Origin of the sequence: Actinopolyspora mzabensis (genome assembly GCF_900101095.1) — a bacterium.
Lineage (GTDB): Bacteria > Actinomycetota > Actinomycetes > Mycobacteriales > Pseudonocardiaceae > Actinopolyspora > Actinopolyspora mzabensis.
In genome coordinates, this window is record NZ_FNFM01000001.1 from 401,305 (window position 1) to 516,647 (window position 115,343).

Annotated in this window: 104 protein-coding genes, 2 tRNA genes and 1 pseudogene (1 of these 107 running past the window's edge); 75 read left to right on the forward strand and 32 right to left on the reverse strand. The window is 68.3% G+C overall.

What is annotated here, in order from left to right:
• From BLR41_RS01790 to BLR41_RS01850, 12 genes are all read left to right on the forward strand, one after another.
• Positions 1–116 carry the final stretch of a (deoxy)nucleoside triphosphate pyrophosphohydrolase gene (locus BLR41_RS01790; protein WP_218119850.1) on the forward strand. The gene continues 742 nt to the left of window position 1, outside the view, so 116 of the gene's 858 nt are visible here — the last part of the coding sequence; its start codon lies beyond the left edge, outside the window; the stop codon is at positions 114–116.
• 120 nt (positions 117–236) lie between these two features.
• Positions 237–542 carry a YciI family protein gene (locus tag BLR41_RS01795; protein ID WP_092625675.1) on the forward strand — a complete coding sequence of 102 codons (306 nt, stop codon included), beginning with the start codon at positions 237–239 and terminating at the stop codon, positions 540–542.
• A 690-nt stretch (positions 543–1,232) separates the two neighbouring features.
• A complete protein-coding gene (gene typA, locus BLR41_RS01800; RefSeq protein WP_092625677.1) occupies positions 1,233–3,140 on the forward strand; it encodes a translational GTPase TypA in 1,908 nt (635 codons plus the stop codon).
• A 256-nt stretch (positions 3,141–3,396) separates the two neighbouring features.
• Positions 3,397–5,124 carry an ABC transporter family substrate-binding protein gene (locus BLR41_RS01805; protein ID WP_245693712.1) on the forward strand — a complete coding sequence of 576 codons (1,728 nt, stop codon included), beginning with the start codon at positions 3,397–3,399 and terminating at the stop codon, positions 5,122–5,124.
• A 356-nt stretch (positions 5,125–5,480) separates the two neighbouring features.
• Positions 5,481–6,698, forward strand: coding sequence for a threonine synthase (locus BLR41_RS01810; RefSeq protein ID WP_176797783.1), 1,218 nt, complete (start codon positions 5,481–5,483; stop codon positions 6,696–6,698).
• Positions 6,699–6,769: 71 nt separating this feature from the next.
• Positions 6,770–7,705 (forward strand): N-acetyl-1-D-myo-inositol-2-amino-2-deoxy-alpha-D-glucopyranoside deacetylase, encoded by a 936-nt coding sequence (mshB, locus tag BLR41_RS01815; protein WP_092625681.1) that lies wholly within the window; start codon positions 6,770–6,772, stop codon positions 7,703–7,705.
• Entirely contained in the window at positions 7,695–8,081 is a 387-nt protein-coding gene (locus BLR41_RS01820; RefSeq protein ID WP_092625683.1) for a hypothetical protein, read from the forward strand. The genes mshB and BLR41_RS01820 overlap by 11 nt, the downstream gene beginning before the upstream one ends.
• Positions 8,082–8,087: 6 nt before the next feature.
• Positions 8,088–8,963, forward strand: a complete 876-nt coding sequence (locus tag BLR41_RS01825; protein ID WP_092626055.1) for a hypothetical protein — start codon at positions 8,088–8,090, stop codon at positions 8,961–8,963.
• Between the two features lie 180 nt (positions 8,964–9,143).
• A complete protein-coding gene (gene fdxA / locus BLR41_RS01830) occupies positions 9,144–9,464 on the forward strand; it encodes a ferredoxin (RefSeq protein ID WP_092625686.1) in 321 nt (106 codons plus the stop codon).
• On the forward strand, positions 9,461–10,606 hold the full coding sequence (dapC, locus tag BLR41_RS01835) for a succinyldiaminopimelate transaminase (protein ID WP_092625688.1): 1,146 nt from the start codon (positions 9,461–9,463) through the stop codon (positions 10,604–10,606). The genes fdxA and dapC overlap by 4 nt, the downstream gene beginning before the upstream one ends.
• Positions 10,607–10,877: 271 nt before the next feature.
• Positions 10,878–11,945 carry a DNA polymerase III subunit beta family protein gene (locus BLR41_RS01845; protein ID WP_092625692.1) on the forward strand — a complete coding sequence of 356 codons (1,068 nt, stop codon included), beginning with the start codon at positions 10,878–10,880 and terminating at the stop codon, positions 11,943–11,945.
• 63 nt (positions 11,946–12,008) lie between these two features.
• The gene (locus BLR41_RS01850) at positions 12,009–12,521 is read left to right on the forward strand and encodes a hypothetical protein (protein WP_092625694.1); all 513 of its coding nucleotides are present in this window, start codon (positions 12,009–12,011) and stop codon (positions 12,519–12,521) included.
• 191 nt (positions 12,522–12,712) lie between these two features.
• Here BLR41_RS01850 and BLR41_RS01855 read toward each other — a convergent pair whose 3' ends face one another.
• Both BLR41_RS01855 and dapD read right to left on the reverse strand, forming a co-directional pair.
• Positions 12,713–13,693, reverse strand: a complete 981-nt coding sequence (locus BLR41_RS01855) for a CHAD domain-containing protein (RefSeq protein WP_092625723.1) — start codon at positions 13,691–13,693, stop codon at positions 12,713–12,715.
• Between the two features lie 141 nt (positions 13,694–13,834).
• Positions 13,835–14,824 (reverse strand): 2,3,4,5-tetrahydropyridine-2,6-dicarboxylate N-succinyltransferase, encoded by a 990-nt coding sequence (dapD, locus tag BLR41_RS01860; protein ID WP_092625725.1) that lies wholly within the window; start codon positions 14,822–14,824, stop codon positions 13,835–13,837.
• Positions 14,825–14,962: 138 nt separating this feature from the next.
• Between dapD and dapE the strand changes: the two genes are divergently transcribed.
• Positions 14,963–16,054, forward strand: coding sequence for a succinyl-diaminopimelate desuccinylase (dapE, locus tag BLR41_RS01865; RefSeq protein WP_092625727.1), 1,092 nt, complete (start codon positions 14,963–14,965; stop codon positions 16,052–16,054).
• Between the two features lie 111 nt (positions 16,055–16,165).
• Here dapE and BLR41_RS01870 read toward each other — a convergent pair whose 3' ends face one another.
• Complete coding sequence (locus BLR41_RS01870) at positions 16,166–17,170, reverse strand: slipin family protein (RefSeq protein WP_245693714.1); 1,005 nt, start codon at positions 17,168–17,170, stop codon at positions 16,166–16,168.
• A gap of 254 nt (positions 17,171–17,424) precedes the next feature.
• Here BLR41_RS01870 and BLR41_RS01875 point away from each other — a divergent pair, with 254 nt between their 5' ends.
• Entirely contained in the window at positions 17,425–18,294 is an 870-nt protein-coding gene (locus BLR41_RS01875) for an LOG family protein (RefSeq protein WP_092625729.1), read from the forward strand.
• A 30-nt stretch (positions 18,295–18,324) separates the two neighbouring features.
• Positions 18,325–18,900: an LOG family protein gene (locus BLR41_RS01880; protein WP_092625731.1), complete on the forward strand. Its 576-nt coding sequence runs from the start codon at positions 18,325–18,327 to the stop codon at positions 18,898–18,900.
• Between the two features lie 75 nt (positions 18,901–18,975).
• On the opposite strand, the gene BLR41_RS01885 is transcribed toward BLR41_RS01880, so the two are convergent.
• Positions 18,976–19,332, reverse strand: a complete 357-nt coding sequence (locus tag BLR41_RS01885) for a hypothetical protein (RefSeq protein ID WP_092625733.1) — start codon at positions 19,330–19,332, stop codon at positions 18,976–18,978.
• A 206-nt stretch (positions 19,333–19,538) separates the two neighbouring features.
• The gene (locus BLR41_RS01890) at positions 19,539–21,275 is read right to left on the reverse strand and encodes a hypothetical protein (RefSeq protein ID WP_245693716.1); all 1,737 of its coding nucleotides are present in this window, start codon (positions 21,273–21,275) and stop codon (positions 19,539–19,541) included.
• Between the two features lie 245 nt (positions 21,276–21,520).
• Here BLR41_RS01890 and BLR41_RS01895 point away from each other — a divergent pair, with 245 nt between their 5' ends.
• The 4 genes and pseudogenes from BLR41_RS01895 to BLR41_RS01910 all read left to right on the forward strand — a co-directional run bounded on the left by BLR41_RS01895 (position 21,521) and on the right by BLR41_RS01910 (position 23,579).
• Positions 21,521–21,856: a PadR family transcriptional regulator gene (locus tag BLR41_RS01895; RefSeq protein WP_092625735.1), complete on the forward strand. Its 336-nt coding sequence runs from the start codon at positions 21,521–21,523 to the stop codon at positions 21,854–21,856.
• 35 nt (positions 21,857–21,891) lie between these two features.
• Positions 21,892–22,221 (forward strand): annotated as a pseudogene (locus BLR41_RS23765) (DivIVA domain-containing protein); the annotation flags it as partial.
• A gap of 330 nt (positions 22,222–22,551) precedes the next feature.
• A complete protein-coding gene (locus BLR41_RS01905; protein WP_092625737.1) occupies positions 22,552–23,013 on the forward strand; it encodes an SRPBCC family protein in 462 nt (153 codons plus the stop codon).
• Positions 23,014–23,018: 5 nt separating this feature from the next.
• Positions 23,019–23,579, forward strand: a complete 561-nt coding sequence (locus BLR41_RS01910) for a DNA-3-methyladenine glycosylase I (protein ID WP_245693752.1) — start codon at positions 23,019–23,021, stop codon at positions 23,577–23,579.
• A gap of 89 nt (positions 23,580–23,668) precedes the next feature.
• On the opposite strand, the gene BLR41_RS01915 is transcribed toward BLR41_RS01910, so the two are convergent.
• Positions 23,669–24,457, reverse strand: coding sequence for an enoyl-CoA hydratase-related protein (locus BLR41_RS01915; protein ID WP_092625741.1), 789 nt, complete (start codon positions 24,455–24,457; stop codon positions 23,669–23,671).
• A 449-nt stretch (positions 24,458–24,906) separates the two neighbouring features.
• Between BLR41_RS01915 and BLR41_RS01920 the strand changes: the two genes are divergently transcribed.
• Both BLR41_RS01920 and BLR41_RS01925 read left to right on the forward strand, forming a co-directional pair.
• Positions 24,907–25,074 carry a DUF3117 domain-containing protein gene (locus BLR41_RS01920; RefSeq protein ID WP_019853228.1) on the forward strand — a complete coding sequence of 56 codons (168 nt, stop codon included), beginning with the start codon at positions 24,907–24,909 and terminating at the stop codon, positions 25,072–25,074.
• A gap of 196 nt (positions 25,075–25,270) precedes the next feature.
• The gene (locus tag BLR41_RS01925; RefSeq protein WP_092625743.1) at positions 25,271–26,845 is read left to right on the forward strand and encodes a leucyl aminopeptidase; all 1,575 of its coding nucleotides are present in this window, start codon (positions 25,271–25,273) and stop codon (positions 26,843–26,845) included.
• A gap of 288 nt (positions 26,846–27,133) precedes the next feature.
• On the opposite strand, the gene tatB is transcribed toward BLR41_RS01925, so the two are convergent.
• The 4 genes from tatB to sigE all read right to left on the reverse strand — a co-directional run bounded on the left by tatB (position 27,134) and on the right by sigE (position 30,853).
• Entirely contained in the window at positions 27,134–27,544 is a 411-nt protein-coding gene (gene tatB, locus BLR41_RS01930) for a Sec-independent protein translocase protein TatB (RefSeq protein ID WP_092625745.1), read from the reverse strand.
• Between the two features lie 90 nt (positions 27,545–27,634).
• Positions 27,635–28,987, reverse strand: coding sequence for a S1C family serine protease (locus tag BLR41_RS01935; RefSeq protein WP_245693720.1), 1,353 nt, complete (start codon positions 28,985–28,987; stop codon positions 27,635–27,637).
• A 457-nt stretch (positions 28,988–29,444) separates the two neighbouring features.
• On the reverse strand, positions 29,445–30,158 hold the full coding sequence (locus BLR41_RS01940; protein WP_092625748.1) for an anti-sigma factor family protein: 714 nt from the start codon (positions 30,156–30,158) through the stop codon (positions 29,445–29,447).
• A gap of 20 nt (positions 30,159–30,178) precedes the next feature.
• The gene (gene sigE, locus BLR41_RS01945) at positions 30,179–30,853 is read right to left on the reverse strand and encodes an RNA polymerase sigma factor SigE (protein ID WP_218119851.1); all 675 of its coding nucleotides are present in this window, start codon (positions 30,851–30,853) and stop codon (positions 30,179–30,181) included.
• Positions 30,854–31,446: 593 nt separating this feature from the next.
• On the opposite strand from sigE, the gene BLR41_RS01950 reads away from it, so the two are divergent.
• Positions 31,447–31,992: an O-methyltransferase gene (locus BLR41_RS01950; RefSeq protein ID WP_092626061.1), complete on the forward strand. Its 546-nt coding sequence runs from the start codon at positions 31,447–31,449 to the stop codon at positions 31,990–31,992.
• Positions 31,993–32,406: 414 nt separating this feature from the next.
• Here the strand turns inward: BLR41_RS01950 and BLR41_RS01955 are convergent, their stop codons facing one another.
• The 3 genes from BLR41_RS01955 to BLR41_RS01965 form a co-directional block, all read right to left on the reverse strand.
• Positions 32,407–33,546 (reverse strand): Mrp/NBP35 family ATP-binding protein, encoded by a 1,140-nt coding sequence (locus BLR41_RS01955; RefSeq protein WP_092625750.1) that lies wholly within the window; start codon positions 33,544–33,546, stop codon positions 32,407–32,409.
• A gap of 96 nt (positions 33,547–33,642) precedes the next feature.
• Positions 33,643–34,191: a DUF1003 domain-containing protein gene (locus tag BLR41_RS01960; protein ID WP_092625752.1), complete on the reverse strand. Its 549-nt coding sequence runs from the start codon at positions 34,189–34,191 to the stop codon at positions 33,643–33,645.
• Positions 34,184–35,482, reverse strand: coding sequence for a magnesium transporter MgtE N-terminal domain-containing protein (locus BLR41_RS01965; RefSeq protein WP_176797766.1), 1,299 nt, complete (start codon positions 35,480–35,482; stop codon positions 34,184–34,186). Before BLR41_RS01965 ends, BLR41_RS01960 begins: the two co-directional genes overlap by 8 nt.
• A 245-nt stretch (positions 35,483–35,727) precedes the next feature.
• Here BLR41_RS01965 and BLR41_RS01970 point away from each other — a divergent pair, with 245 nt between their 5' ends.
• From BLR41_RS01970 to pstB, 6 genes are all read left to right on the forward strand, one after another.
• Entirely contained in the window at positions 35,728–36,687 is a 960-nt protein-coding gene (locus BLR41_RS01970) for an HpcH/HpaI aldolase/citrate lyase family protein (RefSeq protein WP_092625754.1), read from the forward strand.
• A 364-nt stretch (positions 36,688–37,051) separates the two neighbouring features.
• A complete protein-coding gene (locus tag BLR41_RS01975; protein ID WP_245693722.1) occupies positions 37,052–37,579 on the forward strand; it encodes an HAD family hydrolase in 528 nt (175 codons plus the stop codon).
• A 423-nt stretch (positions 37,580–38,002) separates the two neighbouring features.
• Positions 38,003–39,094 carry a phosphate ABC transporter substrate-binding protein PstS gene (locus BLR41_RS01980; RefSeq protein WP_092625758.1) on the forward strand — a complete coding sequence of 364 codons (1,092 nt, stop codon included), beginning with the start codon at positions 38,003–38,005 and terminating at the stop codon, positions 39,092–39,094.
• A gap of 115 nt (positions 39,095–39,209) precedes the next feature.
• Positions 39,210–40,157 (forward strand): phosphate ABC transporter permease subunit PstC, encoded by a 948-nt coding sequence (pstC, locus tag BLR41_RS01985; RefSeq protein WP_092625760.1) that lies wholly within the window; start codon positions 39,210–39,212, stop codon positions 40,155–40,157.
• A complete protein-coding gene (pstA, locus tag BLR41_RS01990) occupies positions 40,157–41,245 on the forward strand; it encodes a phosphate ABC transporter permease PstA (RefSeq protein ID WP_092625762.1) in 1,089 nt (362 codons plus the stop codon). The genes pstC and pstA overlap by 1 nt, the downstream gene beginning before the upstream one ends.
• Before the next feature lie 90 nt (positions 41,246–41,335).
• Positions 41,336–42,115 carry a phosphate ABC transporter ATP-binding protein PstB gene (gene pstB, locus BLR41_RS01995; RefSeq protein ID WP_092625764.1) on the forward strand — a complete coding sequence of 260 codons (780 nt, stop codon included), beginning with the start codon at positions 41,336–41,338 and terminating at the stop codon, positions 42,113–42,115.
• Positions 42,116–42,214: 99 nt separating this feature from the next.
• Here the strand turns inward: pstB and BLR41_RS02000 are convergent, their stop codons facing one another.
• A complete protein-coding gene (locus tag BLR41_RS02000) occupies positions 42,215–43,591 on the reverse strand; it encodes an MFS transporter (protein ID WP_425426869.1) in 1,377 nt (458 codons plus the stop codon).
• Between the two features lie 224 nt (positions 43,592–43,815).
• On the opposite strand from BLR41_RS02000, the gene BLR41_RS02005 reads away from it, so the two are divergent.
• The 8 genes from BLR41_RS02005 (at position 43,816) to BLR41_RS02040 (ending at position 54,322) form a co-directional block, all read left to right on the forward strand.
• A complete protein-coding gene (locus BLR41_RS02005; protein ID WP_092625766.1) occupies positions 43,816–45,036 on the forward strand; it encodes a cytochrome P450 in 1,221 nt (406 codons plus the stop codon).
• A 5-nt stretch (positions 45,037–45,041) separates the two neighbouring features.
• The gene (locus BLR41_RS02010; RefSeq protein WP_092625768.1) at positions 45,042–45,689 is read left to right on the forward strand and encodes a TetR/AcrR family transcriptional regulator; all 648 of its coding nucleotides are present in this window, start codon (positions 45,042–45,044) and stop codon (positions 45,687–45,689) included.
• A 64-nt stretch (positions 45,690–45,753) separates the two neighbouring features.
• Positions 45,754–45,954, forward strand: coding sequence for a ferredoxin (locus BLR41_RS02015; RefSeq protein WP_092625770.1), 201 nt, complete (start codon positions 45,754–45,756; stop codon positions 45,952–45,954).
• Positions 45,951–47,138, forward strand: coding sequence for an NAD(P)/FAD-dependent oxidoreductase (locus BLR41_RS02020; RefSeq protein WP_092625772.1), 1,188 nt, complete (start codon positions 45,951–45,953; stop codon positions 47,136–47,138). The genes BLR41_RS02015 and BLR41_RS02020 overlap by 4 nt, the downstream gene beginning before the upstream one ends.
• A 94-nt stretch (positions 47,139–47,232) precedes the next feature.
• Entirely contained in the window at positions 47,233–48,474 is a 1,242-nt protein-coding gene (locus BLR41_RS02025; protein ID WP_092625774.1) for a cytochrome P450, read from the forward strand.
• 262 nt (positions 48,475–48,736) lie between these two features.
• Positions 48,737–52,330 (forward strand): patatin-like protein, encoded by a 3,594-nt coding sequence (locus BLR41_RS02030; RefSeq protein WP_092625776.1) that lies wholly within the window; start codon positions 48,737–48,739, stop codon positions 52,328–52,330.
• Positions 52,331–52,414: 84 nt separating this feature from the next.
• Entirely contained in the window at positions 52,415–53,455 is a 1,041-nt protein-coding gene (locus BLR41_RS02035; protein ID WP_245693725.1) for a CPBP family intramembrane glutamic endopeptidase, read from the forward strand.
• 342 nt (positions 53,456–53,797) lie between these two features.
• Positions 53,798–54,322: a YflT domain-containing protein gene (locus tag BLR41_RS02040; RefSeq protein ID WP_092625778.1), complete on the forward strand. Its 525-nt coding sequence runs from the start codon at positions 53,798–53,800 to the stop codon at positions 54,320–54,322.
• Between the two features lie 311 nt (positions 54,323–54,633).
• On the opposite strand, the gene BLR41_RS02045 is transcribed toward BLR41_RS02040, so the two are convergent.
• The 3 genes from BLR41_RS02045 to BLR41_RS02055 all read right to left on the reverse strand — a co-directional run bounded on the left by BLR41_RS02045 (position 54,634) and on the right by BLR41_RS02055 (position 58,482).
• Positions 54,634–55,488, reverse strand: a complete 855-nt coding sequence (locus BLR41_RS02045) for a CAP domain-containing protein (RefSeq protein ID WP_092625780.1) — start codon at positions 55,486–55,488, stop codon at positions 54,634–54,636.
• Between the two features lie 908 nt (positions 55,489–56,396).
• Entirely contained in the window at positions 56,397–57,482 is a 1,086-nt protein-coding gene (gene corA / locus BLR41_RS02050) for a magnesium/cobalt transporter CorA (protein ID WP_092626069.1), read from the reverse strand.
• 571 nt (positions 57,483–58,053) lie between these two features.
• Positions 58,054–58,482 (reverse strand): NUDIX hydrolase, encoded by a 429-nt coding sequence (locus BLR41_RS02055; protein WP_176797767.1) that lies wholly within the window; start codon positions 58,480–58,482, stop codon positions 58,054–58,056.
• A 145-nt stretch (positions 58,483–58,627) separates the two neighbouring features.
• Here BLR41_RS02055 and BLR41_RS22670 point away from each other — a divergent pair, with 145 nt between their 5' ends.
• The 5 genes from BLR41_RS22670 (at position 58,628) to BLR41_RS02075 (ending at position 62,060) form a co-directional block, all read left to right on the forward strand.
• Positions 58,628–58,789 carry a hypothetical protein gene (locus tag BLR41_RS22670; protein ID WP_175530102.1) on the forward strand — a complete coding sequence of 54 codons (162 nt, stop codon included), beginning with the start codon at positions 58,628–58,630 and terminating at the stop codon, positions 58,787–58,789.
• A gap of 158 nt (positions 58,790–58,947) precedes the next feature.
• Positions 58,948–59,520, forward strand: a complete 573-nt coding sequence (locus BLR41_RS02060; RefSeq protein WP_092625782.1) for a PH domain-containing protein — start codon at positions 58,948–58,950, stop codon at positions 59,518–59,520.
• Positions 59,521–59,746: 226 nt separating this feature from the next.
• Positions 59,747–60,625: a PHP domain-containing protein gene (locus tag BLR41_RS02065; RefSeq protein ID WP_092625784.1), complete on the forward strand. Its 879-nt coding sequence runs from the start codon at positions 59,747–59,749 to the stop codon at positions 60,623–60,625.
• 106 nt (positions 60,626–60,731) lie between these two features.
• Entirely contained in the window at positions 60,732–61,598 is an 867-nt protein-coding gene (locus tag BLR41_RS02070; RefSeq protein WP_245693728.1) for a RecB family exonuclease, read from the forward strand.
• Positions 61,599–61,601: 3 nt separating this feature from the next.
• On the forward strand, positions 61,602–62,060 hold the full coding sequence (locus BLR41_RS02075; RefSeq protein WP_245693730.1) for a hypothetical protein: 459 nt from the start codon (positions 61,602–61,604) through the stop codon (positions 62,058–62,060).
• A gap of 449 nt (positions 62,061–62,509) precedes the next feature.
• Here the strand turns inward: BLR41_RS02075 and BLR41_RS02080 are convergent, their stop codons facing one another.
• Positions 62,510–63,718, reverse strand: a complete 1,209-nt coding sequence (locus BLR41_RS02080) for an Rv3212 family protein (protein WP_092625786.1) — start codon at positions 63,716–63,718, stop codon at positions 62,510–62,512.
• 205 nt (positions 63,719–63,923) lie between these two features.
• Positions 63,924–65,588, reverse strand: coding sequence for a DEAD/DEAH box helicase (locus BLR41_RS02085; protein ID WP_092625788.1), 1,665 nt, complete (start codon positions 65,586–65,588; stop codon positions 63,924–63,926).
• Between the two features lie 709 nt (positions 65,589–66,297).
• Between BLR41_RS02085 and BLR41_RS02090 the strand changes: the two genes are divergently transcribed.
• On the forward strand, positions 66,298–67,017 hold the full coding sequence (locus tag BLR41_RS02090; RefSeq protein ID WP_092625790.1) for a ferritin-like fold-containing protein: 720 nt from the start codon (positions 66,298–66,300) through the stop codon (positions 67,015–67,017).
• A 230-nt stretch (positions 67,018–67,247) separates the two neighbouring features.
• Positions 67,248–67,472, forward strand: coding sequence for a DUF3107 domain-containing protein (locus BLR41_RS02095; protein WP_092625792.1), 225 nt, complete (start codon positions 67,248–67,250; stop codon positions 67,470–67,472).
• Between the two features lie 147 nt (positions 67,473–67,619).
• Here the strand turns inward: BLR41_RS02095 and BLR41_RS02100 are convergent, their stop codons facing one another.
• Entirely contained in the window at positions 67,620–67,973 is a 354-nt protein-coding gene (locus BLR41_RS02100; protein WP_092625794.1) for a DUF4873 domain-containing protein, read from the reverse strand.
• A 223-nt stretch (positions 67,974–68,196) separates the two neighbouring features.
• On the reverse strand, positions 68,197–68,928 hold the full coding sequence (locus BLR41_RS02105) for a TetR/AcrR family transcriptional regulator (protein ID WP_092625796.1): 732 nt from the start codon (positions 68,926–68,928) through the stop codon (positions 68,197–68,199).
• Positions 68,929–69,004: 76 nt separating this feature from the next.
• Between BLR41_RS02105 and BLR41_RS02110 the strand changes: the two genes are divergently transcribed.
• From BLR41_RS02110 to BLR41_RS02120, 3 genes are all read left to right on the forward strand, one after another.
• Positions 69,005–69,904 (forward strand): AurF N-oxygenase family protein, encoded by a 900-nt coding sequence (locus BLR41_RS02110; protein ID WP_092625798.1) that lies wholly within the window; start codon positions 69,005–69,007, stop codon positions 69,902–69,904.
• On the forward strand, positions 69,901–70,812 hold the full coding sequence (locus tag BLR41_RS02115) for an alpha/beta fold hydrolase (RefSeq protein ID WP_092625800.1): 912 nt from the start codon (positions 69,901–69,903) through the stop codon (positions 70,810–70,812). The genes BLR41_RS02110 and BLR41_RS02115 overlap by 4 nt, the downstream gene beginning before the upstream one ends.
• Positions 70,813–71,026: 214 nt before the next feature.
• Positions 71,027–71,386, forward strand: coding sequence for a hypothetical protein (locus BLR41_RS02120; protein WP_092626077.1), 360 nt, complete (start codon positions 71,027–71,029; stop codon positions 71,384–71,386).
• 102 nt (positions 71,387–71,488) lie between these two features.
• Here the strand turns inward: BLR41_RS02120 and BLR41_RS02125 are convergent, their stop codons facing one another.
• Positions 71,489–72,124, reverse strand: a complete 636-nt coding sequence (locus BLR41_RS02125) for a TetR/AcrR family transcriptional regulator (RefSeq protein ID WP_092625802.1) — start codon at positions 72,122–72,124, stop codon at positions 71,489–71,491.
• Positions 72,125–72,575: 451 nt separating this feature from the next.
• Here BLR41_RS02125 and BLR41_RS02130 point away from each other — a divergent pair, with 451 nt between their 5' ends.
• The 4 genes from BLR41_RS02130 (at position 72,576) to BLR41_RS02150 (ending at position 77,212) form a co-directional block, all read left to right on the forward strand.
• A complete protein-coding gene (locus tag BLR41_RS02130) occupies positions 72,576–73,556 on the forward strand; it encodes a DUF3152 domain-containing protein (RefSeq protein WP_092625804.1) in 981 nt (326 codons plus the stop codon).
• A 301-nt stretch (positions 73,557–73,857) separates the two neighbouring features.
• Positions 73,858–75,060 carry an adenylyltransferase/sulfurtransferase MoeZ gene (moeZ, locus tag BLR41_RS02135; protein WP_092625806.1) on the forward strand — a complete coding sequence of 401 codons (1,203 nt, stop codon included), beginning with the start codon at positions 73,858–73,860 and terminating at the stop codon, positions 75,058–75,060.
• A gap of 473 nt (positions 75,061–75,533) precedes the next feature.
• Positions 75,534–76,340 (forward strand): TIGR02569 family protein, encoded by an 807-nt coding sequence (locus BLR41_RS02145; protein WP_092625810.1) that lies wholly within the window; start codon positions 75,534–75,536, stop codon positions 76,338–76,340.
• A 23-nt stretch (positions 76,341–76,363) separates the two neighbouring features.
• On the forward strand, positions 76,364–77,212 hold the full coding sequence (locus tag BLR41_RS02150) for a uroporphyrinogen-III synthase (RefSeq protein WP_245693731.1): 849 nt from the start codon (positions 76,364–76,366) through the stop codon (positions 77,210–77,212).
• 82 nt (positions 77,213–77,294) lie between these two features.
• On the opposite strand, the gene BLR41_RS02155 is transcribed toward BLR41_RS02150, so the two are convergent.
• Positions 77,295–77,594: an MGMT family protein gene (locus tag BLR41_RS02155; protein ID WP_092625814.1), complete on the reverse strand. Its 300-nt coding sequence runs from the start codon at positions 77,592–77,594 to the stop codon at positions 77,295–77,297.
• A gap of 91 nt (positions 77,595–77,685) precedes the next feature.
• Here BLR41_RS02155 and BLR41_RS02160 point away from each other — a divergent pair, with 91 nt between their 5' ends.
• The 3 genes from BLR41_RS02160 to BLR41_RS02170 all read left to right on the forward strand — a co-directional run bounded on the left by BLR41_RS02160 (position 77,686) and on the right by BLR41_RS02170 (position 85,186).
• Entirely contained in the window at positions 77,686–80,910 is a 3,225-nt protein-coding gene (locus BLR41_RS02160) for an ATP-dependent helicase (RefSeq protein WP_092625816.1), read from the forward strand.
• Positions 80,907–84,380 (forward strand): ATP-dependent helicase, encoded by a 3,474-nt coding sequence (locus BLR41_RS02165; RefSeq protein ID WP_245693733.1) that lies wholly within the window; start codon positions 80,907–80,909, stop codon positions 84,378–84,380. Before BLR41_RS02160 ends, BLR41_RS02165 begins: the two co-directional genes overlap by 4 nt.
• Before the next feature lie 191 nt (positions 84,381–84,571).
• On the forward strand, positions 84,572–85,186 hold the full coding sequence (locus tag BLR41_RS02170; RefSeq protein ID WP_092625818.1) for a hypothetical protein: 615 nt from the start codon (positions 84,572–84,574) through the stop codon (positions 85,184–85,186).
• A gap of 16 nt (positions 85,187–85,202) precedes the next feature.
• On the opposite strand, the gene BLR41_RS02175 is transcribed toward BLR41_RS02170, so the two are convergent.
• Together BLR41_RS02175 and BLR41_RS02180 are read right to left on the reverse strand one after the other, a co-directional pair.
• Positions 85,203–85,769 carry a hypothetical protein gene (locus BLR41_RS02175; protein ID WP_092625820.1) on the reverse strand — a complete coding sequence of 189 codons (567 nt, stop codon included), beginning with the start codon at positions 85,767–85,769 and terminating at the stop codon, positions 85,203–85,205.
• Positions 85,770–85,833: 64 nt separating this feature from the next.
• Positions 85,834–86,205, reverse strand: coding sequence for a DoxX family protein (locus tag BLR41_RS02180; protein WP_092625822.1), 372 nt, complete (start codon positions 86,203–86,205; stop codon positions 85,834–85,836).
• 238 nt (positions 86,206–86,443) lie between these two features.
• Between BLR41_RS02180 and fabV the strand changes: the two genes are divergently transcribed.
• Complete coding sequence (fabV, locus tag BLR41_RS02185; protein WP_092625824.1) at positions 86,444–87,652, forward strand: enoyl-[acyl-carrier-protein] reductase FabV; 1,209 nt, start codon at positions 86,444–86,446, stop codon at positions 87,650–87,652.
• A 28-nt stretch (positions 87,653–87,680) separates the two neighbouring features.
• Here fabV and BLR41_RS02190 read toward each other — a convergent pair whose 3' ends face one another.
• On the reverse strand, positions 87,681–88,868 hold the full coding sequence (locus BLR41_RS02190; RefSeq protein WP_245693735.1) for a glycoside hydrolase family 43 protein: 1,188 nt from the start codon (positions 88,866–88,868) through the stop codon (positions 87,681–87,683).
• 461 nt (positions 88,869–89,329) lie between these two features.
• On the opposite strand from BLR41_RS02190, the gene BLR41_RS02195 reads away from it, so the two are divergent.
• From BLR41_RS02195 to BLR41_RS02205, 4 genes are all read left to right on the forward strand, one after another.
• Positions 89,330–90,316 (forward strand): potassium channel family protein, encoded by a 987-nt coding sequence (locus tag BLR41_RS02195; RefSeq protein WP_342745316.1) that lies wholly within the window; start codon positions 89,330–89,332, stop codon positions 90,314–90,316.
• Between the two features lie 155 nt (positions 90,317–90,471).
• On the forward strand, positions 90,472–90,606 hold the full coding sequence (locus tag BLR41_RS23605; RefSeq protein ID WP_281240920.1) for a hypothetical protein: 135 nt from the start codon (positions 90,472–90,474) through the stop codon (positions 90,604–90,606).
• Positions 90,607–90,610: 4 nt separating this feature from the next.
• The gene (locus tag BLR41_RS02200; protein ID WP_092625826.1) at positions 90,611–90,865 is read left to right on the forward strand and encodes a hypothetical protein; all 255 of its coding nucleotides are present in this window, start codon (positions 90,611–90,613) and stop codon (positions 90,863–90,865) included.
• A 5-nt stretch (positions 90,866–90,870) separates the two neighbouring features.
• Positions 90,871–91,104 carry a hypothetical protein gene (locus tag BLR41_RS02205; protein WP_092625828.1) on the forward strand — a complete coding sequence of 78 codons (234 nt, stop codon included), beginning with the start codon at positions 90,871–90,873 and terminating at the stop codon, positions 91,102–91,104.
• Positions 91,105–91,122: 18 nt separating this feature from the next.
• Here the strand turns inward: BLR41_RS02205 and BLR41_RS02210 are convergent, their stop codons facing one another.
• Entirely contained in the window at positions 91,123–92,262 is a 1,140-nt protein-coding gene (locus tag BLR41_RS02210) for a neutral zinc metallopeptidase (RefSeq protein WP_092625830.1), read from the reverse strand.
• 273 nt (positions 92,263–92,535) lie between these two features.
• Here BLR41_RS02210 and BLR41_RS02215 point away from each other — a divergent pair, with 273 nt between their 5' ends.
• From BLR41_RS02215 to BLR41_RS02255, 10 genes are all read left to right on the forward strand, one after another.
• Positions 92,536–92,793 carry a type II toxin-antitoxin system Phd/YefM family antitoxin gene (locus tag BLR41_RS02215; protein WP_218119854.1) on the forward strand — a complete coding sequence of 86 codons (258 nt, stop codon included), beginning with the start codon at positions 92,536–92,538 and terminating at the stop codon, positions 92,791–92,793.
• Positions 92,781–93,185, forward strand: coding sequence for a PIN domain-containing protein (locus BLR41_RS02220; protein WP_092625834.1), 405 nt, complete (start codon positions 92,781–92,783; stop codon positions 93,183–93,185). The genes BLR41_RS02215 and BLR41_RS02220 overlap by 13 nt, the downstream gene beginning before the upstream one ends.
• Before the next feature lie 181 nt (positions 93,186–93,366).
• Positions 93,367–93,819: a hypothetical protein gene (locus BLR41_RS02225; RefSeq protein ID WP_143012970.1), complete on the forward strand. Its 453-nt coding sequence runs from the start codon at positions 93,367–93,369 to the stop codon at positions 93,817–93,819.
• 267 nt (positions 93,820–94,086) lie between these two features.
• Complete coding sequence (locus BLR41_RS02230) at positions 94,087–95,409, forward strand: M16 family metallopeptidase (protein ID WP_092625838.1); 1,323 nt, start codon at positions 94,087–94,089, stop codon at positions 95,407–95,409.
• On the forward strand, positions 95,406–96,773 hold the full coding sequence (locus tag BLR41_RS02235; RefSeq protein WP_092625840.1) for a M16 family metallopeptidase: 1,368 nt from the start codon (positions 95,406–95,408) through the stop codon (positions 96,771–96,773). Before BLR41_RS02230 ends, BLR41_RS02235 begins: the two co-directional genes overlap by 4 nt.
• Positions 96,770–97,714, forward strand: coding sequence for an NAD(+) diphosphatase (nudC, locus tag BLR41_RS02240; protein ID WP_176797768.1), 945 nt, complete (start codon positions 96,770–96,772; stop codon positions 97,712–97,714). Before BLR41_RS02235 ends, nudC begins: the two co-directional genes overlap by 4 nt.
• A gap of 108 nt (positions 97,715–97,822) precedes the next feature.
• Positions 97,823–99,952 carry an ATP-dependent DNA helicase UvrD2 gene (locus BLR41_RS02245; RefSeq protein WP_092625842.1) on the forward strand — a complete coding sequence of 710 codons (2,130 nt, stop codon included), beginning with the start codon at positions 97,823–97,825 and terminating at the stop codon, positions 99,950–99,952.
• A 345-nt stretch (positions 99,953–100,297) separates the two neighbouring features.
• Positions 100,298–100,477 (forward strand): hypothetical protein, encoded by a 180-nt coding sequence (locus tag BLR41_RS22325; protein ID WP_143012971.1) that lies wholly within the window; start codon positions 100,298–100,300, stop codon positions 100,475–100,477.
• A gap of 158 nt (positions 100,478–100,635) precedes the next feature.
• Positions 100,636–101,007, forward strand: coding sequence for a WhiB family transcriptional regulator (locus BLR41_RS02250; RefSeq protein WP_092625844.1), 372 nt, complete (start codon positions 100,636–100,638; stop codon positions 101,005–101,007).
• Between the two features lie 525 nt (positions 101,008–101,532).
• Positions 101,533–102,402, forward strand: a complete 870-nt coding sequence (locus tag BLR41_RS02255; protein ID WP_092626087.1) for a methyltransferase — start codon at positions 101,533–101,535, stop codon at positions 102,400–102,402.
• Between the two features lie 86 nt (positions 102,403–102,488).
• Here the strand turns inward: BLR41_RS02255 and BLR41_RS02260 are convergent, their stop codons facing one another.
• Together BLR41_RS02260 and BLR41_RS22675 are read right to left on the reverse strand one after the other, a co-directional pair.
• On the reverse strand, positions 102,489–103,799 hold the full coding sequence (locus BLR41_RS02260; protein WP_092625846.1) for an ABC1 kinase family protein: 1,311 nt from the start codon (positions 103,797–103,799) through the stop codon (positions 102,489–102,491).
• Between the two features lie 239 nt (positions 103,800–104,038).
• Positions 104,039–104,203 carry a DUF5679 domain-containing protein gene (locus tag BLR41_RS22675; RefSeq protein ID WP_170837521.1) on the reverse strand — a complete coding sequence of 55 codons (165 nt, stop codon included), beginning with the start codon at positions 104,201–104,203 and terminating at the stop codon, positions 104,039–104,041.
• Positions 104,204–104,498: 295 nt separating this feature from the next.
• On the opposite strand from BLR41_RS22675, the gene BLR41_RS02265 reads away from it, so the two are divergent.
• Positions 104,499–105,053 carry a M48 metallopeptidase family protein gene (locus BLR41_RS02265; protein WP_092625848.1) on the forward strand — a complete coding sequence of 185 codons (555 nt, stop codon included), beginning with the start codon at positions 104,499–104,501 and terminating at the stop codon, positions 105,051–105,053.
• A 278-nt stretch (positions 105,054–105,331) separates the two neighbouring features.
• Here the strand turns inward: BLR41_RS02265 and BLR41_RS02270 are convergent, their stop codons facing one another.
• Positions 105,332–106,789, reverse strand: a complete 1,458-nt coding sequence (locus BLR41_RS02270; RefSeq protein WP_092626089.1) for a zinc-dependent metalloprotease — start codon at positions 106,787–106,789, stop codon at positions 105,332–105,334.
• Positions 106,790–106,992: 203 nt separating this feature from the next.
• On the opposite strand from BLR41_RS02270, the gene BLR41_RS02275 reads away from it, so the two are divergent.
• Complete coding sequence (locus BLR41_RS02275; RefSeq protein WP_092625850.1) at positions 106,993–108,018, forward strand: YlbL family protein; 1,026 nt, start codon at positions 106,993–106,995, stop codon at positions 108,016–108,018.
• Between the two features lie 93 nt (positions 108,019–108,111).
• Here the strand turns inward: BLR41_RS02275 and BLR41_RS02280 are convergent, their stop codons facing one another.
• The gene (locus BLR41_RS02280; RefSeq protein WP_092625852.1) at positions 108,112–108,675 is read right to left on the reverse strand and encodes a PPA1309 family protein; all 564 of its coding nucleotides are present in this window, start codon (positions 108,673–108,675) and stop codon (positions 108,112–108,114) included.
• 238 nt (positions 108,676–108,913) lie between these two features.
• Between BLR41_RS02280 and BLR41_RS02285 the strand changes: the two genes are divergently transcribed.
• From BLR41_RS02285 to BLR41_RS02295, 3 genes are all read left to right on the forward strand, one after another.
• Positions 108,914–111,901 (forward strand): UPF0182 family protein, encoded by a 2,988-nt coding sequence (locus tag BLR41_RS02285; protein ID WP_092625854.1) that lies wholly within the window; start codon positions 108,914–108,916, stop codon positions 111,899–111,901.
• Between the two features lie 141 nt (positions 111,902–112,042).
• Positions 112,043–112,119: transfer RNA gene (locus BLR41_RS02290), tRNA-Met, on the forward strand.
• 365 nt (positions 112,120–112,484) lie between these two features.
• Positions 112,485–112,558 (forward strand) — tRNA-Met (locus tag BLR41_RS02295).
• 283 nt (positions 112,559–112,841) lie between these two features.
• Here BLR41_RS02295 and BLR41_RS02300 read toward each other — a convergent pair.
• On the reverse strand, positions 112,842–113,054 hold the full coding sequence (locus tag BLR41_RS02300) for a hypothetical protein (RefSeq protein WP_092625856.1): 213 nt from the start codon (positions 113,052–113,054) through the stop codon (positions 112,842–112,844).
• Positions 113,055–113,468: 414 nt separating this feature from the next.
• On the opposite strand from BLR41_RS02300, the gene BLR41_RS02305 reads away from it, so the two are divergent.
• Together BLR41_RS02305 and prfB are read left to right on the forward strand one after the other, a co-directional pair.
• Positions 113,469–113,909, forward strand: a complete 441-nt coding sequence (locus tag BLR41_RS02305) for a PadR family transcriptional regulator (RefSeq protein WP_207227672.1) — start codon at positions 113,469–113,471, stop codon at positions 113,907–113,909.
• Positions 113,910–113,990: 81 nt separating this feature from the next.
• Entirely contained in the window at positions 113,991–115,109 is a 1,119-nt protein-coding gene (gene prfB, locus BLR41_RS02310; protein ID WP_092625860.1) for a peptide chain release factor 2, read from the forward strand.
• Positions 115,110–115,343 lie beyond the last annotated feature (234 nt).

Below are 115,343 nucleotides of genomic sequence, written 5' to 3' on the forward strand. Positions count from 1 at the left end.
GCTGGATCGGCCTCTCCCGACTGGCGGGATTGGAGTGGCTCGAAGCCGACCGGTTGTTGCTCGACTCGTTGCGGACGATCATGGTTGCCGAGGGCGGAAAGCATGATTCAAAATAACCCGAAACGGATTTGCGATCAAAATTCGTATTTGTCTGAAATGTTCTTCCGGTTGGTCGAATAGTGTGGCGTCGAACGATGTTGCTCGCCTCGATTGTCGCTGGGCGCTATCGTGAAAGAATGTACGTAGTTCTGGTGCATTACACGGCCCCGTTGGCGGATGTGGACGCGCTGTTGCAGGACCATTCCGAATGGCTGTCCCATCATCAAGACTCCGGAGACTTCGTGGCCTCGGGAAGGCGGCACCCCCGAAACGGTGGAGTGATCATCGCGCGGTCGATGTCGCGTGGGCAGCTCGACGCCATCCTGGCGACCGATCCGTTCGTCGTGCACAAGGTGGCCAGGCAGGAGGTGATCGAGTTCCAGGCGCTTCGAACCATCCCGGAGCTGGCCGATTACGCCGATCATCTGACCACGGCGGATTAGTGGACGGACCGCCTCGGTTCGCGACACCGCTCGCGCGGTGTCGGGCTCCGGGGTGGTCGCGGAGTGGGGGACTGGCTCACGTTCCGGATGCGGGGAGTCCGGCCATGGGGGACTCGGTTACCGGGATTCGGTTACCGGTATTCGGGCGTTCGGATCCGGATGTCGGAACTGGGGCGCGGGGTGCTCCGCATAGGGGCGTCCTCGAACGAGGACGTTATCGCTCGGTCGTTTCGAGGGAAGCTTTCTTCGCCTTCTTTCGCTGCCTCTTTCGGCTCTTTTCGGCTTCCGCCGCCTTGGACTCCCGGAGTGCTTCGCGTAGTACCACGATCGGGCAGCTTTTGCACGCCGGCTTCGAGTGACAGCACTTTCGTTTCACCTTGATGGTGTCCTTCTTCTTTCCCACGTGGTCCTCCTGCGGGGCGGTAGTCAAGGGTGAGGATAGGCGAACCTAACCCTGCTGGGTCAACCGTTGGCCGATGGTGTCGAGCCACACGACCGAATGACCGCCTCGGTGCACTACCCTGGGGGGAGAAGAAGCAGGCCCCCGGAGGGGGAGCACGCCGCTGGCGTGTGATCACGAACTCGATTCCCCGGTGGCCACACCCGCCGGTTCCGTCGCGGGCGAACCATCCGGGTGGTTTCCGAAACGAAGCCGTTACCACGACCCGTACGACAGCCAGGAGTTCCTGCGTGTCCGCCACCAGTGTCGCCAGCCCGAACCAGCGCACCCGTACCGATCTGCGCAACATCGCGCTCGTCGCGCACGTCGACCACGGCAAGACCACCCTGGTGGATGCCATGCTCCGGCAGTCCGGCGCGTTCTCCGAGCGCACCGAACCCGTTGATCGCGTGATGGACTCCAACGACCTGGAGCGCGAGAAGGGCATCACGATCCTGTCCAAGAACACCGCGATCCGGCGGGTGACCCCGGAGGGCTCGACGACCATCAACGTCATCGACACCCCGGGCCACGCCGACTTCGGCGGTGAGGTGGAACGTGGCCTGTCGATGGTCGACGGCGTCATGCTGCTGGTCGACGCCAGCGAGGGGCCGCTACCGCAGACCAGGTTCGTGCTGCGCAAAACCCTCGCGGCCGAGCTTCCGGTGATTCTGGTCGTCAACAAGGTGGACCGGCCGGACTCCAGGGTCGCCGAGGTGGTCGACGAGACCCACGAACTGCTGCTCGAACTGGCAGCCGAGGTAGGTGCCGACGAGTCGGTGCTGGACATCCCCGTCGTCTACGCCTCCGCGAAGGCGGGGCGCTCCGACATGACCGCCCCGGCGCTGGGCGAGGTACCCGAGAGCGACCTCACACCGCTGTTCAACACCCTGCTCGAGCACGTGCCCGCCCCGAAGGGGGACCCGCAGGCTCCGCTGCGCGCGCTGGTCACCAACCTCGACGCGTCCTCGTTCCTGGGCAGGATCGGCATGTGCCGGATCCACGCCGGTGAGCTGCGCAAGGGGCAGACCGTGGGGCTGTGCCGCGAGGACGGCAGCGTGGAGAAGGTGCGGCTGACCGAGCTGATGGTCACCGAGAACCTGGAGCGGGTCAACGCCGACTACGCATCGGCCGGAGACCTGGTCGCCATCGCGGGGATTCCCGACATCAACATCGGCGACACCCTCACGGACCCCGAGCAGCCGGATCCGCTGCCGCGCATCACGGTCGACGCCCCCGCCATCTCGTTGACCATCGGAACCAACACCTCGCCCACCGCGGGACGCAACGGCGGGAGCAAGGTCACCGCCCGTTTGGTCAAGAACCGCCTGGACTCCGAGCTGGTCGGCAACGTCAGCCTGCGTGTGGTGGACACCGAACGTCCGGACACCTGGGAGGTGCAGGGGCGTGGTGAGCTGGCCCTGGCCGTGCTGGTGGAGACCATGCGCCGGGAGGGCTTCGAACTCACCGTGGGCAAGCCCGAGGTGGTCACCAAGACCATAGACGGCAAACTGCACGAGCCCTTCGAACGCCTCTCCCTGGACATCCCGGAGGACCACCTGGGTGCGGTGACCCAGTTGCTGGCCAGCCGCAAGGGCAAGATGGAGACCATGGACGGGCACGGCACCGGCCGGATCAAGCTCGACTACGTGGTGCCCGCGCGCGGACTGATCGGTTTCCGTACCGAGTTCCTCACCGAGACCAGGGGAGCGGGGATCGCCAACCACGTCTTCGAGGGCTACTACCCGTGGGCGGGTGAACTGCGCACCCGCAACAGCGGATCGCTCGTGGCCGACCGCGCCGGGCCGGTCACCAACTACGCCCTGATGCAGCTCTCCGACCGGGGGACCTTCTTCGTAGAGCCCGGTGACGACGTCTACGAGGGAATGGTCGTGGGGGAGAACCCCAGGGCCGAGGACCTGGACCTCAACGTCACCAAGGAGAAGAAGCTCACCAACATGCGCTCGGCCGGGTCCGAGGAACTGGAACGGCTCGCCCGCCCGCGCAAGCTGGGTCTGGAGGAGGCGCTGGAGTTCTGCTCCGCGGACGAGTGCGTAGAGGTCGGGCCCAAGGCGTTGCGCATTCGCAAGGTCACCCTGGACGGCACCCAACGCGGCAGGGAACGCTCCCGGGCCAAGTCCAGGGACTCGCAGGGCTGACCGAGCGCCGCTTCGCGCCGGAACCCGGTCTTTCGGCGGTGGCCGGCAGGGGATACCGCTCCCGTGCCGGCCATTTCGCGGAGTCGCCCGGTGGAACCGGTTCGGAATGTGGCATGGTCGTGTCCGTTCGGAACCACGTGACGACGGGGCGGCGGGTAGAACCACGCCGCCCGATACGGGGGGCGTCCGCGAAGGGCGTGGTTCCGGCCGGATCCGCAACGGAGGTTCGTCCAGCGTGTACCGAACTCGGCGTCGTGTGCTTCCCGTCGTTTCACTGCTGTTGGTCTCGTTGACCGTGCTCGCGGGTTGCACGAACGCGCCGCCACCGCCGCTGGTCGAGTCGACCTCGCCCACCCCCAGCTCCGACCTCCCGACCGAACCGCCCAAACCCAAGGTCGTGGTGGCGAGCGTCGACGAACTGCGCGGCGGTTTCAACCCGCACGTATTGGCCGACCAGTCGCCGGTCACCGACGCCCTGGCCGAGCTCATGCTCCCCTCGGTGTTCGTACCCGGCAAGAACGGCGAGCGGGTGCTCAACGAGACGTTGATGAAATCGGCCGAGGTGGTCGAGGACACCGAGAAGTTTACCGTGCGCTACCGGATTCGCACCGCGGCCGGCTGGTCGGACGGTGCGCCGCTCGCGGCCGAGGACTTCGTCTACCTCTGGGAACAGCTCCGCAGTCAACCCGGTGTGATCAACCCGGTGGGGTACCGACTGATCTCGAACGTGGAGTCCCGCCAGGGCGGGAAAACCGTGCGGGTCACCTTCGACGAGCCCTATCCGGGCTGGAAATCGCTGTTCGACCATCTGTTGCCCGCGCACCTGCTCAAGGACGCCCCCGGCGGGTGGGCGGACACCCTGGACTACGGCTACCCCGCTTCCGGCGGGCCGTTCGCCATACGCACGTTCGACCTCGACCGTGGCGAGGTCGTGCTGATGCGCAACGAGCGCTACTGGGGCGATCCCGCCCGGTCCAACCGCATCGTGCTGCGCAAGGCGGCGCGTGCCGAGAACATGACCGCACTGCGCAGTGGGAACGTGCAGGTGGGGATGTTCTCGGCCGACTCCGCCACGATGGAGGCGCTGCGCGCTCTCGGTGAGGACGTCCAGCTGACCACGATGCCCCTTCCGGTGACCAACACACTGTTGCTGCGGCCGAACAGCCCACAGCTCGAAGACGTCCGGGTACGCCGAGCCGTGTTGGCCGCGCTGGATCGGCAGGAGCTGATCGACACCGGAACCGGTGGCGGCCCCGCCGCGAACCTTCCCGCGCACGCCCAGGTGCTGGCCCCCTCCCAACCCGGCTACGTTCCCACCGAACCCTCCGGCGAGGCCACGGAAGGTCCCGCGCCGAAACGCGTCGAGCAGCTGCTCACCGAAGCGGGATACCAGCACAGCGGTGGTAGCTGGATGCGGAACGGCTCACCGTTGAACCTGGTCATCGCCGCCCAGTTCCGGGAGGACTCCCACGAGGCGATCGCCAACTCCGTCGCGGAACAGCTCAACGAGCAGGACATCCAGACCACCGTCGTCACCCCCAAAGGTGATGAGCTCTACCGCACCATGCTCACCACGGACCCCGGTGTGCAGGACCCGCCGAGCTCCGCCGGTATCGACCTCGCGGTCGTCTCCCGGCCGGTGAACACCGACCCCGCCGCCACCATGGCCGCACAGTGGGGTTGTCCCGCGGTCGATCCCGACACGGGACGGACGAGCCGGTTCAACATGGTCGGTTTCTGCGACCAGCTGCTGCAGCCGACGATCGAGGCGGCCACGACCGGCGAGGTTCCCTTCCGGCGCGCCTCCGGGCGGGTGGAGCCCGTGCTGTGGTCCGCGGCGGTCGCACTGCCGCTCTACCAGGAAGCGCAGGTGCTGGCCGTGCGCCGCGAGGTCAGCGGAGTACACGACGGTCCCGGCTTCGCCGGTCCGTTCAGCAGTGCGGGCGAATGGGTGGGAGCACCCGGTGAGAGCTACGACTGGTGATCCCCTGATCGAAGTTCGCCGGGTCGGCTTGGTGGGTCGCTCGCCAGGCGGGACCTCCCGGCCGGCTCCCGCTCCGGCAGGCCCGGCATCGGGTGGGTGCCACACCACGTCGGGCCTCCCTCGCGAGAGGGCGACGCGGGAGAACCCGCGGATGGTCGGGCAGGCGTGGGCCTTTTCGGGAAGCTCCAGCTCCGGGGAGCCCTTCGCTCATCGACAACGCGGCGGGAAAGCATCAGCGAGCCTCGGTTGATCCCCTCGGGTCCGGCGTCGCCCGCAAACCCGGTGGTCCCGCACGGCCCGGTCGGTTAGGTTGACCGGGATCGTCACGCCGAAGGGAGCGAATCGTCTTGGCCGCAGTGATCGCGGGTTCGGATCCGCACGACGCCGAAAACCCCTCCGGCGCTCCCGTACTCCTCGGATTGCGCTGCGTCCGGTGCGGCGCCCGCGGCGAACCGCGCGAGGACACCGAGGGCTGCCCGGACTGCCGGGCCGAGGGTGTGCCCGCCGCGATGCTGGCCGAGCACGATCTCACCGGAGTGGACGGTGTCGAACTGGCACGTCGCTGGGCGGCGAGGCGTGAGGGCATGTGGTCCTACCGCGAGTTGCTGCCGGTGGCTCGTGAACACGCGGTGACCCTGCGGGAGGGCGGTACACCCCTCGTCCCGCTGGCGGCGGGAGCGCACGAGGGCAGCCACCGCATGCTGCTCAAGGACGAGCGCCGCAACCCCACCGGCAGTTTCAAGGACCGGTTCTACAGCGCCGCCGTCTCCCGCGCCGCACAACACGGCTACGGCACGGTGGCGTTGGCCTCCAGCGGCAACGCCGGGGTCTCGGCCGCCGCCTACGCCGCCTTGGCGGGACTGGACTGCGTCGTGGTAACCGCGCCCGGCATTCCCGACGTGTGGCGCGGCCTCATCGAGCTGCACGGCGGTCGAGTGCTCCGGGCCGCCGACGTCGACCAGCGGTGGGAGCTGCTTCGCGACAGGGCCGCGGCGGAGGGCTGGGCGGTACTCACCAACACCTCGACGGTCCCGGTCGCCAGTCACTGGGCAGGAATCGAGGGCTACAAGACGATGGCCCACGAGATCGTCGAGGAACTCGGCGACTCGCCCGAGGCGGTGGTCGTGCCCGTCTCCCGGGGAGACGGTTTCGCCGGACTGTGGTCGGGGTTCCGGGAGCTGCACGCACTGGGCATCGTCCGACGCACGCCCCGCATGATCGCCGCGGAGCGCTACCCCTCGTTGTCCACCGCGTTGCGGCAGGACCTGCAGCTGCCGCCCGAACAGTCGGTCGAGCCCGGCAGTCTCGCCTCGTCGATCGGCAATCCGCAGGGCACGGTCATGTCGCTGCGAGTGCTGCGCGAGTCCGGAGGCACGGCGGTCGCCTGCTCCGAGACGGAGCTCCGCACCGCCACCGATCGACTCGCCGCGGCGGGTGTCGCGGCCGAGATCAGCTCCTCGGCTCCGCTGGTGGCCGCCGATCGCCTGTGGCGCGAGGGCGAGTTCTCCCCCGAGGATCGGGTGGTGAGCCTGATCACTTCGCACGCCTCGCACCAGCCCGCCACCCTGCCCTGAGCTGTCCCGGAGTGAGTGAGTCGGCGGCCGGTTGCCTCCGGTGGGGCGCCGCGGAGTCCTAACCTGGAGCGGTGACATCGACGACTGAACCGAGTCTGCTGCTGGTGCACGCGCACCCGGACGACGAGACACTCTGGACCGGCGGCACCATCGCCCGCTACGCCGCCGCCGGAGTGCGGGTGACCCTGGTCACCTGCACGTTGGGCGAGGAGGGCGAGGTCATTCCCGAAGAGCTGCGCGGGTTGGACTCCGACGGGGCCGATCAGCTCGGCGGTTACCGCATCGGCGAACTGCGTCGGGCCTGCGCCTTGCTGGGCGTCACCGAGCAGCGTTTCCTCGGCGGGATCGGGCGTTGGCGCGACTCCGGGATGGTGTGGCAGGAACACGGCAAGACCGCCACCGCGGGGCCGCGAAGCCACCCCCGCTCGCTGGTGGCGGGCGATCCTGCCGAGCAGACCGCCCAGCTGGAAGCCGTGCTGCGCGAGGTCCGCCCCCAGGTGGTGATCACCTACGCTTCGGACGGCGGGTACGGCCACCCGGACCACGTGCGGGCGCACGAGCTGACCGTGGCGGCCACCCGACGGGTGCCCGAGGTGCGCAGGCTGTGCTACGCCGTCCGGTCCGTGGCCGATCTCCGCGCGGGGCTGGAACGGCTCGGCGAGTCCTCCGACGTGCCGTTCCCGCTGCCCGACGCCGCGGAACTACCGGCCGTGGAGCCCGACGAGATCACCACCTCGATCGATGTCGCGGAACAGCTACCCGCCAAACTCGCGGCGTTGCGGGCGCACCGCACCCAGGTGCGGGTCTGGACCGGTGACTCGTCCGATGGGGGCGGAACGGCTGCCTACGCGTTGTCCAACGGGATCGGCCAGCCGGTGTCGAGCACCGAGTACTACACACTGGGCAGCGGCGACGAGGTGGCACCGAGCTCGGATCTGTTCGCCGGGCTGGCCACGCTCTCCGAGCACCCCGCGACCTCCGAACAGGCGGGAAGTCATGACGAGTGAGCACACCACGAAACAGCCGGAGCACGGCCTGATCGCACTGCTGGCGCTGGACGCGCTGCTGCTCGCGATCGTCGAACTGTTCTTCTTGCCCTCCTACCTGGGGCCCGTGCAGTTCCCGATAACCGCTGCCGTGGCGGCCGTGACCAACCCGCTGCTGGTGGCGGTGGCGGCCAAGAGCACCACGAACGGTGCGGCCTGCTGGGCGCCGGTGCTGGTGTGGTTTCTCACCGTGTTCGTGCTGGGCGTGTTCGGCCCGGGCGGGGACGTGCTGCTGCCAGCGCAGGACTGGCGCACCTATCTGCTGATCGCGGCCGGGGTGCTGCCCGCCGCGGCCATGATCGGCCTCGTGCGGAACGCTCCGCCGGGTGCGAGGTGAGTGGGCGTGACCGAGGTGATCACCGACGAACGACTCGCCGAGGTGCTGCGGCCGTTCGTGCGTGCCTGCGATCCGGTGCTGCGCGCGCTGCGGGAATCCGACCCGTTCCGGTTGCGCGGCAGGTTCGACCGGCAGCCCACCGGGGACGACCTCCCCACCGGCATGGACAGCGCGAGCGGCCGAACGACTGGCGAACTCGAGCCGGGGGAGGACCACCGGACGCGTGCGGACGCGGCGGGCGGTTCCCGTCGGAAGAACACCGCGGGCCTGCTGCGCAGGCTCGACGGTATGCGGCTTCCCGGCAGCTCGGCCTGGGACGCGATGACCGTCTCGCAACGCTGCGACTGGTGGTCGCTGCGGGTGGGCAGATTCCTCGCCGCGATCGTCGGGCTGCCCCGCTTCGGCGGGGTGATCACTTCCAAACTGCCCCTGCGCAACGCGCTGGGGACGGTCGCGCAGGGACTCGTCCTCGTCGCCGTGGCCGGTGAACACGGACTGCACGACCGGACGGAGCAGGTCAGAATGATCGCGTATGTGATGCTCGGTCGCGATATGTCCCGCGAGGTCGCCGCGGGCGGCGGTACCGAGCAGCAGCGGGCCGAAGAGCGGCGGGCGGCCGAGCTCACCGGTGAACTGACGGACGGGCGGCGCTCCCGCCCCAGGGCGCTCGCACGGGCGGTGTGGCGAATGGCACGCGCGCTCTGGGAGGTGCACGCCGCGCTGGACGCGCGCCCGCAGGGAAGGCTGCACCACGAGCTGCTCGGCTCGCTGCCCGTGGTCGGCGTCGTGGGCGGTTACCTGGGAGAACGAGCCGCGCTGCGGGGTATCTCGCGGAAGGCGAGCAAATGGATCAACAAGCACGGTAGGTTGTCAACCGGCTGAGTACTCCCGAGGTCGCCACGGCGCGTGGCCGTTTACCGGCGCGTGCGAGGCCGAGTACCCTCATCGTGGCTCCCGCGCTGTGGAACCACCTATGTGTACGGGGCGCTTCCGAGAGATACTGGCGTCAGCCGCGCGGAAACCGGCGCGGGACGAGAATACGTACCAAGCAGGAGAGCAATCGTGACCTACGTGATCGCCGAGCCCTGCGTCGACGTGCTCGACAAGGGATGCATCGAGGAATGCCCCGTCGACTGCATCTACGAGGGCGGGCGGATGCTCTACATCCATCCGGACGAGTGCGTCGACTGCGGTGCCTGTGAACCGGTCTGCCCGGTGGAGGCCATCTACTACGAGGACGACGTCCCCGACGAGTGGGCCGCCTACACGCAGGCCAACGTGGACTTCTTCGACGACCTGGGTTCACCGGGCGGCGCCGCCAAGGTGGGCAAGGTCAACAAGGACGTCGAGCCCGTGTCCAGCCTGCCCCCGCAGGGCGAATGAGTGTCGACGGTTTTTCCGGCGGTGTCGCGGTAACCGGGCAGTCATCGCCCGAGCCGCGGGGCCCCCGGCTGCCCGAGTTCCCCTGGGACTCGCTCGCCTCGGCCGGTGAGCTGGCGCGTTCGCATCCCGACGGCGTGGTCAACCTGTCGGTGGGAACCCCCGTCGACTCGGTACCGCCCGTGCTGCGCGAAGCCCTCGCCGCCGGGGCGGACTCGCCCGGTTATCCGGCGACGCACGGCACGGCGGAGCTCCGTTCCACCGCCGTCGAAGCCCTGCGGCGCAGGCACGGCGTAACCGGGCTCGACACGGAAGCCGTGCTGCCCACGGTGGGCTCCAAGGAGTTCGTGGCCTGGCTGCCCACCCTGTTAGGGGTCCGTCCCGGAGACGTGGTGGCGATTCCCGAACTGGCCTATCCCACCTACGAGGTGGGAGCCCGCCTGGCCGGCGCCGAGATCGTCCGGCTGGCTCCGGGCCAGACTCCGCCCGCCGGGACCGCCCTGGTGTGGTTGAATTCGCCGTCCAATCCCACCGGGCGGGTCGACGGTGCCGCCACCATGGCCGAATCGGTGCGGGCGGCACGCGAGGTCGGCGCCGTGGTGGCCTCCGACGAGTGCTACTTGGACCTGGGGTGGCGGACCCGGCCGGTGTCCGTACTGGACCGGGCGGTGTCCGGGGAGTCGCAGGACGGGGTGCTGGCGGTGCACTCGCTGTCGAAGACCTCCAACTTCGCGGGATACCGCGCGGGCTTCGTCACCGGTGACCCGCGGCTGGTCGGCAACCTGCTGGAAGTGCGCAAGCACGCGGGCATGATCATGCCCCGACCCGTGCAGGAGGCCATGACCGCCGCGCTCGGCGATGACGAGCACGTGCGGCAGCAGTACGAGCGCTACCGCGCGCGTCGCGAGCGGCTCTGGAGCGCACTGGAGGGCGCCGGGTTCCGGATCGACCACTCCGAGGCCGGGCTCTACCTGTGGGCGAGCGGCGACACGGACGCCTGGAGCACGGTGGACTGGCTGGCTCGGCGCGGAATCCTGGTGGCCCCCGGCACGTTCTACGGCCCAGCCGGGAAGCAGCACGTGCGGGTGGCGCTGACCGCCTCCGACGAGCGGGTCGAAGCCGCCACGCGACGCCTCGCCGAATAGCGGCCGTTTCGGGTCGGGACCGGTGCGCCGCTGCGGCTCGGCAGGCGGAGCCTCTCGCGGGGCTCTCGCCGCCGGTTCGGCATCGGTCGGTCCCGACACCGACGGCCCAGACATCGACGGCGTTTCGATTTCGCGAGAAATCGACGCGCCGCCGGGCGGTCCGGTCACACCCTCGTACGCGAAGGCCCCGGTTGTCGCGCGGCAGGACGTCGTCGCCGTGCGGACGCGGATCGATTGACCTTCGAGTCGGTCGAAGCCTCAGGATGGGCGGGTGACCAACACCGAGTCGATGTCCATCGGGGTCTTCGCGAAGCACGCGGGCCTGACCGCGAGCGCGTTGCGTTTCTACGACGACGCCGGTCTGCTTCCTCCCGAGTGGGTCGATCCGTCGACGGGATACCGCTTCTACGGCGAAGCGCAGCTGTGTCGTGCCTCGTGGCTGCGGCAGCTCCGTGAGATCGGCATGCCCTTGACCGTCATCGCCAGGTTCCTTACCGCCGAGCCAGCTGAAGCGGAGCGACTGCTCGACGAGCAAGTCGCGAAAGTGGTCACTGACGCGGCCGCGGTGCAACACACGGCGGCGGCGCTCCGAACCGCTCTCGGGAAACCACCTCGCCGCACTGTGTGCGTGCTGCCCGGGCCGGTGTTCGCGGATGCCGTCGATCAGGTGCTGGCCACAACGCTCCAGGACCCCGCCATGCCCGTGCTGGGCGGGGTTCGCATGGAGGCCACCCCCGAATCCGTGGCACTGACCGCGACCGACCGATACCGTCTCGCCAGCCGAACGCTGGTGCCGACGCGGTCGTCCGCTGATTCATGGACAGGCACGCTCGACGGCGACGAGCTGCGGATCCTGGCCCCTAGGCTGCGCCGAAGCCCAACCGTGTCCCTCGAAGTCGACGAGCGGTCGCTCGGGCATCGCTTGGCCGATGGGGCCGTTCGTGATTGTCGGCTGTTGGCCGAGTTCTTTCCCGACTACCGGCTCATGATCGAGTCCCTCCCGGCTGTGAGCCACCGGGTTACCGTCGGGAAGCAGGAAACCGTACGGGTCCTGGAGCGGTGTGCGTCCGAGCACGTCGGTATACGGATCTTCGACCGGAGGCCGGGGCTCGTCCTGTCGGACGGCACCGAAGTAGACATCGCCGGCGCTGCGAACGGAAACGATCTCACGTTCTGGTTCGAGCTGACTACGTTGTACCCGGCCTTGACTCATGCGGTCGGTGCCGACCTGATGTTCGAGCTACGTGGTCCTGATCAACCGGCCACGATCCGGTCAGCCGATGGCGGTGACCTCACCACCCTCGTCATGCCCTGTCGAGCCCCGGACACCGCCCGATGACCGAGTGCCGCCCGAACTCGGGCACACCACGTCGCCACCCGCCGAGAAGGGACAGCTCCGCTTATGAACGCCACCTCCGCCACTACGCCGGACCCGATCATGGCGGCCATCGGCACGGCGGTGAGCCTCGGAACGGAAGGCAACGTCGAGACGGCCCGACGCGATCTGCTGGCCATCTGGCGGCGGATCGGGGCAGTTGGCGACCCCCTTCATCGCTGCACACTCGCGCACCATCTCGCCGACCTGTACGAGGAGCCTGCCGAGTCGCTCGTGTGGGACGTGCGGGCCCTCGACGCCGCCGAAGCACTGACGGACCAACGCGCCCGGGAGTACCACGCGAGCCTGCATGTCGCGGGTTTCTACCCGAGTCTGCACCTCAACCTCGCCGACGACTTCCGGCGCCTCGGCCTGTTCCAGGCTGCTACCGAGCACATCAACGAAGCCGAGAACCACACCTCCGAACTCCCCGAGGGGGCCTACGGCGACACCATTCGCACCGCTGTGCACGAGGTGGTCGAGGCCATCGCCGAGCGAGACACCACACCACGAGCATCCGCGCCCCACGCCGTCCAGTGACCGAAGGATCGTTCGGCCGGCCACTTCACGATCTCCGGGCAGCAGTGGACGGCCTTCCTCGGGGTGGTGAAGAGCTACCGGTTCTCCCGAGTTCCCGCCGAACGTACAGCGCCTCCAGCGAGGCCGAGGCGTTGATTCATCCGCCCCGGACGGGGCGCTGAGCGATCAGTCGGGCGGGTGACCGGCGGTTTCTACAGCTCCAGCCGCCGCAGCTCCCGCCAGGCGGACCACCAGGCCTCGCGCTGTCGCACCCTGCGAGCCCGCGCTCGCTCGGCCAGTCGCCCCGCCACGAACACGAGCTCGGGGTCCCGGACGGGAGCCGGTTCCGCCCCCTGCTCGTCGCCGTGGGTCAACCACCACAGCCATTCCTCCGTCACCACCGCGTCCTGGTGCACCCCGAGCTCGTCCTGCAGTTTCTCGGCGGCTGCCAGCACCTCCTCGACGCCCCCGTCGAACACCGGCACCGCCAGTTCCGCGCAGTAGCGGAGCCGCTTGGCCGCGATCCGCAGCGCGTGCAGCCGCTCGTCCGTCGGCGGATCGCCCAGGTCCCCGACGGCGCGTTCGATGGTGGTCACACCGTCACGCACCAGCTCGTACAGCGCGTCGGACCCGCGGGGTGGGGCCGAGGCGGTGGGTGGGCCGTCGTGCACCGCCTCGCCCAGTGACCGCAGCAACCGCTCGTAGCGTTCGGCACGCATCATTTCCAGCAGTTCCGTGCGGGCGGAGTCGCGCCACGCGGCCAGCTCGTCGATCAGCCGCGTCGCCGGTGGCCGCTCGGGTTCGTCCAGCTCCTCGCGCTCCCGGCGAAGCCCTGCCAGCTGGACGTCCAGGTCCCGAACCGGCCCCAGGCCACGTCCCAGCCAGCCGAGTTCGGCCCGCAGCGAGCGGCACCAGTCCCGTTCGAGCCAGCTCCGCCCGGCCTTGAGCACCGCCCGCATCCTGCGGACGGACACCCGCATCCGGTGCAGGTCCTCGGGGTCCGAGCCGGATCGTGTCCCCGGATCGTGTGCCAGCAGCGTCCTGGTCCTGGTGTCCAGCGCGGCGCGGATGTGCTCGACGACCGACGCGCCGTGCGCGGCGCGCACCGGCTCGGGGGGCAGACCGATGTCGACTGGATCGGTCCCCGTCGAGGTCCGGTCGCGCGTGTCGGCCCGAGCGTCGTCCGAGGACATGCCGCCATGATAGTGCCGACAGGACCTTCCCGGCCCGGTTCGCGGGAGGCCGAGCTACCTGGCCGATGTCGGGCCGCCCCGCGAGGGCCGGCGGGAGGTTCCGCCGGGCGAACAGCTCGACAACCCGACCGGGAACTTCGATCAGTCGTTGGCGTGCAGCGCGGCGTTGAGCTCCACCTTGCCGCCGGTACGTGCCATCACCTCGACGGCGCCGGTGTTCGAGTTGCGCCGGAACAGCAGGCCGTCCGCCCCGGACAGTTCCGCGGCCTTGGTCAGCTTGCCGTCCTCCAGGACGACCTTGGTGCCCGCCGTGAGGTACAGCCCCGCCTCCACGACGCAGTCGTCGCCCAGCGAGATGCCGCAGCCGCCGTTCGCGCCGATCAGGCAGCGCTCGCCGACCGAGATCACCTCACGGCCGCCGCCGGACAGCGTGCCCATGATCGAGGCGCCGCCCCCGACATCCGAGCCGTCGCCGACGACCACGCCCGCCGAGACGCGCCCTTCCACCATGGAGGCGCCCAGCGTGCCCGCGTTGAAGTTGACGAATCCCTCGTGCATCACGGTGGTGCCGCTGGCCAGGTGGGCACCCAGCCGAACCCGGTCGGCATCGCCGATACGGACCCCCGACGGGATGACGTAGTCCACCATCCGGGGGAACTTGTCGACGCTGTAGACCGTCACCGGGCCACGCGCGCTGAGCCGCAGCCTGGCGGCCTCGAAGCCCTCCACCGGGCAAGGCCCGTGGTTGGTCCAGACCGCGTTGGACAGCAGACCGAACATGCCCTCCAGGTTCTGCCCATGCGGACGCACCAGCCGGTGCGAGAGCAGGTGCAGCCGCAGGTAGAGATCGTGGGTGTCGGCGGGGGCGTCGGCGAGCTTGGCGATGCCGGTGCGCACGGCCACCACCTCCACGCCGCGCGCCTCGTCGCGGCCGAGTAGCTCCGCTCCGGCGTCCCCCAGCGACTCAGCTGCCTCGGCAGTGGTCAGTCGGCTGCTGCCGACCTGCTCGGGTTCACCGAGCCGGACGGTCGGGAACCAGGTGTCGAGCACGGTTCCGTCGTCGGTGATCGTAGCGATTCCCACACCGTGGGCGCCGGTAACCTGCGGGTCCGGCGTGCTCGGGCTGCTCATCGTTCTCCAATCGGCTTTGAACTCGGCATTCGAGCCGAGCGGGAGAGTCTTCCCGGGGCTCGTGCGGCCACACCGGGGCTGTGAAAACGGTAATCGCCGCGCCGGTACCGCCTCGCAGTGGGCGGTAGGGTGCCAGACGTGACGCCGCGATTGGATCTCACCGCCGACCCGGTCGAACTCACCGCCGCGCTGGTCGACATACCGAGTGTTTCCGGTTCCGAGGACGAGCTCGCCGACGCCGTCGAGCGGGCGCTGCGTACGGACGCCCCCGGGCTGGAGGTGGTGCGCAGTGGGAACGCCGTGCTGGCCCGCACGAACCTCGGTCTGGAATCCCGCGTGGTGCTGGCCGGTCACCTGGACACCGTTCCCGTCAACGACAACCTGCCGCTGCGCCGTTCCGGCAGCGCGGACGAGGAGGTACTGCACGGCTGCGGGACGGTGGACATGAAGGGCGGCGACGCGGTGATGCTGCACCTCGCCGCGACGCTCGACCGGCCGAAGCACGACCTGACCTTCGTGTTCTACGACTGCGAGGAGGTCTCCGCCGACCGCAACGGGCTCAACCGGATCGAGCGTGAGCTGCCCGACTGGATGGACGGCGGGCTCGCGGTGGTGTGCGAGCCCTCCAACGCCGCCGTGGAGGCGGGATGTCAGGGAACGCTGCGGGTGGAGGTGCGCACCCGCGGGGTCCGGGCGCACTCGGCACGCGCCTGGATGGGCGAGAACGCGATCCACGCGGCCGAGCCGGTGCTGCGCAGGCTCGCCGATTACACCCCGCGTGAGCCCGAGGTGGACGGGTTGCGCTTCCACGAGGGGCTGCAGGCGGTCGGTATCGGCGGTGGTGTCGCGGGCAACGTGGTCCCGGACGAGTGCGTGGTGACCGTGAACCACCGCTTCGCCCCGGACACCACGCTGGAGGCGGCGGAACAGCGGGTGCGGGAAGTGTTCGAGGGGTTCGAGGTGACCGTGGTCGACGCCGCGAGGGCGGCTCACCCCGGCCTGAGCGAGGCGGCGACCAGCGAACTGGTGCGTGCTTCGGGAGCCTCGCCGGTCGCCAAGCTCGGCTGGACCGATGTGGCGCGGTTCGCCGCGCGCGGGATGCCCGCCGTGAACTTCGGTCCCGGTTCGCCGACCCTCGCCCACACGCAGCAGGAGAACGTGGCCGCGGCCGATGTCCGGCACTGCGCCGAGGTGTTGCGCCGGGCGCTGGAGGAGGGCGTGCGGGACTGAACCCGCCACGCGAGGTGCCATTCCAACGGGGCAGGGTGCCATTCCAACGGGACGGGGTGCCGAGGCACTGGACGGTTAGCCCACCAAACGAGCACGATTCGTGGGGGATTCCTACCCGGTGGGGCCGGCGCGTGGGGAGTCCGATTCCTCGGCCCGCTCGTAGGTGTCCCGCTGTTCCGGCACGTCCGGTGGTGAGTTCGCTTCGCCACCGCTGGTTCGAACGGACACACCACCTCCGGTGTCGTCCGGCAGCTCGTACCACTCCTCGGCCGTGGAACGGCGCCGTTCGGTCTCTCCGCCGTCCTCGGCCCTGGAATGGTCGTTGCCCGAGGTGTCCATCGCCTCGGGGGCCGCTTCTGCGGCACCGTCCTGCGTGCGGTCCACGAAGCGCAACAGCTCGACCGGGAACGGCAGTACGAGGGTGGAGTTCTTCTCGGCGGCCACCTCGACCACGGTTTCCAGCAGCCGCAGCTGCAGCGCGGCCGGGGTCTGCCCCATCACCGCGGCGGCCTCCGAAAGCTTGCGGGAGGCCTGGAACTCGCCGTCGGCGGAGATGATCCGGGAACGGCGTTCCCGCTCCGCCTCGGCCTGTCGCGCGATCGAGCGTTTCATCGCCTCGGGCAGGGAGACATCCTTGATCTCGACCCTGTCGATGTGCACGCCCCAGTTCAGCGCCGGGCTGTCGATCATGACTTCCAGCCCCTGATTGAGCTTCTCCCGGTCCGACAGCAGGTCGTCGAGATCGCTCTTGCCGATGATCGAGCGGAGCGAGGCCTGGGCCACCTGGCCCATGGCGAACAGGTAGTCCTCCACGTTGATGACTGCCCTGGCGGGGTCGGTGACGTTGAAGTAGACCACCGCGTCCACCTTCACCGTCACGTTGTCCCTGGTTATCCCCTCCTGGCCCGGTACGGGCATCGTGATGATCTGCATGTTGACCTTGCGCAGCCGATCGACCCCGGGAACGATCGCCGTCAGTCCCGGAGGTCTGACGGTGCGCTGCAGCCGTCCGAAGCGCAGTACCACACCGCGTTCGTACTGCCTGATGATCCGCACGCTGGAAGCCGCGAGGATCGCGAGAACGACCAGCACGCCGACGAGTATTTCGATGATCATTTCCGGCTCCCGTAGCGGCGAGATTCCGGCCCGGCCCCTCCGCCGCTCGGCGGAACCGGGAGAGCACACCGACGACTCGTGTGCGCCACCGCCGTGCGGGCGCGGTACGGGTCGCTTGCCCAGGATGTTACTCCGCTCACGGTTTTCGGGGGACCGCGAACTCCGCCGGGAGCGGCAGCGGGTTGAGCGGAGCGCCCGTCCCTCGTTCCGGGGACATCATCCCGGGTTCACGCGGAGTGCATAAGCTCGGTGGCATGACGATCGACGGTCAGCGACACCACGGCCCGGAAGGCAACGGAGCACACCACCCGGAGAGCGACGAACAGCAACCGGTGGGAGAGGTCCTCGGCGGTGACGGTGAGTATCCGAACGGGAACGAGCACCCCCACGAGAAGCAGCGCGGCCCCGTGGTGCTGCGCCGCTCCAGGATGGGCGAACCGACGACCACCGACCAACGGCTGCTCGATTCCCGGGGACCCGCGGACTGGGTGCACACCGATCCCTGGCGGGTGATGCGGATCCAGGCCGAGTTCGTCGAGGGATTCGGCGCGCTGGCCGAGGTGCCCCGTGCCACCACCGTGTTCGGCTCGGCCCGCACCCCACGGGAGCACGAGGAGTACCAGGAGGGCGTGCGGCTGGGCTCGGCCCTGGCAGGGACCGGTTCCGCCGTGATCACCGGTGGCGGACCCGGCACCATGGAGGCGGTCAACCGGGGAGCCTCCGAGGCGGGCGGCCTGTCCATCGGGCTGGGGATCGAGCTCCCCTTCGAGCAGGGATTGAACCCGTGGGTCGACCTCGGGGTGAACTTCCGGTACTTCTTCACGCGCAAGACGATGTTCGTCAAGTACGCCCAGGCGTTCGTGTGCCTGCCCGGTGGATTCGGGACCATGGACGAGCTGTTCGAGTCGCTGACCCTGGTGCAGACGAAGAAGGTCACCAAGTTCCCCGTGGTGATGTTCGGCCGTTCCTACTGGCGTGGGCTCTACGAGTGGATCCGCGACACCATGCACTCCAACGGTAAGATCGGCGATCAGGAACTGGGGCTGCTCCACCTGACCGATGACGTCGACGACGCGGTGCGGGTGGTGGAGGAGGCGTACGCCGCCTGGGACGCGGCCCACTGACAGCCGACAGGTTTCGCAGCCGGAGGCAGCATGACACAGCGCGTCGAGGAACAGGGGACGGCCGGGCAGGTCACCGTGTGCGTCTACTGCGCCTCGCGTCCCGTCCCGGAACGCTACGTACGCCTCGCCGGAGAGGTGGGCGCCGGGATCGCCGAACGTGGCTGGAGACTGGTTTCCGGCGGCGGCCGAGTGTCCATGATGGGCGAAGTCGCCCGCGCCGCCCGCGCGGACGGGGCGCGCACCGTCGGCGTCATTCCCCGCGAGCTGGTCGACCGCGAGGTCGCCGACACCGAGGCGGACGAGCTGCTGGTGGTCGACACGATGCGGGAACGCAAGGGACTCATGGACGCGCACGCCACGGCCTTTCTCGCATTACCCGGCGGTATCGGTACCTGCGAGGAACTGTTCGAGGTGTGGACCTCGCGCTACATCGGCATGCACACCAAACCCGTGGTGCTGCTGGACCCGGACGGGCACTATCGCGGCCTGCTGGACTGGACCCGTGAACTCGTGGATTCCGGCTTCGCCTCGCGGGAGTCGTTGGATGCGCTGACCGTGGCCGAGGACGTGACGACGGCGCTGCGGGCGTGTGAGCGGGAGGGGTGACATGGATTTCCGGAGCGCGTGAACGAGCTCCGGAACCACCCTCAACTCGTACGGGTCTGCCGCGACGGAACAGCGTCAGAACAGGTTGCCGAGCAGCCCCGCGATCGAGGCCACCGAGCCGGCCGTTCCCAGTCCCTCCAGCAAGGGGCGCAACCTGGACCACTTCTTTCTGACCCGCTCCCCGTCCGGCGAGTTCTCCTCCAGCAGTTCGGCCATCTCACTGGCCTGGTCGTACGCACGAGCGCTGTCGACGTCGTCCTCCGGGCGCTTCGACAGCGAATCCACCAGTTCCGCGACGAGCCCGCGCAGCCGGTCGAGCTCCTCGTCGTTTCCCGCGCCCTGGTTGACGTAGGCGGTACCGCCGGCTCCGAAGTTCTGCGGTCCGGAGAAGGAGTTCCCGTGGAAGTTGAACGTGTGTCCGCTCTCGCTCATCTGCTCTCCTCAGAAGTCGTAACAGCATTCGCTTGCTCGGCCGGCTGGTGGTGGTCGGCCGGCCGTGAGTCGGCGCCTCGGGAGCCTCGGGCCGTTCTCGAGTAGTGCCCCGCGCGGCGAGCGGCCCGGCTTCGCAAAGCGTCCGAGTCACGCATCGGAGCCACTCGGCCCGCGTGGGCCGAGCATCGCGGCGAAGCGAACCCTTGTCATGAGTGCTTACCGGGTCCGCCGGAGGCGCTGCCGCGCGAGGGCGCCATGAGGGCCGTGCCGTGCTCGCCGAAGTTCTGGGGCCCGAGAAACCGCGAATCGTTGAAGTTGTTGCTGGTGTTGTTGATGATCTGCGTGCTGTGCTGTTCCAGCCCCTCGGTGTCGAAACCGCGCTCGGCCAGGTGATTGCGCACCGCGGAGAGGGTGCGTTCCTCCAGCAGCGTCATGTGGCGTTGACCGTCCAGGTCCTGGAACTCGTTGGCGCAGTGCTCGTCGGCGACCAGCTCACGGATGCTCCGCACGCTCCGGCCGTCGCCGGAAACGGGGTCTCGGACGAATGACCTGAACAGCGTGTTCCACCGCCACGAGAGGCTGCCCAGCAGTTGGAAGAACTCCAGCAGCGTCGCCGAGAAGACCCTCTCCCCGGAGAGCTCCGCTGCGCCGTCCAGCCGGTACCGCGTCGCCATCGGGTACAGGCAGTAGGCGTTCCACTCCAGATAGAGCGTCCGGTTGTCGCACCCGATGTTGAACATGGTGGAGACAAGCTGCTCGGAGTTCCAGCTCGCCACCGAGCTGCGCTGGAAGTGCCGCACCCATTCGAGGTCCTCGTCGATCAGCCGGTTGGTCGTCTCCGCATCGGTCCGCTCCACCAGCAGGCCGGTCTCGTTCGACAGCAGGGCCCGGGCCGTGCTCGTGTTGCGGTTCTCCCGCAGAGCCCCCGCGTTGACGACCAACAGCGGGCTCACGGTCAGCCCGCGCAGCCTCCTGCCCGGCGCGAGCAGGTCGGAGTCCCACATGGATTGCAGTTCTCCGGTGACCGCGCTGTAGAGCTCCCTGGGGCGCAGCACCGGTGGATCCTCGTCCCGTGCCCTGGCCTGCAGCACGAGCGGAAGCGTCCAGGCGTTGACCCGCTCGCCGTAGCCGACGAAGGCGTCCCAGCCCGAGTGCGCCAGCACCGTGCTCTCGTCACCGCGCCGGGAGACAGCCGTCAGCAGGTCGCCGTAGCGGTTGCGGACGCCGTTGAGCAGCGAGTCGGCGATTCCGCCGACCAGCGAATTGCTCTTCGCCCGGCCGCCGTCCTCGGCGATCAGATACCTGGTGACCCACTTGTCCAGCAGCAGCACCGTGAAGATCGCCGCGGCGCAGAGCAGGAACAGCAGTACGGGAATTAGCAGGACCAGTCCGTTCGGCGAACTCGGTGTGTCCACGCTGCCGTAGTAGGAGGTGCTACCCGCGGAGGCCACCAGGGTGGAGAGCCACGAGGTGAAAGACAGTGCGAAGAGTGCTCCGCAGCAGAAGACCAACGTCGTCAGCAGTCCGAGCGGATGGAGCTCGTCCTCGTCGGTCCGTCCTTTTCGGACCAAACCGAGCCGTTGCTGCCGCATTCCGAAGGTCAGTGACCAGAACAACCACAGCAGGGCTGAGCCCAGCAGGAACACCATCGTGTAGGGAAGGATCGTCAGCCCGGTCAGCACCACCAGTACCAAAAGCAGGGGGTCGCGCAAGCGGCGTTTCCGGCGCGCCGCGAGGGCCTGGGTCAGCACGTTCACCGCGTCGATTCCCTGGGCGGGCGGCAACGCGTCGGCCGGGGCGCGCGTGTAGTTGTCGATGATGCGCTCGGCCAGCTCCGGTTTGAGGTGTACGGCGGTCACGAGGTGGCCGTTCACTCCCCGGTGAGACGTCCCCTCCGACCACTCGTCCGGGTACTCGGCGGTCTCCGGTGGATTCGGTTGCATCGAACACCTCGTCGCACGGTGTCATCGGTCTCGAGGCGAGATCTTCCACAACCCGGTTTCCGGTTGGGCGGAATCGTGTGGAACTCACTCGAAAGGAGGAAGTCATTGGTCGAATGCCGCCGTTGGCCATGGTTCGGACGGCGTCATGCATGTAGTCGGATCGACGGTCCCAGGGTGAACGGGACCTAAGTCTCTTGCGGGAAATGCGGTGACAGTGTCCACCCGGGAACGTAGAGTGGCTACCCGTGAAAGCTGATGCCCTCCGCGGTCATTTGGACGGACTGCTGCTGGCCACACTGGACGGCAAACGGCTGCACGGCTACGCGATCATCGAGGCACTGCAACAGCGCAGTGGTGGCGCCGTCTCGTTGCCCACCGGGACCGTGTACCCGGCGCTGCGGCGCCTCGAACGATCTGGTTACGTGCGCAGTGAGTGGAGTACTGTCGGTGGCAGACAGCGGCGGACGTACAGCCTGACCCCGTCCGGGATGCGGACGCTCAACGACGAACGGCGGGCCTGGCGCGAGTTCACGGCGGCCATCGACGGTGTGCTGGGTGCGCCCGCCGCCTCGGTCCGATAGCGCCGCGCGGGAAGTCACGTGCCACGATCTGTGCTGTGGCAAGTGCACTCATCTACGTCGTGATCGTGCTCGCGGTGGCGGCGGTGGTCTATCTGCTGGCCGTGCTCGTGTTCGGACGCGGTGAGGAACTGGAACCGTTGCCTCCGGGGGCCACACCGACCCGGTTACCGCCCCCGCCGGTAACGGGGCAGGACGTGCGGTCGCTGCGTTTCCAGCAGGTCTTCCGCGGCTACAAGGCTTCCGAGGTCGACTGGGCGTTGGAGCGGTTGGCCGACGAACTGGACGACACGCGGCAGCGCGTCGCGGTACTCGAACAGTCACTCCGCGAGGTCGAGACCCGCGCGCCGCGTGACGGAGGCTCCGAACGGTCACCCGGCGAAGCGGAGCGAGTCACCGGCGAAACGGGCCGAGCCACCGGCGAAGCGGGCCGGCCGTTTCCGGGAGAGGATCGGCCCCGAGGTGAAGCGGCCCCGCCGCGCCGGGTAGAGAGCTTGCCCCACGGCGGCGAGGAGCGGAGCGACGACCGCGCAGGGGCGAGCCACGAACGGGAGGAGCAGTCGGAGGATCCGGACGAGGCCGATCGATCGGACCGCGGCGACGACTCCGCCGAGCGGGATTGAGACCGGCGGAATCGGGAATCCGATGCGGCACGCGACCAGCACACTCGTGGCCGGTGGGCCGGGAAGGTGACAACCATGATCGAACGTGAGCTGAGGTCCGCGATATCGGTCCCCCACGCACCCGAGGTGGTCTGGGCCGCGGTGAGCGACTGGTCCAGGCAGGGCGAGTGGATGCTGGGGACCCGCGTGTGGATCGCGGAAGGCGCCGGGAACCGACCCGGTTCGGAACTGGCGGCCTTCACCGGGATCGGTTCGCTGGGGGTGCTCGACACGATGCGTATCGAGGTCTGGCAACCACCCGAGAAGTGCTCCGTCCGCCACACCGGGGCGCTGGTGCGAGGCACCGGTGGTTTCGTGGTGGAACCCGACGGTGCGGGTGGCAGCCGGTTGCTCTGGTGGGAACGCTTCGAACTCCCCACCGTGTTCGCGCTCGGCTGGCCGCTGGCCGCGCCCGCTGTCGAGTGGGGGCTGCGCCGATCACTGCGCGCCTTCGCCGCGTTCTGCCGGAACTACCGGACCGAGCGGGGAGAGCAGTGAGCGCGATCGTCGGCGAGGACGGCAAACCGCGTTGTTCGTGGGGCGCGGACCCGCCGGACTACCGGGAGTACCACGACACCGAGTGGGGCAAGCCCGTGCACGGGCAGCGCGCGTTGTTCGAGCGACTTTGTCTGGAGTCCTTCCAGTCCGGGCTTTCCTGGCTGACCATTCTGCGGAAACGTCCGGCCTTTCGGGCGGCCTTCGCGGATTTCGATCCCCGGCGGGTCGCCGAGTTCGACGATCGAGACCGGCAGCGACTGCTTTCCGACCGGGGGATCGTGCGGAATCGGGCCAAGGTCGACGCCGCCATCGGCAATGCCCGTGCCGTGCTCGAACTGGATCGACCGCTGGAGGAGCTGCTCTGGTCCTTCGCCCCGGAGCCGGGCACGAGGACCCGCCCGGCCACCACGGCGGAGGTGCCTGCCAAGACCCCGGAGTCCGCCGCGATGGCCACTCACCTGCGTGGCCGCGGTTTTCGGTTTCTGGGCCCCGTCACCTGCTACGCGTTGATGCAGGCGACCGGAATGATCGACGATCACGTCGCCGGGTGCTGGCTCGCCCGGTGAGCACCACGTGGCTCTCGGCGCGTGCGTACGGCGTCCGGTGGCCGCGAGAGCGTGCTCGCGCGGCCCCGAGGGAGACGTCGCCCGGTCGCTCACTGACCGGTGAACTCCGGGGAACGTTTCGCCACGAAGGCGTCCACGGCCTCCCGGTGGTCCCGGGTGCCGCCGCACTGGTTCTGCGCGCCCGCCTCCACGGCGAGAGTCTCGTCCAGCCCTTCGGCGGCCGCCGCCAGCATCGTCTCCTTGATCCTGGCGTAGGCGCTGGTGGGCCCGGTGGCCATACGCCCCGCCAGTTCCATGGCGTTGTCCGTCGCCTCGTCGCGGGGGACGACACGGTTGACCATGCCCATCCGCTCCGCCGCCTCGGCGGTCACGGCCTCTCCCAACAGCAGCAGTTCCATCGCGCGTCCGTAGCCGATGAGCCGGGGGAGGGTCCAGGAGGCGCCCGAGTCGGTGGAGAGTCCCACGTCGGCGAACGACATCACGAACTTGGCGTTCTCCGCCGCGATGCGAAGGTCGCAGGCATAGGCGATCGAGGCGCCCGCTCCGGCCGCGACACCGTTCACCGCCGCGATCACCGGTTTGGGCAGCGTGGTTATCGCCCGGATCAGCGGGTTGTAGTGCTCCTCCACGGTGTGCATCGGAGTGCTGTCGCCGGAGTCCAGTTGGCTGACGTGTTCCTTGAGGTCCTGACCGGCGCAGAACGCCTTGCCCGCGCCGGTGATTACCACGGCCCGGACCGAGTTGTCGGCGGCCGCCGCGCGGAAGGCTTCGATCAACCGTTCCTTGAGTTCCACGGTGAGCGAGTTGTACGAGTCGGGCCGATTGAGTGTGATTCGGCGCACGCCATCGATGTTTTCGGTCAGCAGTACCTCGGTCACGCCACATCTCCCTCGTCGTCGGCGTGGACGGTGGCCCGTCCCCGGTTCGTTGTGATACTCACCACGGTCGAGTCGTTCGCCTCCTGCTCCACAGTAGACCTCGTTCCGCTCGGTGAGTAGCCGTGTGTGCCCGCCCGACCCCGTCGTCTCGGCAGTGCGCAGCGCGGGAACACGAGCGGTGAGTCGTGGTTGTGGTGGGATGTCCGCTGTGGGCACCGGCTCTCGTGGATGTGGCCGACCGGTTCGACGACGCGCCCGAAAGGTCTTCGACTCGCCGATCGGCGGGACAGGATGATGGAGTTCGCAGCCTGGACGCATTGTTCGAGCAGCGCAGCACGGACGGAAGTTGATCGGTTCGGTTTCGCGGGTGCGTCCGGATGGGGGAGAATGTAGGGCAAAGGCTGGTCCGGTGACCAGTCGGTGGGATGAGTTCACGGAGGGAGCACGCTATGGCGGCCATGAAGCCCCGGACCGGTGACGGTCCCCTCGAGGTGACCAAGGAGGGACGCGGAGTAGTGATGCGCATCCCGCTCGAGGGTGGTGGGCGTCTTGTCGTCGAAATGACGATGGAGGAGGCCACGAATCTGAGCGAGGCTCTAAACTCGGTCACCGGTTGAGGCCGCCGTGAGGTGACCGGCGAGCGTCCGCTCGCCCCGCCATGCGAGCGATCCCGGCGCCGGCGGGTGCCGGGGTCACTTTTCGGCGCGTCGCTACGGACCCGTGCGATCACCGGTGACGGTCTCGACCGAGTGATCGTTTTTGGTCCTACGACAGTACGAACCAACCGAACAACCAGGTCAGGAAGGTGCCGCAGTGCCCGGTTCCGCTCCCGCGGCTTCGAACCCGGAAGCCGTTCTTCCCGTGATTCCGACCGCTTTGGTCGAGGTCGACGTCGTCGAACGATGGGGTGAGGGAATCCCGGCCGCGGTACCGGTGGCCGAAATCGACGGCGAACCGGATCTGGACACCGCCGCCGAGAACCTCGGGGTGGACACCGCGAGCCTGCGAGCGCTGGACGTCAGCGGCAAGGCTGGCGAAGTCCGCGCGGTTCCGCTCTCCGAGGGGCGACTCGGCTGGGCGGTGGGAGTCGGTGACGGTGAGCCGTTCCGCTGGCGCACCGCCGGTGGTGAACTGGCCAGGGCGATTCGCGCCCGGATCGGTGACACCGGTGGTGAGGGAGCCGATCCTCGCGATCTGGGCGAGGCGCTGGACGTGGAGTACGTGCAGTTCCGGTTGCCCGCCGCGGCCACTCCGGAGCTGGTCAGCGCCCTCACGCTGGGTGTGGCACTGGGGGAGTACCACTTCAGGGTGAGCGCGCGTCCGACACCGCCTCGGGTGCGCAAGGTCCTGCTGGTGGCTCAGCCGGGGGAGGACGTCACCCGGCTGCGCGAGACCGCCCGACGGGCCAGGGAGTGGGCCTCGGCGACCTCGGTCGCACGCGATCTCGCCAACGCTCCTTCCAACATCAAGAGCCCGGCGTGGCTGGCCGAGACCGCCGCCGCCATGACCGGCTCCGTAACCGGACTCAACGCCACGGTGCGGGACGAGAAGTGGCTGTCGGGGCAGGGATTCGGCGGCGTGCTCGCGGTCGGCGGAGGATCTTCCAGGCCGCCGCGGCTTCTCGAGCTCACCTGGCAGGGCTCCGGTGGCGACGATTCCGGCGTCGGACACGTCGTGCTGGTGGGTAAAGGGATCACTTTCGACACCGGCGGTGTCTCGTTGAAGCCCGCCGAGGGCATGGAAATGATGCGCACCGACATGGCGGGTGGCGGCGCCGTGATCGGCGCCATGCTGGCCATAGCCAGGTTGGAACTTCCCTTCCGGGTGACCGCGTTGGTTCCGATGGCCGAGAACCACATCTCCGGATCCGCCTACCGCCCCGGTGACGTGGTGCGTCACTACGACGGGACCACGACCGAGGTGGCCAACACCGACGCCGAGGGGCGCATGGTGATGGCCGACGCGCTCGGCTATGCCGTTCACCACCACCAGCCCGATCTGATCGTGGACGTCGCCACGCTGACCGGTGCGATGAAGGTCGCGCTCGGGCTGCGGACCGGGGGTGTGTTCAGCAACGACGAGAAGCTCGGTGAGCGGGTGCGCGACGCCGGGCGGCGCGCCGGTGAGAACTGGTGGCCCATGCCGCTGTCCGAGGACCACGCCACCGACGTCCGCGGTACGACGGCCGACGTCAAGCAGGCCGCACAGGGCCCTGGTGCGCTGATGGCGGCACTGTTCCTCCGCGAGTTCACCGGCGGGTCGCCGTGGGCACACCTCGACATCGCCGGTCCGGCCCGTGCCGACAAGCCCTACGACGAGGTGGTGGCGGGGGCCACCGGGTTCGCCGCCCGCACCCTCGTCGAGTTCGTGGCCGGGTTGGGTGACTAGGTCGTCCGCTCGACCCACGTAGCTGGTTGAAGTGACGGAACCTCTCGCACGGCTCTCGCTCCGGGAGGCCCGAGATCGGGTAGGTACTACACTACGTCGGGCCTTCCTCGCGAGAGCCGCACGGGAGAACCCGCGGCGGTGCCGACTGCGTAGGTGGTGGGAGTTCGGCCTTCGGTAACGCTGCCGGCGCGGCGATTTCGCGAGGAATTGACGCCGCGACTCGACACCGCGCTCGGTGCTCGTTCGGGGCGCGGGACTGCTCCGGTGTCAGGTGGCGTAACCGCTCGCTCAGGTGGCGTCGGAGTCGAACGGCGGGCGTTCGCCCGGATCCAGCGGCTGCTCCCGCCGGAACGACGGAGGCGGGGAGTCCGATCTCGGTTTGTGGCCGTTCGTGCCCGAACCCCGGTCGTTGCTGAACCCGTCCAACGGGTTCTCGTCGTCGAACAGGTGCTTGCTCACCGTCCGCTTGGGGTCGAAATTGCGGATGCCGCGCAGATCCTCCAACGGCTTGCGCAGATCGTCGAACTCCGGCCCCAGCTCGGAACGCAGTTGGTCCCGTGCTCCGGTGGCGTACTCGCGGACCTGACGAACCGTCTTTCCCAGCCAGGCCGCCGCGGAAGGCAGCCGTTCGGGTCCGAGGATGAACAGACCGGCGACGATGAGAACCAGGATCTCACCCCAGCCGATGCTATCGAACACCTCGACTCCTTCCGGGGCGTCGCGTCGGTGCCCGCACCGTCGGGCGTGCGGGAACCGCTGTCCGGACTCAGCCTATCCAAACTCGGCGTGCTATTGGAGGGTCACGTCCAGGACGAGTTCATTGCCGTCGCGAACCACGGTCACCGGAACGACCGCGCCCACGTCGTGCTCGTCCACCGCGACCTGCAGCTCGTCGGCCCCGGTGATCTCACGGTCGTCCACCTTGGTGATCACGTCGCCCTCGACGACTCCGGCCTTTTCGGCGGCGCTGCCCTGCTTCACGTTCTGGACCTGGGCGCCGTCGGCGAGGCCGTCGGTGACCGATTTGGTGTTCACCCCGAGCTCGGCGTGCCGTACCTCACCGGTGCGGATGAGCTGCTGGGCTATCCGGCGGACCTTGTCGATGGGTATCGCGAACCCGAGACCGATCGATCCGCTGCTGCCGCCCGTGCCCAACGTCCTGATGGCCGTGTTGATGCCCACCACGGCTCCGTTGCCCGACACCAAAGCCCCACCCGAGTTGCCCGGGTTCACGGCCGCGTCGGTCTGAATGGCATCGATCACGGCGTTGGTGTCGGTGCCCTCACCGGCGAGGCGCATCGGCCGGTCGAGCGAACTGACGATGCCACTGGTAACAGTGTTGTCCAGGCCCAACGGAGAACCGATGGCCAGCACCCTGTCTCCGACACGCAGATCCTCCGAGGAGCCCAGCTGCGCCACGGTGGGATTGCTGACCTCAACCTTGAGTACGGCGAGGTCGGTCTGCGGATCGCGTCCGACGATTCGAGCGGATGTCCGGGTGCCGTCCGAGAAAACCGTGAAAATCTTCGCGTTCGGCGTGTCCGCGGCCATCGAGACCACGTGATTGTTCGTGACGACGTAGCCGTTGCCGTCGATCACGACACCCGAGCCGGTGCCCCCCTCGGAACCTATTCGGACCTCGACCGAGACCACGGCGGGCACCACGCGAGAGGCGACTCCCGAGACCGCACCCGCGGGGCGGTCGTTGCCCGGCTCCACACTGGCCAGTGTCACGTCCGGATTGGTGAGTGGATTGCCCTCCTCGGCGGTGATCCGACCCACGAATCCCCCGGCCGCTCCGAGCAGCAACACCACGAGCCCGAGGGTGAGCAGGGAACGGGGACGAACCCTGCGTCCGAACAGCACTTCGCGGGCACTGAGCAGTGGGCCCTCCCCGGAGCTCGCCCCCGACTCCGTGCGGTTCTCCTCCAGGGCGGGACCACCGAGCACCGCTCCGGCGGTGGGATCGCGCCAGGGGTCCCGCTCGCCCTGCTCGTTCCAGAAGACCGGTTCGTCGTCGCCGGCCTCACCCTGCTGCCGCGCTTCCGTTTCCCCCGGTGCGCGTTGTAATGGTTCCGAGGCGCCCGCTGGACGGCCGAACGCGTGGGCAAGTGATTCCGGGGTGAGGGGAGCATGATTCACCCGAGGAGTGCTGTCGATTCCCCGATTGTCGAAGCTACCCCGAACTCCCTCGGGTCTGCCGAAGACGGCGGCTTCGGGCGGATGCTCGTCGGAGCCGTTTCCGGGGGAGGAATGTCCCGACGCTGTGTCGCTCGTCGGTTCATCGCGCTCGACGCCCGCAGCGGGTCCATCCGTGCCCGAATGCTCCCCCGGGGCGCCTTGTCGTCCCGGATCCCCCTGATGCGCGGATGTCCTCGGCTGCTCGCTCATCGCTCCCCGGTTTTACGCATGTGTCGGTTCGGCCGGCTGCCCTGAGTGCATCACACGAAGGAGACATCGCGCTCACCGGAGTGGGATAGCCGTTCGGCGAATCCTCCGGCCGTCTCCCGCGCTCGACACTTCGGCGCACGTGCCATGTTGCCCGACTGGGAGTGAATTCCCCGTTGGCTCTTCCGCGCCGGAACTCGGCGCGTGGCGGTCACGAAGCCGGGTCGGGAGCGGAACTACCGGTCGGCGCGTGCGGTCGCACGGAGACACTGGTGGCGGGGGTCGTCGTCGCCTCGACCGTGGGAACAGTGGCGGCGGTGCTCGGTTCGTTCTCGCTCGGCGTGGTCGAGCTGCCCGCCTCCTCGACGGCTCCGCCCTGCGGCAGCGGATCGGGCACCGTGTTCACCGTGTTACGTGCTCCGTCCGTCGGGGTGTTCATGAATGCCAGCGCCCCCAGCACGAGTCCGGAGAACACCACACCGGCACTCTGTTTGGCGCGACGTCCGCCGAGCCTCGCCTGCTGCGTTCGCGTGCCGATCGGGAGCGAGCCGCCTTCGGAGACGGAGCCGAATCGGCCCGAACCTTTTCCCAACGGGGTACTCGTCCCCAACGGCGTGGATTTCGAGTCGCCCGGGCGCCGGTTGAGCGTGACGAGTTGGCCGTCCTCGCTCAGCGCCAGATTGTCCGGCTGCTCGGGTAGTTCGGCGGTCGTGGGGATGGACTGCAGCGTCTGCAGCAGTTGCGGGGAGATCGAAGGTGTCGACGCGGTTCGTACGGCCGAGCGTGCCTGCCGCTGGGCGTCCGCCTCGGTGGCACAACTCGGGCAGGTGGCCAGATGCGCGGCGGCACGGTCGTGCGCCCCCGGGCTGAGCTCGCCGTCCACGAAAGCCACCAGCGCGTCCAGCGCCAGGTGCTGCTCAGGCATTCCCCACCCTCGAAAACCGGTCATGCTGTTTCCTCCCGAGTGAGCTCACGGCGAGCTTCCAGGGCCGACTTCAGCAACTGCCGCCCGCGGTGGATGCGGCTGCGTACGGTGCCCAGCTTGACGCCCAGCGTGGCACCGATCTCCTCGTAGGAGAGCCCCTCGACGTCGCACAGCACGATCGCCGCACGGAACTCCGGAGAGAGCTCCTCCAAAGCAGCCTGCAGGTCCGGATCCAGATGGGTGTCCTGGAAAACCTGTTCCGGACTCGGGCCCCGCCCCGGGATGCGATCGGTGTCCTCCGGCAGTCCCTCCATGCGTAGCCTGGAGCGCCTGCGTGCCATGTCCAGGAAGAGGTTGGTCGTTATGCGGTGCAACCACCCCTCGAAGGTGCCGGGGCGGTACGACGCCAGCGACCGGAAGACCCGGATGAAGGTCTCCTGGGTGAGATCCTCCGCGTCGTGCTTGTTGCCGGAGAGCCGGAATGCCAACCGGTACACGCGGTCCGCGTGTTCCCGGACCACTTCCTCCCACGAAGGAGGCGTCCAGTTGGCGGCGGTCTCCTCGGGGGAAACCACGGGTTGTTCGCCGTGCTCTTCCGAATCCACCGGCCGGGGGGCCGTGGCTCCGCTCCCGGAACGCGCGGTTCCCGTGGTGTTCGGTGGAATCGGGCTCGGTGCTGCCGTGTGGGTGGCCATGTGGCGAGAAGGCACCTCCTGCGGGCGGTTGCGCCCGGTAGAACGATCGCCTCGGCCGGTTTGTTCCCGCCACCGCGGCCTCGTGGAGACGTAGCGGCGATGCGTCGCAAATCCTGCCGACTGTCACCCTCCGAGTGTGCTTCCCGGGGATTAGGTGACCGTGATAAGAGCCTGAGAGGCTCCTGAGAACTTGTTCTCACCCATCGGCCCGTCTCCCGGCGAACCCCGAGGTTCCGCCGCGAACGCTCCGCTCCTCCGGACTCGTGCTCCGCGCGTAACCGATCTCCGCCGAACTCGTTTCGCCCTGTTGTGAGTCGGATTCGGAAATTCGTGTGGTGGGAGCTGCCGGAGCGGTGCGCGCGTGAACTCCCGGAGTGTTTCCCGACGGTGGGCAGAGGTTACGCGATCGTTGTACCCCACCTCGCCGAGTAGCCACTCCCACAACGATAACCTGTGCAATTGTGCAACCCGAGATTTCCTCCTCCGTGCCGATGGGTAGTGGTCCTCCGCCACCCCGCGACCGCGGCGGGGGCATCCCCGGCCGCACCCGGAACTCGACTCGCGCTCCCGTGCAGTTGGTCGGGGAGCCCCCGATGACCGACGGGATCGTGGAGGAACGGTTCGGCTCGCCCGAGGCGATGTTGCGTTTCCTGGCATCGGCGTTGCGAGCCAGGGCGGTGGTGGAGGTCGGCGGTTCGTCGTCCACGGCGCTCGCCCTGTGCGAGGGAATGATCCCGGAAGGCACCCTGACGTGTATCACACTCGACACGGAGGCGCAGCGGGCGACCCGCGAGGCGGTCGCCGAGGCGGGACTGCCGGGCAACAGGCTTCGAATGATCACCGGTGTGGGGGCCGAGGTGCTGCCCAGGCTGGCCGAGGACGCCTACGATCTGGTGCACATCGTGGTCGGAAACTCAGCCATGGCGGAGCTGTTGGAACTGGCCGCGCCGCTGCTGCGCCCCGGCGCGACGTTGATCCTCAACGGGGCGTTTCGACACGCCGCTGATGACAGGGTGTTCTACCCCGACGGCGGTCCGCAGATGCCCCGCGACATCCTGAACGCCATTCACGCCGATCCGAGACTGGTTCCGGTGGCCCTGCCCATCGGCAGTGGGTTGCTGGCCATCGCCCGCACCTGATGTTGGATCGCTCGGGTGCCGGTTGCGTAGGTGGTTGTGTAGCCGGCACGTGAGTCGGCGCCTTGGGAGTGTCGGGCTGGCTCTTGAGTAGCGACCTACGCGGCGGGCGGCCCGGCCTCGCAATGCATCCGACTCACGCACCGGGGACGATCCCGCTGCCTCGTTCACGACCGCTTCTCCACGGCGGTCTCCGAGCACCGCGATCTCGCGAGAAATTGACGGGCCATCGACGCAGGCCGAACCCCGACCACTTACGCAGTCGGCACCGCTGCGGGTTCTCGCGTGCGACTCTCGCGAGGACGGCCCCGACGTGGGGTAGGTCGCGCTACCCGATGTCGGGGCACCCGCAGCGAGAGCCGTGCGAGAGGTTCCGCCACCAAACCAGCCACGCAAACCGGCCGAACTCCCGCTGTCTCACGCGGGGGAGACGGAGAGCAACTGCCCCGCCAGCCCGCGCGCCCTGGTCGACAGCTTCTTGGCCACGTCGGCCAGCACCTGGCTCGCGGGCGACTCCGGATCCTCCAGCACCAGTGGGGATCCGCTGTCCCCGGCCTCGCGGAGTCGGGTGTCCAGCGGTACCTGCCCGAGCAGCGGGACCTCCGAACCGACGGAACGGGTCAGCGAGTCCGAGACGATCTGGCCGCCGCCGGTGCCGAAGACCTCCACCCGCTGGCCGTCGGGCAGCTCCATCCACGACATGTTCTCCACGACGCCGGCGATGCGCTGTCGGGTCTGCATCGCGATGGCGCCCGCACGCTCGGCCACCTCGGCGGCGGCCTGCTGCGGTGTGGTGACGACCAGGATCTCCGCGTTCGGGATCAGCTGGGCGGTGGACAGCGCGACGTCGCCGGTGCCGGGGGGCAGGTCCAGCAGCAGTACGTCCAGATCTCCCCAGAAGACGTCCGAGAGGAACTGTTGCAACGCGCGGTGCAGCATCGGACCACGCCAGACCACCGGCGTGTTTCCCGGCGTGAACATGCCGATCGAGATCAGCTTGACCCCGTGCGCCTGCGGCGGCATGATCATGTTCTCGACCTGGGTGGGCTTGCTCTCGGTCCCCAGCATTCGCGGCACCGAGTGGCCGTAGATGTCGGCGTCGACGACACCGACGGACAGGCCGCGCTCGGCCATCGACGCCGCGAGGTTGACGGTCACGCTGGATTTGCCGACGCCGCCCTTGCCGGAGGCGACACAGTAAACCCGAGTGAGCGAGCCCGGTTCGGCGAAGGGGATGCGGGGTTCCTCGGAGTCACCGCGCAGCTGCTTACGCAGTTCGGTGCGCTGTTCGTCACTCATCACGTCGAGTTCCACCTCGACGGAGCTGACTCCGGTGACCTCGGACACGGCTGAGTCGACCCGTTGGGTGATGGTCTCCCGCATCGGACAGCCCTGCACCGTCAGGTACACGCCGACCTTGACGTCACCCTCGGATCCGATGGCCACGTCCTTGACCATGCCGAGTTCGGTGATCGGCTTGTGGATCTCCGGGTCCTCCACCTTGGTGAGGGCCTGCCGCACCGTTTCCTCGGTGGGAGTGGGCTGCGTAGTGGTCACGGTTACGCGACACCGACCTTTCCTGAGCTGGTGTGCCGACACTTATGTTACGGACGAGTACCCGACGATTCACAGCCCGACCGGCAATCGCCCCGTTCACCCCTGTTCCACGGCCCCGGAGCTGTTGGCTACCTCACCCCGTGCGCCGCTTCGTCGCCGCCTGCTTTCCGGGCTCTCCGTCCCGGGGAGGTCGTCACGCAACCGATCCAGTTCGCCGCGCAGGTAGTCCCGCGTGGCGACCTCGCCGACAGCCAGTCGAAGGGCGGCCAGCTCCCGAGCGAGGTACTCGGTGTCGGCCTTGGTCCGTTCGGCCCGCGCGCGGTCCTCCTCGAGTGACACCCGATCCCGGTCGTCCTGCCGGTTCTGCGCCAGCAGGATCAACGGTGCGGCGTAGGCGGCCTGGGTGGAGAAAGCCAGGTTGAGCAGGATGAACGGGTAGGGGTCCCAGGCCAATCGTACCGCCACGAGGTTGATCGTGATCCAGCTGATGACGAGCACGGTCTGCCAGAACAGGAACTTGCCGGTGCCGAGGAACCGTGCGATCCGTTCGGAGAACTTGCCGAACAGCTCCGGGTCGACCTCGAAGGCGGGGCGGTGGCGTCTGCGTGGCTGGTCGAGCCGTCTGCGTGGGAAGAGTTCAGGCATGCTCACCGTCCGTATCCGGCTCGAAGTCGGGGGTCCCGGCGTCGGGAAGGCCTCCCTCGCGCCAGTTCTCCGGGAGCAGGTGGTCCAGCACGTCGTCGACGGTGACGGCGCCGAGCAGATGTTCCTGGTCGTCCAGCACCGGTCCGCAGACGAGGTTGTAGGCGGCGAAGTACCGGGTGATCTCGGCCAGTTTGGCTCCGCTCGGCAGGCTGGCGAGATCGGTGTCCACCGCTCCCGCGACGAGGTTGGACGGGGGCTCGCGCAGCAGCCGCTGGATGTGGACGCAGCCGAGATACGGGCCCGTCGGGGTCTCCGAGGGCGGGCGGCAGACGAAGACCATGCTCGCCAGCGCGACCGGCAGTTCCACGTTGCGCACGCGGGCGAGGGCCTCCGCGACGGTGGCGTCCGGTGCCAGCACCACCGGCTCGGAGGTCATCAGACCGCCGGCGGTGTCGGCCGAGTACGCCAACAGCCGTTTGACGGGTTCGGATTCCTCGGGGGCCATCAGGTTGAGCAGTCGTTCCTTGTCCGGTTCGGTCAGCTCGGCCAGCAGGTCGGCGGCGTCGTCCGGGTTCATCGCCTCGAGCAGGTCGGCCACCCGGTCCTCGTCGAGGTGCGCCACCAGGTCCTTCTGGTCCTCCTCGGGGAGTTCCTCGACGACGTCGGCCAACCGCTCGTCGTCCAGCGCCTCCGCTACCTCGTACCGCCGTTTCTCCGGCAGGTCGTGCAGCGCGCTGGCCACGTCGACCGCGCGCATCTCGTCTAGGACGCTGAGCAGCTCGTTGACCTCCTGCGGCTGCTCCGTCAGCTGAGCCGTGGCCGGTCCGGCAACCTGGTCCCAGGCCAGCACCTGGATCGGCCCCTTCCGCCCCAGTGGCCCGCTGCGCACCTGCACGGCCACCTTGCCGAGCTGCCACTCCCGGTTGCGCTGCTGTTCCAGCGCCGCGTCGACGAGCACGGCCGACCTGCCCGAGGGGAGCAGCGTCACCCGCGCATCCAGCAGCTGGCCGAGCACCAGTACCTCGTTCGGACGCTGGTGGAAGCGGCGCATGTTCACGCTGCCGGTGGAAAGCAGCACCGCATTCGACTCGATGCCGGTGACCCGCAGCATCGGGACGAAGATACGGCGGTGGGTGGCGACCTCGACCACGATCCCCAGTACGCGTGGGGGGTGCCGGTCCCTGCGCAGCCCCGCCACCACGTCGCGCACCTTGCCGATGGACTGCCCGTCGGGTCCGAAGACGACAAGGCCGGACATGCGCGCCGCGAATACTCTGCTGCTGCCAGCCACGCCGATCAGGCTAGTTGTTCCGACCGGGCTGAGCAGCGGCGAAACGCGGGTGACCGCGTGCCGTCGTGCTCGTGGTAGACAAAACCCGGTTCGCAGCGGTCCCAGGGGAAGCGTCGTCCGGGACCGCGGGCTTACCCACTCGATGTCTCCGCACGTCCGCGGCGGGACCCGCCCGGTTCCGCCCGGCGGGTTCGGCGGGGGCCGAAGGTTCGACAACAGCGTCCCCGGACGAAGGAGCAATCGCCGTGGCCGATCCGCAACGTTCCCGCCGCAGCTGTCTCGCGGTCCCCGGCTCCAGCCGGAAGATGATCGACAAGGCCAGGGGGCTGGGCTCTGACCAGTTTTTCCTCGATCTGGAGGACGCGGTCGCCCCGCTGGCCAAGGCCCAGGCACGCGAGAACGTCGTCGCCGCGCTGAACGAGGGAGGCTGGGGCGAGCGGATCCGCACCGTCCGGATCAACGATCCGGAAAGCCCGTGGGCCTACCGGGACGTGGTGGACGTTGTGGAGGGGGCGGGCCGCTCGCTGGACACCCTCATGCTCCCCAAGGTCACCGGGCCCGAGCAGGTGAGTTGGCTCGACCTCACGATCACCCAGATCGAGCGGGCGCTGGGGATCGTCGCGGGGTCGATCGGTATCGAGGCGCAGATCGAGGACGCGAAGGGGCTGACCTCGGTCGATTCGATAGCCGCCGCCTCGGGTCGACTGCGTGCCCTGGTGTTCGGCCCGGCCGACTTCATGGCCTCCATCAACATGCCCTCGCTCGTGGTCGGTGAGCAGCCTCCCGGCTACGACGTGGGCGACGCCTATCACCACGTGCTGATGCGGCTGCTCACCGCCGCCCGCGCCAACGGCCTGCAGGCCATCGACGGGCCGTATCTGCAGATCAAGGACATCGAGGGACTGCGCAGGGTGGCCGGTCGTTCCGCCGCGCTCGGGCTGGACGGCAAGTGGGTGTTGCACCCCGACCAGGTCGATCCCGTCAACGAGGTGTTCTCGCCGCGTCAGCAGGATTACGAGCGGGCGGAGAACATCCTGGACGCCTATGCCTGGTACACCTCGGAAGCCGGTGGCAGGCGTGGGGCGGCCATGCTGGGTGACGAGATGATCGACGAGGCTTCCCGCAAGATGGCGCTCGTGGTGGCGGCCAAGGGGCGTGCCGCCGGGCTCCCCAGGCGAGAACCCTGGCAACCTCCGGAGAGTTGAATGCGAGTGTCTCGCCTACGTGGTTGCGTGGCCGGCACGTGAGTCGGCGCCCTGCGGCGTTGGGCCGGCTCCTGAGTAGCGACCTACGCGGCGAGCGGCCCGGCCTCGCAACGCATCCGACTCACGCACCGGGGACACGCGCGTTGCTCAGGCCGCGTGATGCGGATTCCTGGGTTCGGTGGTCGTGGGTGCTCGCGTGGCGGAACCTCTCGCACGTCTCGTGAGCGGGTGCCCCGACCTCGAGTACCCCACCTACGCCACGTCGGCCCTTCCTCGCGAGAGCCGCACCGCGTCCTCCGTTCGGTGCGTGTAATCCAGTGTTGGGGATTCGTTAATCCGGTGTGGGTGGCTCTGGTTCCCGCTGGTGAAGCAGGCTGTGCGCATCTGCTCATCGGGACTGGGAGCCCCTGCCGTGTACGACGATCCGAATCGTGCCGTGGTGCTGGGTTGGAGCGGCACCCTCGTCCGGTACCACGGTGGCCGTGCCCGGCTCGTCCCCGGCGCCGATGCCGCGTTGTGTGGGGCGCGGCTCGCATCGATCCCGGTCATCGTGCTCACCGAACAGCCGTTGCGGGAAGTGGCGACCCAGGCACGCAGGCTACGTGTGGCCGATCGGTTGTCCATTGTGATTCCGGATGGTCGGGACAGGGTGGCCGAACTCACGGGGCTGCGAGTGGAGTACCCTCGGCTGGCTTTCGTGGGAAGCACCGAGGAGGAGATCCTCGATGCCCGCCGTGCCGACGTGCTCGCGTTCGGATTCTCCGGTGGGGGGTGTGCGGGCAGGCTGCTGCGCGCTGCCGGCGCGGAATCGGTTATGTCCAGACTGGACCGTTCGTTGGCGCTGCGGGTGACCGAGCAGCGCTTGTTCACCGCGTCGGGAGATGCCGGATAGTCGTCACCCGCCCGGGCTTTCGCCCGCGGCACTAACCGGCCCAGCGGACGGCGCACCCCGTGCTCGAGCCGGTGCGCCGGTCGCGGTTTCCCCGGAGCGCGAGGCCTTTCGTTTCCTCGGGGATGCGTGTTTTCCGATCCTCGGTTACGCTTTGTGTAGCGTTGAAAACAGGGTGTTCCGAAAAGGGGTCACCGCGCTGTCCGGTACGGGCTCGCGGAAAACCACGAGGTGCGGCGCTACCGCAGTTTTCGATTCGTGGTTGTTTCGTGATTAATCCGTGATGAGTGTTTTCTGTGGTTCGCTATTCCACTGCTGTTCATCTGAGTTGATTCGGCACGTCACCTTTTCGCCCTAGTGTCACTCTCGCCAGTGCAGAAGACGGCCGGTGCCCATCGGCCGCAGCAGCGTGAAAAGGGGCTACCTGTGCAGCGCAGTATTGTCAGACGTACTGCCGCCGTTGCGGCGGCGGCAGCGCTGACCGTGGTTCTCGGAGCGTGCGGCGCCGCCAACGAGTCCTCGGGTAACTCGGACCAGTCGGGACTCTCCGGAACGCTCGACGGGGCGGGAGCCAGCTCCCAGGAGGCCGCACAGCAAGCCTGGCGCGCGGCCTTTTCCGAGCAGAATCCCGACGTGACGATCAACTATTCGCCGATCGGTTCCGGCGGTGGCCGGGAGCGTTTCGTCAACGGGGCGAGCGATTTCGGTGGCACCGACGCCGCGCTGGAGGGCGAGGAACTCAAGGGCGCCAAGCAGCGTTGCGGCACCCTCGTCGAGGTGCCGGTCTACGTTTCGCCGGTCGCCGTGTCGTTCAATCTCGACGGTATCGACGAACTCAAACTGACTCCGCAGACGATCGCCAAAATCTTCAACCAGAAGATCACCAAGTGGAACTCCGAGGAGATCAGGAAAACCAATCCGAACGCCGATCTCCCGAACCTGCCCATCACGCCGGTGAACCGTTCGGACGAGTCGGGCACCACGGAGAACTTCGTGGACTACCTGTCCTCCGCCGCGCCGAACGCCTGGCCGCACGAGGTCAGCGGCAACTGGCCGGTTTCCGGCGGTGAGGCGGCCAAGGGAACCTCCGGTGTGAAGAGCGCCATCAACGCCGGGCAGGGAACCATCGGTTACCTCGACGCCAGTCAGGCCGGTGACCTGGGCAGTGTCGCGGTCGGCGTCGGCGAGGAGTTCGTCTCCTACTCGCCCGAGGCCGCCGCCAAGGTGCTGGAGGTCTCCGAGCGCAAGACCGGCCAGGGCGAACACGTCTACGCCTACGACCTGGCGCGGGACACCACCGAATCCGGTACTTACCCGATCGTGCTGGTTTCCTACGGCATGGCCTGCGGCAGCTACGACGACGCGAACACCGGAAAGCTCGTCCGCTCCTACTTCGAGTACCTCCTCAGCGAGGAAGGGCAGCAGGCCGCGGCCGACGCCGCCGGCTCGGCCCCGATCTCGGCCGGACTGCGCGAGAAGCTGCAGCCCGCGGTCGAGGCGATCGGCGCGAGCAGCTGAACCACGCCAGCCACGGTTCCGGGGATCACCGCGAGGGTGACCCCGGAATCTTGGTCGTTGGCCCTCGAGGACTCTCACCTCCAATACCGCAGGCTAAACCCCGAAGGGATCGCTCGTGAGCAATACCGGGCAAGGTGCCGCGACCGCCCGTCGAGTACGTAAGCGGCCCGCCGACCAGGCGTTTCGTGGGATAACCACCGGTGCCGGTGTGCTGATCCTGGTGGTGCTGGCCGGAGTCGCGGCGTTCCTGCTGATCGAGGCCTGGCCTTCCTTCGTGGCGCCCGCCGAGGAGATCCCGGGCGAAGGGGGGCTCGTCCTCTACATCTGGCCGCTGGTGTTCGGCACACTGCTGGCCTCCGTGCTGGCGCTGGTGATAGCCGCCCCGCTCGCGGTGCTAATCGCCCTGTTCATCACGCACTACGCGCCGCGCAAGCTCGCGCAGTTCCTCGGCTACGTCGTGGATCTGCTCGCCGCGGTGCCGAGCATCATCTACGGCCTGTGGGGATTCACCGTGCTGGCGCCCGCCACCCGGGGACCCGCCGAATGGCTGCACGAGTACCTCGGTTTCGTCCCGTTGTTCGCCGGCCCGCCCTCGACCACCGGCAGAACCATGTTCACCACGGCACTGGTGCTCGCGGTGATGATCCTTCCCATCGTCACGGCCGTGATCCGCGAGGCGTTCCTGCAGACCCCCAAACTGCACGAGGAGGCCTCGCTGGCGCTGGGGGCCACCAGGCTGGAGATGATCCGCATGGCGGTGCTGCCGTTCGGCAGCTCCAGCATCATCAGTGGCTCCATGCTCGGACTCGGGCGCGCGCTGGGGGAGACGATGGCGGTGGCGATCGTGCTCTCCGCCTCCGGCGGCGTCACGTTCAACCTGATCAGCTCCGGTAACCCGGCCACGATCGCCGCCAACATCGCCCTGGAGTTCCCCGAGTCCTCCGGTGTCGCCATCGACACCCTCATCGCGTCCGGCCTGGTGCTGTTCGCCATCACGCTGGTCGTGAACATGATCGCCCGCGCGGTCATCAACCGCCGCACCGACTTCTCCGGAGCCAGTTGATGAGCACCACCACCTCCCCGCCCACCCCAACGGAAAGCGTCGAACCGCCGAACGGGACGAAGTCGCTGGTTCGGGGAACCCTACCGAGATGGGCCTCCTGGGGCGCCCTCGGCGCGGCGGCCGTGCTCGCCGGCCTGATCGTCCGGCTGCTGGGTTTCGGGGTAACCCCGTTCGTGCTGTCGACCGCGGTGCTCTACGCGATCGGGATCTCCGGCTGGTCGCGTTGGGTGGAAGGCGGCAGAAAAGCAACCGACCGGGCGTTCACCGCGCTTGTCGCCTCGGCGTTCCTGCTGGCGCTCACCCCGCTGGTCTCGGTGGTCGTCACCGTCATCTCGAGGGGACTGGACCGTTTCGACGGGCAGTTCTTCACCTATTCGATGCGTGGCGTGGTGGGTGATGGCGGTGGCGCGTATCACGCGATCATGGGGACGCTGATCACCAGTGGTCTCGCCACGCTGATGTCGGTGCCGATCGGGTTGGCCACCGCGATCTACCTGGTGGAGTACGGCCACGGCAGGTTGTCCCGTGCGATCACCTTCTTCGTCGACGTGATGACCGGTATTCCCTCCATCGTCGCCGGGTTGTTCGCCTACGCGCTGTTCGCGCTCGTGTTCGGGCCGGGCACCGTCAACGGGTTCGCCGGTGCCGTCGCGCTGAGCGTGCTGATGATCCCGATCGTGGTGCGTTCCAGCGAGGAAATGCTCAAGATCGTTCCGGACGATCTGCGGGAGGCCGCCTTCGCGCTGGGAACTCCGAAGTGGAAGGTGATCGTGCGTGTCGTGCTACCGACCGCCGTCGCCGGTATCAGCACCGGAGTCACCCTGGCCATCGCACGGGTGGTGGGGGAAACCGCGCCGCTGCTCATCGCGACGGGGGCCACCGGCAGCACCAATTTCAACCCGTTCTCGGGGCAGATGGCGACCCTTTCGGTGTTCTCCTACTACGAGTACGCCAGCCCGGGGGTGCCGGTCGATCCGTCGCTGGACCGCGCGTGGACGGCCGCGCTGACACTCATGCTCATCGTGATGGTGCTCAATCTGGTGGCCCGCTCGATATCGCTGTTGTTCGCACCGAAAGCGGGGCGCTGAGTCGCCACCGCCGCGCCGCGAGGCACAGCGGCGTGGCGAACAGCCGCACCGACGCTTACCCGCCGTGTTACTGATAGGAGCCGAGGGGCTATGGCAAAACGCATCGACGTCAAGGATCTGGACATCTACTATGGCTCCTTCCGCGCGGTGCGCAGCGTGTCCATGACGATTCAACCGCGCGCCGTGACCGCCCTGATCGGGCCTTCCGGCTGTGGCAAGTCGACCTACCTGCGGGCGCTGAACCGGATGCACGAGTTGATCCCGTCGGCCCGGGTGGAGGGAAAGGTCGTGATGGACGACCAGGACCTCTACGCTCCGGGGATGGACCCCGTGGACGTGCGCAAGCACGTGGGCATGGTGTTCCAGCGCCCCAACCCGTTCCCCACCATGTCGATCTACGACAACGTGGCGGCGGGGCTGCGGCTGAACAACAAGCGGCTGCGCAAGTCCGAAACGGACGAGGTCGTCGAGGAGTCGCTGCGCGGTGCCAATCTCTGGGAGGAGGTCAAGGACCGGCTGCGCAAGCCCGGATCCGGCCTGTCCGGCGGGCAGCAGCAGCGGCTGTGCATCGCGCGTGCCATCGCGGTGCGGCCGGACGTGTTGTTGATGGACGAGCCCTGCTCCGCGCTGGATCCCATCTCCACGCACGCCGTGGAGGATCTGATGGCCCAGCTCAAGGAGAACTACACGATCGTCATCGTCACGCACAACATGCAGCAGGCCGCCCGGGTGAGCAACTACACCGGTTTCTTCAACATCGCCGGGACCGGTCAGCCCGGCGAGCTGGTGGAGATCGACGAGACCCCCACCATCTTCTCGACCCCGACGCACACCGCTACCGAGGAGTACATCTCCGGCCGGTTCGGCTGATCGAACCTTTTCCGATCACCTCGGCGGGTGGTTCTTCGGTATCGTGCGTGCCGAAGAACCACCCGCCGGGGCCGGCGCGCCCCGGCCGGCGAACTCCGCTCAGGCCGAGGTCTCGCCGACGGGGGTCCTCTCCTCGGTCGCTCGTGCCCCCGAGCCTTCCGAGACCGACCGCCGCTTCGGCAGGAAGGCCGCGATGAGCAGGGCCACGACGGCAGCGCCCGCGCCGATGCCCATCACCAGCCGGAATCCGGTCTGCGAGGGGAAGCTCACCGGTCCGAACGAGACGGTCATCTGGGCGAGGATCACGCCCGCGATCGCGCTGGCGCTGGAGGTGCCGATCGAACGCATCAGCGTGTTGAGGCTGTTGGCGGCCCCGGTCTCGGATACCGGCACGGCGGCCATGATCAGCGCGGGCATGGCGCCGTAGGCCAGTCCGACTCCGACACCGATCACGCCGGAGACCAGCACCAGGTGCCAGACGGCCGACATGAGCACGATGTTGAGCGCGTATCCGATCGCGACCACGACCGCACCCACCATCAGGGTGACCTTCGGGCCGTACAGCTTCGAGATCCGTGCGGAGACCGGTGCCATGGCCATCATCACCAGGCCGGAGGGCGCCATGACCAGGCCCACGACCACCATGCTCCGGCCCATGCCGTAACCGGCTGCCTCGGGCAGCTGCAACAGCTGGGGGATCACCAGCGACATCGCGAACATGGCGAAACCGAACACCGTGGAAGCCAGGTTGGTCAGCAGCACCTGACGCCGTGCGCTCACGCGCAGATCCACCAGCGGTTGCGCGGAGCGGATCTCCCAACGGCCCCACAGCAGCAGCACGAGCACCGCGGCTACGAACAGGCCGACGACGGGTCCGCTGCCCCAGCCCCAGTCACCTCCCTTGGAGATCGGCAGCAGCAGGCAGATCAGCCCGGCGGAGAGTCCGAGCGCGCCCAGCAGGTCGAACCGGCCGCCGGTGCGGACCGAGGACTCGGGCACCACCGCGAATACCACCAGGGCGGCCACGGCACCGAGCGCACCGGAGGCCCAGAACAGCACGTGCCAGTCGGCGTACTCGGCCAGGAACGCGGCTGTGGGCAGCCCGAGTGCGCCGCCGATCCCCAGTGAGGCGCTCATCAGGGCGATGGCGGAGCCGAGCCGCTCGGACGGCAGTTCGTCGCGCATGATGCTGATGCCCAGCGGGATGACACCCGCGGACAGGCCCTGCAGCGCACGGCCGACGATCATGGGCGGCAGCGAGTCGCTCAGCGCGGCGATCACGGAGCCGGCGGTCAGTAGCACCAGGCTGGCCAGTAGCACTCGCCGCTTGCCGTACATGTCGCCCAGGCGCCCGGCGGACGGGGTGGCCACGGCAGAACCGAGCAGCGTAACGGTGACCACCCAGGCGGTTCCCGTGGCCGGGGCGTCCAGCAGCCGGGGGAGTTCGGGCACCAGCGGGATCACCAGGGTCTGCATCAGCGAGACCACGATCCCGGCGAACGCCAGTACCACCACGACGAGGTTCGTCGGTGGTACGGCAGCGCCCCGCTCGGGGGCGGCATCGGCATGCGACACGGTTCGTCCTTTCGGTTTGTCGCGAATGGGGGTTACGAGAAATTCTAAATCAATCGATTGACTTAAGTTAGCATCTGAGGTTGACTGGTCGGCAACGGAGAGACGAATCACGTGGAGGGAGCGCGATGGTCCACAGCGAGGGTGAGCGGACGCTGAGCTACCCGATCCCGAATCCGGCGCCGCTGGATCCGCCGGAGGAGTGGGAGCGGCTACGCGGCGGATGCCCGGTGGCGGGCGTGCGGCTGCCCAGCGGGGACGAGGCCAAGCTGGTGACCCGCTACGAGGACGTCAAGCAGGTGCTGTCCGACCCCCGGTTCACCCGCCGGCTCGACGCCGACGACGCGGCGCGGGTCGCGGACAACGAATCCGGCGGTGTTTTCAACACCTCGATGTCCTCAGCGCTGCCGCAGACCGGTGAGGGGCACCTGCGCTGGCGGCGGATGGTCAGCAAGTGGTTCACCGCCAAGCGCATGATGGCGTTGCGGCCGGGGATCGAGGAGATGGCCGAACGGCTGATCGACGACATGGTCGAGCAGGGGCAGCCCGCCGATCTCAAGGCGAGCCTCGGCTTCCCGCTGCCGGTCTACGTGATCTGCGATCTGCTGGGCGTGCCCGCCGCCGACCGCGACAGGTTCTCCTACTGGTCGGACACGCTGCTGAACATGACCCGCTACGGCGAGGAGGAGATCGCCGCGGCGCAACGCGAGTTCGTCGAGTACATGGCAGCCCACGTGGCGAGCAAGCGCGCCGAACCCGGCGACGATCTGATCAGCTCGCTGCTCGCCGAGACGGACTCCGAGGGCCGGGGAATGTCGAACGAGGAGTTGGTCGCCACCGGTCAGGGTTTGCTGGTAGCCGGGCACGAGACCACGGCCAACATGATCGGCAAGATGGTGGCCATGCTGCTGTCCGACCGGCAGCGCTGGGAACGCCTGCTGACGGACCGATCGCTCGTTCGCAGCACCGTCGAGGAGGCACTGCGGTTCGACGCCAACCCGGGTTTCGGGATGCCCCGCTACATCACCGAGGAATCCGAGCTCGGCGAGACCTCCCTGCCCAGGGGGACAACCGTGGTGTGCAGCATGGCCTCGGCCAACCGCGACGCGTCCGTCTTCGAGGGCGCCGACGACATGACGCTGGACCGCAGCCCCAACCCGCACCTGGCCTTCGGCGCGGGAGCGCACTCCTGCCTGGGGCAGTCGCTGGCCCGCACCGAGCTGCAGGGAGTGCTGGAGGTGCTGCTGCGCAGACTCCCCTCGCTCGAACTCGCCGTTCCGGCCGAGCAACTGCGGCAGGTCGAAGGGCTGGTCGTCGGCGGGCTGCGTGAAGTACCGGTGCGATGGTGAGAGCCATGACTGGCAGAACCGTACGGGAAGAACGCATCAACGCCACGCGGCAGGCGATCCTGCTCGCGGCCGAACGGCTGTTCGCCGAACACGGCGTGCTGGCCGTGTCCAACCGGCAGATCAGCGAGGCCGCCGAACAGGGCAACAACACCGCCGTCAGCTACCACTTCGGGACCAAGGCGGATCTGGTCCGAGCCATCGTGCGCAAACGCAACGAGCCGGTCGAAGGACTGCGCATCGAGCGGCTGAAGGAGATCGGCGACAGTCCGCGGGTCCGGGACTGGGTCGCTTGCCTGGTGCGCCCCAGCGCCGACAACCTGGCTGAGCTGGACAGTCCCACCTGGTTCGCCAGGTTCAGCGCACAGGTGATGACCGAGCCCTCGCTGCGGGACATCGCCGTCGAGGAGTCGTTGAGCTCGCCCGCCATGCACCGCATCCTCGACGGACTGCACCGGTGTCTTCCCGAACTGCCGGACGAGGTGCGGGCCGAGCGAGCCGACATGGCACGGCAACTCATCGTGCACACCTACGCCGAGCGGGAACGCGCCCTCGCGGAGGGAACACCCACCCCACGGGCCAGCTGGCAGGAGGCGGCCACCGGACTGATCGACGCCATCACCGGGCTGTGGTTGGCACACGTCACCGAATCCTGATCGTCCGCGCGGGCTCCACGGGTCCGCTGCGGGCGATACCGATACGAGGAGAAGGGGAGTACCAGTGAAGGTCGCTGTCGACGAGGAGAAGTGCTGCGGTGCCGGACAGTGTGTGCTGCTCGCTCCGGAGGTGTTCGACCAGCGCGACGAGGACGGGGTGGTGATCCTGCTGGACGAACAGCCCTCCGAGAACCTGCACGGGTCGGTCCGGGAGGCAGCCGATGTCTGCCCGGCCGCCGCCATCGAGGTGAGTGAGGACGCATGAGCGAGCCGAGCAGTGTGCTGGTGGTCGGTGCCTCTGCCGCCGGGCTCGCGACGGTGGAGTCCCTGCGACGCGGCGGGTACCGGGGGACGGTCACCGTGGTGGGCGAGGAGGAGCACGCACCCTACGACCGGCCGCCGCTGTCCAAACAGGTCCTCTCCGGTAACTGGGAGTCCGAGCGCAGCAGGTTGCGAACGGAATCCGCACTGGTCGAAACCGGCGCCGAGTTCGTCCTCGCCGACCCGGCGGTCCGGCTGGAGCCGGCCGAGCGCGCCGTCCACACCGCATCCGGTCGCACGCTGCGCGCCGAGGCGGTCGTACTCGCCACCGGACTCCGGCCGAAGCGGTTGCCCGGCACGGACGTGGCGGGGGTGCACGTGCTGCGCACCCTCGACGATTCGTTGCGGCTGCGGGCGGAGCTGTCACGGGCGCGAAATGTCGTGGTCGTCGGCGACGGGGTGCTCGGATCGGAGATCGCCGCCACCGCCCGCGGCATGGCATCGGACGTCACCCTGGTGGGGTCGCAGGCAGCCCCCATGGCCGATCAGCTCGGTCCGCGTGTCGCCGGGATGCTGGGCGAGCTGCACACCGAACGGGGCGTTCGGCTCCGACCCCGTACCGGTGTCGAGGCGGTGCAGGCGGACCACGGCCGGGTGACGGGGGTGCGGCTCGAAACCGGCGAGACGTTGCCGGCAGCCGCCGTGGTGGTGGCGATCGGCGCCGCTCCCGCCACCGACTGGCTCGCCGAGAGCGGACTTCGACTCGACGACGGGGTGGTGTGCGACTCGCGCTGCCGAGCTGCGGCGGGAATCTACGCGGTCGGTGACGTGGCGCGCTGGCACCACGAAGGGCTCGACCGGTCGATGCGGTTGGAGAACCGTACCAACGCCACCGAACAGGCCCGGGCCGTTGCCGCCAACCTGCTCGGCGCCGATCGACCCTACGCGCCGGTTCCGCACTTCTGGACCGACCAGTTCGACGCCAAGATCCAGGTGCACGGTGTGCCGCACGCCGAATCCGAAGTGACCGTCGTGGAGGGTGACCCGGCCGAGCGCCGTTTCCTCGCGCGTTACACCACGCGAGGAACACCGGTCGCCGTACTCGGCTGGAACAGGCCCAAACAGGTCCGCACGCGTCGCCAGGAGGTCGTCGAGACCTTCAGCGTGCCCGCCCTCGAACCGAACTGACCATCCTCACCCCGGTTTCGTAAGCCGGCACCGGGGTGGCGCTCCGTGCCCCCACCGTCGGGAATCCGTGTCACGGATCTCATTGGAGGAGTTGATGACCAGCACGTTGGGTTCGGCCGAAGAGAACGCGGCCGAGGTTCCGGAATACCCCATGAGCAGGGCCGAGGGGTGCCCGTTCGATCCACCGCCCCAGCTGCGGACCATGCAGCGGGAGGCTCCGCTGAGCCGGGTCCGGTTGTGGGACGGCAGTACGCCCTGGCTGGTGAACCGCTACGCCGAGCAGCGGGCGCTGCTGGCGGATTCCAGGATCAGTTCCGACCCGACCAACCCCGGTTATCCGGCTCCGGCTCCGGTCAGTGACGAGCACAGCGAGGGCTCCCCCGTCAGCTTCATCCTGATGGACGATCCCGAGCACGCACGACTGCGCCGCATGGTCACGGCCCCCTTCACCATCAAACGGGTGGAGGCGATGCGTCCGTTCGTGCAGCGGATCGTCGACGAGAAGATCGACGAGATGCTGACCGCCGACGAACCGGTGGACCTGGTGGAGGCCTTCGCGCTGCCGGTCCCGTCGCTGGTGATCTGCCAGTTGCTCGGCGTGCCCTATGCCGATCACGACTTCTTCCAGCGCAACAGCAAGGTAATCGTTCACCGGGACTCGACCACCGAACAGCGTTCCACCGCCCTCGGCACCCTTGCCGAATACCTGGACGGGTTGGTGGGCCGAAAACTCACCGATCCGGGGGAGGACCTGCTCTCCGACCTGGCCGCGCGTGTCGAGTCCGGCGAGCTGCCCAGGAGGGAAGCCTCCCGGATGGGGGTGCTGCTGCTGATCGCCGGACACGAGACCACCGCGAACATGATCGCGCTCGGTACGTTGGCCCTGTTGGAGCATCCCCGGCAGCTGGCGGAGCTGCGGGAGGGCAGCGACGATTCCAAACTGGTCGCCTCGACGGTGGAAGAGTTGCTGCGCTACCTGCACATCACTCACAACGGGCGGCGCCGGGTGGCGTTGGAGGACATCGAGATCGCAGGTGAGGTAATTCGAGCGGGCGAAGGGGTGATCGTGCCCAACGACATCGGCAACCGCGATCCGGACGCCTTCACCGAGCCCGACCGGCTCGACATTCGGCGCGACGCCCGGCACCACGTTGCCTTCGGGTTCGGGGTCCACCAGTGCCTGGGGCAGCCACTGGCCCGGATGGAGCTGCAGGTCGTCTACAGCACGCTCTACCGGCGCATCCCCACCCTCCGGTTGGCCACCGACCGGGAGAACATCTCGTTCAAACACGACGGTTCGGTCTACGGGGTCTACGAGCTGCCGGTCACCTGGTGACCCACTGCGACCGCCGCCCCCGGCCGTGCCCCGACCCTGTCGTTGTCCCGGCCGGGGCGGCCCCCACGGCGCAGTGCCGAACTCCCATCATTCACGCGGTGGGCAGCGCCGCACGCCTCGGGCCGTCCGCGCGAAGTCACCGTGGTTGGCGGAAACGGCGGAACACGCCATGGTCGGATCGGCAGTTCCCGGTGGCCGCTTCCGGGGGTAGATTTCGGTAGTTGCCAACAAATCGGCCGGTCGATCGAGAGGCGAGTCCGAAGTGCCCAGTGCTGAACCCAACTCGCATTCCTCGCGGCAGCTGCGACTCGCGCTGGCGTTGCGTGGTGGCGCCAGCATGGCGGTCTGGATCGGGGGAGCGGTAGCCGAGATCGACCGGTTGCGTCGCTGGGCCCCGGTGGAGAACACCGGACCGAAGCGGGCGGAGCAGCGTCACCCCTGGGCCGAGCTGGCCGAGTTGGCCGGTTACGAGTCCGTCGAGGTGGACGTGCTCGCCGGAACTTCGGCGGGGGGCCTCAACGCGACACTGCTCTCGGCATCGCTGGTCTACGGCATGCCGTTCACGGCCACACGCCGCGCCTGGATCCGCCTGGCAGACCTGGAGGCGATGGCCCGCACGGTCCCCCGGCCCTGGCAGCCCAAACCGGAATCGCTGCTGGAAGGCGACGAGTACTTCCGCGCGGAGCTGACCGAGCTGCTCACCGAGCAGATCGGCCGCGAACGGCGAACCGAACCGGTCGAACGCGTCGAACTCCTGCTGACCGCCACCCTGCTGGACCCCGTGGCAGAGCGGCATTTCGACGCGGTGGGCAGTGAGTTCGGCAAAGCCCGCAGGCGGGCGATGTTCCGGTTCCGGCACCGCGGGAGACCGGGCGAACCGCTCAGCGACTTCGGTCCGGCCGAGCGGGCCCGAACCACCGCGCGGCTGCTCGCGCAGGCAGCCAGAGCCAGCTCCTCGTTCCCGATGGCCTTCGAGCCGGCCGTGTTCCGCGCCGACGATTCCGGCGATGCCTCGGACGACCGGAGCGGCGACTCCCGGCCCGGTTCGGTACCCAACCTGTACGGCCGGTTCTCCGAGATCGCCGCCTCCGCCGAGCAGCACTTCCGGGTGATCGACGGTGGAGTGCTGGACAACATCCCCGTCACTGCGGCGGTCGACGCCATTCGGCGGGTGGAGGCCGATGCGCCGACCGAACGCTGGTTGCTCTACCTCAATCCGGAGCCGGACTCGCCCAGTGCCGAGACCCGTGGCGAACGGTTCGCCCGAGCCGTCACCGCGACGGCGCTGCGGGCGAAACTCGGACAGGAGAGTCTGCTGACCGACATCGACAGCATCGGCAGGCACAACGAATCGGTACGCCGAGCCGTCGGCCGCAGGGACGCCGTGCTCACCGAACTCGCCGTCACACCGCGCTCCCGTCGCGCTCGCCTGCTCGGTGACCGGGTGCGGGCGGTTTCCGGCGATTACGCCTCACGGCTCGCCGAGACCCGGGCCGTCCGGGTCCACGAGCTGCTCACCGCCCCCGAGGACACCACCGGCACCCCGTTGCTGGATCCGATTCCGAAACAGCCGTTGCGGGAGTGGCCCACGACCGCGTGCACCGGGCTGCGCGAGCGACTGATCGAGCGGTACCGCTCGCATGCCCAGCGGCGCCCCGGTGAGGTCTTCGACGACGTGCGCACGCTGCTGTCCGCCGTGGACGAATGTCTGCGCTGGGTCCGCGAACTGGAGGCGCACCGGCGGTCCGCGCGTATCGCCGCCGTGAAGGCTTCGTTGTACCGACTGCGCACCGTCGCCGAGACCCTGTGCGGCCACACCGACCGTTGCTGGACCCACGCGGCCGGGACCGAACCCGTTTTCGTGCGGGCCGAGTTGGACGGCTGGATCGGGTGCGTGCTCGATCGCCACCACAGGTTGCAGCACGCGTTGCCCTCCCCGGTCGGCACGTTGCTCGCGCCGCTGCTGGACAGCGTCCTCGGCGAAGGGGCGCTCGACCAGCGGAACCCCGATTGCCGGCGACCCGATGGCGGGACCGCCGAGGCAGGGGAGCACGGCAAGGGGAATCTCGACACCGACTCGTTCGACACCGACTCGTTCGAAACCGGGGCCGACCCCGGGTCGCGGTTCCGGCGGCGACTGGCGGAGTTCAACGCGGAACTGTCCGCCGTAGTGAACTCCTCGGGCGCGGAAGCCGCCGAGAACGACGTCGGCGTGGACGCGGTCGCCGAGAGCTGGGCCACCCTGGAGCGCCTGGTGAGGAACCTGGTGGCGGCCCTCTCGCCGGGCGATCTCGTCGAGATCGACAGGGTGACGCGCTCGCTGCTCGAACTCGCCGCCGACGTCGACCCGATGCGACTGCTCCGCGAGCTGGTCGTACTCACCACACCCATGCAGCTCGACACCGGAGCGGATTCGCACATCCTGCTGCACCGCCTGGCCGGTGACAGCTCGAGCCCGTTGCCGTTCACCGCGTTACGCGACTCGGCCGGTGACATCCCGCTGGCGGACAAGGTGCGCGGCTCCGGCCTGGGCAACTTCGGTGCCTTCCTGTCCGCCAAGTGGCGCGCCAACGACTGGATGTGGGGCAGGCTGGACGCGGTGGCCGGGCTGGTCCCCATGCTGATCGAACCGGACCGGTTGGTCCGGCACAGCGGGCAGCTGGGAGCCGACGGTCTGGGCGACGCACTGCAGCGAATCCTCAGTCGGCCCACCGAGCCGGAACTGGGAGAACTCGACGAAACCAGCGCGAGGAAGTGGCACGAGTTCCTCGCCGAGCGCTGGGCGGAGCACTCCGGCGCGGTGCGGACCGAGCTCGAGGCCCTGTTCGCCAACCCAACCGACGAGCACCCGCTGACCGTGACCCGACGTGCCGTGGCGGAGCGGTTGCAGTGGACGGTTGCCGCCGAGGAAATCCCGTTCGTGGCCGCCGTCGACTCCGGGGCCGACCCGAACGCGGGCGACGCCCGGCCGATGCGGGATCCGCGCCTGCTGGATCAGCAGGTACGTGCCTACGAGGTGGGCAAACAGCGCCCGAGTGACCTGGAAGAACGGCGGATGGCTTCGCTTGCCACCCGCTGCGCGCTGCTCGCCCACCGGGCGCTGCTGCCCGGCTGGCGGGGGTTCCGCCGTTCCCTCGCCACCGTGAGCATGATCGCGCTCAAACCGCTCTCGATGCTGCTCGCCTTCGCACTCGCCGCACCCCGCCGCGCCGCCCTCGGCGCGGCGCTGAGCGGCACGGCCGTGGCGCTGACCGAGTTCCTGCGCTCCCCGGTGATCGACTTCCCGTCCGATGCCGGGTCCGAATCTTCAGCCGCGAACGAGTTCGCGTTCATCACGATGCGCGAGGCACAACGTGTCGAGGAACTCCAAGCCTGGCGCTGGCTGCACGTGGTCGAGATGTCCGACTCGTGGCCCGGGGCGGTGGGCTGGCTCGGCGCGCTACTGGCAGTGGTCGCCGCGTTGCGCTGGGGATGGCTGATGACCTCCGCCGCCGTCTCGGCCCTCACCCGAGCGTTGGTCGGACTGGCGGCAGCCGGGCTGCTGGCCGCCGCCGGATTCTGGCTGTTCGAGCTCGGAGTGCGGTTGGGGCCGTTGGGAGTGACGCTGGCCGGGGCCGGGATCACCTGGTACGCCACCTTCGCGCTCCGCACGAGCGGCAGAGTGGGCGCCACCGTACTCAGTGCGGTGATCCCCGGACTGTTGCTGCTTCCCGCGGTGCTGCAGAGCTGGTCGGTTTCGTTCTGGCTCCTGGCGGCGATGCTCCTCACGGCCTGGGGGCAGGCGATACTGCTCAGCCTCGCCGACGTGCTCGAACCGCGACCGCGTGGTTCGCTGGACACACCCTCGCGCGCCTGACCGGAGGGGAGGCGCGCGGCCGGCAGTGCCGCCCGCCCGCGCGCCGTGACGGGCCCGCGAATCGAGCTCTCCTAGGATGCTGTTGTGCCCGACCCCGCTGCTTACCCAGCCCGGAACAGTGGTGACGCCCGCCCGCTGTCCCCCCAGCACTCCCCACCGAAGCCCGGATTCCCGGCTGCGGTTCCGGAGGGAACGCCCTTCCACCTGCTCGCACGCAACTCGGCCCATCGTTGGTGGCGCCCCGCCGTGGCGCTGCTGGTGTTGCTCGGGCTGACCCTGGTTGCCTCGGTCCTGGCAGCCGTGCTGTTGGTCGGAATGATCGTTTTCGCCGGGCCGTGGGGGGCGTTGAGCATCGTGCTGCCCCCGGGGTATCTCGTGGAAGTGCTCTCGGCACCGTTGCCGATGCTGTTCCTGAGTTTCGCCGTGCTGATCGCGCTCATCCCTCCGGTGGCACTGACAGCACGATGGGTGCAACGACGTGGCTTCGGCAGCGTGGTCGGGGTCCTCGGAAGCCCCCGGATTCGCTGGCTCGGCGAGACGATGCTCTGGGCGCTGCTCGTGTTCGGCGCGCTGTTCGCCGTGATCCTCACACTGCAGCTGATGTCCGGTGCCCCGCTGCCCGCTTTCCCCGGCTGGCGCCGCTATCTGGCGGTGGCACTGCTGGCCGTGCTGGTGGTACCGGCGCAGAGCGCCGCGGAGGAACTGTTCTTTCGTGGCCTACTGCTGCAGACGCTGACGGCCTGGTTCCGGACCCCCTGGCCGGGGATCCTGCTGACTTCGCTGGTGTTTCTGCTGGGGCACGGCTACACCGACCCGCTCGTGTGGGTCGAACTCTTCCTGATGGCCACGATCATGTGCTGGCTGAGCATCCGTACCGGAGGTCTGGAGGCGGCTGTGGCCATGCACACCGCCAACAACGCGCTGAGTCTGCTCGTCGCGGGACTGAGTGGGGTTCCCAGCACCCAGCAGTCGGGGGACTATCCGGTGATCCAGGTGATTCCGATGATCGTCGCCGTGCTGCTCTTCGCCTGGGTGGTCGATCGCCGAGCGGCGCGTCGCGGGGTCAGCACCGTGGTCGGGGGAAGGGTCCGGATCAATCCGGTCACCCTCGCGCCGCGTCACTGACCCGCTCGGGGCTCTCGCGGTCCGCACCGCCCCGGTCGAAATCGGAAGCGGACCGCCTCGAAGGCCGAGCACACCGGGATTCGAGTACCTCGGGAACCGGCCGATTCGTTACCGGCCTCCCCGAACGGCGGGGAGATCATCACGCCCGCTGCCCGCCGCAGCGGGCGAGGTAGACTGGCGGTGAAGGGACATTCGGCAGGTTTCGGGCCGTGGCGCGGTGAGAACCGGGGCGTACGAGCCGGGATCAACGTGGTTCGGCCACCGGACCAGCCGGTTGTGCCTCGGTGAACAACACTGACGACGCTCCTGCGCAGGACGTCGGTCTCTACGGAGGTGTCTACGGTGAGCAGCCTGTTTCCCGGCTCCGCCCGGTCGGCTCCGGGGCTTCCCAGCTTGCCCACCCCGCCGACTGGCTGGCCGATCGGCTCCTACGGCACGTACGAGGAAGCGCAGCGTGCCGTCGACCACCTCGCCGACAACGATTTTCCGGTGCAGGAAGTAACGATCGTCGGGGTCGACCTCATGCTGGTCGAACGTGTCACGGGACGGTTGAACTGGGCGAGGGTGCTCGGCAGCGGAGCGCTCTCCGGGGGATGGTTCGGACTGTTCATCGGACTGGTGATCAGTATCCTGACGGTGCAGAATCCCTGGTTCGGTCCAGTGTTGGTGGTGCTGGCGGCGGGGATCGTCTTCGGCATGGTCTCGGCCGCGATCACGTACGCCTCCATGCGCGGCCGTCGTGACTTCTCTTCCTCCAGCCAGGTCGTGGCCGGACGCTACGACGTACTGAGCCAACCCAGCCACGCCGAACAGGCCCGGGACATGTTGGCTCGACTAGCCATGGGCGGTCAGGCTTCGCAGCAGTGAACTGCCCACTCGATGTCGGGTCCGCTCGTGGCGAGAGCCCGCGAGAGGTTCTACCCCGTAAACGGGCGTGAAAACCGGGGCGACGAAGTCCCGCTAGCGGCTGTTCGCGCGTGCCACGCCGGTGGCGGAAAGACTGCGGGAGGTGTCGGCACGCCAGTGCCGACACCTCCGTTGTTTTTCCCGCCGGAACGACGCCCGGCTGTTCGCCACGTTCCGACTCCCGTCAGCCGTGCTCCGTGCCGTACTGCGTCTCGGGTCCCGCTGTGACACCGGACCGCTGTGACACCGGAGCGATGGCGCTCCGTCCGATGTCACTCCGCCGAGTCGGTTTTACCGAACATCTGGGTCCAGTAGTGGGTCCAGCGGCTGTCCCGGTCGCTGGCGTATCCCACTCCGAGCTCGGTGAACGAGCAGTTCAGGATGTTCCGTCGGTGTTCCGGACTGTTCATCCACTGCCGGAACGTCTTCGCCGCGTCGGCGTTGCCCGCCGCCACGTTCTCTCCCACGTAGACCGAGGGATAGCCAGCTCGCTTGGCACGATTGATGTGATCGGCACCGTCGGCACTCCGGTGACCGAGATAGTCCTGCCGTGCCATCTGCGTGCTGTGCCGTCGCGCGGCATCGTTCAGCGTCTCGTTCAGCCGCAGGTCCGGGCAGTCGGCCCGGCCGCGTGCCTCGTTGGTCAACCGGAGTATCCGTTCGACCTTGTCGAGATCGCTCGCCTCACCGGGCTTGGCGGTATCGCCGGGTTCGGCAGTGTTCCCGGGGCGTTCGGCCTCACCGGAGGGTTGGTCATTACCGGAAGACTGTTCCTCACCGGAAGACTGGCCCTCGCCGGGCCTGTCGATCTCATTCGGATCGTAGCTGCCCCCGGGCCGGTCGGCCCCTTCATCCCCGCTCGTGTTCTCGGTGGTTTCGGGAACAGCGGACTCACCGTTCCCGTCCGGGCGCTCGAGCTGGTCGATCTCGTGGGGGTCGTAGAGCTCGTCGGGATTGTCGGTCCTGTCGATCCGCTCCGGTTTGGGGGTCTCCTCGGTGTAGGCGATTCCATCGGCCGGCTTGGTTGTTTCGGCATCGTGTTGCTCGGCCGGGGCCAACTGCCACCCACCGAGCAGCAGGGTCAGTGGTGCGGCGGCGAGCAACAACCGTGGCGGTGTCCTGACCATATACAACTTCCGTCGTTCACCTGTGCTGACAACGGAAGTTGTACCGCATCCGCGCGCTCCCACGTGCCGAATCGGCTCCGCCGGGGGATAACCGGCGCCGTATTTTCACCCGTCGGGGGAATGGTTGCCTGCCCGGACCGGCATACTCGTGAGACGTGTTCGCACAGTTCGACGAGTATTCGGACCGGCGGCTCGGAGACCCCCGAAGGTGCGTTTTTCCCGCTGGATTCTTCGGCGGTGTGGTGGTTCACCCCGGAACTCGGCTCCGAGGAAGTTTCAGAGTTGACTCGCGATGATCAGGAACAGCGTGAGAATCCAGCCGTTGATCAGTGTGAACAACAGGGCGAGTTTGTTGGTGACCAGACGGGGCATGACGGTACTCCCATTGTGCAGATCGAAACGATTTCCGCGTCCGGTACGAACCGCCGGACGAACGGGATTCGTCGCACGATGTGGCCCGTGGTGCCTCCCGGATGAATCAGTACGTCGCGGCCTCGCCGCGCGCGAGTGTGGGAGTCACGTGCCACATCGCGCCGGGTTTTCGTTCGTGCCGGACGTTTCGCCGTTCTCGTGGCGCGGCCGCCGCTGCCCGCGCGGTTGCAGGCCGTGTCGGTTCCGAGATCCGTCCACACCGAATGTGTCGCACGATTCCCTCCCAACCACGAGCTTCGAGTCCGTGGAACTCACGGAACGGTATTCACGGGTTCGGCGGCGATCCCCTCGACTCGCCGCACAGGTACCGTCGGTGCGAAGCCGGCGGCACCACCACTCCTCCGATACGAGCAGGCCGGGGTCTTCAATGGAGTACCCGAAGTAGGCCGCTCGCTGTGGCTCTCTGTTTCGTCGACAGGGCACAACTGGCCCTGCCCGGTGTATCGTCGTCGATTCGCGGTTCGTTACCGCGCTGGTCACAACCAGTTGTTCTTACGGAATATCTTGAACAACACCACGCAGCACACCATCATGACCAGCAGGGACACGGGATAGCCGAACGCCCAGTCCGTCTCCGGCATTCTGGCGAAGTTCATTCCGTATATGCCCGCGATCATGGTGGGGGTGGAGATGATCGCGACCCACGCGGAGATCTTGCGCATGTCGGTGTTCTGCTGCAGCGTGATCTTGGCCAGTGTCGCGTCGACCAGGGTCGTCAGCAGTTCGTCGAAGGAAGCCACCCGTTCCGAGACGGTGGCGAGGTGGTCCTCCACGTCGCGGAAGTAGGACCGAACCTGATCGGCGACGTGCGGGGTGTAGCCGCCCGCCAGCCGTTGCAGTGGCTGCGAGAGCGGCATGACCGCACGACGCAGTTGCATGACCTCGCGTTTCATCAGGTAGATCTGTTCCGCGTCGATACTGGTGCGTGGTGCGAAGACCTCGGTCTCGATCGAGTCGATGTCGTCCTGGATCGACTCGGTGACCTCGAGGTAGCTGTCCACCACGTGGTCCGCGATCCCGTGCACCACGGCCGACGGTCCGAGGGCCAACTGCTCGGGTGACTCTTCGAGCGCCGCGCGCACGCGGGTGAGCGCGGCCTGGTTGCCGTGCCGCACGGTGATCACGAAGTCTCGGCCGAGGAAGATCATGAGCTCGCCGCTCTTGACGATCTCGCTGTTGGTGGCCCTGGCCCGGTCCGGTACGTACCGCACCGTTTTGAGCACCATGAACAGCGTCTCGTCGTAGCGTTCCAGCTTGGGACGCTGGTGCGCGTGCACCGCGTCCTCAACGGCGAGCTCGTGCAGCCCGAAGGTGTCGGCGACCCCGTTGATCCGGTCCTGATCCGGCTCGTGCAGTCCGATCCAGACGAAACCGTTCCGCCTGCTGCGGACCTCGGCCATGGCGTCCTCGTAGGACCATTCACCGGGCAATCGCTTGCCCTCGACGTAAACGGCGCAGTCGACGACCGAGGCGGAACGAGCCGTGACGGCCGAGACGCTTCGGGAACCGCGTTCACCGCGGCTGATGCGGTTACGCAGCCCCAGGTGGGGCAGGCTTGGCACGATGGACCTCCGGGCGGGATTTCGTGGCTGTTCCGCGACACCCGGATTCGGTGTCACGTGTGCGCATCCCCACCCGTTCCGGTGGATCACCGACCGTCGGTCCGGTTGATCACCCGTGAACCGCGGCACGCCCCGAGTCGTGCCGACCGAATCGCTCGGCGGGGATGCGGCCGATACTGCACGGCAGTGCGCTGTCCGCACTGCTTGAGCCGCCGGCAGCGTCTGGCACGTATCCTCACCTCCGTTCGGTTCGACTGCGGGTCCGAGGTCGGTGGCCGACCACCCGTGCATCCTACTCGCCGGTCGGTCGGGTGTCCGAACCGGTGTGCTCCGCGTGTCCACTTGACCGTCGAGTGCGCAACCGCTTCGGGCCGGATGACGTTTCGGCAGCGGCTCCTCCGGCGCGCACCCCGGAATGCATAGTGCGGCGACCCGTCTTTTCGAGTGAAATCTGGAGGTTTCGGGGCGGAGTGTCGATCAATGTGGTTACCCCCATTGTTGGGGTGTTGTCGACAACATGTGTGCGCCAGGACCGCCACGTCCCCCGATATGGGGTTTCTCGGCGTTCGGGTCAGGTTTGGCGAGGCAGGCATTCCCACTGCTCCAGCAGCTCCGCCAGTCCCTCGGTGAGCGCGTCGGAGCGGTGCAGTGTGGCGAATGTCGCACGATCCGTCCACATTGCATCAATAGCATCGTCACCTGGGATGATGTCCGACTCCGTCACACGGCAGGAGTAGTCGACTATGTCGTAGGTGTAGTGTGATCCCGATCGCGTCAGCCGCCCCACCGCGCGACCGATCGTCGCGGAAAGCCCCGTCTCCTCCGCGATCTCACGCCGCAGCGCCGCCTCGTCGCTCTCCTTCTCCTCGACCTTGCCGCCCGGAAGTGACCACTTGCCCTGACCAGGATCATTGGCTCGTTTGATCAACAACAACCGGCCGTGCCGGTCGTGTATCACCGCCCCCACGCAGCGGATCACCATCTCCCCGAAGTCCGTCATGGACACACAGGGTAGTGAATTCGATGCCGGTTCCCACTCACTGACCCAAGTGCGCTAAAAACCTGCCGTACAGGCGATGAGTGCGGTACAACGGATCAGCAGGTGCCAGCACTAATACAGGTCAGATCAGACGGGGTGCGTGACAGTGAACATCAAGAAGATCCTCACCTGGGCCGGGATCGCGTTCCTGCTGTTTTTCCTCATCTCCGCGCCGAACGAGGCCAGTGATGTCGTCGACGGCATCCTCGACAGCCTGCGTCAGTCCGCGGAGGCGGTGATCACGTTCATGCGCAATCTGTTCCGCTGAGTGAGACGTTCTTCTCCGGGTGGGGCATCGGCCGAACGGCCACGCACTACCGGTGAAGAGCCGTACGAGCGCACAGCCCGGCTCGGGGCCGTGACTGGCACTGTGAACACCGTGATCGGTCCCGGTCGGGAAAGTCGAACCACGCGAGGGTGGTGGCTATGTTCGCACCACGGGATCCGGACGAGTACCTGCTGGAGACCGAGCGACGGGTTATCAGAGTGCGCAGGCACTGGGCCTGTCTCGTGTGGGACATCTTCGAGGCCGCCGGTTTGCTCGCGGGCTTCATGATGATCTCCTACCTGTTCCCCGGAGGGAGCTGGCTGCTGCAGAACATCCTGTGGTACGCGGGTCTCTTCGTGCTGCTGCGATTCGTCTACCAGGTGCTGGACTGGTACGTGGAACGCATCGTGGTAACGGACAAACGATTCATGATCACCGAGGGCATCCTGATGACCTCGGTGCAGATGATGCCCGTGACCAAGGTCACCGACCTGACCTATTCCCGTAGCGTTCCCGGTCGGGTGTTCGGATACGGCACGCTGATCGTGGAGTCCGCCGGACAGATCCAGGCCCTCAACCGCATCGAGTACCTGCCCAATCCGGAAGAGGTGTTCGACGCGATCTCCTCGCTCGTGTTCGGCGAGAAGAAGGCGCAGCAGGATCGTTTCTCGATGCTCAAGGCCCGGCGTGCCGCCGTCGGCCGGGGAAGGACCAAGGTCAAGACCGAGTAGCGCGAACCCCGAGTGGCGCGAGATCCGTGGTTGTCCCCTGGGAGTCCGCCGGGCCGGTTTCCGGGAGGGCGACGGCACGTCTCGCTTCTCCCACCGACTGTTCGATCGTTCGGCCGGTGCCCCGCAGTCGGCCGAGTCGTTCCGGTGCGCAATGCCCCCCCCACGCGCGTTCGGTTCGGGAAAGTGATCGGACGGCCCGTGTCGAACCGAGCCCGTATCGGTCACACTGGTGGACGTGCGAATCGACATGCACGTCCACTCCAGTGAATCCGACGGCACCGACACGCCCGCCGGTCTCGTGCGAACGGCGGTGGCGGCGGGGCTGGATGTCGTGGCCCTGACCGATCACGACACCTCGGCGGGTTGGGCGGAAGCCGAGCGGGCGGTGCGCGAGTCCTCCCCTCCTGCGCTGCGGCTGGTGCCGGGGGCGGAACTCTCGTGCGAAAGCTCCGACGGGCGGGGCGGCACCGTCACCGTTCATCTGCTGGCATATCTGTTCGACCCCGACTCGCCCGCGTTGCGGGACGAGCAGCTGCGGTTGCGGGCGGAACGTCGCGGACGCCTCGAGCAGATGGCTCGACGAATGGCCGACGACGGGTTCCCGGTCGAGCCCGAGAAACTGATGGCGGGGTTGCCGCCGGACTCCCCGGGGGGACGTCCCCATCTGGCGCGAGCACTGGTCGAGGCGGGCACGGTAGGTACCGTCACCGAGGCCTTCGACAACTACCTCGGAACCCACGCGCCCTACTACATGCCGCGCACCGACACGCCGGTCGAACGCGCCATCCGCATGATCGCTGATGCGGGCGGTACCACCGTGCTGGCGCACCCCTTCGCGGTCAGCAGGGGGCAGACGGTCACCGCCGAAGTGATCACCGAACTCGCGGGCCACGGCTTGCGTGGTGTGGAGGTCGAACACCCCGACCACGACGAATCGGCGAGGAAGCGGTTGCGTGAGCTCGTCGCCGAACTCGGTCTGGTCCCCACCGGCGGCAGCGACTACCACGGTACGAACAAGAGTATCCGGATAGGCAGCGAGCACACCCCGCCCGAATCGCTGGATCGGCTGCTCGGCGACTGCACCGGAAGCAAGATCATCGGTTAGTGAGGCTTCCTCCGCTCCGATCGTCGGTGTCCAAGGGCGGCGGTAGCTCGCCGGGGACCGACGGGGCGGATGAGCCGTTCGCGGCGGCACGCAACCCGCCCACATCGTGGCAGCGGGGCGGCTGCGTAGTGTGGAGCTCGTGCAGGGGCAACTCGCTTTCGACGGGATTCCGGAACGACTGGTGCGGGTCACGCCGGCCAAGCTGACCACTTGGTCGTCCTGCCCCCGGCGGTACCGGTTCAACTACGTGGACCGCCCCCAACCGGCGCGGGGCCCCGCGATGGCGCACACCACACTGGGAGCGGTGCTGCACAACGCGCTGCGCGCCTACTACGAACTGCCCTCCGAACAACGTACGGCTGCCCGCCTGCGCGAACTGGTGAGCCGGTACTGGAAGTCCGACGGGTTCGCCGGAGCGGAACAGTCGGCGGAGTACCTGGCACGGGCCCTGGACTGGCTGACCGATTACGTCGAGCGGGACCGCGCCCGGGTGGAGCCCGTCGGAGTCGAGAAGTGGGTCAGCGCCACGGTCGGTACGATCATCGTGCAGGGAAGAGTGGACCGCATCGACGAGCGCGGCGGTGAATTGGCGATCGTCGACTACAAGGCCGGCAGGAAACCTCCCGACGTCGACACCGCGCGGAATTCGTTACCGCTCGCCCTGTATGCCCTGGCCACCCAGCGCATGCTGCGCACCCGGTGCCTGCTGGTCGAGTTGCACCACCTCCGAACCTCGGAGATCGTGACGTGGCGACACACCGCCGACTCGCTGGCCGAGCACCGGCAACGAGCCGAAAGGTTGGCCCGTGAGTCCCGTGACGCGGCCACGTCGGTCGCGGAAGGGGCCGATCCGGACCGCGTCTTTCCGGCACGCCCCGGTGCGCAGTGCGCGGGGTGCGAGTTCCGGCGGCATTGTCCGGAGGGAACGCGTGCCGTTCCCGAAACAGAACCCTGGGCCCTGCTGGGGGAGTGAATCGTGCGACCGACCGGAGCCGACGAGAACGGAGCGATGCGGGCATCGGCTGACCGAGGTGCCGACGAAGTGACCACACGCCCGCGAATCGCCGCCCGACAGTACCGGGAAAACGCCGAAGAGCACCGGGAAAACGCGAACCAGGCGACGGACGCCTTCCACATCGGCGGCGAGGTCCGCCGCCTCGGAGCTGTCGGCAGGGCGTTCCGCGGTTCGACGGGAGCGCTGACCGCGGGGCTGCTGGTGCTCACGGTCGTTCTCGTCGGGGTGCAGCTCTGGGGAAGCGGCCTGGGAGGGGTCGGTCCCGGCTGGCAGATGCTGTTGGGGCACGGCCTGGCTTCGGTCGCCGCGTTGCTGCTGCAGCTCGCAGCCGACCGGGGGAGGAGATCGGTGGCCTTGTGGTGCTCCCTCGCGGCCATGCTGGTAGTACTCGGAACCCTCACCTACTGGTGGTGGCTTTAGAACCCGCGGTACGGCTTGCCGGGGTGGTTGCGTAGCCGGCACGTGAGTCGGCGCCTTGGGAGCGTTGGGCCGACTCTTGAGTAGCGACCTACGCGGCGAGCGGCCCGGACTCGCGATGCATCCGACTCACGAACCGGGGACACGCGCGCTGCTTACGCGGCATGAGGTGGGATCTGCGGCTTGGTTCACGTAACCGGTCGCTTGGCGGAACCTCTCGCACGGCTCTCGCTGCGGGTCCGGCGACATCGGGTAGCGACCTACCCAACGTCTCCGGCGTCCTCGCGAGAGCCGCACGGGAGAACCCGCGGCGGCGCAGGCTGCGTAAATACTCGGAGCTCGGCACCGGGGGCCCGCGCCGCGACACTCACGGTCGCGTCTCGACGACGGTCTCGTGCACGGCGATTTCGTGGGAAATCGACGGCGGTGCTACTGCGCCGAAGAACACCGGTTCATCGGTAGGCGAAGACGGTGTTCCCGCGCTGTTCCAGCACCACGTTCCCCACGGCTGCGACCCGGACCGGTTCCCTCTCGTTCTCCCGCCCCATCGGGATCTCGTCGAGCTTCTCGCCCGTAGCGGAGTCGTGCACCGCGAGACCACCCTCGACCGGCACCAGCCGACTGTCGGCCATCGCCGCGGGAGTCCCCAGGGTGTCGCGAACGGTCCAGCGCGGGCGCAGCGTGCTCTCGTCGAGCGCTATCGTGTCCCGACCGGTGTACCAGTAGGTTCCCGCCGAGCCCGAGGTCGCTTCCACCCGGACGGCCGAACCCCGTTCCGTGGTGGCGCCGAGACGGACATCGTAACTCGCGCGGCGTTTCCCGGACATGTCATAGATCGCCAGCGTCGCGCTGTCCCGCAGCACCACGGCGACCCGTTCCCGGTTCACCGCCACCACACCTGCTCGTGCACCGCCGAGCAGGGTCGTCATCACTTCCTCGGGTTGTTCGCCGTCCTCGGGGTTGGCCCTGAGCACGGTCAGCCGGTCCCTGGCCGAGCCCGCGCACTCGGCGATGACCGCAACCCTGCGGTCACCTACCGCAGTGGCCGAGTAATCGCAGTTCGGACGGGTCAGGTTGTTGTCCGGGTTCTTGATGTCGGTGGGGATGCCGTACTGCTGTGTACGAACCATGTCCGAGCGCCACGTCTCGAGCAGTTGCCTTCCGGTGGCGGTCACGTAGCTTCCGTCGGACAGCAGTCGGGTTCCGAAGCCCACGTCGGAGTTGCGCTGCGGACCGCGTTCCCCGTCGGAAGCGTGCAGTGTGGTAACCGCGCTGCAGTTGTGTGCCGTGCGGTACACCGCGATCGCTTTACCCCATTCGGACCCAACCGTGCACAGTTCCCGTTCCCGGCTGTAACGCCACCGGACCTCACCGGTAGTGGGATCACGGCCCACCACCGCACCCTCGTCCCCCGTCACCACTGCCGGTCCCGCGACGACGGGGTGGGGGGTCGCCGAGCTCGGCGCCCGCCATATCGGGGTCAGATCCCTGGGCACGGTTCGCGGGCTCGGCACCGACTCGATCGGCCGGTCGGCGGTGTGCAGCTCGGTCGCACGGGCCGAGCTGAACCACCAGAGCGTTCCTGCGCCGCTCAGCACCGCGAGGGTGAGCAACAGTGTCACGGCGATGTCGCTCTTCGTGCGCCGTTCGGGCCGTACCACGTCGCTCCCGGTTGCTCGCTGCTACGACAGTTCCGTCCTGTCGAGACTAGTAGGACGTCGTCGGCTCGGTGCTCGCGGTGCCCGATCACCCGCACTTCGCGGTGCCGTTCGCCCGGAGAACGGCCAGCAGTGGTCACCCGCCGCCCAGGGGGCACGGTGGCGGGACTCCGGGCTCCCCGCGGCGGGTTCGCGGTGCGGGGCGGGCTCAGTGCCCGGAGGAACCAGCCACCTCCTCGGTGCGGCTCTTCGTCGGGGAACCACGTCGCGTCCGGTTGCGCCTGCGCGCAGGCCGCTGCGAGTTCTGCTGCCCACCATCCGAATCGGGGGCGGACTCGGACTGGTTAACCGTCTCGTCGACCGGCTTGCCTCCCCGCGTACGACGCCGCTTCCGCCGGGCGGGCCGACTTCCGGCATCCTCGTTGTTCTCGGTGCGGCTCGCCTGCTTCTCGGGCCGCCCCGAGCCGCGGTTCCTGCGCCTGCCCCGGTTGCCCTTGCCGCCGTCGTTTTCCTCCTCCTCGGATCCCAGACCGGTCCGGGTGCGCATCGACAGCGGTAGCCTGCCGCTCACGTCGGAGGGAATGTCGAGCTCCTCGAACAGGTGGGCCGAGGTGGAGTAGGTCTCCACGGGCTGGGGCATGTTCAAGCCGAGTTCGGTGTTGATCAGTTGCCAGCGGCTCTCCTCGTCCCAGTCCACCAGCGTTACGGCCACCCCGGTGCGTCCGGCACGGCCGGTTCGCCCGATCCGGTGCACGTAGGTCTTCTCGTCCTCGGGACACTGCAGGTTGATCACGTGGGTCACGCCCGCCACGTCGATGCCGCGCGCGGCGACGTCGGTCGCCACCAGAATGTCGATCTTTCCGCTCCGGAACGCGCGCAGGGCCTTCTCCCTGGCGGTCTGCCCGAGATCACCGTGTACCGAGCCCGCGGCGAAGCCTCGTTCGACGAGTTCGTCAGTCAGTTTCTGGGCCGAGCGCTTGGTGCGACTGAAGATCATCGTCAGCCCGCGGTCGCGGGCCTGCAACGCACGAGCCAGCAGCTCCGGTTTGTCCATGGCGTGCGCTCGGTAGACGAACTGGTGGGTCCGTTCGTGTACCGCACTCTCGTCGGCCTGCTCGGCCCGGATCTGGGTCGGTTGGTGCAGGAAGTCGCGAGCGAGTTTGATGATCGCGTCGGGCATCGTCGCGGAGAACAGCATCGTCTGACGCTGCTCCGGGACCATGCCCAGAATCCGTTCGATGTCGGGCAGAAAGCCCAGGTCGAGCATCTCGTCGGCCTCGTCGAGCACCAGGGTCTCGACCTTGCCGAGAACGAGATGTTGCTGTTCGGCGAGGTCCAGCAGCCTGCCGGGAGTGCCGATGACCACGTCCACGCCCGATCGCAGTCCTTCGATCTGCGGTTCGTAGGGCCTGCCGCCGTAGACCGCGAGACTGCGCACCCCGAGGTAGCGTGCTGCCGCTTCCAGATCACGTGTGACCTGCATGCACAGTTCCCGGGTGGGCACCACGACCAGTGCTTGCGGTGTCCCGTCGCCGGGCAGCCGCATCCGTTGCAGCAGGGGGACGCCGAACCCGAGGGTCTTGCCCATCCCCGTTCGGGCCTGCCCGATCAGGTCCGCGCCCCGCAGCGCCAGCGGCAGGGTCATCTCCTGGATCATGAAGGTGCGTTCGATGCCCGCTTCGCGCAGCGCACGCGTGATCTCCTCGTTCGCCCCCAACTCGGCGAAGGTCGGGCTGTTCGCGTTGACCGCCGCTTCCGGTTGCGTCGCGTCCCGCTGTTCGGATGACCCCTGCTGCGTAGCCGCGGTCCCCGCACCGGAGTGATCGGGCTCGGTCACCTCTTCGCTGTTCGTCAGAATAATCGCCTCTCTCATTCTCGCCCACACCGTGTTTCCGCAGGCTGTCGATTCGATGCCTCGGCGTACCGACGGGTGGCGATATCGGTTTGTGACCACACTCGGACTCGGGGGTCGGGGCGAGGGCCGTATTCGGCCGCACGAGTCCCGGCTCCTGCCCTGCCGAGGTGGCGAACTGTGTCGGCGCCTGGTCCGCCTCGGCCCGTTGACTCGCACGCGCCGCGCGTGTCACGGAGTGCGAGCGAGGTTCGCCCGCTCTCACGTGGCCGCGTTCGCCGAGCCGTGACCGGGTCGTGTGCCCGGTGTACCACCGGCACCTCGGGCGGTAGCTGCCCACTTCGGTCCTGCAGCGAGGTGGTGGTGTCCGTACGCGGAGTGTACCGCCGGTCGGGCCGATAACCTCGGGTCCTGCCACCGGTGTACTGCCAACCGGGGGCGGTTCACCGACGAGCGCCGTCCTCGGCCGCTCGCGGGATCGGCTGCCGCCGTCACGGCCTCCGCCTGACGCCAATAAACCTCCCTTCCCGGAAGCATACCTGTTTTCCCATACCCTGCGGGCTCCGGATGGCGAACGCCACCTCTTGCATAACCGGCGCGGATGCGTTAATGGACGTGGCAGGTCTCCCGTCGTTCGAGGTGAGGAGGGGTTCGGGATCGACGTTGTTCCCGACACGGCGGAAACCGTTCCGTAATCCCGCGTCTCGGGTGGGAGCGGTACGCTCGCGGCATGAGCGAGGCTGAGCACAGCGTTGTGGCTTCCGGAGTGGCGGACCCCGAGGGTGCGGCGGAGTCCGAAGAGCCGCATGCCGAGTACAACGAAGGGGTGAAGGATCTGCTCGGCGCGTTGGCTTACGGTGAGCTCTCCGCGTTCGACAGGCTGGCCGAGGACGCCAGGGAGGCCCCCACCCTGACGGGCCGAGCGGCGCTGGCGAGCATGGCCGCCGCCGAGATGGGGCACTTTCGGTTGTTGGAGGAACGGCTCGCGGTCCGGGGTGTCGCCATCGAGGACGCGATGCGTCCGTTCGCGAGTTCCTTCGACGCGTTCAACGCCTCGACCGCACCGCACTCCTGGTTGGAGTCGCTGGTGAAGGCCTATGTCGGTGACGGGCTGGCGGCCGATTTCTATCGCGAGGTCGCCAACTGGCTCGACGAGGAGACCCGCGATCTCGTGCTGACGGTGTTGTCGGACACCGGCCACTCGGCCTTCGCGGAGCGCGAGGTCTCGGCCGCCTGCGCCGAGGACGAGTCGCTGCGGGACAAGCTGACGCTCTGGGGGCGCAGGCTGCTGGGGGAAGCGGTGACGAACGCGCAGTGGGTCGTCGCCGAACGGGACGCGCTCGCCGAACTCATCATCAGGGGGTCCGGGGATATCGCGGGGATCGGCTCGTTGTTCCGCAGGTTGCAGAACAACCACAACAAGCGAATGTCCCGGCTCGGGTTGGGCTGATCGTCGAACGGGGTGCGGGGCCGCGGAGGCACCCTCCGGCGGCGGGCCACCGGGCCGTCTCCGTCCTGAACCCTCGGGCGGGGCCGGTGTCGGCATCCCGTGCCGCGCCGCTGCACCTCCGAGGTGATCCGCGCCGGGGATCGTTCCGCCTGGGACCCGGCCGAGCAGATAGTCTGTGGTCAACGCGGTAGACAGTTACGACAGGACAGTTACGACAGGGAGGCAGTGACGTGGAGGTCAAGGTCGGCGTCGAGGGCTCGCGCGAGCTCACGCTGAACAGTGGTCAGTCCCAGGAGGAAGTCGAGAAGCTGGTTTCCGAGGCGCTGGGCAGCGGCGAGGGGCACCTGCGGATCGACGACGAGAAGGGCACGCGCTACATCGTGCCCAGCGCCAAGATCACTTACGTCGAGATTGGTGCTTCGGAGACCCATCGCGTCGGTTTCGGAGTGGGTTGATCCGACCCGTATCGGTACGACCGTCGAGCGTGTCGGTGCGCCGCGACCGGGGGCGCACCGGCGCGCTCGAATGCTTTCCGGATCCCCGGACGAGCCGTGCCGTCCCGGTCGCGCTCCTTCCCGAGGGGGATCGGGCTTCGGCGCCGTTCAGTCCGGCTCGCCGAGCTCGACCAGCTCCGAGCCGGCCGGGAACGGAGGTCGCCCCAGCCCGGTGATGCGGTAGCGGTTCCACGGGTCCGGATCGGAAAGGGTGGCCACGGCATCGCCGTGCGGGGTGCGCAGCACGACCTCTGCCCTCCGGCCGGCCACGAGCTCGTCCAGTTCGCCGTCTCCCGTCACGCGACCGTACCAGTGGAACCTTCCGTCGATGGGCTGGAAGTTACCCCGCAGCACCACCTCCACCTCGGCCTGTCGTTCGGCGGTGAACACCACGGCGGAGCCGTTGTAGTCGTCGTCGCCGTGCTCCTCGCCCCGCGGTGGTTCGTCGGCCCGTTGTGACATCCGATCGCCCTTCGTTCCATCGGCTCGAACCGGTGGCTCGACCTGTCCGGCCCCGTGTTTTCCTCCGGTGGCGGCCCTCGCGCTGCGCCGCGCGGTTGCCGCTCGATCTCGCGGTGACCACGGCGACGCTCGGTGGAAGCTCTCGCCGTGGGGTTCCGCCAGTGGGGTTCCGCCAGTGGGGTTCCGCCCGCTGCGTACTCCTCCTGCGAGCGGAAGATCCCGGTCAGTCCGCGTCGTCCTCCACGACCCGCAGCTGCGGGACGGTCTCCAGCGGTTCGTCCGGGTCGATGACGATGCCTCCCGCGCGCAGCACGCCGTCGATGGCGAACCAGATGATCCTCGTCAGGTATTCGGTGAGGTCGTCCCGGCTCATCGAGTGCCGGTCCAGCCACCAGTCACCGCTGGCCTGCACCATTCCGACGAGACCGTGGCTCCAGGCCTCCACGCCGCCCGAATCCAGTTCCAGGCTGCGCATGTACTCGCCCAGCAGTCGGGACAGCGAGTTGGCTATCACCGTCTTCTCGGTGGTGACGGGATCGGTCTGCACGGGCCGGTCGGCGAAGTTGCGCCGTACGACGAAGCGGTACAGCTCCGGGTACTCCTCGATGACCCCCAGATAGGTGCCGATGATTCGACGGATCCGTTCGCGGGCGCTGCCCTCCTGCTGCAGGGTCGGGCTGATCCGCTCCATGAGCAGATTCGTTCCCCATTCGCCGACGGCGAGGTACAGATCGCTCTTGTCGCTGAAATGTCGGTAGAGCACGGGTTTGCTCACCCCCGCCTCGGCGGCGATGTCGTCCATACCGACTTCCGCGCCACAGTTGCCGATGGCGCGAACGGCGGCCTCGACGAACTCGGCGCGTCTGGCCTGCCGGTGTCCGCGCCAGCGTTCCCTGCGGGCATCGCCGTGGCCCGTTGACTGCTTGGCCTTGACAGGCCGGGAGATCTGGCTCACGCTACCCAAGGTAGCTGTTACTTGCCGTAACACGCAATTGTCCGCAGGGTTTCCCTCCGAAAGGTGACCAGCGATCATGACCAAGGCGCTTCAGGTCAACGACAGAGAAAAAACGGCTTCCCGATTACTCAAGTCATCGGCCAAGAACAGCTACGACCCCGAGGTCGACATCGACTGGGACGCGCCACTGGCGCAGGATCAGCCCTACCTCCCCTTCCACCGCAGCACGCTCTACGGCACTCGGTTCTGGGAGCGGCTCACCGAGCAGCAGCGCGTCGAACTCACCAAGCACGAATTCGCCAGCATCGCCTCGAACGGTCTCTGGTTCGAAGTACTGCTGATGCAGATGCTGCTCAAGGACTTCTACAACCGGGATCCGCGCAGCAACCACGCCCAGTACGCGTTGACCGAGGTGGCCGACGAGTGCAGGCACTCCACCATGTTCGCCAAGGCGTGCGACCGCATCGGTGCCCCCGCGTACGGGCCGATCCGGATCCTGCACGCCGGTGGCAGGGTGTTGCCCGCGATTCTGAAGGGCCCCTCGGCCTATGCCGCCATCCTGGTCGCGGAGGAGATCCTGGACCGGGTGCAGCGTGACCAGATGTACGACGAGCGGGTGCAGCCGCTCGTGCGGATGGTCAACCGCATCCACGTGATGGAGGAGGCGCGGCACGTCACCTTCGCTCGCGAGGAGGTCACCCGCGGGATGCGGGAGTGCAACGCCGCCCAGCGCGCCTACCACCGGTTCATGACGGCGCTGGTGGGGTTCTGCATCGTCAAGGCTTTGATCAATCCGAGGATCTACAAGTCGGTCGGGCTGCGCCCAAGGGAGGCCTACGCGGCGGCCATGAGCAACCCGAACTGGCTGGAGACCGTGCGCTGGAGCGGTGAGAAAATCATGGCGTTTCTGGACGAAGTCGGCCTGATCGGCAAACCCGGGATGGCCCTGTGGCGAAAGGCTGGACTGATCCGTTGACGGCACAACAGCTCGAACAGCCGACACGGCTGCTGCGCACTTCCGACGGCACGCGGCTCGCGGTGGACGAGAGCGGCAGCCCGGACGCGCCGGTCACCGTTGTGCTGATACACGGCTGGACACTCACCCGACACACCTGGGACCGGGTGACCGACCGGTTGCCCTCGGCTCTCGGGGGGCCGGTCCGCATCGTGCGGTTCGACCACCGTGGGCACGGTGACTCGGATCCCTCGCCCGCGGGGACGGCGACCATCGCGCAGTGCGCCGACGATCTCGCCGAGGTGATATCGGAACGGGTTCCGGAGGGACCGATCGTGCTGGCCGGTCACTCCATGGGTGGCATGACCGTCATGGCGCTCGCGGAGCGGCATCCGCGGTTGCTGGCGGAGCGGGTCAGCGGTGTGGCGCTGGTGGCCACTTCCAGCGGTGGGCTCTCGGCCCCCGGGCTACGGCTGCCGGATCCGCTCGCCAAGGTGTTCAACGCGGGGGAGCGGAAGCTGCGAGCCGTGCTGGCCCGTTCGTCCGGGCGCAGGGTCAGCCCACGTTCGGGGTGGATGCGCCCCGGGCTGCGCTGGTTGCTGTTCGGCAGCCGTCCCGCCGCGGCCGATGTCGCCGAGAGCGCGGACTGGGTGGCCGGTTGCCATCCGGCCAGCTTCGCCGGTTTCCGACAGTCCCTGGCCGAACACGAACGGGGAGCCGCGCTGGCAGGACTGCCCGCCGTGCCGACCGTGATACTGGCCGGTCTGTCCGACAGGCTGTGTCCGCTACCGCACGCGCGTCGCATGTCGGAGAAACTCCCCGAAGCGGGGTTCTACCTCTACGGCGGTGCCGGGCACATGCTCCCGATGGAGCGGGCCGACGAGGTGACCGACCGCATCGCCGACGTCACGCGAGCAGCGCAGGTCTGATCCACACCGGACGGTTCCCACGGTTTCCCCGTGCTCTCGAGCTCAGGACCGCGCGGCGGGGCCCCGCCCCGCCGTGGTCGTGATCGGGCGATTCCGGTCCGACATTCGGTACGGTGGCCAACGGCGGTACCCGTCGATGGGGCGACTCGTCGCTCGGTTCGAGTCGCGAGTGGCCCCGTCGTTCGGACTGAACCAACCGGCTGAAAGGACTTCCGTGGGACAGCACACCAGCGGTACTCATCATCACGGTTACGTCGAGGACGCACCGTTGAACCAGGCGATGTCCGCCCACGAGCGGTTGTCCCGGCTCGACGCCGTGGAGATCCTGCACACCCCGGACGAGGTGGCGCAGTGGTTGGCCAGCACGCTACGCGCCGCGATGGGTAAGTCCGAGGACGAGGTCGCGTTCGAGGACGAGTGGGACCAGTGGGTCAAATACGCCCATTCGGGGGAGACCATCACCACCGGCCTGCTGCGGGGCCCCACCATCAGCGCCGTGTCCGTGCCCGAGGCGGACTGTCGTTGCGCGTCCACGCCGTTGGTGCCCGTGGGAGGCAAGAAGCGCAGTCGGTGATGCCGGAAGTCGGTGCTGCCGACCGTGGTGGGTGTGGGGAAGCACCGAGCGCTGTTCAGCCCACCCGGCGCCCCACCACGCGAGCCCGGTGGCGGACCTCGGTCAGCCCTGTTGCAGCGGGAAGCCCGCCAGTCCCTTCCACGCCAGGGTGGACATCAGGTGCACGGCCTCGTCCCTGGAGATGGAGCTGTTCGAGTCCAGCCAGTCGCGTGCTGTCACCTGGCTGAGGCCCACCAGGCCCACCGCCAGCAGCCGTGCCCGTTCGTTGTCCAGCCCCGCGTCCGCGGTGACCGCCTCGGCCACCGCGTCTATGCAGCCGGAGGACGCCTTCTCCACCGCCCGTTCCACCGCCGGTTCACCGCGCAGGTCCGACTCGAAGACCAGCCTGAAAGCCTGGTCGTCCCGGTCGACGAACTCGTAGAGGGCCGCTACGGAGGCGCGCACCCGCTGCTTGTTCTCGGAATTGGACTCGATGGCTTCCCTGACCCGGTTGACCAGCTCTGCACCGTGGGTCTCCAGCAGCGCGAGGTAGAGCTCCAGCTTGCCGGGGAAGTGCTGGTACAACACCGGTTTGCTCACCCCCGCGCGTTCGGCGATGTCGTCCATCGCCGCGGCGTGGTAGCCGTTGTTGACGAACACTTCCTGAGCCGCGGAGAGCAGCTGTGCCCGCCGCGCGTCGCGCGGAAGCCGCACCCCCCGAGCGGGCTGATCGGTGCTCTGCTGCGCGGTCTCGGTCATTTGAAAGCCTCCACCGAAAGATGTCGACCCGGCGGTCGTGTGCGTGTCGGGCCCCCCAACTTTACTTGTCGGTAGAGCGGTTGTGGCGGTTACCTGATCGGCTTCTCCGCGCCCCCACCCCTCGAATTCCCGAGAGGAACCGTCGGTCGCCGCTGTTGCTCAGAGAATCACCGTCGGCAACCGTGTACGGCCACCGCCTCGTCGTGTCATCGGTTCGGCACTGTACGGTTTCCCAACACGCCGAGACCCGCCGAATGTCCCGGCTTCGCAGGTCAACTCGCATAGTGTGGCAACCTGAACGGGGTAGGTGCGAGGCCGGGGCCGGTGGTGGTCCGGCCACGCCGGAACGGGTGCACGTGGCTGTTCGATGCCCGGGCCCGCGGCGAGGGCCGAAGAGGCCACCGAGTGATCACCTCGACGAACGCGGTAACGAAGTTCTACTAGGAGTTCAGTGAGATCCGGGAAAGGTGGGCGGCACAGGGGCGATCCCCTGGCGGCGTCCTGGAAACCGCGGCCGGAAGAGGAGACCGCGGGCGACGGATCCCGCCGCGGGGGCGGCAACCGCCGCACTCGTCGCGGATGGTCGCGCTACGGCTGGGGTGTCTACGCGATTCCCGTGTTGCTGGTACTGACCGTTTTCGCGGTGCTGCGGGTTCCCGGAGAGAATTCGGACCAGGACCGGCGCGCGGAGTCGACGGGGAACTCTTCCTCCGAGGACAGAGCCGCCGTGGCCACCGAGGGGAACAAGGGCCGCAAGTATCCCGACGACATCGACTCGGCGAAGTTGCCACCGGGAGCGCCGATCCCGAAACAGGGAAGCGGCACGTTCCGGACCGTGCCGGGCAGCACCCAGCCGGCCGGTTCGGGTGAGCTGTATCGCTACACCGTAGAGATCGAGGAAGGGGTTCAGCTCACCGAGGGCAACGACTCCTTCGGGCGACTGGTGCAGCAGACCCTGGCCGATCCGCGTGGCTGGACCAACCCTCGGGGCGGCAACATCTCGGTGCAGCGGGTCGGCCCGGACGGGCCCGAACCCGATTTCCGGGTGACTCTGGTCAGCCGGAACACCGCGCGCGAGGTGTGCGGCTACGGGGACGGACTGCCCTACGACTCCTCCTGCCACATCGAGGGCCGGGCCTATATCAGCGCCGCACGCTGGGTGCGCGGTGCGATCGCCTTCGACGGCGACATCGGCACTTACCGGCGTTACGTCGTCACCCACGAGGTCGGCCACTTCTTCGGCAACGATCACGTGCCCTGCGGTGCGCAGGGCGAACTGGCCCCGGTGATGATGCAGCAGACCTTCAGCGTCTCCAACGACGTGCTGCACCGGCTCAACGAACGGGTGTCGCAGGGCACCGAAATTCCCGCGAACGGGTTCGAGTGCAAGCCGAACGCGTGGCCCTTCCCGCTGGGGAACAAACCGAACTGAGTCCGCGTTGGGCCCGGGCGAGAGTTCGCCCGTGGATGGCCCCGTGGATGGCTCCGTGATTCGCCGCGGCGTGTGAATCCCGACGCCGGTGCCGGGCTTCGGTTCCGGCTTTGCCGAGCGCCCCTTGTCATGTCCCATTTCCTGGGAACGGTTTGGGGGTGGGAAGACCATCGGCCAGGCTTGCGTTACACGGAGCGAGGGTGCGGTTGGCACCGGCCGGGAGCATCCGGGACGAGCCAACCGCCGAACGGCCACGGCCGTACATCGCCGTACATCCAGGCAACGGAGGAGGAGCTGGGAGATGACCGGCAACACATCCCCACAGGGCGCTGACGGCGGCGGGACCACGCTCCCGCCGTTGGTGGAGCCCGCCGCGGAACTGACGAAGGACGAGGTGGCGCGCTACAGCCGTCATCTGATCATCCCGGACGTCGGGATGGTGGGTCAGAAGCGGCTCAAGAACGCCAAGGTGCTGGTTATCGGAGCGGGCGGTCTCGGCAGCCCCGCCCTGCTGTATCTCGCCGCCGCCGGGGTGGGGACACTCGGCATCGTGGAGTTCGACGAGGTCGACGAGTCGAACCTGCATCGCCAGATCATCCATGGCCAGTCCGACCTCGGACGTTCCAAGGCCGAGTCGGCGCGTGACTCCATCGCCGAGGTCAACCCGTTCGTGCGGGTCAACCTGCACCAGACCAACCTGACCTCCGACAACGCGCTCGAGATCTTCGACGACTACGACCTGATCCTGGACGGCACCGACAACTTCGCGACGCGTTATCTGGTCAACGACGCGGCGGTGCTGCAGGGCAAGCCCTACGTCTGGGGCTCGATCTTCCGCTTCGAGGGTCAGGCCAGCGTGTTCTGGGAGGCCCACGGCCCGAACTACCGCGACCTCTACCCCGAGCCCCCGCCGCCCGGAATGGTGCCCTCCTGCGCCGAGGGCGGTGTGCTGGGCGTGCTGTGCGCCTCCATCGGCTCGATCATGGTCAACGAGGCCATCAAGCTCATCACCGGTATCGGTGAGACCCTGCTCGGCAGGTTGATGATCTATGACGCGCTGGAGATGAGCTACCGCACGGTCAAGATCCGTAAGGACCCGAACGCGGACAAGGTCACCGAGCTGATCGACTACGAGACCTTCTGCGGAGTGGTTTCCGACGACGCGCAGCAGGCCGCCGCGGACAGCACGATCACGCCCCAGGAGCTCAAGGACAAGTTCGACTCCGAGCAGAAGTTCGAGTTGATCGACGTCCGGGAGCCGCACGAGTACGACATCGTGCACATCGACGGGTCCAAGCTGATCCCGAAGGACCGGATCACCTCGGGCGAGGCACTGGCCGAGCTGCCGCAGGATCGCCAGATCGTGTTGCACTGCAAGTCCGGTGCACGTTCTGCCGAGGCACTGTCGGCGCTGCACAAGGCGGGCTTCTCCGACGCCGTGCATGTCGGCGGCGGGGTGCTCGGGTGGGCCAATCAGGTCGACCAGAGCCTCCCGACGTACTGATCGGAGTCTTCTCCGCGCCTTGCGAGGTGCTTCCGTGGCGGAACCTCTCGCACGGCTCTCGCTGCGGGTGCCCCGACATCGGGTAGGTACTACACGACGTCGGGGTCGTCCTCGCGAGAGCCGCACGGGAGAACCCGCGGGTGCTTGGGCTGCGTGCGTGGTGGGAGTTCGGCGCTGTCCCAGCAGCGCGGCGCGGCCCGGCCTCGCGATGCATCCGACTCACGCACCGGGGACGATCCCGCTGCCTCGCTCACGGTCGCTTCACGACGAGGGTGCCGCGGCGTCGATTTCGCGAGAAATCGACGCCGCGCTGGGCCGTCCCGGGAAGAGGGAGCGGCCGGGTTGCCACATCGGGACCGTGGATCCGCGGGAGGCCGTGGCACTCCCGGTGACTCGGCTCGAGCGTGTCGAATCGTCCGGTTGATCGGAGCGTCTGCGACCGTGCGAACTCGAGTACGGGTAGCGTTTGGCGCGTGAGTGCTACGGCCGAGCCACCTCCCACGCACGTGCGTGCCGCCTTCGGCGCGCCGGGGGAGGACGTCGAACTGCTCGAGGGTGGTCTCGCCTGGCGTTGCGGCGCCGACGGGGACGTGCTGATCAAGCCCGCCACGGACACCGCCGAAGCGGCCTGGGTGGCGCAGGCACTGGACACGCTCGATCCGGAGGAGACGCGGGTCGCGCGGCCGCTGCGGTCCACCGACGGCAGGTGGGTGGTTTCCGGTTGGTCGGCGCGCCGCGACATGGCGGGACGCCCGGAGCCGCGCCACGACGAGGTCATCGCCATGTCGCTGCGGCTGCACACCGCGAGCAGCGTGCTCGACAGACCCAGACTGGTGGAATCCAGGCAGGACATCTACGCCATCGCCGACCGGATGGCCTGGGGCGAGACCTACGTCTCGTTGGCGCCGGAGAAGGGCGGACGTCTGTTCGACGTGCTGGCCGCCTCCCGCCGGAGCGTTTCGCTGCGGCCGCAGGTAGTGCACGGCGACCTCTTCGGGAACGTGTTGTTCTCCGGCAACGCGCCGCCGGGGTTGATCGACTTCGTGCCCTACTGGCGCCCCCCGGAGTGGGCCGCCGCCGTGGTGGTGATCGACGCGATGGCCTGGGGAGGGTCCGATCCCGCCATAGTGGAGCGCTGGTCCCATCTGTCCGAGTGGCCGCAGATGCTGCTGCGGGCGTTGCTGTTCCGGCTGGCGCTGCACGCGCTGCATCCGCGGGCGACCACGAATTCACTCGGAGGTCTGGAAACCGCCTCGCAGACCGTGCTGGAAGTGCTCTAGGAGAGCACGGGAGGCCACCGGCAGTGAAGTGGGAGAATACGGGTGTGGACTCGACCGCACCGGAGCCGTTGCGCGGCTTTACCGTGGGCATAACCGCGGAACGCAAGGCTGACGAACTGGCGTCGTTGCTGACCAGGCGGGGTGCGCGAGTGGTGCACGCCCCGGCGATGCACACCGTGCCGCTGCCGCAGGACGGCGAACTGGCCGCTGCCACCCACGAAGTGCTGGCGGGTGACGTGGATTTCGTGGTCGCCTCCACTGGCATGGGATTCCGGGGCTGGATGGAGGCCGCCGACGAGGCGGGCAACGGCGAGGCGCTCCGTCGTCGGTTGGCCACCGCCAGGCTGCTGGCACGGGGATCGAAGGCGACCGGAGCCATTCACGGTGCCGGACTGCGGACCGAGTGGAGTGCGCCCTCGGAGGAGTCCACCGAAGTGCTGCGGTATCTGCTGGACCACGAGCTGAGCGGCAGCCGTGTGGTGGTGCAGGTGCACGGCGACCCCATGCTTTCGTTCCGGCAACGTCTCACCGAAGCGGGCGCCGAGGTGATTCCGGTGATGGTCTACCGCTGGACGGACCCGCTAGAACCGCACAAGCTCGACGACCTGATCGATCGCACCGTCGCCGGTGAAGTGCACGCCCTGACGTTCACCAGTGCTCCGGCCGCCGCCAACCTGTTGGGCAGAGCCGAGCGTGACGGCCGTTCCGAACAGCTGCGAACCGCCGTGCTCGACGGTGTGCTGCTCGGATGCGTCGGCCCGGTCACGGCCGTCCCGGTGGAGAAGGCAGGTTTGCCCCACGTGATGCCGGAACGTTCCAGGACGAGTTCGTTGGTGAAGCTGCTGACCGAACGGCTGTCCGCCGGTTCCTGACCGTTTCCCCGGGGGTGCCAGCCAGGTCCTTCGGTCGTGACGGGACCTTCGGTCATGGCGTGACGGGTCGATCGCGACCGGCCTACTGTTCCGGGTCGGGCTCCCAGCGATAGCGGCGCATGTCGACCCTGTCGTTGTCGGCGAGGACCCCCTCGGTCCGCAGCTCCGCGAGCTGCCGGTGCCGCAACTGTTCGGCCACCGTGCCGTTCGAGCGCAGTACGCGGTGCCAGGGAAGGTCGGCACCGTCCTCGGCCAGGATTCGTCCCACCAGCCGCGCCGAACGTATCCCGGCGTGGCGGGCCACGTCGCCGTAGCCGAGCACCCTCCCGGCCGGGATCCCGGCGACCACCTCCCGCACCCGCTCCCACGTTCGCTCGTCCACCCGGCCAGTCTCGCACGGGAACCGGTGATGCCCGCGACACGCTCGTGACCAGGTTCGCGGGGCGGTAGCTCCCACATGGTTACATCGAAGAGTGGCGACATTCTCCGCACCGACTCTCGTACGCTCGGCCGCCCCGGCGGTCGAGCGGTGTGACTGGTCCGAGGCGGGACGTCGTGCGTTGCGGCACGAGGGCGGTTTCCTGCGCGTTCTCGGCGGCCCCGGAACGGGGAAGACGACCCTACTGTCCGAAGTGGTCGTCGATCGGTTGTTGAGCGGCCGGGCCGACGCCGACAACACCCTCGTGCTGGCATCGAACCGCACCAACGCGGCGTTGCTGCGCAGCGCGATCAACAGCAGGTTGCCGGCAGCCGGAGCCGAGATCAGCACCGGTGGGGGTCAGTTGGTACGCACCGTGCACTCCTATGCGTTCGGTGTGCTGCGACTGTTGGCGGCCCGCGACGGTAAGCCGCAGCCGAAACTGCTCAACGGTCCCGAGCAGGACCTGTGGATTCGGGAACTCCTCGCCGGGGACATCGAGGACCGGGTCGACTACTGGCCGGATTCGTTACGCGCCGCGCTGGGAACCGAGGGGTTCGTCGGTGAGCTCAGGGATCTGCTGCTGCGTGCCGCCGAACGCGGTGTCGGTCCGGATCGGCTGGTTCGGCTCGGCAGGTACCACGAACGGCCCGAGTGGGTGGCCGCTGGTGTTTTCGGGGCGCAGTACGAACGTGTGCGACAACTCGCCGGTGCTTCCGGTGAGACCGCCGCTCCGCTGGACGCCGCGGAACTGGTCTCCACCGCGCTGCTCGCGCTCGATAACGATCCCGAACTGCTGCGTACCGAACGGGCCAGGGTGCGGCACCTGCTGGTCGACGACGCGCAGCACTTGGACCCCCAGCAGTATCGGCTCTGTCGCCGTGTCGGTGACACCGCCGCGGAGTTCCTGCTGTTCGGCGACCCGGACCAGGCGGTGTTCTCCTTCCGCGGCGCCGATCCGCGCTGTCTGTCCGAAGCCGACCCCGACGGCGACCGGACCAGCGTGCTCACCGCCGGGCACCGCATGTCGCGACGTGTTCGCACCGCCGTTCGGAGGCTCTCGGCGAGATTGCCGGGTGCGGGCGAACAACGGGGGATGACCGGGCCGGAGCCCCCCGAAACCACCGAGGACGAGGAACCGGACGGTGCCGAGCCCGACTCCGGCGGTTCGGTGCGGGTACGCCTGCTGGCGTCCCAGGCGCAGCAGGCGGCCTGGGTGGCGGACCAGCTCCGCCGTGCCCACCTGCTGCGGGGAGTCGCGTGGTCGGACATGGCCGTCATCGTCAAGTCCACCGGCCTGTCGCTGCCGGTGCTGCGCAGAGCACTGCTGGCCGCGGGGGTTCCGCTGGTGCTCGACGACGAGGAACTGCCGCTCGCCCAACGGCCCACCGTGCGGCCGCTGCTCACCCTGCTGCGGTGTGCCGCGCGTCCCTCCGATCTGGACACGGAGACCGCGGAGTACCTGCTGGGGTCGATACTGGGCGGGGCCGATTCGCTGGCGCTGCGTCGGCTGCGCCGGGGGCTGCGCAGGCTGGACCAGGCGGCTGGCAACGACCGTCCCAGCGGGGAGCTGCTGGTCGAGGCGCTGTGGCAGCGGGACGTGCTCACCGCGCTGCAGGACGTCGCAGCCGAGCCCGCCCGACGAGTGGCGGCGCTGCTGGCATCGGCGACCCGCTCCTGCCGGGAGCGACGCAGCGTCGAGGAAACGCTCTGGGAGGTGTGGCGCGAGAGCGGAGTGGAACGGACGCTGTTGTCCCGTTCCGAGCGCGGCGGGGTGCACGGCGCGCGGGCCGATCGCGATCTCGACGCCGTGGTCGCGCTGTTCGAGGAGGCCGCCCGCTACGTCGACAGGCTGCCCGGCGCTGATGCCGCAGCCTTCGCGGATCACTTGGCCGGACAGCGCATATCCGGTGACTCGCTGGCGCCGCGTGCACCGTCCGGGGACGGTGTGGCGGTGCTGACCGCGCACGCATCGGTCGGCAGGGAGTGGGAAGTGGTCGCCGTGCCCGACGTCCAGGAGGGTATCTGGCCGGACCTGCGGCTGCGTGGCTCGCTGCTGGGGACGGAGCGGCTCGTCGACGTGCTGTCCGGACTGGACTCCGACGAGGTGCTCTCCGCATCGGCCCCGCTGCTGGCCGAGGAACGAAGGCTGCTGCTCGTAGCCGCCAGCCGCGCCCGCGGGAGTCTGCTGGTCAGCGCGGTGCGCGGCGAGGACGAGCAGCCCTCCCGGTTCCTGGACGAGCTGGACGGCCTGGCCGACGAGCCGGAAGCGGCCGAGCGTCCCGTGTCCACACCGGAGCGGGGACTGAGCCTTCCCGAGCTGGTGGGGGAACTGCGCAGGGTCGTCACCGACGGCGGAACGGAACCGGAGCGACGTGAGCGGGCCGCCGGCCAGCTCGCCAGGCTCGCGCGGGCCGGTGTGCCCGGCGCCGATCCCGACACCTGGTACGGCCTGCCCGAGCCCTCCAGCACGACCCCGCTCGTGGACGGCGCCGAACCGGTTCGGGTGACCCCCTCCACGGTCGACGTACTCGCCACCTGCCCGCTACGCTGGATGATCGAGCGCCACGGCGGCAGGGACGCCGCCGAGCTGGCCTCGGTGGCGGGCACCGTGGTGCACGCCCTGGTGCAGGCAGCCGCCGAAGGGGCGGACCGCGAGCATCTGGAACAGGCGCTGGACCGGGCGTGGGACTCGGTCGACGCGGGCGCCCCCTGGTACTCCCGCCGCGAACGCGAACGGGTCAGGTCCATGTTGGATTCCTTCCTGAACTGGCTGCGGCAGTCCCGCGCTGAACTCACCCAGCTCGGGGTGGAACACGATCTGGACCTGAAGGTCCCGGCGCGGGAGGACGGCCCGTGGCTGCGCCTGCGCGGCAGGGTCGACCGACTCGAGTCCGACGAGCAGGGCAGACCCGTCGTCGTCGACGTCAAGACCTCCAAGACCCCGGTCAGCAAGGACAACGCCGAACAGCACACCCAGCTGGCGGTGTACCAGCTGGCGGCGGCGCTGGGCGCCTTCGGCTCGGACGGGGAGAACCAACCGGGCGGGGCGCGGTTGTTGTACGTGGCCAAACCCGACTCCCGCGACGGTGCGGCCACCGAGCGCGCTCAGAGCGGGCTCGGTGCGGAGGGCATCCGGGTCTGGCTGGACGTGGTCCACGACGCCGCGGCTGCCAGCACCGGTCCCGGTTTCCTCGCGGTGGAGAACTCCGACTGTGCCCGGTGCCCGGTGCGCACCAGCTGTCCGGTTCGTTCCGAGGGAAGGCAGGTCGGACAGTGATCACGCCGCAGCGCATCGCCCAGGCGCTCGGGATGCCCGCCCCCACCGAGGAACAGGCGGCAGTGGTCGGAGCGCCCGCCGGGCCCGCGCTCGTCGTGGCCGGAGCGGGGGCGGGCAAGACCGAGACGATGGCGGCCCGGGTGCTCTGGCTCGTGGCCAATCGGATCGTGACCCCCGAACGGGTGCTGGGGCTGACGTTCACCCGCAAGGCGGCACGTCAGCTCTCCGACCGGGTGCGGGCCAGACTGCGGCGGTTGGCGGGATCCGGGCTGCTCGAGGAGGTCGATCCCTCGGGCACGCTGCGTTCGGTGGTGTTGGCCGAGGAGCCCACGGTGCTCACCTACCACTCCTACGCGGGCAGAATCGTCTCCGAGCACGGGCTGCGTGTTCCCGTGGAACCGGGTGCCAGGCTGCTTCCCGGCACGGCCTCCTGGCAGCTGGCGCACAGCGTCGTGTCGAACTGGACCGAAGACCTCGACACCGACCGGGTGCCGTCCACCGTGACCGCGAACGTGCTCTCGTTGGCGGGGGAACTGGCCGAGCATCTGGTCGAACCGGAGCAGGTACGCGACCACGCGGAGCTGCTCACCGCAATACTGGACAACGCGCCCCGCGAGAAGGGGCAGCGGGCCGATCCGCCGCAGGAACTGCAACGGATCCGCTCCGCCCAGCAGCTGCGCGCCGCGTTGTTGCCGCTGGTCGAGGCTTACACCAAACGAAAACGCGCCGACGGCGCCATGGATTTCTCCGATCAGATGTCGTTGGCGGCCCTGTTGGCGCGGCGCCACCCGGAAGTGGCGCTCGGCGAGCGCGAGCGGTTCGCGGCCGTGCTGCTGGACGAGTACCAGGACACCGGGCACTCGCAACGTGTGATGCTGCGTTCGCTGTTCGGTGACTCCGCGAGCACGCCGTCGTTGCCGGTCACCGCGGTGGGAGACCCCGCGCAGGCCATCTACGGTTGGCGCGGCGCCAGCGCGGCCAACCTGCCCAGATTCACCACCGATTTCCCCGAGAGGGACCACGACGGGGGGCCGGAGGCGCAGCAGGAGAGGGATCGAGCGGACTCCGAGAGCTCGGGTGCCACACCGTCCCAGCCGACTCCCGCCGCGCGTTACGGCCTGCTGACGAGCTTCCGCAATCCGGCCGGAATACTGCGGCTGGCCAACGTCGCGGCGGAACCGCTGCGCGAGTCGGGGTTGGACGTCGAACGACTTCGTGCCAGGGACGACGCACCGCCCGCCGATGTCCGTGCCGCGCTGCTCGGCGACGTCCGCGCGGAGCGTCGCTGGGTGGCGGAGCGCCTGGCGGGGCGGTGGCACGAGGCCGTGGCGCGGGACGGCGAACCACCGACAGCCGCCGTCCTGGTGCGGCGTCGAGCCGACATGGCGGACATGGCCGACGCGTTGCGCGCCGAAGGACTACCGGTCGAGGTGGTCGGGCTCGGCGGTCTGCTGGACGAGCCGGAGGTGCGGGATCTGGTCAGTGCGCTGCGGGCGCTTGTGGACCCGTTGGCCGGAACCGCGGCCGTGCGGTTGCTGACCGGGTCCCGGTGGCGCATAGGTGCGGCGGATCTGGCCGCGCTGTCGACGCGGGCGAGCGAGCTGGGGGAGCGCGTCACTCCGGGGGAGGAGGACGGTGGCGTCGACGAAGCGCTCGCCGCCGCCCTTCCCGGCGAGCAGTCCGAACAGGCCGGCCTGGTGGACGCGCTCGACGATCCGGGTGAGCACACGCGCTACTCCTCCGAGGGGTATCGCCGTATCGCCAGACTCGGCAGCGAGCTCGCCTCGCTGCGGCAGCGGCTGGAGCAGCCCCTGCCGGAGCTGGTGGCCGACGTGGAACGCACCCTGCTGCTCGACATCGAGAGCATGTCCCGAACCGACGGGGTCGGCAGGGCACATCTGGACGCCTTCTCGCGGGTGGTGACCGAGTTCGCCACCGCGAGCCCCACGGCGACGCTTCCGGCGTTGCTGGACTATCTCATCACGGCCGAGCACGCCGAGGACGGTTTGGAACCGGGCGAGGTCGAGGTGGCGGAAGGTCGGGTCCAGTTGTTGACCGTCCACGCGGCCAAGGGGCTGGAGTGGCAGTTGGTGGCCCTGCCGCACCTCGTGGCCGATGTGTTTCCCGGCAAACGCAAGTCCTCCTGCTGGTTGCGTTCGGTCCCCGAACTTCCGCCCGAACTGCGTGGTGACGGGGCCGACCTGCCCACGCTGGACACCCAGCGGCTCGGCGGTATGACCCGCAGGGAACTGCAGCAGGAGCTGCGCGGGCACGACGAGGAGTTCGAGCAGCGGCGGCTGACCGAGGAGCGCCGGTTGTTCTACGTGGCGCTGACCCGTTCGGAGCGGACGCTGTTGCTGTCCGGGCACTGGTGGGCCGAGAGCGGACGCAAACCCAAGGGGCCGTCCACCTTCCTGACCGAGGCGGCACGGCAGTTGGCCGGTTCCCCGGTGGAGCTGGCGGACCGCGAGCTGGAGCACAGCGAGCTGGAGCACTGGGAGCCCGAGCCGGACGAGGCGGCGGAGAACCCGCTCGCCGAGACCGAGCGCAGTGTGCGATGGCCGGTCGACCCGCTGGGGACCCGGCGAGGCGAGGTCGCCGAAGGAGCGGACCTGGTTCGTCGCGCGATGGCGGAAACCGCTGCCGGAAGCGTGGTCTCCGGTGCAGCGGCCCGGGAGGCCGGCGGACTCACCGAAGCCGAACCGGACGGCGAGGTTTCGGTGGATGACTCGTCGGTGGAGGAGCCGCCAGTGGACGAGTCGTCGGTGGATGGGCAGCGGGTCGATGACGAGGAAACGGCGCGGTGGCGGCGCGACGTCGACGTGCTGCTCGCGGAGCGCGACCGCACGGGTCGGGGTGAACAGGTGCGGCTGCCGGAACAGCTCTCGGTCAGTCAGTTGGTGGAGCTCGCCGACTCTCCGGAGGCGTTCGCGCGGAAACTGCGTCGTCCGTTGCCCACCCGTCCCAATCCGGTGACGCGGCGCGGCACAGCCTTCCACACGTGGCTGGAACGGCGTTTCACCTCGGACGCGCTGCTCGAGGTGGACGAACTCCCAGGTGCGGAGAACGACTCGGCGCCGCGGGAGGAGGATCTGGAACGGCTGTGCGCGGCTTTCCTCGACAGCGAGTGGGCCGAGCGTACTCCTCACCGGATCGAGGTTCCGTTCGAGACGCGCATCGCCGGGGTGGTCGTGCGCGGTCGGATGGACGCCGTGTTCGCCGACGAGGACGGCGGCTGGACCGTGGTCGACTGGAAAACCGGTGCGGTGCCGGACGAGCACCGGATGCCCGCCGCGTCGGTGCAGCTGGCGGCCTACCGACTGGCCTGGTCGGAGATGACCGGTGCTCCACTGGAGCGGGTCCGCGCGGCCATGCACTACGTACGGCACGACCGCACGTTGCATCCCGCCGACCTGCACGACGCGGAAGGACTTCGGAAGCTGATCCTGACGGTGCCGTCCGAGAGTTGAGCGGGGCTCGCCCCGGTGGCGCGAAAGAGGGCACGGCGGTCCGGGGGAAAAACCGAGTGAGGTGGAAGCTCCTGGGTGAGGAGCTTCATCCGGCGAGTTCCGTCCGGCAGGCCCCGGGCAAAGCTCCGAAAACCACACTTTCGAGTGGCTTGGCTTGTCTCGGGTGTGGATCACGCAGGAATATGCCCGCGATGGCGCAGAACACGGAGAACAGGTTGGACGCCTCCATGCAGCAAGAGGTGTCCGTGGACGAGGACGTCCTCGCGTTGCGCGCACCGCTGGTGCTGGTGCGGCGGAACGATCAGGGGGAGTGGATCTTCGAGGGACCGGGCGAGTCCCCTCGCCCCACAGTGCGAACCGTGCTCGGTGCCGTGGTCAACGCGTGGCCGCACGTCTCGGCCCTGGCCGAGCTGGAGCCGGGCTCCGCCGCGGTGTGGTCCTGGGACAACCACGGTTGGACGAGCGAGTTCGAGTGCACCTGCGGTGAGTGCGAGCAGCCGGTGGCAGCGGATTTGGATCGCCGTACCTGGCCCGGTGAGCTGGATCCCGAGGATCTCGTCAGTGTGGAGGAGACCGCGCTCTCGGGGCAGGAGGTGCTGACCAACATCCTCTACAGCTCGGGCAGGATCGCGCTGCTCGGTCCCGGCGAGCAGCACCGCACCAGTGATCAACTGGCTTCGGTGGCGATGGCCAACGTGATTCGCCGTTGGCCCCACACCATGCGTGCGTTGTGCTCGGTGCGCTCCGGTTACCTGCTGCGGTGGAACGCGGAGAGCCTCAACTGGCACGAGTACGAGGCGGTCTGATCACCCGGCGTCGATTTCAGGGGAAATCGGCGCCACCGCCCTCGGCGGTGTTGGAGGTGCTCTCGGTGCTCTGGAACTCCTGTCGCAGCACACGTTGGTAGAGCAGTTCCAACAGCCACCGCTCGAACAGCGAGGTGCCGAACTCGGCTCTCCGGTCCTCCGGAGTCAGCACGAGCCTGGCGGGGCCGTCCCGGTAGGTGGTGACGGCGCCGATGCCGTAGTAGTCCAGCTCGGTGAGCGCCCAGGGGCGGTAGGGGTGATCGCCGGGAAGCACCGCCGCGCACGGCGCGATCGTGAGCAGTGTTCCGCACGCTCTGGTGGCTCGCCGGGCCTTCGAGACGCGCACCAGCACACCGACCAGGTCGACGGCGGGCACCGGGACCTGTTCGGGACCGTCGGGTTCGGCCCAGGCGTGCACTCCGGAGGGCTCCGCCTGTGGTGGCCAGTCGTGCGCGGTGCGCCACTGGTGCACGTCGGGGCGAAGCCGCGTGACGGCTGTGAAACGGGAGCCGAGAACCTCCACATTCGACACGAGATGCCCGTGCCAGCCCAGTACGCGGGCCGCGTGCTCGAACTGCTGCACCTATGAATGGTAAGCAGGAAGGCTCAGCATTCAACAACTCCGCACGTGTGAGATTACGAAAGTGTTACCGAGCGGTGTTCCTGCGTACGCGTAGCGACCACTGGATCAGGGGCAACTGCAGGGGGAGCCTGGCGTAGGCCACGAAGCGTAGCGGGGTGCTCCGATCGCGGTAGTCCAGCGCCATCTTGATGTTGGCCGGGAAAACGGCCGCGAACAGGGCGGTGGTGGCCGAGGCTCCCGCACGACGGGTCCTGGGGTGTGCCACGGCGGCGGCACATCCCAGTTCCGCGGCTCCGGACAGGTAGGTCCAGCTGCGGGACGCGCCCGGTAGGCGGCGCGGCACGATCGAGTCGAACGGGCGCGGCAGCAGGAAGTGCAGCACCCCGGTGAGCGTGAGCGAACCCGCCAACACCAATGCAGAACTTGGTCGTTTCATAACGGCTACCGTGGCACGGAATCGCCTCGGCGGCAATGAACGAGGTGGGGCGCTTCGGTCGGTGTTGGCCGTTTTACCGCGTGACTTCCGCGGTATTCGCCTTTCGGGGCGCCATGCTCCGGACCACGGGGTGATCGATCCGTGTTCGGACGAAGACCGGCAGCCATCGCCCTGGCGCGTGGTTGGCACACTTCGAACTCGGAAGTGATCAGTAAGTCGTCCTCCGGGAGAGCTTGCCATGGCAGCGCGTGTAGTCAGTCCCCGTGGACGGGGTTTCCTCCTCTTCGAGGCGCATCCGGACGGCTGTGCACGGCAAGTAAGTGAGCTGTGGGAGCAGGTGCCGGTTCTGGACACCGCAGCGTGGGAGCGGCGGCCGGTGGCGTTGATTCTGGGAAACTCCTCCGGTTACGGAATGGCAGCCACGATCGCCGGCCTCGCGCGCTACGGCATCCAAGGTGTCGCCGTCTCGATGGAAAAAGCTCCCACCGAGCGACGCACCGCGAGCGCGGGCTGGTATCGGACCCGCGCCATGGCGCGATGCGCCGAGCGGACTGGAACGGCGATGTCGTGGCTCAACGCCGACTGTTTCACCGACGAGACGAAGGATCGGGTCTGCGATCTGCTTGCCGAGCGGTACGGACCGGTTGACTACCTCGTTTACAGCGTGGCGGCTCCGCGCCGACGCGATCCGGACACCGGTGACACTCACAGCTCGGTGATCAAACCGATCGGTGCCGAGTACGCGACCAAGACGCTGGAGTTCGACGACGACGGCGCGACGGCGGTACGGACGGTCGGGGTTCCCTCCGCCACTGACGAGGAGATCGCCTCGACGGTCAAGGTTATGGGCGGTGAGGACTGGCAACGCTGGGTGCGTGCTCTTGCCGACCGGGAACTGCTCGCTAACGGTGTGCGCACAGTGGCACTGACCTACATCGGCTCGGAACTGACCGCGCCCATCTACCGCAGCGGTACCATCGGCCGTGCGAAGAGTCATCTGGAGACCACTGCCCGCCAGCTGGACGACTGGTTGGAATCCTACTGCGGCGGTGGCGCCGCCACCTCGGTCAACGGAGCGGCAGTCACTCAGTCGAGCTCGGCGATTCCCGGTATCGGTCTCTACATCAGTTTGCTGCGCGGTGCGCTCGGTGCGGCCGTGCACTCACCGCTTCACCAGCTCGTGCGGCTCTGGGATCATCTTGCCGGGGTGGCTGGTGCTCCGGTCGACCGGGATGACCGGATCCGACTCGACGACTGGGAACTGGCGGAGTCGGTGCAGCACGGTCTCGCCGACCGATGGGACAGGGTCGAGACCACGAACCTGTCCGAGCTGGCGGCCCCGGAGTGGTTCGCTGGTGAGGTGCGCCGACTGTACGGCTTCGATGTGGCAGGCATCGACTACCAGGAGCACACCGATCCCGAATTGCCCTGGCCCGATCGGCAATAGCTGCGGGACCCCCTTCAGGACTGTTCGATCACTCCGGTGAAACGGACCGGGACCGATTCCCGTACTCGGCGCGCAACCGTTGCAACTCGTCGGCGGTGACCGGGAGCACGGTGCCGTGTCGGGGGCTGTCCGGCAGGTCGTAGTTCTCGGAGACGGTCCACTCGCCGGAGTCCAGGTCCGTGGTTTCGAACGGGACGTAGCCGCGCCCACCGAACTCGTCGATGAACATGTACCACTTGTCCTCGATGTTGGACTCGAAGACGGTCGGACCCTCGCCGCGGCTGACTCCCGGTTCGGAACCGGAGGGCTTGCCGACGCAATCCGCGATGAGCTCGTAGTCGGTGCTGCGCAGGTTCGGGGACTTCTCCGCGGTGATGTACTTGCCGCAGGGCGCCGAGTCGGAGTTGGCCCGCTCGTCCTTGGTGAACCGGTAGTAGGTGCCGTCCTCGGAGATCACGGTGGAATCGATCACCGAGTGGCCGGGGTCCTGCCACACTCTCGGCTCGCTGAAGGTGCGGAAGTCGCGGGTGGTGGCGTACATCATGCGGTTATAGCTGTCGCCGGTGTGGTTCGGGTCGTCCGCGGCGTACAGCTTGGACGCCCAGAACACCACGTAGGCATCGATCGACTCGTCGTAGTAGGCCTCCGGGGCCCAGACGTTGCCCGCGTTGTCGGGTCCTACCCGGACGTGGCGCTGTTCCGACCAGTGGATCAGGTCGGTCGATTCCCAGACCTCGATGTGTTTGCTGCCGTGCCGTTGTGCCTGGTCCCAGTTCCCGTCGCCGTGCATCCTCAGATCGGTGGCGATGAGGTAGAACTTGTCGCCCTCGGGCGAGCGGATGATGAACGGGTCCCGGACTCCGTTCTCGCCCTTGGTGGAAGTCAGCACGGGGTCACCGTTGTTGAGCTCGTCCCAGCGCAGTGCGTCGTTGCCCCGGCTGACGGCGAAATGCACCTGTTCGCCGTCGGAGCTGCCCGATCCGGTGAAGTAGGTGAACAGATATCCCTTCTTCGGTTTCCGCTCCGGCAGTGGTGGCGCTGCCTCGCGTTCCTCGTCCGGTTCGTTCGCGGTCGGCCCGCGCGTTGTCGATGTCGCCCCCTCGGCCACGCCGGTGCCGAGCGGAGCGAGTGAGACTCCACCGAGCAGCAGCGACAACGACAGAGCGGTGGCCGCGGACGCCGCTCGGATTCCGGTGCGAAACGAATTTCCTGGCATGCGCGAAATTTCCCTAACCTGAGCCGGTGCGCCGGGTGTTTCTGTCGTGCGGTGCGAGGCGCTCTCCGGAAGCGCCGTGCCGATCGGGGCCTTTTCCGGGACGGATTCCTGCGTTCCACCCGGAAGATAATGTTCGATATGCCGGACTTTGTTCGAAAATCTAGTGCGCGGACCGCGCATGAGTCAACGGCGGAACGTGTCGATATCGATCAAGCACGCGAGATCCGAGCGGGGGTGCGTTCCCCTCGGGGAGACCGGATGCGACACCGGCGAAAACTTTCCCGTGCGGGAGCACGAGTATCCCCTCCGCGGCCGGGGCGTTACCGTTTCCGCCCGTGGACAAGCACATGGGCCGAACCGCGCGACTCGGACGTCGTTCGCTACCCGGACGTCGCTCCGAGGCAGCGCTGACCGACCGCCTGACGGACCGTCCGGACCATGCGCTGGTCGGGGTGGTCCGGATGCCCGCCACCGCCGTCGGTCCGGTCAAATCGATCGTGCGCAGGGTGATCGGTGCCTGTCTGGCGCTGGCCGTCACCGTGCTGCTGGTTTACCTCGATCGGGGCGGTTACAGCGATACCGACGGAACCCCCCTGAGCCTGCTGGACGCGTTGTACTACGCGACGGTCTCGCTCTCCACCACCGGCTACGGGGACATCGCCCCGATGAGCCCTTCGGCGCGCCTGGTCAACGTGCTGGTGATCACGCCGTTGCGGGTGCTTTTCCTGATCGTCCTGGTCGGAACCACACTGGAAGTGCTCACCGAACGTTCCCGCCAAGCGTTCAAGATCCAACACTGGAGGTCCAGGGTGCGCGACCACGTTGTCGTGATCGGTTATGGCACCAAGGGCAGGTCCGCGGTCACGGCCCTGCTCGGAGAGGGTGCCGAAGCGGGCAACATCGTCGTGGTGGACACCGAGCCCACGGCGCTGGAGGCCGCTTCCTCACTGGGCCTGGTGACCGTCAACGGTTCCGGCACCAGATCGGACGTGCTGCGGGTGGCCGGGATCCCGCGGGCGCGTGCCGTGGTGGTAGCACCACCGCGGGACGACACCGCGGTGCTGGTGACGCTCACCGCCAGGGAACTGGCTCCCAAAGCGCAGATCGTGGCGGCCGTGCGCGAGGCGGAGAACGTCCACCTGCTGCGGCAGTCCGGTGCCGACTCCGTGGTGATCTCCAGTGAGACCTCGGGCAGATTGCTGGGGATAGCCACTTCCACGCCCTCGGTCGTGGAGATGTTCGAGGACCTGCTCAGCCCGGACCTCGGGTTGGCCATCGCGGAGCGCGAGGTCGAGCGCACCGAAGTGGGAGGCTCGCCCCGGCATCTCTCCGACATCGTGCTCGGATTGGTCCGCGAGGGACAGCTCTACCGGGTGGACGCTCCGGAGGCCGACGCGATCGAGGAGGGCGACCGGTTGCTCTACGTCAAGAAGGTCGCCACCGCCTGAACGGACTTCCTAGGCGCGACCCGCCGCTGACCGACTCGTTCGACCGGCCGGGGCTGCTCGAACGACTGGCAGGACTCGCTCGAACGACTGGCAGGACTGCTCGAAGGACCGGCCGGTCGGGGCCACGCCCCGGTGCGTAACGACGGTTCAATCCGATGGCTAACAAGATGCCCACTGTCGTGGTCTGGTCACGGTTCGTCTATCTGCCGATACTCATGGTGATATGTGGCACGAGGAAGTATCACCGGGTTCGTTCCGCGTACGCCGTGGCGGAACGTGGCAGGAGGTGAAACGGTGACCGAGTATTCGACGGAACGCCCCGGGATCTACTGGGTGAAACCGGAGGGCGACCCGAACCAGCACGCCACGATGGGCATACCTCCGAGCCGGGGTGGTCCGGTGGAGGCTCTCGGCGGACACGCGTCGGTCGAGGCTCCGCCCCTCGCCGATCACCGGCAGTACCAGATGGCCCACACCCGGCCGTTCTGCGAGGAGTGTTTCACCGCCTATCTGAAGTTGCCCACCGCCCGGCCCACTTGGAAGCACTGATCCGGATGGACACACACCACTACTGGTTGCCCGTGAGCAGTCGTGGCTCCGCGCGCCTGATCCGTCACGCGTTTCGCGGTAAGCGTTGGGAGGGCAGAGCCTCGGACACCTCGGTCTGTGGCGTGCAGTGCGCCATGGCCGAGCCGAGTGAGCTCGACTGGTTCCAGGCGCCGACGTGCTGGGACTGCACGAACATCCTGATCGAGGAACAGGAGCGGGCCGACGCCGCTCTCGAATGAGGAAAGCGGGTCACCGGCTCAGGACACTTCGGACTCTTTGGCCGACCACGTGTTGCACTCGGTGATCCGGTTCGTGCGGAACCCCCGATGTGCCCAGAGCCTGTTGTGCTCGGTGCTGCCGTGGTTGCGGACCTCACCCGCCTGATCACCCCGGTTGCTCGCGTCGCGCAGCGCGGACATGATGTGGTCGTTGTCCACTCCGCCGTGCTGCAAGGCCGCGAGTGCCTGCCCGCCGTAGCAGGTGGCCTGCAGCTCGTTCCTGCGCGACAGTTCGAGCCCCTCGGAGGTTTCGGTGCCGCCCGCCTCGTGCAACGCTCTGCCGTACGCTTCGCTGATTCCGGTCATTCCCTGGACAGCGTGGCCGAACTCGTGCGCGAACTGTCCTAGGTAGGGACCGGCGGTTTCGCGCCCCTCCACCCGGGAGTAGTGCCTGGCGGTCCAGTAGATCGTGTGGTTACCGCCGCAGTACATGGCGGTCCGCCGCCACCCCCGGTCACCGCAGGGACTGTGAACCTCCCCGTGCGTCACCACCACGTCCGGGGTCTCCACCGGAAGGTTCGCCTCGCGCAGTGCCGGGGTCCACATTTCCATCAGGCACGGCGTCAGCGAGCGAAGGAAAGCCCGTTGCGCGGCCGTGTCCGTATCGAAGTCGGGAAGCTCGCATGCGGTGTCGACCGCGCCGTTGCCCGGGATGTTGAAGGGGTGCTCACCGAGTGAGGTGACCGGACGGGGCCTCAGCTCCGTGGTGTCGCCTTCGGGCCGTCCGATGTCCGTCGGTCCGTGCGGCTTGCCGGACTCCTCCAACGCGTGCTCGGGCGCCGGATAGCCGTCGCTCGTCGGAGCCGTGGTGGTGCCCGGGGAGGGGACGACCGGGACGGTTTCGAGCTCACCCTCCTCGTGCCGCTCGTTCCCGTGCTGGAGCGCGCCCGCTCCGTAGCTCGGAAGCAGCCCGGCCGACGAGAGGAGCAGCAGCACCACGCCACTCAGGACCGCCACGAGGACGGCGACGGCACCGACTCCGTCACCGGCGTCGGAGGCGGAGTACGAGTCCGAGCGGTACGGGTCCGTTCCGGAGCTGCTCGCCGGAACATCGGGGTCGTGCGGCGGCTGTGGGCGCTGTGGTGGCGTCATGTAAGCGTGGTCGACCTGCTCCGTCACTGTCGGCTTTGGACCGATTCGCGCTCGGTGTCGCGGTCCGCTGCTGTGCTTCCGAACGAGCCTAACTCCCGATCGGTGCCGTTCGGTGTCCTGCTGCCGAATCGACTACGTCGAATTCACCCGCGGACCGGGTGGTTTTCCGGCGAGCGGTGATCGCGCGCGCAGAGCTCGCGTCGATCCAGTGCGGCGTCGCTTTCCGTCGGTGAGTCGTTCATCCGCCAGGAAAGGATGGTGTGTAACCATCAGATCAGATAATCTGATAATATGCGGGAAGTGACAGCCAGCGAAGCCAGTAGAAATTTCAGCGCGTTACTGGATGCCGTCGAGCAGGGCGAAAGCGTGTTCGTCACTCGGAGTGGGCATCGCGTCGCGACGATGACCCCGGCTCCACGTTCCAACGGGGCAGCGGTACGTGAGGTACTGGCCCGATGGCAGGGGCACGCTCACGGCGACACCGATCTCGCCGAGCGGGTCGCCTCGGCACGCGCCGGTGCCGACGCGGAGTTGGACAGCGATCCATGGCACGACTGATTCTCGACACCGGTGTGCTCATCACGGGCCAACAGGGGCGGCTGGATCTGGCCGTGCTGGCAGGGGACGACGATGTGGTGGTACCCACCATGGCCGTTGCCGAATACCTCGCGGGAGTGGCGCTCGGTGGCGACCCCGCTCGTCGCGCCGCCGAGACGACGTTCCTCGACGAACTGCTGGCCGTCACGCCGACGTTCGACTACACCGTTCCGGTGGCTCGTGCCCATGCCGAACTGCTCGCACATGTCCGTCGGACCGGGCAACCGCGCGGAGCGCACGACCTCGTCATCGCGGCCTGTGCCGTAGCGGCCGATCGCGTCCTGGTCACCACCGACGCCAAGGCTCGCTTCGAGGAACTTCCCGGTGTGCGGGCGCGGCTGCTGGATCCCTGATCCGGCCCGCCGGCCCCCTGCCGGAACTGCTGGACACTTGCCGGGACTGTTGGCCACCTGATCGGGACCACTGGATGTCCGCCCCGGAACAGGGCCGTACCCGGCTAACACCCCCGGTCCCGCACGCCGCCGCGACCTGGTTGCGAACCGGGGAGCGCGGTTCCTCTGCGAGGATCGCGTCGTGGCGCGAGGGCGTGGTTCTACATCGGTGTTGCTGATCCTGGTGGTGCTGTTATCGGTCGGGGTCGGTGCGGTGGTGATCGCGTGGTGGCCGCTGACCGACGCGTTCGGCGGCGACACCACGGTGCGGACGCGCCACACCACCGCGACGGTTGTCCGATCCGCCTCCTGCGCGGAACGCGGGGCACACGACCTCGTGGAGCTCACGGCGGAGGGGAGTACGACCCGGGTCCCGTTCGACGGCTGTGGTCATTCCGAGGGGACGCGATTACGGGTCCGGGTCCCCGAACCGTTGGGAGACGACGCGCTGGCGCGTCCCGTGGACGCCGAGCCCGGAACCGGCGGCCCCGGAGCGAGCGGGCGGCTCGGTCGGGTGCTGCTGGTACTCGCGGCCCTGTCCGGTGCCGGGTACGTACTGCTGCTGCGATCCGCCCGTACTCGGGAGCCGGGGTAGAACTCCCGGCTCGTGCCTCGCCTTCCCCACGCTGATCGTCGCTGTTATGGCTCGCCGCTGCCACGGACGGCCGTGCTTGCCGCTGCCGCCGACTTCCGCCTCGTTGGTCCTCTCGTCGTATCCACTCGCCCGCTCTCCGGGGGAGTCCCCGCGTGAATTTCACCTATCGATCACACGGCCGGGTGGACGATTCGTTCGATCTCCGGCACGAAGAGTGTTCAACAGGGTGCTCACCGCTAGGGCTTCCCGCGCACGTAGGCTGAGGGCATGGTCGAACCGCAACCGCATCGCGTCACCCTGCCCAACGGGCTGCGCGTGGTGCTCGCGCCGGATGCCGAGCCGGGCTCCACCTCACCCGGTGGGCCGCCGGTGGTCGGAGTCAGCGTGCACTACGACGTGGGCTTCCGTTCCGAGCCGGAAGGCCGAACCGGCTTCGCCCACCTGTTCGAACACCTGATGTTCCAGGGCAGCGAGAGTCTGGAGAAACTCGCGCACTTCCGGCACGTGCAGGGCTCCGGCGGAATCTTCAACGGTTCGACGCACCAGGACTACACGGACTACTTCCAGGTGCTGCCCTCCAACGCGCTGGAGCGCGCGTTGTTCCTGGAAGCCGATCGGATGCGTGCTCCCCGGCTCACCGAGGAGAACCTCCGCAACCAGGTGGACGTGGTCAAGGAGGAGATCCGGCTCAACGTCCTCAACCGACCCTACGGCGGGTTCCCGTGGATCCTGCTGCCGCCGGTGCTCTACTCCACGTTCGCCAACGCCCACAACGGGTACGGCGATTTCACCGATCTCGAACGAGCCACCGTCGACGACTGCGCCGCGTTCTTCGACACCTATTACGCTCCCGGAAACGCGGTACTGACCATCACCGGCGACATCGACGTCGACCACGCCACCGACCTGGTGCACAAGCACTTCGGGGACGTGCCCGCACGTTCAGTGCCGGAACGTCCCTCCTTCGCGGAACCGGCCCCCTCGGGCGAGCTGCGGGACAGGCACCAGGATCCGCACGCCCCGCTTCCCGCGGTGGCGCTGGGTTACCGCCTGCCCGATCCGGTCGGCGAGCTGGACGAGTACCTCGCCAACGTGGTGCTCGCCGCCGTGCTCAGCGACGGTGACGCCTCCCGGTTGCAGCAGCGGCTCGTCTACCGCGACTCGCTCGTGGTGGACGTGCACGCGGGCGCGGGGCTGATGGGAGCTCCCCTCGACGCACGTGACCCGGACACCTTCACCATCACGGCCATCCACAGCCCGGAGGTGACCACCGACCGCGTCGTCGACGCCGTCGACTCCGAGCTGGAGCGGTTGGCCACCGAAGGTCCCACGGCCGAGGAGCTCTCCCGGGTGACCGCGCGGTGGTCCGCCGGACTGCACCGTGATCACGACCGACTGGTTTCGCGCACCCTCGACCTCGGCAGCACCGAACTGCTGCACGGGCGTGCGGAACTCGTCGGGGAACTTCCCGCCCGGGTCGGCGCGGTAACCGCCGAGGAGGTGGCCTCCGCGGCCAAGGCGCTCCGGCCGGAAGCGCGCGCCGTCCTGGAAATCGAACCCACCAGCGAGGCCGACGGAGGTGCCGCATGACCAGCGCGACCCATCGCAGTGCCGAGCGGATCGGACACACCGAGCAGGGGCCGCGGCCGCTGCCGCCGCTGGCCGAGCCGCGCGCGGGCAGGCAGCCCGAGACCGTGGACACCGTGCTGCAGAACGGGCTGCGGGTGATCGCGGCGCGCCACGGTGCGGTGCCGATGGTCGAGCTGCGGCTGCGGATCCCCTTCGCAGGCGAGGACCCCGCTCACCCGGCCAGAGCCGAAGTGCTCGCCGAGACCCTGCTCACCGGGACCCGGCGTCGGGACCGGGTAAGCATGGACACCGACCTCGCGGCGGTCGGCGGCACGTTGCAGGCCGTGGTCGACCCCGAACGGCTCAGCATCACCGGTGACGCGCTCGCCAGTGGGATGGAAACCCTGCTCGACGTGCTCACCGACGCGCTGACCGAGGCTTCCTATCCGGAGCACGAGGTCTCGGGCGAGCGGGATCGGCTCGTCGAGCGGATCACGGTCGCCCGCTCCCAGCCCCGCACCATCGCCCGCGAGGAGTTGCAGTACCACCGCTACGGGGACCATCCGTTCGCCAGGGAGGTGCCGCAGGCCGTTGACGTGGCCGAGGTGACCCCCGAACAGGTGAGGCAGTTGCACCGGGAGGCGGTCCTGCCGCGTGGCTCCACGCTGGTGCTGGTCGGCGACATCGACCCAGCGGCGACCGTGGAGACGGTGCGCCGCATGACTTCCGGCTGGCAGTCCGAGGACGCGGCTCGTGAGCTTCCGGCACTGCCCGAGGTGGCGGGCGGTGACGTCCGCCTGGTGCACCGGGAGGGCGCGGTGCAGTCGCAACTGCGATTCTCCGCCCAGGCCGTTCCCCGGACGGACGAACGCTACCCGGCGCTGCAGATCGCCAACCTGGTCTTCGGCGGCTACTTCTCCTCGCGGCTGGTGGAAAACATTCGCGAGGACAAGGGCTACACCTACGGCGCGCACTCCACGTTCGAGTTCACTCCGGACAACGGCACGATCCTGGTGGACGCCGACACCGCCAGCGAGGTCACGGCCGCGGCGCTGCTGGAGATCCGTTACGAGCTCGGCAAACTCGCCCTGGTCCCACCGAGCGAGGCCGAGGTCGAATCCGCGCGGCAGTACGCCATCGGCGGGTTGCTGACCTCGACCTCCTCGCAGTCGGGCCTCGCCTCGATGCTGATGAACGTCGCGGCTCTCGGGCTGGGGCAGGACTGGTTGTCCGAACATCCCGACCGGCTGCGTGCGGTCACTCATCAGCAGGTGGCCGAGGCCGCGCGCTGGTACGTGCCGACCGCGTTCACCGGGGTCGTGGTGGGAGACGCGGAACAGCTCGGGGAACAGCTTCGTGGCCTCGGTGGTGTGACGCTGCCGTGACGACCTGTTCGGAGTTCGGTTCGGCACCGGAACGTGCCGCTGCCGAGGCGTTCCAGCTCGACAGCACCCCGCTGCTTTCCCGCTCACCCGTGGCGCTGTCCGACCAGCAACGGGACGATCCGACATACGCGGCGAACCTCTGGTCCGGCGGGCGGGTACTGCCCGTCGACCAGCGCGGCCGCGTTCCGCTGGAATCCAGTGGACGACTCTCCTGGCACCTCCCGGACGAGTTCGCCGAGCACGGCGGTCACGCCGTGCTGCTGGGCACGCACGAGGGCGTGGCCCACTGGGGTGTCCGGGTTCGTCCGCGCGAGTCCGGAGCCGACTGGCAGGGGCTGCGCTCGGTGGGCGAGTGGTTGGGCGACGTGGAGGCAGCTTTGCTCACCACGGCGGTGGGGCTGCTCGCCTGGCACGACCGTGCCCGCTACTGCGCGCTGTGCGGCGCCGGAACCGAACTCATCCGCAGCGGCTGGGCCAGACGCTGCACCGGGTGCGGACACGAGGAGTACCCGCGCACCGACCCCTCCATGATCTGCCTGGTGCACGACGGTGCCGATCACGTGCTCCTCGCGCGCCAGGTCGGCTGGCCCCCCGAGCGGTTCTCGGTGCTGGCCGGATTCGTGGAGATGGGCGAGTCCCTGGAGGGCTGCGTGAGCCGCGAGGTCCACGAGGAGGTCGGGGTCCCGGTCTCCGACATCAGATATCTGGGCAGCCAGCCCTGGCCCTTTCCGCGATCGCTGATGATGGGTTTCGCGGCCGTCGCCGATCCCCGCGAGCCGCTGCGGCCCGCACCCGGTGAGATCGCCGAGGCGCACTGGGTCTCGCGGAAGCACGTACGTGCGGCGCTGGGACACGACGAACCGGTCGACGGGCTGTGGCTCCCCCCGGGCATATCCATCGCGCACCGGATGCTGCGCGGCTGGGCCAACGTTGCGGAATGAATCCGCGTCGCCTCGCGGGGACGGTGCTCAGCCGGTGGCAAGGCGCGTACTTGGTTCGCGGCGGGTGTGTCGGTCGCCGCTCGCCGCGTTTCTGCGAGGATTCCCGGCATGACCGATCAACCGCGCCTGCTGGAAGGTCTCGACCCGCAACAGCGTGCCGCGGTGACGGCTCCGCGCGGCCCGGTCTGCGTACTGGCGGGTGCGGGCACGGGCAAGACCCGTACGATCACCCACCGGATCGCATGGCTGGTGCAGCGCGGCCTGGTCGTGCCGCAGCAGGTGCTGGCCGTGACCTTCACCGCGCGCGCGGCGGGCGAGATGCGTACCAGGTTGCGTGGTCTCGGTGCCGGTGGAGTTCAGGCGCAGACCTTCCACGCGGCTGCTTTCCGGCAACTGCGGTACTTCTGGCCGCGGGTGATCGGCGACGAGCTGTGGCCACTGACCGAGCAGAAGTTCCGATTGGTCACCCAGGCCGCGGGGAGGCTGCGGCTGGCCACCGACCAGGACTCGGTGCGTGATCTGGCCACCGAGATCGAGTGGGCGAAGGCGACGCTGCTCACCCCCGAGCACTATCCGGCGGCCGCCGCCGAGCGGGGACGCGAGTGCCCGGTTCCGCCGGAACACTTCACGAAGGTCTTCGAGGGCTACGAGAAGCTCAAGAACTCGGCGAAGGTGCTGGACTTCGACGATCTGCTGCTGCACATCGCGGCCATCCTGGAGGAGAACACCGAGGTGGCCGAGCAGTTCCGCGCCCAGTACCGCAGCTTCGTGGTGGACGAGTACCAGGACGTCACCCCGTTGCAGCAGCGAGCACTCGACGCCTGGCTCGGGCAGCGCGACGATCTCACCGTGGTGGGCGATGCCAATCAGACGATCTACTCGTTCGCCGGTGCCTCGCCCCGTTGGTTGGTCGACTTCCCGCGACGCTACCCGAACGCCGAGGTGGTCAAGCTGGAACGCGACTACCGTTCCACCCCGCAGGTGGTCACCCTGGCCAACCGGGTCATCGGCGCCGCGCGGCCGGACGGGGGAGCCGAGGACGACGAGGGGCAGGCCACCGGCTCGTCGGGGACCGACCTCACCCTGGTGGGGCAGCTGCCCGACGGCCCCGCCCCGGAGTTCGCCGCGCACGACGACGAGGCCGAGGAGGCCCGAGCGGTGTCCCGCCGGATCGCCCGGCTGGCGGGCAACGGGGTGCCGTTCTCCGAGATGGTCGTGCTGTACCGCGTGAACGCGCAGTCGGAACTGTACGAGCAGACCCTGTCGGAGGCCGGGATTCCCTACCAGGTTCGCGGTGGCGAGCGGTTCTTCGCGCGTACCGAGGTACGCCAGGCGATCACCGCGCTGCGGGCCGCGGCGAACCGAGGGCACACCGGTCCGGGTGAACTTCCCAAGACGGTGCGTGAGGTCCTTGCCGAGGTCGGTCTGACCGAACGGGCTCCCTCTGGCGGTGCCGCGTTGGAGCGGTGGCAGTCGTTGCACGCGCTGGCCGAACTCGCCGACGAACTGGCGGGGCAGGTGGAGCAGGCCGATCTGACGCACTACGTGGCCGAGCTCGACACTCGTGCCTCCGCGCAGCATCCCCCCACGGTCGAAGGAGTCACGCTCGCCTCGCTGCACGCCGCCAAGGGGCTGGAATGGGACACGGTGTTCCTCGTCGGTCTCGTGGAGAAAACGCTGCCGATCCAGTACGCCGACGGGGACGAGGACGCCGTCGAGGAGGAGCGGCGGTTGTTCTACGTGGGAGTGACACGTGCCCGGCAGCGGGTTCGGCTGTCCTGGTCGACCTACCGGGGCGAGGGCGGGGGCCGCAAACGCCGACGCAGTCGGTTCCTGCGGGAGCTCGATCCCGCCGAGGACTCCGCCCCGGCCTCGAAGTCGAAGCGGCGGGAGAAGTCGGCGGGTTCCCGGCGGAATCGCGAGGTTCACTGCCGGATCTGCTCGGCACCGCTGACCGCGACCGCCGATGTGAAGCTCGGGCGCTGCTCGGGTTGCCCCTCGGACGCGGACGAAGAGCTCCTCACGAAACTGCGCGGCTGGCGCACCGAGCGGGCACAGCAGCTGCGGGTGCCCGCCTACGTGGTGTTCAGTGACGCTACGTTGCTGGCCATAGCCGAGCAGCGACCGGATGATTCCGAGGCGCTGAGCAGGATTTCGGGCGTGGGAGCGACCAAACTGGAGCGGTTCGGGTCCGATGTGCTCGAACTCGTCAACGGGAGCGGGCACGGCGGCGAGTAGGAGCGGCGGTGGGCGGGACCTCTCGTCCCGGTTGGCGGGGATGTCCGCTCGACCGGGCTCCGTCGGTTCCCGCCCCGGTAGCCCCGACACCGGGCGGGTAGCCCACGTCCCGGTACCCGCACGGGAGAGCGCGGTGCGGTGAGCGTTCCGTGCCGGTGGTTCCCGGGCGTCCGGTCAGTCCCTCGACAGGGCGGTGGAATCACTCGACTCGGGGAGATTCCACCGCTGGGCACAACGCTGTGAAAAATCGCTTGCGCTGTGTGTGGCCGCCCGAATAATCTGCCTGTCGGCAGGCCGGAGAGGACATGCTCGTCCGGCCGGGGTCACGAGAAGGCGGTGTGCGCGATGCGTAAGAACGACTGGTTGTCGGCGGTGGACCAGCACGCGATCGCGCTGATGAGCACCGGTATGTCGATGTTCGCGAAGCGAGCCGCGAATATCGGCCCCGCGCGTCCGTGCACGCATCGTGATGTTGAGCCGAGCAAAACCTATCCGGGTCGGGTCGTGCCGGAGCGAAGTACCTGAGTTACTTCGTCGAGTGACAATCGCTCTTTCGGCCGCGGACCCGGCATCGGGTCCGCGGCTTTTTTAATGTGTCCCCGTTCTCGACTCTTCCGTCCAAATTGGATCAAGTTATAGCGCCGAACAGCGTCGAAGAATTCATCTCATCAGGAGGAGAACGCATGTCGACCGGCAGTGCCCCTGCGACCACCTGGGGCGAGCCCGGCAATCACGGCGGAGCCGTTTCCGCTCTGCTGCACACAGCGCCCGACACGGACGAGCGAGTTCCGTGCCGTCGGGATCCGGACCTGTGGTTCGCCGAGAACCCGTCCGAACTCGAACGCGCCAAGCAGCTGTGCGCCGAGTGCCCGATCAGGTCCGAGTGCCTGGCGGGAGCTCTGGCGCGGGCGGAGCCCTGGGGGGTCTGGGGCGGCGAGATCGTCGAACACGGTTCCGTGATCGCTCGCAAGCGGCCGAGGGGGCGGCCACGCAAACACCGGCCGGCCGACACGGCCGGTGCGGGCGGTTCGGCGGTCCGCGGACGTGCCGCGTGAGCACCGCGAGACCGCTCCGATCGACAACCACACAATCACGTTCAAGGGAGTGAGAGCGGAATGTTTCCCGAGGAAACAACGCGATTACGCTGCAGACAGTTCCGTGGTGAGGCCGAGCGCGCCAGGTTGCCGCACCGGATCGCCGCCGTGCGGTTCTGGCGCCGCTTGGCGCGCTTCGCGTCCCGACGGGCCGAACGTTACGAGCGGCGTATCTGAACCCAGTTCCGAGCCGGGTGCCCGAGGTTCGCGGTTCACGAGCCCCGGCGCCCCGCACCGCGGAACACAACCTCCTCCGGACGACCACCCGCCCGGAGGAGCACCGTTCGACCGAGGTGTGAGTCGGACGAGCTCGGTGAGCTGTCGTGGTCCGGCCAGTGCGCGCTGTTCGCGTACGAGCCGGCCACCGGCGATCGCCCGAACCGGACGTGGCGAGGACTTCGCCCGGGCGCTCCCACCATCGGAACCGGGCCGGGTGCCGTTGTGCGGAGCGGTATTCGATTGCCCGGCGGGCTAGGCTTGACGATCATGCACCATCATTCGCACGACAACATCGACTGGGACACCCGGTTGCGGCAGCTGCGGGACGAGGACGGACTCACCGCGCCCCAGATGCGGCGAATCGCGGAGACACTGGTGTCGGGGCCGGACACCTGTCACTCGGTGATAGACGTCGGCTCAGGGGCGGGCGGCGCGGCAGCGGCGTTCGCCGCCGCGCTGCCGGGCGGCACGGTTACCCTCGTCGACTCCGCCCCGGAGCTGCTCGCCGAGGCCGAGCGCCACGCCACCGAACACGCCGCCCGGGGGGTCGAGGTTCGCGGTGTGCGGGCCGATGCCGCCGACGAGGAACTCGGTGCCGCGGTGGGCAGTGCCGATCTGGTTTTCTCCTCGCTGGTCGTGCATCACCTACCCGACCAACTGGCGGGCCTGCGTCGGTTGGCTGAGCTGGTGCGGCCGGGAGGCAAACTGGTGATCGTGGAGTCCGGACTGTGGGCGCACGTGCTGCCCTGGGACGTCGGTGTCGGCGAACCCGGGTTGGAGGAGCGCCTGCTGGCAGCGCGGTACTCCTGGTTCCGCCGGATGCGCGCCGAGATGCCGGGGACGGTCCGGTTGCCCGTCGGCTGGTCGACGGCACTGCGGCAGGCAGGACTGGGGGACGTCGAGTCGTGGAGTTACCTGGTGGACTGGCCCGCCCCGGTCACCGGTCCGGTGCGCGACATCGTGCTGCGCAGGCTGGAGTGGTTGCGTGAGGCCGCCGTGGAGGAGTGCTCCGCCGACGACCTGGCCGCGCTCGACCAGCTGCTCGACGAGCAGGGGCCGCACTACGCCGGACGACGGGACGATCTCTACTACCTCGCCGCGCACAGCGTGTTCGTCGGCCGCAAACCCGCCTTGTGACGTGTTGCCGCTCGGCTTGCGGGAGTGGTGGGGGTGCGGCACCGCGTCGCCCCACAGCCCGGCGATTTCTCGCGAAATCGACGCCCTCAGTCCGCGAAACCCGGCTGCCAGTGCGAGATGATCTCCCTGGCAGCCACTTCCGCGTCCAACTGGCACAGGATACCGGTCGCTCCCAGCGTCACCCGGTGTATCAGCAGGTAGTCCGGGGGCAGATTCAACGACCGGCCGGTGCGGAACTCGGGACTGCGCAGGTCGCCCACTCGGTCGGCCTGTCGCTGTAGCCATGACCGGGTGAAGTGGAAGGTCTCGGTTCGCGCCGGATCCACGAACGGCCCCAGGTACGCCTGTACGTCCTCGGCGCGGAGTTCGGAGTCCGTCTGCACGAACCGGTCGCTGCGCAGCAGCTCCATGAGTTCCTCGGCCCGGTCCTCGAGCGCCAGCCGCAGCATGCGTCCCAGCGTCCTCGGCAGTCCCTCCGGAAGCCTGGCGACCGCACCGAAGTCGATCACGGTCAGCCTGCCGTCCGGAAGCAGCTGGAAGTTGCCGGGGTGGGGGTCGGCGTGCAGCAGGCCCACCCGGGCGGGAGACGAGAAGTGGAACTCGCTGAGCAGCTGACCCGCCCGGTCGCGCTGTTCCCGGGTCCCGTTGTCGATGATCTCGGCGAACGGGGTGCCCGAGACCCACTCGGTGACCATGACCTTGGGTGAGCTCGCCACCACCCGGGGGACGTGCACCAGCTCGTCGCCCTCGAACGCCGTGGCGAACGAGCGCTGGTTGTCGGCCTCGATCCGGTAGTCGAGCTCCTCCACCATCCTGTCCTGCAGCTCGCGCAGCAGCGGTTTGACCTCCGCGCCGGGCAGCATCGACTCGAAGAGCCGGGAGAAGCGCATCAACTGGCGCAGGTCGGAACGCAGTGCCTCGTCCGCGCCGGGGTACTGGATCTTGACGGCCACCTCCCTGCCGTCGTGCCAGACCGCGCGGTGCACCTGCCCGATGCTCGCGGCCGCCGTGGGCGACTCGTCGAACTCGGCGAAACGCTCGTGCCAGCCGCTTCCCAACTGCTCGTCCAGGGTGCGCCGCACGCTGGACTCCGACATCGGTTGTGAGGTCGTCTGCAGCCTGGACAGGGCGTCCCGGTAGGGCTCGGCGAGCTCGTCGGGTACGGCGGCCTCGAACACGCTCAGCGCCTGGCCGAACTTCATAGCTCCGCCCTTGAGCTGCCCGAGCACGGCGAACAGCTGCTCGGCCGTACGCGCGGAGAAATCGGCGCTGACTGTGTCGGCGTCCTGCCCGGTGAGCCGCTTGCCCCAGCCCGCGGCCATTCTGCCCGCGGCGCCGAGCGGCAGGCTGGCGAGTTTGACGGTGCGCTGTGCTGCTCGGCGGGGGACGTCGCTCACGGGAACTCCCTTCCAGTCGGCAGGGCGCCGGGACGACGAGCCGTCCCGGAGCACACGCCTACGGACTCACCGACATGCTAGAGGTTTTCGCGTAGTCGTGTGCAAGATCGTCCTCGCCGGATCGTTCCGCCGAACCGGTGAAAGGGGGTCGGAAACGAACGAGTCACCGTCCCGGGAGCCGTCGAAGTGGTTGTGGGCGGCGTCGTCACCGCCGAGCCCCGCTCCTCGACGGCCACGCACTAGCCCTGGGGGTTGTGCGCCTTGCCGAGAATGCGGGTCATCTTGGTGCCGCAGACCGGGCAGGTTCCCTTGGCCATCCGTCTACCGTTCGTCTCCGAGATCTCACCGGTGAAATCCCGCTTCTCCCGGCACTTTACGCAGTAACCGTTGTACGTCTCGGCCACGGCTGCCTCCATCGGGTAACTGTTCTTCCGAGGCGTTCGAGCGCGTCCTCGCGTGCCTCGGAACTGTGCTGGGCAAAAGGTACCCGCGCCCGGAGCAGCGCGCAGGAGCTCGGCATATCGCGATTTCGGATGAATGTCTTAACCCGTTCAGGGGTAGCAGCGCGTGTTCGATTCGTGTCGACCGGTCATATTCGCAGCGCTCGTCCGATTCCTCGATGTGGAATGGTCAGTTGATCTGCGCTTCGGATCACAGCGGAACCCGCGAGCACGATCGACCTCGCTAGGCTCCCCGGTCGTGACCGAACCGCAAGTGGAGGTGCGCCGCAGCAAGCGGAGAAAGCAGACGGTCAGTGCCTACCGGGACCGTGGCAAGGTGGTCGTACTGCTACCCGCGCGGATGAGCCGTGCCGAGGAGCGGCGCTGGGTCGACGAGATGCTCAGCAGGCTGCGTCGTAGCGAGACCCGCCGGAAGTCGCCAGCCAGGGCTTCCGACGAAGCGCTGATGAACCGGTGCGCCGAACTCTCGCATCGCTACCTGGACGGCCTCGCCGTGGCCGCCGGAGTCCGGTGGGTCGCCCCGATGCGCACCAGATGGGCTTCCTGCACGCCCGCCGAGGGCACCATCCGCATCAGCCGCAGGCTTCGGGAGGTCCCGAGTTGGGTGCTCGACTACGTGCTGGTGCACGAACTCGCACACTTGCTGGTTCCCGGGCACGGAGCGGACTTCTGGGAGTGGGTGAACCGCTACCCCAAAACGGAACGGGCCATCGGTTACCTCGAAGGACTGACCGCGGCCGCCGATCTCGGGGCGGGGTCCGGGGAACCGGAGTCCGACGACGAGGTCGACTGACCGGAATCCGCGCGTCGACCCCACAGTGGGAGCGAGGGTCGGACGGCCTCGGTACGGCCGGTGCGGAACAGTGAGCCACTCTCCCGGGACGGCCGTGCCGCACTCGCGGGGAGGAGGCCCGACGGCGTACGAGCGCTCGTCGAAAGTCGGGCCGTCTCTCGCACCGGCACGCCCGTGGGCGGTTCCGTCGGAGCGAACACCCGGTCCTCGACCGGGCATCCCGCCAGCCCGGTTCTCCCGACAGCCCGGTTCACCTCGACAGCGGAGCCGAGCCCCGGTCAGCGGTCGTCGTCCTCGCCGCGTTCCTCGTCGGCGGAATCCTCCGAACCGGACTGGCCCGCCTGTTCGGCGGCCTCGGCACGCCGGATCGCCGCGATCGGGTCGTCCAGATCCTCGTGGCTCTGTCCCCAGCGATCGGCGAAGTCCAGCGGCTCGTCCAGATCGGAACCGTCCGGCAACAGATCAGGGTGGTCCCAGATCCGGTCACGGCTCGTGACGCCGTACCGTTCCGTGAGCAATCGCCACAGCGACGCCGCCGCCCGCAGCCGACGCGGACGCAGCTGCAGTCCAACGAGGGTCGCGAAGGTCTGCTCGGCCGGGCCGCCGGTGGCCCGCCTGCGCCGAACCGTTTCGCTGAGCGCGTCGGCGCCGGGCAGCCGTTCCCCGACCGCGTCGGCGACCACCACGTCGACCCAACCCTCGACGAGGGCCAGCAGTGTCTCCAGCCGGGTCAGTGCGGCCTGCTGCTCGTCGGTGGTCCGCGGCTCCAGCATGCCGGAGTTCATCAACTCCTGCATCGAGTTCGGGTCGCTCGGGTCCACCTTGCTCGCCAGGTCCTCCAGGGCGGAGGTGTCGACGTGAATACCGCGTGCGTACTCCTCGACGGTCGCCAGCAGCCGTTGCCGCAGCCAGGGGACGTGACTGAACAGCCGGTGGTGCGCGGCCTCCCGCGCCGCCAGGAAGACGGTCACCTCACTGGCGGGACGGTCCAGGCCCTCCCCGAAGCGCTCGATGTTGGCGGGCAGCAGCGCGGCCGTCCCGTCCGGGCCGAGCGGGAGCCCCACATCGGTGGAGGTGAGCACTTCACCGCCGAGCTGGGCCAGCCCGTTGCCCAGCTGGGATCCGAAGGTCAGCCCGCCCATCTGGCCGAGCATGGACACGATCGGTCCCGCCGCCTGCTTGGCCTCGTCCGGCAGTGCTTCCAGCCACGCCTCGGAGACGCGCTCGGCCACCGGATCGCACAGGCGTTTCCAGGTGGGCAGCGTGTTGTCCACCCAGTCGCGTGCCGACCAGGACCGCACCACGTGCGTACCGGTCGGGAAGGCGGTCGTGGGGTCCAACCAGAGTTCGGCGAGCTGAATGCCGTCCTCGATGGCCTTGGTCTGCTGCTGGGTCGGGCGCTCGGTGTGCTTGTTGGTCTGCAGCTGCTGGTGGGCCAGCTGCTTGGCCAGGTCGTAGTTGACCGGCCCCGATTCCCCGCTGGAGGAGTGGCTGAGGGCCTGCCCGAGCTGGGTCAGCATCTGCCCGAGTGCGCTGATGTCGAAATTCGGCATACCGCCGGAACCGGGCATGCCCCCGGGGCCCGGCATCCCGCCGAAGCCGGGGAAGGAACCCGCTCCTCCGGAAAAGCCGGCGCCGCCCCCGGAGCCACCGTCCGATGAGTCGCCCCTGTTGCGATCATCGGGTTCCTCGTTGTCGGGATCGTGGGGGCCGAACCCGAAGGGCACATCACTCATGGTTCCACCGTACGCGGAAGAGGTGGACGGGCAGTAGGTGAGCTGTCGGCCGCTCGCCGAGGGCGAACGTGAGAGCGGGATCGTCCCGCCCGACCCGGCCTCGCCTCCGTTCACCTCGGGATCGTCGCTGTCGAACTCCACATCTCGGGCGCAACGCAAGTCACCCACCGGCCGCTCGTGTTCGACACGTAGGGTGTCGTGCTGTGAGTCGCCGTACCTGGACCCTGCTTACGAGTGTCGTTCTGGTCGTGGTCTTCGGGCTGCTGGGAGTCTTCGTTCCGGTGCCCTACGTGGCGCTGGGGCCCGGTCCGACCCATGACACGCTCGGCTCTTCCCAGGGCAGGCAGGTGGTCCGGATCGAGGGCACCGAAACCTTCCCGACGAGTGGCCACCTCAACATGACCACCGTCTCGGTCACCGATGAGCTGTCGATCTTCAGCGCACTGACCTTCTGGGTCAGCGGTGACTACGCCTTGGCCCCCCGCGAGCTCTACTTCCCGCCGGACAAGAGCGAGCAGCAGGTCCAACGGACCAACACGCGTGCTTTCCGCGACTCGCAGAATTCCGCAGAGACCGCGGCGCTGCGTCATCTCGGTTACCCCACCGAACTCGTCGCCGAGGAGATAGTCGCCGACAGCCCGGCCGAAGGGGTGATCCAGCCGGGGGACGAGCTGATCGCGGCGAACGGCACCGAGCTGAGCGACCCGCAGTCGTTGATAGATGCCCTGGCGGGCAGCGAGCCAGGCCAGCGGGTCACCATCCGCTTCAGGCACGAGCAACAGCAGCCGCAGCGCACCACCATCCGGCTCGCGCAACCACCGGACGACCGCTCCCAGGGGTTTCTGGGTGTACAACCCGCGCTGCGTCCCCAGGTCGATTTCGAGGTCGACATCAGGCTGCCCGATATCGGTGGGCCCTCCGCCGGTCTGATGTTCTCGCTGGCCGTGGTGGACAAACTCACGCCGGGAGAACTCACGGACGGCAAGTTCATCGCGGGCACCGGTGAGATCGATTCGCAGGGCAACGTGGGCCGCATCGGCGGTATCGGTTTCAAGATGAGCAACGCCCACGAGGCGGGCGCCCAGATCTTCCTGGTTCCGGAGGGCAACTGCGCCGCGGCCAAGTCCCAGGCCCCCGAAGGCATGCGGCTGATCGAGGTGGGAACCCTCGGTGAGGCGGTCGATGCGCTCGAGTCGGTCCGTGCGGGGGAGACACCCCCGCACTGCTGATTCGGCGCGGCACCCGGTGGGGGCCGGGTGCCGAGATCCGGGTGCGTCGGGGTCCGCGGCGGCGCTCGCCGGTCTCGGATCCCCGACGGCAGGTCACTCCTCGAAGGTGGCGTGCATCGCGTTGAGCAGATTCGGCGCCAGGGCGCTGTCCTCGACGAGCTCGCCCTCCTCCTGCTCCGGATCACCGTCGAAGCCGTCGTCGACCTCGGGATCCTTGTTGCGCAACCGCAGCACGCAGGTCTGCGTCCCGCCGCGCAATACGGCGGCCACCAGCCGCGCTTCCCGGCGTTCCGGATGCTGCGCGGCGGCGTTCCGCGCGGCGTCGTCCTCGTTCGGAAGCTCCTGCTCGGCGTCCGGGGGCAGCACCACGATCTCCTGCACCAGCGCGCAACCCAGTACCCGTTCCGGCCAGGCGATACCCGCCAGGGCCTCACCGATGTCGTTGCCGGGCAGCTCCTCCTGCTCCACCGGCGTCAGTGGTGAACTCGTGTTGAGCTGTTCGGCCAGCCCTGGCTCGGCCTCCAGCAGCTCCGCGGTGTCGACCAGCGCGAACATTCTGGCCGGTCGTTCCCAGCCCTCCGAAGCCACGAACTGCTCGATCTCGCGCGTCACCGCGGGCAACCCCGCGGTCATTTCCTCGGTGATAGCGGACGACATTCACCCATCCTCGCACCGCCGAGACCTCCCGGTTCGATCCCCGTGGCAGCGCTCGTGGCCGATGATCGGCACACTTCTCCAGTCGGTGATCCCCCGTGGGGCGGGATGTCCGTTTGATGCGAATTCGCGGGCGCGTCCCACTATCTCGTGACGGGGTCGTAGAGTTGACCGCACGGGAGCCCGGGTCGCGCCGGTGACCCGGCCCCGCTGCCCGCGGATCGTCACCAGGGAGTGCGCTGTGGCCACGAGGCCGGTAGGAGTACCCAATTTGTCCCGGCGAAGCCGGATCCTTCTGATCCTGGGCGCGGTCGTGTTGGTAGGACTGATAGTCGGATCACGCCTGATCGGGACGTACGTCAATTGGCTGTGGTTCGGCAGTGTCGACTACCGGGGGATCTTCACGACGATCGTGCTCACCCGGATCGTGTTGTTCGTCTGTGCGGCCGTGTTCCTCGCCGGGGTGCTGGCGTTGAACCTCTGGCTGGCCTATCGCACCAGACCGGTGTTCGTGCCGCTCGGAAGTGGGCAGGACGACCCGTTGCTGCGGTACCGCACAGTCATCACGCAGCGGTCCAAGTGGTTCGGCATCGGAATCCCGGCAATAGTCGGCGTCATCGGTGGGCTGGCGGCCACCGGCGACTGGCGCATGGTGCAGCTGTTCCTGAACCGCACTCCGTTCGGCACCCAGGACCCGGTTTTCGGCCACGACGTCAGCCTCTACATCTTCCAGCTGCCGTTCTTCCGCTGGCTGCTGGCCTGGGGATTCATCGCCGTCACCCTCTCGTTCTTCGGCGCGCTCGCCGTGCACTACATCTTCGGTGGCATCAAGCTCGCGGGCAGGTCGGGGCAGATCTCGCAGCCCGCCCGGATCCAGCTCGCCCTGTTGGCCGGGATCTTCGTGCTGCTCAAGGCCGTCGACTTCTTCTTCGACCGCTGGGATCTGCTGCTGTCGCAGCGCAGTGAACTGTTCACCGGTGCCAGCTACACCGATCTCAACGCCGTGATGCCGGCCAAGGTGATCCTGCTGTGCATCTCGATCATCTGCGCGCTGGCCTTCTTCGCCGCCGTGTTCCTGCGCAACCTGCAGATTCCGGCGCTGGCCACGGTGCTGCTGGTGCTGTCCAGTCTGGTCATCGGCGCGCTGTGGCCCGCGCTGCTGCAGCAGTTCTCGGTCGAACCCAACGCCAATGAGCGTGAGGCGACCTCGATCGAGCGCAACATAGCCGCCACGAGACAGGCCTTCGGGATAACCCAGGAGGACGTGACAGTTCGCGAGAACTACACGCAGGGCGGCGCCTCCGACTCCGGTGATTCCGGTTCGGGCTCGGACGATTCCGGTGTCACTCCGGAGGAGGTCGCCCAGGACACCGGCACCGTCTCCAACGTGCGGCTGCTCGACCCGAGCCTGCTCTCCGAGACGTTCACCCAGCTGCAGCAGCAGTTCAACTTCTACGGGTTCCCGGACGAGCTCGACATCGACCGGTACCGGGACGAGAACGGCGAGCTGCAGGACTACCTGGTCGCGGTGCGCGGAATCAACACCGACGGCCTGGCCGAGAACCAGCAGTCCTGGATCAACCGGCACATGGTCTACACCCACGGCAACGGTTTCGTCAGTGCGCCCGCCGACCGGGTAAGCACGGTGCCCGGCGAGGGCTCCGACACCGGTGCGTACCCGGTGTTCTCGATGAGCGATGTCGCCAACGATGGCCAGGGCGAGATTCCGGTCGAGCAGCCCAGGGTCTACTACGGCGAGCTGAACCAGGACTACGCCATCGTCGGTGCGGAGCAGGGCGAGCAGCCGCAGGAGTACGACACGCAGAACTCGCGCTACACCTACCAGGGCGAGGGCGGAGTCGGAATCGGCAACTGGTTCAACCGTGCCGTGTTCGCGGCCAACTACGGTGAGCGCAACATCCTGTTCAACCAGGAGATCGGCTCGCAGTCGCAGATCATGTTCAACCGCAATCCGCGGGAACGGGTGCAGAAGGTCGCACCGTGGCTCAAGTTGGACGGCGATCCCTATCCCGCGGTGATCGACGGGAAGATCAAGTGGATCGTCGACGGTTACACCACGCTGAACAACTATCCCTACTCCACGTTGACCTCGTTCGGGCAGGCAGCCAGCGACTCCACCAGTGATGTCGCCCAGCCGAACCAGCAGATCAACTACATCCGCAACTCGGTCAAGGCCACCGTCGACGCCTACACCGGCGAGGTCTCGCTCTACGAGTTCGGGGAGAAGGATCCGGTGCTGGAGGCATGGAAGGGCGTCTTCCCGGGTGTGGTGAAACCGAAGAGCGAGATCAGCGACGAGCTGCGGCAGCACTTCCGCTATCCCGCAGACATGTTCAAGGTGCAGCGGCAGCTGCTCGCCCGGTACCACGTGGACAATCCGGGCGACTTCTACGCCACCCGCGGTTTCTGGGAGGTCCCCAACGATCCCAACCAGGACCAGCGCAGCGGTTCCGGTGAGAAGCAGCCGCCGTTCTACGTGATCGCACAGGCACCCACGCAGAACCGGCCGACCTTCCAGCTGACCAGTGCCATGACCGCGCTGGAACGCCCGAACCTGTCCGCGTGGATCTCGGCTTCCTCGGATCCCGAGACCTACGGCCAGATCACCATGCTGGAGCTGCCCACGGACAACCAGACGCCGGGACCGGTACAGGTCCAGCGGCAGATGGAGTCGACACCGAAGGTCACCGAGGACCGGACGCTGTTCGACAACCCCGGGGTCCGGGCGATGTTCGGTAACCTGCTGACCCTGCCGGTCGAGGGCGGAATGCTCTACGTGGAGCCGATCTACATCCGTCCCAACAGCGAGGACTCCTACCCGCAGTTGGCCAGGGTGCTGACCTCCTACGGCGACAGCGTCGGCTATGCCGACACGTTGCAGGGCTCGCTGGAGCAGGTGTTCGGGCCCGGTGCGGGGCAGAACACCGAGACCGCCGAGGACGAGAACCAGCAGCAGGACGGTCAGGGCCAGCAGCAGGGCGACCAGGACCAGCAGGGCGACCAGGGCGACCAGGACCAGCAGCAGGGCGACGGTCAGGGGCAGCAGAACAGCTCCGAGGTGGACCAGGCCGTGCAGGAGGTGCAGGCCGCGATGGAAGAGGTCCGTTCGGCGCAGAACTCCGGTGACCTCGGCCAGCTGGGTCAGGCGTTCCAGCGACTGGAGGAAGCCATGAACCGCTACGAGGAGGTCACCGGCAACGGTGGCTGATCAGTCGCGGGGCATCCGGGTGGTCGAGTGGCCACCCGGTTCCGGCTGAACCGTCCTTTGAACGGCGAAAACACCAGGCCCCCACCCCCCTGCGCGGGGGTGGGGGGCACGGTGTAGAGTTGCAACTACAACGAAACACGGCGCGGGGTGGAGCAGTTCGGTAGCTCGCTGGGCTCATAACCCAGAGGTCACAGGTTCGAATCCTGTCCCCGCTACCAGATACGCCCCCTTCCGGCTTTCCGGAAGGGGGCGATTTTTCGTTCGGCCGTGGCCCCTCCGTTCGGGGCTCTTCAGCCGGGGCCTGCAGTCGGGATTTCTCCGAGCCCCGCTGTGTAAGCGACACGCGCCGGCCCACCTCCGGAGTCAGGTGCCCGTCCCGGGTGTCAGGTGCCCGTCCCGGGTGTCAGGCGAAGCCGCGCAGGCCTGCCGGGCGGTCATCCCGGTAGCTCCTCCCAGTACGAGGCGGTGCCCCTGTCCGGCGTAGGGAGGAACCGCTGGTGAGCGGAGGCGATCATCGGTTGAGCACCCCCCTGTGCGGTGGTCGCGGATGGCGGTGTAGAGTTGCAACTACAACGAAACACGGCGCGGGGTGGAGCAGTTCGGTAGCTCGCTGGGCTCATAACCCAGAGGTCACAGGTTCAAATCCTGTCCCCGCTACTGCGTTCGGCCCTCGGAGCACGGCTCCGGGGGCCGAACTGTTGTTCGCGGGTTCCGGTCCTTCGCGAGGCGTTTTGTGGGGGCTCTCCACGGGGCCTCGTAGGGAGCCTCCGTCACGGGGAGAGCCCGAGTGGTGTCGGTAAGCCGCTGTCGGAGTCGGTACCGGGCATCGGTGGGCGACACCGTCCCGATGACACAGGCTGGCCCGGCACGGGACAGGCACGCGGTCTCCACGGTTTCCGGGCCCGTGCATCGCCGAGCCCGGATCTCGTGCCCTTCGGCCTCAGCCGTCGGCCCACTTGCGGGCACAGTTGGGCGAGCAGACCCGCCCCTCGCTGCTCCCGCTGCGGAAGGCACGCATCTTGCGGCCGCAAACTATGCAGTTGTGCGGACTGTCCACCTGGATCGGCATCATCGACCTCGCCCGTTCCGAAACCTTGCTCGCCATCCTAGTCCTGCCCTGGGCGAGCTTGGTCCGTAGCAGACTCCGATGCACGGTGTTACCTCCCTAGCTCGGCGGGTCCGTCCCTTACGTTCCCGTCGCAGTGACCGGCCCCGTTACGCTGCCGGCCAATATGAAGGGTGCCCTTAACAGCGGGTCCCGCGCAGCACCTCAACCAGAATTACCCATTTCGAGTTAAAAATCGTCCCTGTCCAGCGGACAGTGAGTGTACGAATTGGTTGCTTCCCGTGGATGAGACCGCAATGGAAGTGAATCCAGGTCGTAGCAGTGGTTTCGTGCGCTGAATTGAATGCGTTGCGTGTCCAACCGCCCCCATGGTTGCGCTGCTGTTTCGGACACGGCCTACGGCCATTGTGGACAGCCTGTCAGCGCCGTGGCACCGTAGGACTCGTGACCGACCTGAATGCGACATCCGCAGCCTTGCTGGGACTTCTCCACGAGGGGCCGATGACCGGGGGACAGTTGGTGGCCGCGGCCACCGACCGGTTCAGCGGGTTCTTCAGCGTCACCCGCAGCCAGGTTTACCGGGAACTGCCCGCCCTCGCCGAGGACGGCATGTTGCGCCTCGGCAAACAGGGACCCCGATCCAGCCAGCAGTACATCATCACGGCGGCTGGCAAGCGTGCCTTCAAGTCGTGGCTGAACACCGAACCGGGACCGGACAACGTGCGCAGCCCGCTGCTGCTGCGGTTGCGCTACGCCGGCATGCTCACCGCGAAACAGCGCGACCACCTGGTCACCTCGGCCCGCGAGCAGTACGTCGAGAAGCTCAACGAGGCCAAGAACGCCGCCAAGGTGGCCGAGGACCCCTACGAGAAGGCCGCGGCGGACTTCTCGGTGGCCCACAACCGTGCGGTCATCAAGATGCTCGACGCGATACCCGAATGACCTTCGCGTGACGTCCGAGCTCGGAAAAGGACCGCCGGTCCACCTCCGGGGCCGTGAAGCTGTGAAGTAGGCTGGGGAACCGTGAACCCCGACGTCGCCGCCGAGCTCAAGGACATGTCCGAAACCCTCGAGGGCATCGAGCGAGTCATGGATCTCGATGCGTTGCGGGCCCGGATCGCGGAGCTGGAGGAGGAAGCGGCTCGCCCGGACCTGTGGGACGACGTCGAATACGCCCAGCGGATCAACAGTCAGCTCGTGTACAAGCAGAGCGACCTGCGCAAGATCACCGGACTTCGACAGCGTCTCGAAGATCTCGAAGTGCTCTACGAACTCGGTGAGAACGAGGACGACAGCGCCAGTGTCGCCGAGGCCGAGCAGGAGCGTGGCCAGCTCAAGAAGGATCTCGCCGATCTGGAGATCCGCACCCTGCTCTCCGGCGAGTACGACGAGCGTTCCGCCATGGTCACCATTCGGGCGGAGGCGGGTGGCGTGGATGCCGCCGACTTCGCCGAGATGCTGCTGCGGATGTATCTGCGGTGGGCGGAACGCCACGAGTACGGGACCGAGGTGTACGACACCTCCTACGCGGAGGAGGCGGGCGTCAAGTCCGCGACCTTCCGGGTGGACACCCCCTTCGCCTACGGCACGCTCTCGGTGGAACAGGGGACCCACCGCTTGGTCCGTATCTCACCGTTCGACAACCAGGGGCGCAGGCAGACCTCGTTCGCGGGTGTGGAGGTGCTGCCGGTGGTCGAGGAGACCGACCACGTGGAGATCCCGGAGAAGGACATCCGGGTGGACGTGTTCCGCTCCTCCGGTCCCGGTGGTCAGAGCGTGAACACCACCGACTCGGCGGTTCGCCTGACCCACCACCCCACGGGGATCGTGGTTTCCTGCCAGAACGAGAAGTCCCAGTTGCAGAACAAGGCAGCGGCCATGCGGGTGTTGCAGTCCAAGCTGCTGGCGCGCAAGCGTGAGGAGGAACGGGCTCAGCTCGACGCGCTGCGGGACAGTAGCGGCTCCGGCTGGGGCAACCAGATCCGCTCCTACGTACTGCATCCGTACCAGATGGTCAAGGATCTCCGCAGCGGCTACGAGGTGGGCAACCCCGAGTCGGTGCTAGAGGGGCAGATCGACGGGCTGCTGGAGTCCGGTATCCGGTGGCGCAAGCAGCAGCACGACCAGGAGCAGCAGAGCTGAGTTCGCCGTGCCGCACCGGTGAGCCGCCGCGCCCCGAGCTGCCCGCTCGAGGTGCGAACAGCGCCCACACGCTCCGGCTGAGGCACGCTCCTCGTCGTTTTCGTGCGCCCGAACGGAGCATTTCCGTGGTGGCGAGTCGCGGCGCGGGTTCGGCTCCGTGGCCGTGGGCGGGGCCGCTCGTGTCTCCGCTCGGACCCGGAAGCGCGCATGGTAATTGGTGAAGTGCAACCAATG

What these genes read in the sequence shown, in the direction of transcription:
- BLR41_RS01795 (WP_092625675.1), top strand. Translation starts at nt 237, where the DNA reads ATGTACGTAGTTCTGGTGCATTACACGGCCCCGTTGGCGGATGTGGAC.
- BLR41_RS01820 (WP_092625683.1), top strand. Translation starts at nt 7,695, where the DNA reads ATGACGAGTGAGCACACCACGAAACAGCCGGAGCACGGCCTGATCGCA.
- dapC (WP_092625688.1), top strand. Translation starts at nt 9,461, where the DNA reads ATGAGTGTCGACGGTTTTTCCGGCGGTGTCGCGGTAACCGGGCAGTCA.
- BLR41_RS01850 (WP_092625694.1), top strand. Translation starts at nt 12,009, where the DNA reads ATGAACGCCACCTCCGCCACTACGCCGGACCCGATCATGGCGGCCATC.
- BLR41_RS01855 (WP_092625723.1), bottom strand. Translation starts at nt 13,693, where the DNA reads ATGTCCTCGGACGACGCTCGGGCCGACACGCGCGACCGGACCTCGACG.
- dapD (WP_092625725.1), bottom strand. Translation starts at nt 14,824, where the DNA reads ATGAGCAGCCCGAGCACGCCGGACCCGCAGGTTACCGGCGCCCACGGT.
- BLR41_RS01870 (WP_245693714.1), bottom strand. Translation starts at nt 17,170, where the DNA reads ATGATCATCGAAATACTCGTCGGCGTGCTGGTCGTTCTCGCGATCCTC.
- BLR41_RS01875 (WP_092625729.1), top strand. Translation starts at nt 17,425, where the DNA reads ATGACGATCGACGGTCAGCGACACCACGGCCCGGAAGGCAACGGAGCA.
- BLR41_RS01880 (WP_092625731.1), top strand. Translation starts at nt 18,325, where the DNA reads ATGACACAGCGCGTCGAGGAACAGGGGACGGCCGGGCAGGTCACCGTG.
- BLR41_RS01885 (WP_092625733.1), bottom strand. Translation starts at nt 19,332, where the DNA reads ATGAGCGAGAGCGGACACACGTTCAACTTCCACGGGAACTCCTTCTCC.
- BLR41_RS01890 (WP_245693716.1), bottom strand. Translation starts at nt 21,275, where the DNA reads ATGCAACCGAATCCACCGGAGACCGCCGAGTACCCGGACGAGTGGTCG.
- BLR41_RS01905 (WP_092625737.1), top strand. Translation starts at nt 22,552, where the DNA reads ATGATCGAACGTGAGCTGAGGTCCGCGATATCGGTCCCCCACGCACCC.
- BLR41_RS01920 (WP_019853228.1), top strand. Translation starts at nt 24,907, where the DNA reads ATGGCGGCCATGAAGCCCCGGACCGGTGACGGTCCCCTCGAGGTGACC.
- BLR41_RS01940 (WP_092625748.1), bottom strand. Translation starts at nt 30,158, where the DNA reads ATGCCTGAGCAGCACCTGGCGCTGGACGCGCTGGTGGCTTTCGTGGAC.
- sigE (WP_218119851.1), bottom strand. Translation starts at nt 30,853, where the DNA reads ATGGCCACCCACACGGCAGCACCGAGCCCGATTCCACCGAACACCACG.
- BLR41_RS01950 (WP_092626061.1), top strand. Translation starts at nt 31,447, where the DNA reads ATGACCGACGGGATCGTGGAGGAACGGTTCGGCTCGCCCGAGGCGATG.
- BLR41_RS01960 (WP_092625752.1), bottom strand. Translation starts at nt 34,191, where the DNA reads ATGCCTGAACTCTTCCCACGCAGACGGCTCGACCAGCCACGCAGACGC.
- pstA (WP_092625762.1), top strand. Translation starts at nt 40,157, where the DNA reads ATGAGCACCACCACCTCCCCGCCCACCCCAACGGAAAGCGTCGAACCG.
- pstB (WP_092625764.1), top strand. Translation starts at nt 41,336, where the DNA reads ATGGCAAAACGCATCGACGTCAAGGATCTGGACATCTACTATGGCTCC.
- BLR41_RS02000 (WP_425426869.1), bottom strand. Translation starts at nt 43,591, where the DNA reads ATGCAGACCCTGGTGATCCCGCTGGTGCCCGAACTCCCCCGGCTGCTG.
- BLR41_RS02005 (WP_092625766.1), top strand. Translation starts at nt 43,816, where the DNA reads ATGGTCCACAGCGAGGGTGAGCGGACGCTGAGCTACCCGATCCCGAAT.
- BLR41_RS02010 (WP_092625768.1), top strand. Translation starts at nt 45,042, where the DNA reads ATGACTGGCAGAACCGTACGGGAAGAACGCATCAACGCCACGCGGCAG.
- BLR41_RS02020 (WP_092625772.1), top strand. Translation starts at nt 45,951, where the DNA reads ATGAGCGAGCCGAGCAGTGTGCTGGTGGTCGGTGCCTCTGCCGCCGGG.
- BLR41_RS02025 (WP_092625774.1), top strand. Translation starts at nt 47,233, where the DNA reads ATGACCAGCACGTTGGGTTCGGCCGAAGAGAACGCGGCCGAGGTTCCG.
- BLR41_RS02045 (WP_092625780.1), bottom strand. Translation starts at nt 55,488, where the DNA reads ATGGTCAGGACACCGCCACGGTTGTTGCTCGCCGCCGCACCACTGACC.
- BLR41_RS02055 (WP_176797767.1), bottom strand. Translation starts at nt 58,482, where the DNA reads ATGACGGACTTCGGGGAGATGGTGATCCGCTGCGTGGGGGCGGTGATA.
- BLR41_RS02060 (WP_092625782.1), top strand. Translation starts at nt 58,948, where the DNA reads ATGTTCGCACCACGGGATCCGGACGAGTACCTGCTGGAGACCGAGCGA.
- BLR41_RS02085 (WP_092625788.1), bottom strand. Translation starts at nt 65,588, where the DNA reads ATGAGAGAGGCGATTATTCTGACGAACAGCGAAGAGGTGACCGAGCCC.
- BLR41_RS02090 (WP_092625790.1), top strand. Translation starts at nt 66,298, where the DNA reads ATGAGCGAGGCTGAGCACAGCGTTGTGGCTTCCGGAGTGGCGGACCCC.
- BLR41_RS02100 (WP_092625794.1), bottom strand. Translation starts at nt 67,973, where the DNA reads ATGTCACAACGGGCCGACGAACCACCGCGGGGCGAGGAGCACGGCGAC.
- BLR41_RS02110 (WP_092625798.1), top strand. Translation starts at nt 69,005, where the DNA reads ATGACCAAGGCGCTTCAGGTCAACGACAGAGAAAAAACGGCTTCCCGA.
- BLR41_RS02125 (WP_092625802.1), bottom strand. Translation starts at nt 72,124, where the DNA reads ATGACCGAGACCGCGCAGCAGAGCACCGATCAGCCCGCTCGGGGGGTG.
- moeZ (WP_092625806.1), top strand. Translation starts at nt 73,858, where the DNA reads ATGACCGGCAACACATCCCCACAGGGCGCTGACGGCGGCGGGACCACG.
- BLR41_RS02170 (WP_092625818.1), top strand. Translation starts at nt 84,572, where the DNA reads ATGGCGCAGAACACGGAGAACAGGTTGGACGCCTCCATGCAGCAAGAG.
- BLR41_RS02180 (WP_092625822.1), bottom strand. Translation starts at nt 86,205, where the DNA reads ATGAAACGACCAAGTTCTGCATTGGTGTTGGCGGGTTCGCTCACGCTC.
- fabV (WP_092625824.1), top strand. Translation starts at nt 86,444, where the DNA reads ATGGCAGCGCGTGTAGTCAGTCCCCGTGGACGGGGTTTCCTCCTCTTC.
- BLR41_RS02190 (WP_245693735.1), bottom strand. Translation starts at nt 88,868, where the DNA reads ATGCCAGGAAATTCGTTTCGCACCGGAATCCGAGCGGCGTCCGCGGCC.
- BLR41_RS02195 (WP_342745316.1), top strand. Translation starts at nt 89,330, where the DNA reads ATGCCCGCCACCGCCGTCGGTCCGGTCAAATCGATCGTGCGCAGGGTG.
- BLR41_RS23605 (WP_281240920.1), top strand. Translation starts at nt 90,472, where the DNA reads ATGGCTAACAAGATGCCCACTGTCGTGGTCTGGTCACGGTTCGTCTAT.
- BLR41_RS02205 (WP_092625828.1), top strand. Translation starts at nt 90,871, where the DNA reads ATGGACACACACCACTACTGGTTGCCCGTGAGCAGTCGTGGCTCCGCG.
- BLR41_RS02220 (WP_092625834.1), top strand. Translation starts at nt 92,781, where the DNA reads ATGGCACGACTGATTCTCGACACCGGTGTGCTCATCACGGGCCAACAG.
- BLR41_RS02230 (WP_092625838.1), top strand. Translation starts at nt 94,087, where the DNA reads ATGGTCGAACCGCAACCGCATCGCGTCACCCTGCCCAACGGGCTGCGC.
- BLR41_RS02235 (WP_092625840.1), top strand. Translation starts at nt 95,406, where the DNA reads ATGACCAGCGCGACCCATCGCAGTGCCGAGCGGATCGGACACACCGAG.
- BLR41_RS02245 (WP_092625842.1), top strand. Translation starts at nt 97,823, where the DNA reads ATGACCGATCAACCGCGCCTGCTGGAAGGTCTCGACCCGCAACAGCGT.
- BLR41_RS22325 (WP_143012971.1), top strand. Translation starts at nt 100,298, where the DNA reads ATGCGTAAGAACGACTGGTTGTCGGCGGTGGACCAGCACGCGATCGCG.
- BLR41_RS02250 (WP_092625844.1), top strand. Translation starts at nt 100,636, where the DNA reads ATGTCGACCGGCAGTGCCCCTGCGACCACCTGGGGCGAGCCCGGCAAT.
- BLR41_RS02255 (WP_092626087.1), top strand. Translation starts at nt 101,533, where the DNA reads ATGCACCATCATTCGCACGACAACATCGACTGGGACACCCGGTTGCGG.
- BLR41_RS02270 (WP_092626089.1), bottom strand. Translation starts at nt 106,789, where the DNA reads ATGAGTGATGTGCCCTTCGGGTTCGGCCCCCACGATCCCGACAACGAG.
- BLR41_RS02280 (WP_092625852.1), bottom strand. Translation starts at nt 108,675, where the DNA reads ATGTCGTCCGCTATCACCGAGGAAATGACCGCGGGGTTGCCCGCGGTG.
- BLR41_RS02305 (WP_207227672.1), top strand. Translation starts at nt 113,469, where the DNA reads ATGACCGGGGGACAGTTGGTGGCCGCGGCCACCGACCGGTTCAGCGGG.